At 42.2% G+C, this 113,540-nt stretch carries 120 protein-coding genes, 1 tRNA gene, 1 rRNA gene, 2 pseudogenes and 3 riboswitches (1 of these 127 running past the window's edge); of the genes and pseudogenes, 38 read left to right on the forward strand and 86 right to left on the reverse strand.

The annotated features are described in order from the left end of the window. Both AS29_RS16075 and AS29_RS16080 read right to left on the reverse strand, forming a co-directional pair. Positions 1-120, reverse strand: a 16S ribosomal RNA gene (locus AS29_RS16075); the annotation flags it as partial. A gap of 230 nt (positions 121-350) precedes the next feature. Continuing rightward, entirely contained in the window at positions 351-668 is a 318-nt protein-coding gene (locus AS29_RS16080; RefSeq protein WP_035412129.1) for an MGMT family protein, read from the reverse strand. 143 nt (positions 669-811) lie between these two features. After that, a riboswitch (TPP riboswitch) is annotated at positions 812-912 on the forward strand. Positions 913-1,006: 94 nt separating this feature from the next. Here AS29_RS16080 and thiT point away from each other — a divergent pair. Beyond that, positions 1,007-1,585 (forward strand): energy-coupled thiamine transporter ThiT, encoded by a 579-nt coding sequence (gene thiT / locus AS29_RS16085; protein ID WP_035412132.1) that lies wholly within the window; start codon positions 1,007-1,009, stop codon positions 1,583-1,585. Positions 1,586-1,597: 12 nt separating this feature from the next. Here thiT and AS29_RS16090 read toward each other — a convergent pair whose 3' ends face one another. Both AS29_RS16090 and AS29_RS16095 read right to left on the reverse strand, forming a co-directional pair. Next, positions 1,598-2,236, reverse strand: a complete 639-nt coding sequence (locus AS29_RS16090; protein WP_082883888.1) for a class D sortase — start codon at positions 2,234-2,236, stop codon at positions 1,598-1,600. Next, complete coding sequence (locus tag AS29_RS16095; protein WP_035412135.1) at positions 2,236-3,408, reverse strand: processed acidic surface protein; 1,173 nt, start codon at positions 3,406-3,408, stop codon at positions 2,236-2,238. Before AS29_RS16095 ends, AS29_RS16090 begins: the two co-directional genes overlap by 1 nt. 160 nt (positions 3,409-3,568) lie before the next feature. Between AS29_RS16095 and AS29_RS16100 the strand changes: the two genes are divergently transcribed. Further along, positions 3,569-3,760 (forward strand): hypothetical protein, encoded by a 192-nt coding sequence (locus tag AS29_RS16100; RefSeq protein WP_035412137.1) that lies wholly within the window; start codon positions 3,569-3,571, stop codon positions 3,758-3,760. Between the two features lie 38 nt (positions 3,761-3,798). Here AS29_RS16100 and AS29_RS16105 read toward each other — a convergent pair whose 3' ends face one another. Together AS29_RS16105 and AS29_RS16110 are read right to left on the reverse strand one after the other, a co-directional pair. Continuing rightward, a complete protein-coding gene (locus tag AS29_RS16105) occupies positions 3,799-4,332 on the reverse strand; it encodes a GNAT family N-acetyltransferase (protein WP_035412140.1) in 534 nt (177 codons plus the stop codon). 100 nt (positions 4,333-4,432) lie between these two features. After that, positions 4,433-5,305, reverse strand: a complete 873-nt coding sequence (locus tag AS29_RS16110; protein ID WP_035412142.1) for a DMT family transporter — start codon at positions 5,303-5,305, stop codon at positions 4,433-4,435. 122 nt (positions 5,306-5,427) lie between these two features. Here AS29_RS16110 and AS29_RS16115 point away from each other — a divergent pair, with 122 nt between their 5' ends. Both AS29_RS16115 and AS29_RS16120 read left to right on the forward strand, forming a co-directional pair. Next, a complete protein-coding gene (locus tag AS29_RS16115) occupies positions 5,428-7,047 on the forward strand; it encodes an AMP-binding protein (protein WP_035412146.1) in 1,620 nt (539 codons plus the stop codon). 67 nt (positions 7,048-7,114) lie between these two features. After that, entirely contained in the window at positions 7,115-7,609 is a 495-nt protein-coding gene (locus AS29_RS16120) for a DinB family protein (RefSeq protein ID WP_051860828.1), read from the forward strand. A 40-nt stretch (positions 7,610-7,649) separates the two neighbouring features. Here AS29_RS16120 and AS29_RS16125 read toward each other — a convergent pair whose 3' ends face one another. Next, entirely contained in the window at positions 7,650-7,991 is a 342-nt protein-coding gene (locus tag AS29_RS16125; protein WP_035412150.1) for a hypothetical protein, read from the reverse strand. A gap of 211 nt (positions 7,992-8,202) precedes the next feature. Here AS29_RS16125 and AS29_RS16130 point away from each other — a divergent pair. Next, positions 8,203-8,275 (forward strand) — tRNA-Ala (locus tag AS29_RS16130). A 95-nt stretch (positions 8,276-8,370) separates the two neighbouring features. Here the strand turns inward: AS29_RS16130 and AS29_RS16135 are convergent. After that, on the reverse strand, positions 8,371-9,381 hold the full coding sequence (locus AS29_RS16135) for a L,D-transpeptidase family protein (protein ID WP_082883889.1): 1,011 nt from the start codon (positions 9,379-9,381) through the stop codon (positions 8,371-8,373). 313 nt (positions 9,382-9,694) lie between these two features. Between AS29_RS16135 and AS29_RS16140 the strand changes: the two genes are divergently transcribed. The 3 genes from AS29_RS16140 to AS29_RS16150 all read left to right on the forward strand — a co-directional run bounded on the left by AS29_RS16140 (position 9,695) and on the right by AS29_RS16150 (position 13,334). After that, a complete protein-coding gene (locus tag AS29_RS16140; RefSeq protein WP_035412153.1) occupies positions 9,695-9,880 on the forward strand; it encodes a hypothetical protein in 186 nt (61 codons plus the stop codon). Between the two features lie 166 nt (positions 9,881-10,046). Continuing rightward, positions 10,047-12,440 carry a penicillin acylase family protein gene (locus AS29_RS16145; RefSeq protein WP_035412156.1) on the forward strand — a complete coding sequence of 798 codons (2,394 nt, stop codon included), beginning with the start codon at positions 10,047-10,049 and terminating at the stop codon, positions 12,438-12,440. A gap of 180 nt (positions 12,441-12,620) precedes the next feature. Beyond that, positions 12,621-13,334: an FTR1 family iron permease gene (locus AS29_RS16150; protein WP_035412158.1), complete on the forward strand. Its 714-nt coding sequence runs from the start codon at positions 12,621-12,623 to the stop codon at positions 13,332-13,334. A 68-nt stretch (positions 13,335-13,402) separates the two neighbouring features. On the opposite strand, the gene AS29_RS16155 is transcribed toward AS29_RS16150, so the two are convergent. From AS29_RS16155 to AS29_RS16170, 4 genes are all read right to left on the reverse strand, one after another. After that, positions 13,403-13,786 (reverse strand): VOC family protein, encoded by a 384-nt coding sequence (locus tag AS29_RS16155; RefSeq protein ID WP_035412161.1) that lies wholly within the window; start codon positions 13,784-13,786, stop codon positions 13,403-13,405. Between the two features lie 111 nt (positions 13,787-13,897). Continuing rightward, entirely contained in the window at positions 13,898-15,283 is a 1,386-nt protein-coding gene (locus AS29_RS16160) for a nucleoside recognition domain-containing protein (RefSeq protein ID WP_035412164.1), read from the reverse strand. Then, positions 15,261-15,977 (reverse strand): FeoB small GTPase domain-containing protein, encoded by a 717-nt coding sequence (locus AS29_RS16165; protein WP_035412167.1) that lies wholly within the window; start codon positions 15,975-15,977, stop codon positions 15,261-15,263. Before AS29_RS16165 ends, AS29_RS16160 begins: the two co-directional genes overlap by 23 nt. Further along, entirely contained in the window at positions 15,970-16,221 is a 252-nt protein-coding gene (locus AS29_RS16170; protein ID WP_035412171.1) for a FeoA family protein, read from the reverse strand. Before AS29_RS16170 ends, AS29_RS16165 begins: the two co-directional genes overlap by 8 nt. A 228-nt stretch (positions 16,222-16,449) precedes the next feature. Between AS29_RS16170 and AS29_RS16175 the strand changes: the two genes are divergently transcribed. Continuing rightward, a complete protein-coding gene (locus AS29_RS16175) occupies positions 16,450-16,941 on the forward strand; it encodes an SH3 domain-containing protein (RefSeq protein ID WP_035412174.1) in 492 nt (163 codons plus the stop codon). 129 nt (positions 16,942-17,070) lie between these two features. On the opposite strand, the gene AS29_RS16180 is transcribed toward AS29_RS16175, so the two are convergent. Then, on the reverse strand, positions 17,071-18,006 hold the full coding sequence (locus AS29_RS16180; RefSeq protein ID WP_035412177.1) for a DUF3298 and DUF4163 domain-containing protein: 936 nt from the start codon (positions 18,004-18,006) through the stop codon (positions 17,071-17,073). Between the two features lie 428 nt (positions 18,007-18,434). Here AS29_RS16180 and AS29_RS16185 point away from each other — a divergent pair, with 428 nt between their 5' ends. After that, positions 18,435-20,477 (forward strand): molybdopterin-dependent oxidoreductase, encoded by a 2,043-nt coding sequence (locus AS29_RS16185; RefSeq protein ID WP_035412180.1) that lies wholly within the window; start codon positions 18,435-18,437, stop codon positions 20,475-20,477. Positions 20,478-20,526: 49 nt separating this feature from the next. Here the strand turns inward: AS29_RS16185 and AS29_RS21655 are convergent, their stop codons facing one another. The 5 genes and pseudogenes from AS29_RS21655 to AS29_RS16205 all read right to left on the reverse strand — a co-directional run bounded on the left by AS29_RS21655 (position 20,527) and on the right by AS29_RS16205 (position 26,580). Beyond that, positions 20,527-20,703, reverse strand: a complete 177-nt coding sequence (locus AS29_RS21655) for a hypothetical protein (RefSeq protein ID WP_197491623.1) — start codon at positions 20,701-20,703, stop codon at positions 20,527-20,529. An 84-nt stretch (positions 20,704-20,787) separates the two neighbouring features. Beyond that, positions 20,788-22,045: pseudogene (locus tag AS29_RS16190) on the reverse strand (L-lactate MFS transporter). A gap of 75 nt (positions 22,046-22,120) precedes the next feature. Beyond that, positions 22,121-22,657, reverse strand: coding sequence for a DUF1641 domain-containing protein (locus tag AS29_RS16195; protein ID WP_035412183.1), 537 nt, complete (start codon positions 22,655-22,657; stop codon positions 22,121-22,123). Beyond that, complete coding sequence (gene fdhF / locus AS29_RS16200; RefSeq protein WP_082883891.1) at positions 22,650-25,658, reverse strand: formate dehydrogenase subunit alpha; 3,009 nt, start codon at positions 25,656-25,658, stop codon at positions 22,650-22,652. Before fdhF ends, AS29_RS16195 begins: the two co-directional genes overlap by 8 nt. A gap of 109 nt (positions 25,659-25,767) precedes the next feature. Beyond that, complete coding sequence (locus tag AS29_RS16205; RefSeq protein ID WP_035412186.1) at positions 25,768-26,580, reverse strand: uroporphyrinogen-III synthase; 813 nt, start codon at positions 26,578-26,580, stop codon at positions 25,768-25,770. A 94-nt stretch (positions 26,581-26,674) separates the two neighbouring features. On the opposite strand from AS29_RS16205, the gene AS29_RS16210 reads away from it, so the two are divergent. Continuing rightward, positions 26,675-27,250, forward strand: a complete 576-nt coding sequence (locus tag AS29_RS16210) for a CBO0543 family protein (protein WP_035412189.1) — start codon at positions 26,675-26,677, stop codon at positions 27,248-27,250. Here AS29_RS16210 and AS29_RS16215 read toward each other — a convergent pair. The 3 genes and pseudogenes from AS29_RS16215 to AS29_RS16225 form a co-directional block, all read right to left on the reverse strand. Next, positions 27,247-27,741, reverse strand: coding sequence for an STAS domain-containing protein (locus tag AS29_RS16215; protein ID WP_035412193.1), 495 nt, complete (start codon positions 27,739-27,741; stop codon positions 27,247-27,249). The genes AS29_RS16210 and AS29_RS16215 overlap by 4 nt on opposite strands. A 338-nt stretch (positions 27,742-28,079) precedes the next feature. Continuing rightward, positions 28,080-28,592, reverse strand: a pseudogene (locus tag AS29_RS22090) (methyl-accepting chemotaxis protein); the annotation flags it as partial. A gap of 1,029 nt (positions 28,593-29,621) precedes the next feature. Beyond that, positions 29,622-30,389 carry an SDR family NAD(P)-dependent oxidoreductase gene (locus tag AS29_RS16225; RefSeq protein WP_035412199.1) on the reverse strand — a complete coding sequence of 256 codons (768 nt, stop codon included), beginning with the start codon at positions 30,387-30,389 and terminating at the stop codon, positions 29,622-29,624. Between the two features lie 351 nt (positions 30,390-30,740). Between AS29_RS16225 and AS29_RS16230 the strand changes: the two genes are divergently transcribed. Continuing rightward, a complete protein-coding gene (locus AS29_RS16230; protein WP_035412201.1) occupies positions 30,741-31,583 on the forward strand; it encodes an STAS domain-containing protein in 843 nt (280 codons plus the stop codon). A 40-nt stretch (positions 31,584-31,623) separates the two neighbouring features. On the opposite strand, the gene AS29_RS16235 is transcribed toward AS29_RS16230, so the two are convergent. From AS29_RS16235 to AS29_RS16260, 6 genes are all read right to left on the reverse strand, one after another. Further along, a complete protein-coding gene (locus tag AS29_RS16235; RefSeq protein ID WP_035412203.1) occupies positions 31,624-32,790 on the reverse strand; it encodes a hypothetical protein in 1,167 nt (388 codons plus the stop codon). A gap of 12 nt (positions 32,791-32,802) precedes the next feature. Further along, entirely contained in the window at positions 32,803-33,630 is an 828-nt protein-coding gene (locus tag AS29_RS16240; RefSeq protein WP_035412206.1) for a hypothetical protein, read from the reverse strand. After that, positions 33,627-34,316 carry an ATP-binding cassette domain-containing protein gene (locus tag AS29_RS16245; protein ID WP_035412209.1) on the reverse strand — a complete coding sequence of 230 codons (690 nt, stop codon included), beginning with the start codon at positions 34,314-34,316 and terminating at the stop codon, positions 33,627-33,629. Before AS29_RS16245 ends, AS29_RS16240 begins: the two co-directional genes overlap by 4 nt. A gap of 14 nt (positions 34,317-34,330) precedes the next feature. After that, a complete protein-coding gene (locus tag AS29_RS16250; RefSeq protein WP_035412212.1) occupies positions 34,331-34,699 on the reverse strand; it encodes a GntR family transcriptional regulator in 369 nt (122 codons plus the stop codon). Between the two features lie 194 nt (positions 34,700-34,893). Then, on the reverse strand, positions 34,894-35,655 hold the full coding sequence (locus AS29_RS16255; protein WP_035412215.1) for a sugar phosphate isomerase/epimerase family protein: 762 nt from the start codon (positions 35,653-35,655) through the stop codon (positions 34,894-34,896). 97 nt (positions 35,656-35,752) lie between these two features. Continuing rightward, complete coding sequence (locus AS29_RS16260) at positions 35,753-36,628, reverse strand: SMP-30/gluconolactonase/LRE family protein (RefSeq protein WP_035412217.1); 876 nt, start codon at positions 36,626-36,628, stop codon at positions 35,753-35,755. A 59-nt stretch (positions 36,629-36,687) separates the two neighbouring features. On the opposite strand from AS29_RS16260, the gene AS29_RS16265 reads away from it, so the two are divergent. Both AS29_RS16265 and AS29_RS16270 read left to right on the forward strand, forming a co-directional pair. Beyond that, complete coding sequence (locus AS29_RS16265; protein WP_035412221.1) at positions 36,688-37,140, forward strand: hypothetical protein; 453 nt, start codon at positions 36,688-36,690, stop codon at positions 37,138-37,140. Between the two features lie 99 nt (positions 37,141-37,239). Then, positions 37,240-38,379 carry a PP2C family protein-serine/threonine phosphatase gene (locus tag AS29_RS16270; protein WP_035412223.1) on the forward strand — a complete coding sequence of 380 codons (1,140 nt, stop codon included), beginning with the start codon at positions 37,240-37,242 and terminating at the stop codon, positions 38,377-38,379. Positions 38,380-38,440: 61 nt separating this feature from the next. Here AS29_RS16270 and AS29_RS16275 read toward each other — a convergent pair whose 3' ends face one another. The 3 genes from AS29_RS16275 to AS29_RS16285 all read right to left on the reverse strand — a co-directional run bounded on the left by AS29_RS16275 (position 38,441) and on the right by AS29_RS16285 (position 42,672). Beyond that, positions 38,441-39,298, reverse strand: coding sequence for a CheR family methyltransferase (locus AS29_RS16275; protein ID WP_035412226.1), 858 nt, complete (start codon positions 39,296-39,298; stop codon positions 38,441-38,443). A gap of 15 nt (positions 39,299-39,313) precedes the next feature. Continuing rightward, the gene (locus AS29_RS16280) at positions 39,314-41,965 is read right to left on the reverse strand and encodes an ATP-binding protein (RefSeq protein WP_035412228.1); all 2,652 of its coding nucleotides are present in this window, start codon (positions 41,963-41,965) and stop codon (positions 39,314-39,316) included. Between the two features lie 281 nt (positions 41,966-42,246). After that, the gene (locus AS29_RS16285; protein ID WP_035412231.1) at positions 42,247-42,672 is read right to left on the reverse strand and encodes a VOC family protein; all 426 of its coding nucleotides are present in this window, start codon (positions 42,670-42,672) and stop codon (positions 42,247-42,249) included. Positions 42,673-42,835: 163 nt separating this feature from the next. On the opposite strand from AS29_RS16285, the gene AS29_RS16290 reads away from it, so the two are divergent. The 4 genes from AS29_RS16290 to AS29_RS16305 all read left to right on the forward strand — a co-directional run bounded on the left by AS29_RS16290 (position 42,836) and on the right by AS29_RS16305 (position 47,669). After that, positions 42,836-44,206, forward strand: coding sequence for a L,D-transpeptidase family protein (locus AS29_RS16290; protein ID WP_051860829.1), 1,371 nt, complete (start codon positions 42,836-42,838; stop codon positions 44,204-44,206). A gap of 138 nt (positions 44,207-44,344) precedes the next feature. Continuing rightward, positions 44,345-45,838: a peptide MFS transporter gene (locus AS29_RS16295; RefSeq protein WP_035412234.1), complete on the forward strand. Its 1,494-nt coding sequence runs from the start codon at positions 44,345-44,347 to the stop codon at positions 45,836-45,838. Positions 45,839-46,062: 224 nt separating this feature from the next. Then, a complete protein-coding gene (locus tag AS29_RS16300; protein ID WP_035412237.1) occupies positions 46,063-47,289 on the forward strand; it encodes an ammonium transporter in 1,227 nt (408 codons plus the stop codon). Between the two features lie 17 nt (positions 47,290-47,306). Further along, entirely contained in the window at positions 47,307-47,669 is a 363-nt protein-coding gene (locus AS29_RS16305) for a P-II family nitrogen regulator (RefSeq protein ID WP_035412240.1), read from the forward strand. Between the two features lie 103 nt (positions 47,670-47,772). On the opposite strand, the gene gvpU is transcribed toward AS29_RS16305, so the two are convergent. From gvpU to AS29_RS16375, 14 genes are all read right to left on the reverse strand, one after another. Further along, positions 47,773-48,150 carry a gas vesicle accessory protein GvpU gene (gene gvpU, locus AS29_RS16310; RefSeq protein ID WP_035412243.1) on the reverse strand — a complete coding sequence of 126 codons (378 nt, stop codon included), beginning with the start codon at positions 48,148-48,150 and terminating at the stop codon, positions 47,773-47,775. A gap of 26 nt (positions 48,151-48,176) precedes the next feature. Continuing rightward, positions 48,177-49,019 (reverse strand): YtxH domain-containing protein, encoded by an 843-nt coding sequence (locus tag AS29_RS16315; RefSeq protein WP_035412245.1) that lies wholly within the window; start codon positions 49,017-49,019, stop codon positions 48,177-48,179. A 54-nt stretch (positions 49,020-49,073) separates the two neighbouring features. Continuing rightward, positions 49,074-49,382, reverse strand: coding sequence for a gas vesicle protein (gene gvpJ / locus AS29_RS16320; RefSeq protein ID WP_051860839.1), 309 nt, complete (start codon positions 49,380-49,382; stop codon positions 49,074-49,076). Between the two features lie 45 nt (positions 49,383-49,427). Further along, on the reverse strand, positions 49,428-49,736 hold the full coding sequence (locus AS29_RS16325; protein ID WP_051860830.1) for a gas vesicle protein K: 309 nt from the start codon (positions 49,734-49,736) through the stop codon (positions 49,428-49,430). Then, on the reverse strand, positions 49,711-49,971 hold the full coding sequence (locus AS29_RS16330) for a gas vesicle protein (protein WP_035412251.1): 261 nt from the start codon (positions 49,969-49,971) through the stop codon (positions 49,711-49,713). Before AS29_RS16330 ends, AS29_RS16325 begins: the two co-directional genes overlap by 26 nt. Next, positions 49,949-50,791, reverse strand: coding sequence for a GvpL/GvpF family gas vesicle protein (locus AS29_RS16335; RefSeq protein ID WP_035412254.1), 843 nt, complete (start codon positions 50,789-50,791; stop codon positions 49,949-49,951). Before AS29_RS16335 ends, AS29_RS16330 begins: the two co-directional genes overlap by 23 nt. 9 nt (positions 50,792-50,800) lie before the next feature. Further along, positions 50,801-51,058: a gas vesicle protein GvpG gene (locus AS29_RS16340; RefSeq protein WP_035412256.1), complete on the reverse strand. Its 258-nt coding sequence runs from the start codon at positions 51,056-51,058 to the stop codon at positions 50,801-50,803. Continuing rightward, on the reverse strand, positions 51,055-51,819 hold the full coding sequence (locus tag AS29_RS16345) for a GvpL/GvpF family gas vesicle protein (protein ID WP_035412258.1): 765 nt from the start codon (positions 51,817-51,819) through the stop codon (positions 51,055-51,057). The genes AS29_RS16340 and AS29_RS16345 overlap by 4 nt, the downstream gene beginning before the upstream one ends. A 12-nt stretch (positions 51,820-51,831) precedes the next feature. After that, positions 51,832-52,746 (reverse strand): gas vesicle protein GvpN, encoded by a 915-nt coding sequence (gvpN, locus tag AS29_RS16350; RefSeq protein WP_035412260.1) that lies wholly within the window; start codon positions 52,744-52,746, stop codon positions 51,832-51,834. A gap of 27 nt (positions 52,747-52,773) precedes the next feature. Beyond that, on the reverse strand, positions 52,774-53,040 hold the full coding sequence (gene gvpO / locus AS29_RS16355; protein WP_035412425.1) for a gas vesicle protein GvpO: 267 nt from the start codon (positions 53,038-53,040) through the stop codon (positions 52,774-52,776). Between the two features lie 76 nt (positions 53,041-53,116). Beyond that, on the reverse strand, positions 53,117-53,380 hold the full coding sequence (gvpA, locus tag AS29_RS16360; protein WP_035412262.1) for a gas vesicle structural protein GvpA: 264 nt from the start codon (positions 53,378-53,380) through the stop codon (positions 53,117-53,119). 22 nt (positions 53,381-53,402) lie between these two features. Further along, positions 53,403-53,981: a gas vesicle protein GvpQ gene (gene gvpQ / locus AS29_RS16365; protein ID WP_051860831.1), complete on the reverse strand. Its 579-nt coding sequence runs from the start codon at positions 53,979-53,981 to the stop codon at positions 53,403-53,405. Positions 53,982-54,271: 290 nt separating this feature from the next. Next, positions 54,272-55,132, reverse strand: a complete 861-nt coding sequence (locus AS29_RS16370) for a LysR family transcriptional regulator (RefSeq protein ID WP_035412264.1) — start codon at positions 55,130-55,132, stop codon at positions 54,272-54,274. Next, positions 55,129-55,500, reverse strand: coding sequence for a winged helix-turn-helix transcriptional regulator (locus AS29_RS16375; protein WP_035412266.1), 372 nt, complete (start codon positions 55,498-55,500; stop codon positions 55,129-55,131). Before AS29_RS16375 ends, AS29_RS16370 begins: the two co-directional genes overlap by 4 nt. Positions 55,501-55,630: 130 nt before the next feature. Here AS29_RS16375 and AS29_RS16380 point away from each other — a divergent pair, with 130 nt between their 5' ends. The 3 genes from AS29_RS16380 to AS29_RS16390 all read left to right on the forward strand — a co-directional run bounded on the left by AS29_RS16380 (position 55,631) and on the right by AS29_RS16390 (position 58,496). Beyond that, entirely contained in the window at positions 55,631-56,611 is a 981-nt protein-coding gene (locus tag AS29_RS16380; RefSeq protein ID WP_035412268.1) for a zinc-binding dehydrogenase, read from the forward strand. A 379-nt stretch (positions 56,612-56,990) separates the two neighbouring features. Beyond that, entirely contained in the window at positions 56,991-57,521 is a 531-nt protein-coding gene (locus tag AS29_RS16385) for a DUF420 domain-containing protein (RefSeq protein WP_035412270.1), read from the forward strand. A gap of 144 nt (positions 57,522-57,665) precedes the next feature. Continuing rightward, on the forward strand, positions 57,666-58,496 hold the full coding sequence (locus AS29_RS16390; protein WP_035412272.1) for an undecaprenyl-diphosphate phosphatase: 831 nt from the start codon (positions 57,666-57,668) through the stop codon (positions 58,494-58,496). 80 nt (positions 58,497-58,576) lie between these two features. Here the strand turns inward: AS29_RS16390 and AS29_RS16395 are convergent, their stop codons facing one another. From AS29_RS16395 to gnd, 13 genes are all read right to left on the reverse strand, one after another. Beyond that, positions 58,577-59,746: an AI-2E family transporter gene (locus AS29_RS16395; protein WP_035412275.1), complete on the reverse strand. Its 1,170-nt coding sequence runs from the start codon at positions 59,744-59,746 to the stop codon at positions 58,577-58,579. Positions 59,747-59,829: 83 nt separating this feature from the next. Further along, positions 59,830-60,309 carry a hypothetical protein gene (locus tag AS29_RS16400; protein ID WP_051860832.1) on the reverse strand — a complete coding sequence of 160 codons (480 nt, stop codon included), beginning with the start codon at positions 60,307-60,309 and terminating at the stop codon, positions 59,830-59,832. 157 nt (positions 60,310-60,466) lie between these two features. Next, positions 60,467-62,011 carry an alpha-amylase gene (gene amyS, locus AS29_RS16405; RefSeq protein WP_035412278.1) on the reverse strand — a complete coding sequence of 515 codons (1,545 nt, stop codon included), beginning with the start codon at positions 62,009-62,011 and terminating at the stop codon, positions 60,467-60,469. A gap of 168 nt (positions 62,012-62,179) precedes the next feature. Continuing rightward, positions 62,180-63,700, reverse strand: coding sequence for an ABC transporter permease/substrate-binding protein (locus AS29_RS16410; RefSeq protein ID WP_035412281.1), 1,521 nt, complete (start codon positions 63,698-63,700; stop codon positions 62,180-62,182). Then, positions 63,697-64,662 carry an ABC transporter ATP-binding protein gene (locus tag AS29_RS16415; RefSeq protein ID WP_035412285.1) on the reverse strand — a complete coding sequence of 322 codons (966 nt, stop codon included), beginning with the start codon at positions 64,660-64,662 and terminating at the stop codon, positions 63,697-63,699. The genes AS29_RS16410 and AS29_RS16415 overlap by 4 nt, the downstream gene beginning before the upstream one ends. Positions 64,663-64,803: 141 nt before the next feature. Then, on the reverse strand, positions 64,804-65,823 hold the full coding sequence (locus AS29_RS16420; protein ID WP_035412288.1) for a ThiF family adenylyltransferase: 1,020 nt from the start codon (positions 65,821-65,823) through the stop codon (positions 64,804-64,806). Then, positions 65,816-66,586, reverse strand: a complete 771-nt coding sequence (locus AS29_RS16425; RefSeq protein WP_035412291.1) for a thiazole synthase — start codon at positions 66,584-66,586, stop codon at positions 65,816-65,818. The genes AS29_RS16420 and AS29_RS16425 overlap by 8 nt, the downstream gene beginning before the upstream one ends. Before the next feature lies 1 nt (position 66,587). Further along, positions 66,588-66,791 carry a sulfur carrier protein ThiS gene (thiS, locus tag AS29_RS16430; RefSeq protein WP_035412296.1) on the reverse strand — a complete coding sequence of 68 codons (204 nt, stop codon included), beginning with the start codon at positions 66,789-66,791 and terminating at the stop codon, positions 66,588-66,590. Positions 66,792-66,795: 4 nt separating this feature from the next. After that, a complete protein-coding gene (gene thiO / locus AS29_RS16435; RefSeq protein ID WP_035412431.1) occupies positions 66,796-67,881 on the reverse strand; it encodes a glycine oxidase ThiO in 1,086 nt (361 codons plus the stop codon). Further along, a complete protein-coding gene (locus AS29_RS16440) occupies positions 67,875-68,489 on the reverse strand; it encodes a thiamine phosphate synthase (protein ID WP_035412299.1) in 615 nt (204 codons plus the stop codon). The genes thiO and AS29_RS16440 overlap by 7 nt, the downstream gene beginning before the upstream one ends. Before the next feature lie 65 nt (positions 68,490-68,554). Further along, a riboswitch (TPP riboswitch) is annotated at positions 68,555-68,657 on the reverse strand. Between the two features lie 51 nt (positions 68,658-68,708). Next, positions 68,709-68,817, reverse strand: a riboswitch (TPP riboswitch). A gap of 44 nt (positions 68,818-68,861) precedes the next feature. Then, positions 68,862-69,200, reverse strand: a complete 339-nt coding sequence (locus tag AS29_RS16445; protein ID WP_231889970.1) for a CHY zinc finger protein — start codon at positions 69,198-69,200, stop codon at positions 68,862-68,864. 46 nt (positions 69,201-69,246) lie between these two features. After that, positions 69,247-69,537: a hypothetical protein gene (locus tag AS29_RS16450; RefSeq protein ID WP_035412302.1), complete on the reverse strand. Its 291-nt coding sequence runs from the start codon at positions 69,535-69,537 to the stop codon at positions 69,247-69,249. Between the two features lie 196 nt (positions 69,538-69,733). Next, on the reverse strand, positions 69,734-70,636 hold the full coding sequence (gene gnd, locus AS29_RS16455) for a phosphogluconate dehydrogenase (NAD(+)-dependent, decarboxylating) (protein WP_035412304.1): 903 nt from the start codon (positions 70,634-70,636) through the stop codon (positions 69,734-69,736). Between the two features lie 185 nt (positions 70,637-70,821). Between gnd and AS29_RS16460 the strand changes: the two genes are divergently transcribed. After that, entirely contained in the window at positions 70,822-72,000 is a 1,179-nt protein-coding gene (locus AS29_RS16460) for a glycosyl hydrolase family 18 protein (protein WP_035412307.1), read from the forward strand. A gap of 42 nt (positions 72,001-72,042) precedes the next feature. On the opposite strand, the gene AS29_RS16465 is transcribed toward AS29_RS16460, so the two are convergent. Both AS29_RS16465 and AS29_RS16470 read right to left on the reverse strand, forming a co-directional pair. Then, positions 72,043-73,191: a glucosaminidase domain-containing protein gene (locus AS29_RS16465; RefSeq protein ID WP_051860833.1), complete on the reverse strand. Its 1,149-nt coding sequence runs from the start codon at positions 73,189-73,191 to the stop codon at positions 72,043-72,045. A gap of 319 nt (positions 73,192-73,510) precedes the next feature. Next, positions 73,511-74,407, reverse strand: coding sequence for a sulfite exporter TauE/SafE family protein (locus AS29_RS16470; protein WP_035412311.1), 897 nt, complete (start codon positions 74,405-74,407; stop codon positions 73,511-73,513). A gap of 249 nt (positions 74,408-74,656) precedes the next feature. On the opposite strand from AS29_RS16470, the gene AS29_RS16475 reads away from it, so the two are divergent. Beyond that, positions 74,657-74,944, forward strand: a complete 288-nt coding sequence (locus AS29_RS16475) for a DUF3817 domain-containing protein (RefSeq protein WP_197491626.1) — start codon at positions 74,657-74,659, stop codon at positions 74,942-74,944. 44 nt (positions 74,945-74,988) lie between these two features. Here the strand turns inward: AS29_RS16475 and sspJ are convergent, their stop codons facing one another. After that, positions 74,989-75,147 (reverse strand): small acid-soluble spore protein SspJ, encoded by a 159-nt coding sequence (sspJ, locus tag AS29_RS16480; protein ID WP_066099088.1) that lies wholly within the window; start codon positions 75,145-75,147, stop codon positions 74,989-74,991. A 133-nt stretch (positions 75,148-75,280) separates the two neighbouring features. Between sspJ and AS29_RS16485 the strand changes: the two genes are divergently transcribed. After that, positions 75,281-75,697 (forward strand): MerR family transcriptional regulator, encoded by a 417-nt coding sequence (locus AS29_RS16485; protein WP_035412317.1) that lies wholly within the window; start codon positions 75,281-75,283, stop codon positions 75,695-75,697. Positions 75,698-75,707: 10 nt separating this feature from the next. Beyond that, positions 75,708-76,850: an MFS transporter gene (locus AS29_RS16490; protein WP_035412320.1), complete on the forward strand. Its 1,143-nt coding sequence runs from the start codon at positions 75,708-75,710 to the stop codon at positions 76,848-76,850. 50 nt (positions 76,851-76,900) lie between these two features. Here the strand turns inward: AS29_RS16490 and AS29_RS16495 are convergent, their stop codons facing one another. Continuing rightward, positions 76,901-77,641: an alpha/beta fold hydrolase gene (locus tag AS29_RS16495; protein ID WP_035412323.1), complete on the reverse strand. Its 741-nt coding sequence runs from the start codon at positions 77,639-77,641 to the stop codon at positions 76,901-76,903. Between the two features lie 144 nt (positions 77,642-77,785). Between AS29_RS16495 and AS29_RS16500 the strand changes: the two genes are divergently transcribed. Continuing rightward, a complete protein-coding gene (locus AS29_RS16500; RefSeq protein WP_035412326.1) occupies positions 77,786-78,445 on the forward strand; it encodes a type 1 glutamine amidotransferase domain-containing protein in 660 nt (219 codons plus the stop codon). Between the two features lie 55 nt (positions 78,446-78,500). Here the strand turns inward: AS29_RS16500 and AS29_RS16505 are convergent, their stop codons facing one another. The 3 genes from AS29_RS16505 to AS29_RS16515 all read right to left on the reverse strand — a co-directional run bounded on the left by AS29_RS16505 (position 78,501) and on the right by AS29_RS16515 (position 81,012). Then, on the reverse strand, positions 78,501-78,842 hold the full coding sequence (locus AS29_RS16505) for a DUF3243 domain-containing protein (RefSeq protein ID WP_035412329.1): 342 nt from the start codon (positions 78,840-78,842) through the stop codon (positions 78,501-78,503). 166 nt (positions 78,843-79,008) lie between these two features. Continuing rightward, positions 79,009-79,506 carry a DinB family protein gene (locus AS29_RS16510; protein WP_035412332.1) on the reverse strand — a complete coding sequence of 166 codons (498 nt, stop codon included), beginning with the start codon at positions 79,504-79,506 and terminating at the stop codon, positions 79,009-79,011. 120 nt (positions 79,507-79,626) lie between these two features. Next, positions 79,627-81,012, reverse strand: coding sequence for an L-cystine transporter (locus tag AS29_RS16515; protein ID WP_035412334.1), 1,386 nt, complete (start codon positions 81,010-81,012; stop codon positions 79,627-79,629). 237 nt (positions 81,013-81,249) lie between these two features. Between AS29_RS16515 and AS29_RS16520 the strand changes: the two genes are divergently transcribed. Beyond that, positions 81,250-82,065, forward strand: a complete 816-nt coding sequence (locus tag AS29_RS16520) for a protein-glutamine gamma-glutamyltransferase (RefSeq protein ID WP_035412337.1) — start codon at positions 81,250-81,252, stop codon at positions 82,063-82,065. A gap of 5 nt (positions 82,066-82,070) precedes the next feature. On the opposite strand, the gene AS29_RS16525 is transcribed toward AS29_RS16520, so the two are convergent. The 10 genes from AS29_RS16525 to AS29_RS16570 all read right to left on the reverse strand — a co-directional run bounded on the left by AS29_RS16525 (position 82,071) and on the right by AS29_RS16570 (position 94,837). Beyond that, positions 82,071-82,325, reverse strand: a complete 255-nt coding sequence (locus tag AS29_RS16525; RefSeq protein WP_035412339.1) for a hypothetical protein — start codon at positions 82,323-82,325, stop codon at positions 82,071-82,073. 65 nt (positions 82,326-82,390) lie between these two features. Beyond that, entirely contained in the window at positions 82,391-82,789 is a 399-nt protein-coding gene (locus tag AS29_RS16530) for a secondary thiamine-phosphate synthase enzyme YjbQ (RefSeq protein WP_035412342.1), read from the reverse strand. 284 nt (positions 82,790-83,073) lie between these two features. Beyond that, complete coding sequence (locus tag AS29_RS16535) at positions 83,074-83,871, reverse strand: phosphotransferase enzyme family protein (protein WP_035412345.1); 798 nt, start codon at positions 83,869-83,871, stop codon at positions 83,074-83,076. A 293-nt stretch (positions 83,872-84,164) separates the two neighbouring features. Next, on the reverse strand, positions 84,165-84,668 hold the full coding sequence (locus AS29_RS16540) for a hypothetical protein (protein ID WP_035412437.1): 504 nt from the start codon (positions 84,666-84,668) through the stop codon (positions 84,165-84,167). Between the two features lie 512 nt (positions 84,669-85,180). Next, a complete protein-coding gene (locus AS29_RS16545) occupies positions 85,181-88,060 on the reverse strand; it encodes an ATP-binding protein (RefSeq protein ID WP_035412348.1) in 2,880 nt (959 codons plus the stop codon). Position 88,061: 1 nt separating this feature from the next. After that, positions 88,062-88,424 (reverse strand): response regulator transcription factor, encoded by a 363-nt coding sequence (locus AS29_RS16550; protein WP_035412351.1) that lies wholly within the window; start codon positions 88,422-88,424, stop codon positions 88,062-88,064. Between the two features lie 86 nt (positions 88,425-88,510). Continuing rightward, on the reverse strand, positions 88,511-90,133 hold the full coding sequence (locus tag AS29_RS16555) for a response regulator (RefSeq protein WP_035412354.1): 1,623 nt from the start codon (positions 90,131-90,133) through the stop codon (positions 88,511-88,513). Positions 90,134-90,308: 175 nt separating this feature from the next. After that, the gene (locus AS29_RS16560; protein ID WP_035412357.1) at positions 90,309-91,976 is read right to left on the reverse strand and encodes a glycoside hydrolase family 13 protein; all 1,668 of its coding nucleotides are present in this window, start codon (positions 91,974-91,976) and stop codon (positions 90,309-90,311) included. 213 nt (positions 91,977-92,189) lie between these two features. After that, positions 92,190-93,425, reverse strand: coding sequence for a dicarboxylate/amino acid:cation symporter (locus AS29_RS16565; protein ID WP_035412360.1), 1,236 nt, complete (start codon positions 93,423-93,425; stop codon positions 92,190-92,192). Positions 93,426-93,514: 89 nt separating this feature from the next. Further along, complete coding sequence (locus AS29_RS16570) at positions 93,515-94,837, reverse strand: hemolysin family protein (protein WP_035412363.1); 1,323 nt, start codon at positions 94,835-94,837, stop codon at positions 93,515-93,517. Between the two features lie 130 nt (positions 94,838-94,967). On the opposite strand from AS29_RS16570, the gene AS29_RS16575 reads away from it, so the two are divergent. Both AS29_RS16575 and AS29_RS16580 read left to right on the forward strand, forming a co-directional pair. Further along, on the forward strand, positions 94,968-95,225 hold the full coding sequence (locus tag AS29_RS16575) for a hypothetical protein (RefSeq protein WP_035412366.1): 258 nt from the start codon (positions 94,968-94,970) through the stop codon (positions 95,223-95,225). Continuing rightward, positions 95,218-96,207 carry a potassium channel family protein gene (locus AS29_RS16580; protein ID WP_035412369.1) on the forward strand — a complete coding sequence of 330 codons (990 nt, stop codon included), beginning with the start codon at positions 95,218-95,220 and terminating at the stop codon, positions 96,205-96,207. The genes AS29_RS16575 and AS29_RS16580 overlap by 8 nt, the downstream gene beginning before the upstream one ends. A 247-nt stretch (positions 96,208-96,454) precedes the next feature. On the opposite strand, the gene AS29_RS16585 is transcribed toward AS29_RS16580, so the two are convergent. Continuing rightward, the gene (locus AS29_RS16585) at positions 96,455-96,859 is read right to left on the reverse strand and encodes a YugN-like family protein (RefSeq protein ID WP_035412372.1); all 405 of its coding nucleotides are present in this window, start codon (positions 96,857-96,859) and stop codon (positions 96,455-96,457) included. Positions 96,860-96,952: 93 nt separating this feature from the next. Beyond that, entirely contained in the window at positions 96,953-98,302 is a 1,350-nt protein-coding gene (locus tag AS29_RS16590; protein WP_035412375.1) for a glucose-6-phosphate isomerase, read from the reverse strand. A gap of 187 nt (positions 98,303-98,489) precedes the next feature. Between AS29_RS16590 and AS29_RS16595 the strand changes: the two genes are divergently transcribed. Beyond that, positions 98,490-99,014 carry a GNAT family N-acetyltransferase gene (locus tag AS29_RS16595; RefSeq protein WP_051860835.1) on the forward strand — a complete coding sequence of 175 codons (525 nt, stop codon included), beginning with the start codon at positions 98,490-98,492 and terminating at the stop codon, positions 99,012-99,014. A 59-nt stretch (positions 99,015-99,073) separates the two neighbouring features. On the opposite strand, the gene AS29_RS16600 is transcribed toward AS29_RS16595, so the two are convergent. After that, positions 99,074-100,237 carry an iron-containing alcohol dehydrogenase gene (locus AS29_RS16600; RefSeq protein ID WP_035412378.1) on the reverse strand — a complete coding sequence of 388 codons (1,164 nt, stop codon included), beginning with the start codon at positions 100,235-100,237 and terminating at the stop codon, positions 99,074-99,076. Between the two features lie 183 nt (positions 100,238-100,420). Between AS29_RS16600 and AS29_RS16605 the strand changes: the two genes are divergently transcribed. After that, positions 100,421-100,654, forward strand: a complete 234-nt coding sequence (locus AS29_RS16605) for a DUF378 domain-containing protein (RefSeq protein WP_035412381.1) — start codon at positions 100,421-100,423, stop codon at positions 100,652-100,654. A gap of 171 nt (positions 100,655-100,825) precedes the next feature. Here the strand turns inward: AS29_RS16605 and yugI are convergent, their stop codons facing one another. The 3 genes from yugI to AS29_RS16620 all read right to left on the reverse strand — a co-directional run bounded on the left by yugI (position 100,826) and on the right by AS29_RS16620 (position 103,531). Then, complete coding sequence (gene yugI / locus AS29_RS16610; protein WP_035412386.1) at positions 100,826-101,218, reverse strand: S1 domain-containing post-transcriptional regulator GSP13; 393 nt, start codon at positions 101,216-101,218, stop codon at positions 100,826-100,828. Between the two features lie 116 nt (positions 101,219-101,334). After that, positions 101,335-102,981, reverse strand: coding sequence for a hypothetical protein (locus tag AS29_RS16615; protein ID WP_035412389.1), 1,647 nt, complete (start codon positions 102,979-102,981; stop codon positions 101,335-101,337). Further along, positions 102,974-103,531: an RNA polymerase sigma factor gene (locus tag AS29_RS16620; protein WP_035412394.1), complete on the reverse strand. Its 558-nt coding sequence runs from the start codon at positions 103,529-103,531 to the stop codon at positions 102,974-102,976. Before AS29_RS16620 ends, AS29_RS16615 begins: the two co-directional genes overlap by 8 nt. A gap of 153 nt (positions 103,532-103,684) precedes the next feature. On the opposite strand from AS29_RS16620, the gene AS29_RS16625 reads away from it, so the two are divergent. Next, positions 103,685-103,981, forward strand: coding sequence for a helix-turn-helix domain-containing protein (locus AS29_RS16625; protein WP_051860836.1), 297 nt, complete (start codon positions 103,685-103,687; stop codon positions 103,979-103,981). A 241-nt stretch (positions 103,982-104,222) separates the two neighbouring features. Here AS29_RS16625 and AS29_RS16630 read toward each other — a convergent pair whose 3' ends face one another. Both AS29_RS16630 and AS29_RS16635 read right to left on the reverse strand, forming a co-directional pair. After that, on the reverse strand, positions 104,223-105,425 hold the full coding sequence (locus tag AS29_RS16630; RefSeq protein WP_035412397.1) for an aminotransferase: 1,203 nt from the start codon (positions 105,423-105,425) through the stop codon (positions 104,223-104,225). Further along, entirely contained in the window at positions 105,425-105,925 is a 501-nt protein-coding gene (locus tag AS29_RS16635) for an Lrp/AsnC family transcriptional regulator (protein ID WP_035412400.1), read from the reverse strand. The genes AS29_RS16630 and AS29_RS16635 overlap by 1 nt, the downstream gene beginning before the upstream one ends. A gap of 226 nt (positions 105,926-106,151) precedes the next feature. Here AS29_RS16635 and AS29_RS16640 point away from each other — a divergent pair, with 226 nt between their 5' ends. Then, positions 106,152-106,979, forward strand: a complete 828-nt coding sequence (locus AS29_RS16640) for an alpha/beta fold hydrolase (protein WP_035412403.1) — start codon at positions 106,152-106,154, stop codon at positions 106,977-106,979. Between the two features lie 43 nt (positions 106,980-107,022). Here the strand turns inward: AS29_RS16640 and AS29_RS16645 are convergent, their stop codons facing one another. Continuing rightward, positions 107,023-107,277 (reverse strand): DUF1871 family protein, encoded by a 255-nt coding sequence (locus AS29_RS16645; protein ID WP_035412408.1) that lies wholly within the window; start codon positions 107,275-107,277, stop codon positions 107,023-107,025. 86 nt (positions 107,278-107,363) lie between these two features. Between AS29_RS16645 and AS29_RS16650 the strand changes: the two genes are divergently transcribed. After that, positions 107,364-108,533, forward strand: coding sequence for a MalY/PatB family protein (locus tag AS29_RS16650; protein ID WP_035412411.1), 1,170 nt, complete (start codon positions 107,364-107,366; stop codon positions 108,531-108,533). A gap of 130 nt (positions 108,534-108,663) precedes the next feature. Beyond that, positions 108,664-110,010, forward strand: coding sequence for a sensor histidine kinase (locus AS29_RS16655; protein WP_051860837.1), 1,347 nt, complete (start codon positions 108,664-108,666; stop codon positions 110,008-110,010). A 7-nt stretch (positions 110,011-110,017) separates the two neighbouring features. On the opposite strand, the gene AS29_RS16660 is transcribed toward AS29_RS16655, so the two are convergent. After that, complete coding sequence (locus AS29_RS16660; RefSeq protein ID WP_051860838.1) at positions 110,018-110,602, reverse strand: superoxide dismutase family protein; 585 nt, start codon at positions 110,600-110,602, stop codon at positions 110,018-110,020. A 395-nt stretch (positions 110,603-110,997) separates the two neighbouring features. On the opposite strand from AS29_RS16660, the gene AS29_RS21435 reads away from it, so the two are divergent. Beyond that, positions 110,998-111,225, forward strand: coding sequence for a hypothetical protein (locus tag AS29_RS21435; RefSeq protein ID WP_156505965.1), 228 nt, complete (start codon positions 110,998-111,000; stop codon positions 111,223-111,225). Between the two features lie 203 nt (positions 111,226-111,428). Here AS29_RS21435 and AS29_RS16665 read toward each other — a convergent pair whose 3' ends face one another. Next, positions 111,429-111,617 (reverse strand): hypothetical protein, encoded by a 189-nt coding sequence (locus tag AS29_RS16665; RefSeq protein WP_035410961.1) that lies wholly within the window; start codon positions 111,615-111,617, stop codon positions 111,429-111,431. Positions 111,618-111,755: 138 nt separating this feature from the next. Between AS29_RS16665 and AS29_RS16670 the strand changes: the two genes are divergently transcribed. Next, positions 111,756-112,133, forward strand: a complete 378-nt coding sequence (locus AS29_RS16670; protein WP_035410964.1) for a kinase-associated lipoprotein B — start codon at positions 111,756-111,758, stop codon at positions 112,131-112,133. Positions 112,134-112,173: 40 nt separating this feature from the next. On the opposite strand, the gene kapD is transcribed toward AS29_RS16670, so the two are convergent. Beyond that, a complete protein-coding gene (gene kapD / locus AS29_RS16675) occupies positions 112,174-112,794 on the reverse strand; it encodes a 3'-5' exonuclease KapD (protein WP_035410967.1) in 621 nt (206 codons plus the stop codon). A gap of 254 nt (positions 112,795-113,048) precedes the next feature. Between kapD and AS29_RS16680 the strand changes: the two genes are divergently transcribed. Beyond that, on the forward strand, positions 113,049-113,540 hold the 5' end (the start) of the coding sequence (locus AS29_RS16680; protein WP_231889971.1) for a transglycosylase domain-containing protein. The gene runs 1,353 nt beyond the window's last position; the window shows 492 of its 1,845 coding nt (coding positions 1-492); it begins with the start codon at positions 113,049-113,051; its stop codon lies off the right edge, out of view.

Genomic DNA, 113,540 nt, shown 5'->3' on the forward strand with positions numbered 1-113,540 from the left:
GCAGGTTGCCCACGTGTTACTCACCCGTCCGCCGCTGACCTCCGAAGAGGTCCGCTCGACTTGCATGTATTAGGCACGCCGCCAGCGTTCGTCCTGAGCCAGGATCAAACTCTCCAAAAAGTAGTTTGACTAGCTCTTGTTTGTTGCTCTAGAATTAACGTTGGCACTTCAATTTGTTTAGTTTTCAAAGATCATTTTTTGCAACCGCTTCGTTAGCGGCTTTAATAATATATCACGCCGTTAGACAAGAGTCAACATCTTTTTCAACAATGTTTCAAAAGGAAATATCTTCTGTTTTCAGCGACAAATATCAATATATCACTATATCTCTAAAAGGACAATCATTTTTTTCAAATTTCTCTATGAAAATGATGCTGGAATTTTTGCAGCGATATTTTATTCCCTGTTTCGATTTCAACTCCTTCTATAGATAAGGCTTTTTTCTGCTCTTCAAGAACATCCTGATCCTTGATGGAGAGTTCTCCTTTAGAACTGATTACTCTGTGCCAAGGCAAACTGTATTTACTGCTCATCGTATGAAGAACTCTTACAACCTGTCTCGCTCCTCTAGGACTTCCCGCTGCAAATGCAACTTGTCCATACGTCATAACCCGGCCCTCCGGTATATTTTTGATGATTTGAATAGCTTTTTCGGTAAATGGTTTCATTCTCTTCCTCCTTCTGGTTTGATAAGGTAAATTAATAGTACCAAAAATGCGGCACGTAAGTATCATCATTCTACTAAATGTAAAATAGTTATTGTCGAAATTTGTGTGATAGTGTATAGTGAAAATAATTAAATAATTCGGTATACGACCACTAGGGGAGCCTTCGGCTGAGAATGAACAATCTGTTCTAGACCCTTTGAACCTGTTAGTTAATGCTTGCGTAGGGATGTGGCTTGATCGTTTAACTTCGTGATTAAAGCAGTGCGTGGAAGCAAGAGCATTCCCCGCATTGCTTTTTTATTTTCTCCTTTTGGTCGATGCCCGTAAAAGGAGCCCATATGAAAAATCAAAAACTTCTATTCTTATCCGAAACAGCTATTTTAACTGCTCTGGCACTGTTGCTGGACATGCTCTCAAGTTTCTTCATTAAGATGCCTCAAGGCGGGTCACTTTCACTTGGAATGATTCCAATATTTATTATGTCCTTCAGGTGGGGTCTCAAAGGCGGATTGCTCACAGGCCTTCTGACCGGAATTCTGCAGCCGATTTTGGCACCTGCATTTATCGTACATCCCGCCCAAGCTATTTTGGACTATCCGCTGCCTTTTATGCTTGCCGGGATGAGCGGCTTGTTTGCAGGATGGGTACATTCTGCATTGAAGCAAAATAAATGGAGAACTCTGACCGCAGTTATGGCGGCTACCCTGCTTGGTTCCATTCTTCGGCTTGCTTCGCATGTTTTATCAGGAATTGTCTTTTTCGGCTCATATGCACCAAAGGGCACTCCCGTTTTCACCTACTCACTTGTATACAACTCAACCTGGATGATCCCTACCTGGATTGTCGCTGCACTTGCAATATGGTTAGTCATTATGAATTCACCCGGGCTAATCAAAAGCAATGCAAAAAAACCGTAAGCCAATATTGGCTTACGGTTTTTCTGTTTTAATAAGATTTGCAATTAAAACGTAGCGTTCTGGTGCCGAACCAATAAAATCAAACGGATAGCATGTAGAAACAGTTAATGTAGCCCTTGGTTTAGGGACAATCACTGTACGGTCATTTTCGTCTACAATGCGTACCTTGCGAATTTTATAAGTAAATGTGCCGGCCGATGTTTTTACTATAAGGAGATCATTCTCCCCTACTTTTCCAAGCTGCCTGAAGACGGTATCCCGGTGTCCAGATAAAACAGAGTTATCCTTCTCACCCGGAAGAACAGATTGAGCAAAATGCCCAACTCCTTTTTCGAGCTCGTCTTCATCTGTACCATGGTAAATGGGCAGAACAGCCTCTAATTTCGGGATGATTAACTCACCCATCTTCTCACCCTTTACTGGTCTTGTTTCATATAAAGGAGAAGGTTTAGCGCCTTCTGTCTCACTTGCTTTAGCCGGCGCCGTTTTAATCACATGGTAATCCGCTTTCTGCTTTTCATAGAAAAAGTAAGCTTTTGCTAATTTAAACGCATTCGTACTAGTTAAGTAAACTCCGGCAGCAAAGAGGATCGCGGCACTAAAAAGAAGAAGCGTACGCTTCTTCTTTACTGTTGAAAGGAAATGTTTCATCAGATGGATGTACGCAGCTTTCTTCTAATTAAAACGGAAACCGCTATTAAAGAAGCTCCGGCAATCATCCAGTTTGCATGAAATCCTGCTGTCTTAGGCATTTTAGCTCCTTTAACTGTTGCTCCCGGTTTTTCCGTCTGTTTCTTAATGGATGAAACTGCTTCAGACGTTTTTACTAAGTCCTTACCTGTTTCTTTAATTAATTCTGATCCAATCATTTCAGAAGTTAAGGTCATATCTAAAATCAGTTTGTTATCCAAATCATAAAGCTCGACGAAAAGGTCTGCCCCATCCACATCATTCAGACTCATCATTGTCTGCAAAGAAAGCTCTTTTTTGATTCCATCCTTAACAAGGTAGTATTTCGCCTGCAAATTCAGCAAATCCATCATTTCACCGTAGATGGAAATCATCTCTTGAATGTCTTTCTCAGAAAGCTCATCTACACTTTCAAAATCACCGATTGCCATCATTCTGTCACCAAGCTGCATCAGCTGTGCGTCAATATAAGGATTGTTTTGATATACTTTTTCGAAGTGTGCAGCCAAACGCTCAAACTCTTCTTCCGTTAAACCAAGCTGATCAAAAATTTCTTCAAACTCAGATTCCATATCCGGAAGTTCCATGAAATTATAGATTTCTTCATCAAGCTCTTCGATCGAATCATAATCTTCTAAAACCAGGCCGTGGTCCTTCATAAACTGGTCAAACTCTTCACGGGAGGTAAAGTCGTAGCTTTCCCAAAGCTCCTGAAGCGTCGCATCATTAATTTCAGTCGGATAGTCTCCCGCAATTTGAATTGTTTCAAGCAGATAATTTTCAAAATAGAAAACATCCTGTACTTTTTCCCCATCGAATAAATCCCCGTTTTCAACAAGGAGGTCTGTTAATTGATCTTCTGTTAATTCATATTTTGCAAGAATTTCTTTAAGAACATCATCTGTCACCCTTCTTCCCAGATGACTTCTTAAATCTTCTACATCTTCAAATTCATCAAACATTCTGTAATCAAAATTTTCTAAATATGTCTCTAACTGGCCATGTGTCAAGTTAATTTCTTTTAAATAGGCTTTGTAGCTGCTGCTGTTTACGTCAATCTTGCCTGCAGCCAGTGCTGTGTGTGCAACGAGCAGCTGAAGCAGTACAAGACATGCCGCGAAATATTTTTTCACCGCAGTGTCCCCCTGTAATATTTGTAATCTAGAAAATTATATACTGAAATTTTTGTAATGTATAGCACAATATTTTTATTGTCTATCTAGTAAATGGTTCTATTTTCGCTTGCTGGTGAATGTACTAGAGTAATAGGAAGGAGATGCGGGAGGCTAGACAATGAATTCAACCTTTTCTTTTATGTTAGGCTGCATGCTGTTATCAATTATTCATTTTTTAATCAGTTATAGGGAAGCAATTCGGGTAAGCAATGAGGAAGGTCTTGTATTTGGCTGGGGATTAGTATTTAATGTGCCTCTTGCCTTCATGTTTGCCATACTGGCTAATTTGTTCTACCAGCAGCTAAATTAGAAGGGCCTACCAGATTGGAGGCCCTTCTTATCTTTCTGTTATACTCGATTGCCTTGCAGCAGCATCGATTTAAGCCGTTCAATATCCTTCCATCCAAAAGCATATTCAATATGCTCCCGATTTCCAATTGACAATGTTTCTTCCCCTATTAATTCAGGAAAATAGGATTCATAAAATCCCCGGGAAGGATTTTCACTGATTACCCAAACCATGACAGATTGGAATCCTTTTTCAATGAGATCATCTATCGAATTTAACAGCAGCGCACTCCCAATCCCTTTTCGCTGCACCTCATCCAGAAGGTAGATGGCATATATTTCACCATCAAACCCATGCTTTTCAGTACGTTCCTTTCCATAGCTTGAAAACCCGACGATTCTCCCCTCTTCATCTTCGGCTAAAAACAGATGATCGAGATCGGCTTGCTCCCACTGGCTCATCTTCTCTGCATATGTAAGCGAGTTTAAATAGGCAGAATCAACGATATCCCGGTAAGTAGTCCGCCAGCTATCCACATGAACTTCCGCAATCCCTTTTATATCTTCTTTTTTTGCTTTCCGGATTTTATACATAATAGTCCCCCTACGCCATTCTAAAGTTCACTATTCTCCTATACCCAATTTCTTTCCTTAATCATCCATATTTCTTTTAGAATGGTAAGCAGAATCTTTTTCACTTCATATCCCCAGCCATAAAAATTAGTATTCCTGCAAATATTACGGCACTGCCGATTGCCTGAGTCAACATGATTTGTTCATTCAGCACATAATAGGCAAGGATGATCGCACCGGCAGGTTCAAATAAAATGGCGACGGAAATTGTGTTCGTACTAATCCATTTCAAAGCCCAGTTAAATAAAGAATGGCCAAGCAGATTAGGAAAAATGGCCAATAGCAAAAGCCACATCAGATTTTCGCCGCTTCCTGGGTCTAAACTATACGAAAATACTAAGCAATAAAGCAGCAAAGTCGCCGCGCTAATCCCGTAAACAAGAGTTGTATGTAAAATCAGCGAATGCCGCTTTCTTACTTCCTGTCCAAATAGAAGATAGGCAGTAACCATAAAACAGGCGGTTAACGCCAGCAAATCTCCTGCCAGTGCCCATCCGCTGATTTGCAGGTCCCCCCAGCTGATGATTAAGCTCCCGATTATGGCAATCGCCGCACTCCACACGGCTTGACGCGTTACCCGCTCACCAAAAAGCAGGTAAGTTCCAGCAAATGCGAATAGCGGCTGAAGCGTAACGAGAACCACTGAACTTGCAACGGAGGTTAATTCGAGGGACTCAAACCATAAAATAAAATGAAAGGCCAGGAATATTCCTGCCATTGAAATGTAGAGCCAGTCTTTATTAGTCATTTCCTTGATGCCCGATCCCCTTGCTAACAGGAAAAAAGGCATCATTAGAAGGACTGAAAAGAACATTCTGTAAAAAGCCGTTACCGGCGGCGGAGTGGTGGTCAGCTTGACCATTACGGCAGAGGCCGAGACAGAGAGCACCCCAATAAATAGAGCGATATATGCATATGTTTTTTGTTTGTTCACATTAATCTCCTCACCCTACTAAACATCTGCAAAAAGGCGAGATTTGTAGAAGGATAGTTTTTAAAATATTCTGTTAATATTGTATAATGAAAGCGTTAACTCTAGCGATATGAGGAGGTCCTATGAATTCTTTAAAGCAAGTGACAATCGGGAAAATGTTTCAGGAAACGGTTCAGGAGTTTGGAAGCCGTGAAGCTATTGTCTATTCTAAAGAAGAAATCCGTTATACCTATCAAGAATTCTACGAGGAAACGGCAAAAATTGCAAAGGCTCTTATGGGAATCGGTATTAAAAAAGGAGACCATATCGCTGTTTGGGCAACCAACGTCCCTGAGTGGCTGCTTCTCCAATTTGCTACAGCAAGGATGGGCGCGGTTCTTGTAACGGTTAATACGAGCTACCAGGTTCACGAACTTGAATATTTATTACAGCAATCCGATTCAGCTGCTTTATTTTTAATAGACGGCTATAAAGGGACTTCCTATACAGAAATGATTCAGTCAATCACAAGCCGAGCCAGCCATCCGCTAACGAAGCTGAAACACCAAATCTACATAGGCAGTGATTCATGTCCTGAAGGAATGACTGGCTGGAATAAATTTTTAATGCATGCAGCTGCAGTTTCAGATGCAGAACTGGAACAAAGAGAAAGCGAGCTTGATCAGCATGATGCCATTAATATGCAATACACTTCGGGAACGACAGGGTTTCCAAAAGGCGTTATGCTTACCCATCATAACATTGTCAATAACGGTTATTTAATCGCAAGCTCGATGAAGCTGACACATAAGGACAGGCTTTGCATTCCCGTACCGTTCTTCCATTGTTTCGGCTGCGTATTGAGTACAATGGCTGCTGTTACAGTTGGGGCCTGCATGGTCCCGACAATAGAATTCAGCCCTGATCTCGTGCTCGAAACAGTGGAAAGGGAACAATGCACCGGCTTGCAGGGAGTTCCGACGATGTTTATTGCCGAACTTTCACTGGATTCTTTCCCATCTTATGATCTCTCCTCTCTCCGGACAGGTATTATGGCAGGCTCTCCTTGTCCGATCGAAGTGATGAAAAAAGTAATGGATCAGATGGGGATGAACGAAATTACGATTTGCTACGGTCAAACGGAGGCATCTCCTGTCATTACCCAAACAACTGTAGATGACTCTATTGAAAGAAAAGTAGAGACAGTCGGGAAACCTCATCCGCATGTTGAAGTTAAAATTATCAATCCTGCAACAGGAAATGAAATGCCTTCAAATGAACAGGGTGAACTGTGTACGAGAGGCTATCACGTTATGAAGGGTTATTATAAAATGCCCGAAGCGACAAGTGAAGCAATCGATGCTGACGGGTGGCTGCATACAGGTGATCTCGCTTCAATGGACGAAGAAGGCTACGTTAAAATTACCGGCCGCCTCAAGGATATGATTATCAGAGGCGGCGAGAATATTTATCCCAGGGAAATTGAAGAGTTTTTATACCGGCACCCTGATATTGTAGATGTACAGGTTATTGGAGTGCCCGATGAAAAATACGGAGAGCGAACGGCTGCCTGCATCCGAGTCAGAGAGGGAGCCGACCTGACGATGCAGCATATTAAAGAATACTGTGAAGGGCAAATCGCTTTTTATAAAATTCCGGAATACTGCTTTTTCATGGATGAGTATCCAATGACAGCATCTGGGAAAATACAGAAATTCAAGCTGCGGGAACAGGCACTGGACTGGATTAAAGAGAGAGTTTAAGTGGAGTGTATGAAGGGACTTCCATCAATGGTTTTGATATGATGAACGTGAAGAGGAGGAATCGGCTATGTATGAACACATGAAAAAAGTGCGAGAAGAATTGCTTAACACACTCAATGAACTATCAAATGAGGAGTTTAATGAAAAGCCTTCAACTGATGAATGGAGCGTTGGGCAGGTTGTAGACCACCTTCAAAAAATGGAGAAAGTCGTACTGGAAAGCCTTAAAAAATCCATCCATCATGCAGAGGATAAAACGGTTGAAGAAAAACAGCTTGAAATTGTGACCGACCGGTCCCGCAAGGTTCCCGCCCCTGACTATGTGGTGCCGAGTCCTGTACCGATTGACCGGATTAAGGTAATAACTGCACTCGAAGAAGCCAGACGAGATCTTATAAATTTCACTGAGCTGCTTGCAAAAGATTTCGATCTTACTTCAAGAGCTCTAAAACACCCTGTCTTAGGAGAACTATCCATTAAACAATGGGTTGAATTTGTGGGGTACCATGAGGAGCGCCATCTTCTCCAGATTAAAGAAGCAAAAGAAAAAATTGGTGCTTAACCAGCGTTCGGCAGCCGGCCTTCCTCAGCCCGGCTGCTTATTATTTTTGGATAAGTTTCACGTCGCCTGTTACACGGTCGACTGAATACGTAACATCTTCATTTCCTGACGCAGTCGTGCCGTCTTCAAACCAGGAGGCACTGCAAATGTATTCATTCTTTGTTTCAACGAGGAATTTAGCTCCAGCTTCCCCTTTTCCGCTCCGTTCGAGAAAATCTACAACTAGAAGAAGCGCTTCATCCTTCGTCACTTCCTGATCAGCCAGTACTTCATGCTGGATAGGTGATTTGAACCCGGCCGCATTAATTAATTCATCACCGAAAAATTCGTAAATCAAAAACAGAGCCAGCCCTAATCCGAGCACTGCCTGCGCCACTTTCATGCTGATTGCCTCCCGCCTTTCTATCTAATAGTATTATCGGTTCAATTCGCTTCTGGATAAAGTGACTTTATGTAAATTGATTGTAAATATTAGGCCTTTTTACACTTTTTATCTATTTACAAAATTATTTTTAAATAATCATAAAACAATATTGACTTTTTTTGAAAAATCGTTATGATTTATATTATGCGCTAACGTATAAAAATATTACGGGGGCTTAGCTCAGCTGGGAGAGCGTTTGGCTGGCAGCCAAAAGGTCAGCGGTTCGATCCCGCTAGTCTCCATCTAAAAACACCCTTGCGGATGCAAGGGTGTTTTCTTGTTTTCAGACATATTACGGCATTTCGCTCATCAAATGGTTAGAAACCACTTTTGCACCTTATTTTAAAATGGCTTTTTTCGTTGCCGGTCCCACTACCCCATCAGCTGTGAGACGGCTGGCCTTTTGAAAGGCGATAACGGCTTTTTCAGTGTTTGCGCCGAATATTCCATCAGTACCCCTTGTGTTGCATCCACGTGCAGTCAGTCTTTGCTGCAGCTCTTTTACTGCAGAGCCCTTGCTGCCTTTTCTTAGTGTTCCGCTGTTCGCAAGGGTAGTCCCGGGCTGCGAACTTGATCCATTTAGTGCACTCCATGTTTTGGGCCCAACAATTCCGTCTGCAGTAAGCCTCTTGCTCTTTTGGAAAGCACGAACAGCTTTATCTGTAGCAGGACCAAAAACACCGTCAATGCCCCCTGTGTTGAATCCAAGCTTTGTTAATTTGCGCTGAAGATCTGCTACTGCATCTCCTCTGCTTCCTATTTTAAGCGTATCTCCGGTAGTTCCGGTATTTCCGCCTGGCTTAACGTTGTATCCATAAGATTTGGCTATCGCACCAAAGGATTTCCCTGAGCTTGTAATAATGACGACTGTATTGATTGGCACTTGACTATACAGCCATTCAACTTCATTATCATACATCCTGACACAGCCGCTGCTGACATATCCTCCAATTGAGCCTGGATTATTGTTACCGTGTATTCCATAAGTGGAACCGGATGTTCCTCGTGCATTAAACCCCATCCACCGATTACCAAGCGGGTTTCTTGGATCCCCTCTTGGAATATTTCCTTTATAATAAGGTCTGTTTATGATTTTCTGAACAATTTTGAATTTCCCTTCAGGTGTAAGGGACTGGCTTCTCCCTGTTCCTACTTTGAACACCCGTTTCAGCTTGCTGTCTTCGTAATAAGCAAGCTTGTTTGACGACTTATTTATGATGATAAACTTGGTTGCTGCTGCAGATGCACCCGGTATACCTGCCCAAAAGACAGAAGAAATACACTGCAAAACACAATAAGCCATTTCTTTAGCAAAAACCTCAACCCCCGGTTCAATTTTTTTAAACATTTATATCTATGCGCGGGCTAAGCAGAGAAGTTCCAATTTTACCAATTTAATATGTGAAATGGTAAAAAACAGATAATCCGGGGAATATCCTGTCGTTATTTCTATAATCATGATTTTTCGCATTAGATTTTGCTGAGAATTGAAGATAAATTTCCCCCTGAATGGAGGAGGAAAACAGCGGGTTTTCTCAAAATAATAAGAATAGCTTTTTGTGTTATGAAAAAGTGCTGGACTCCTGCAGGAACTGGATGATAAAAAGCCTGTGATGAACAGAGTTGATCAGCGCGAAAAACTTAAAAAGGTGGTTAATGACATGATTCAGGAATTTACTTTACAGCAGCTTGCAGAAGGTTTGCCAAAATCAGTATTGAATGCTTCGGATAGAGATTTAGAAGGTTTCCAAAAAATTATCGAAGAAACGATTAAGCTTAGGGAAGGGCATAAAAACTTGCAAAAGATGATAAAAAGCTATTCCACTTCTGTAATCCAGCGATCTTAAGTTTTCAATTATCGGCCTTTTCATAAGGCTTTTTTCTTTTTCCTCAGACTTTACTAGCTTTTTCTTACTGAATTTTCTATCTATTGGAAAAATACTTCGTGCTAACCCTCCCTAATTCCTATATAAATAAATTATAGATAGAAAAATAATAGAAGGGGGCAATGACATGCAAGCAAATACTCCGTTGGAGATAAAGAAAAAGCGTCCGTTAAGAAAATGGCTTCTCATAAGCCTTTCTGTTTTTGCCCTGCTGCTTATTTCAGGCGTTATTTTTGTAAACGTTTACACTAATAGAAGTCTGCCAAAGCTGTCCGGAGAAACAGTCATTGCAGGACTTACACAGGAAACGGTGGTTACTAGAGATCAGGAGGGTGTGCCTCATATAAAAGCGGGCAGTGAAAAAGACCTGTATATGGCTCAAGGATACATCCAGGCTCAGGACCGGCTTTTCCAAATGGATTTGAGCCGAAGACAAGCCTCCGGTATGCTGAGCGAAGTAGTTGGAGAGGCCACCATAGACCGTGATAAATTTTTCAGAACGCTTGGGTTAAGGCGGGCAGCACAGGCGTCCCTATCGGCTTATGATCAAGAGTCTCTTCAAGTTCTTCAGTGGTTTGCAGATGGGGTCAATGCGTATATAAAGGAGGCAAAAAAAGAGGGAAAACTTCCACTGGAGTTTACTCTGCTTGGATACGAGCCTTCCAAGTGGACCCCACTTGACTCCCTTACAATCGGAAAATATATGGCGTTTGATTTAGGCGGGCATTGGCAGGGACAGGCGTTTCGTTATTGGGCGATGGATCATCTTTCAAAAGAAGAAGCACTTGAGCTTTTTCCAAGTTATCCAAAGGATGCTCCTGCTATCCTCTCAAGCTACAAAAATATAAAGCTCGATATTCAGGATACGTTTGCAAGTGCCGTCATTCCACGCGAATTTAACGGAAGCAACAACTGGGTTGTGAGCGGGAAGAAAACCGTTACAGGCAAGCCTCTTTTAGCTGATGATCCTCATCTCGGGCTGGCCACGCCATCCATCTGGTATCAGATGCACCTCACCTCTCCATCCCAGAATGTGAGTGGGGTCATTTTTGCAGGTGTTCCCGGGATCATTCTCGGACATAACGAGAAAATTGCATGGGGTGTAACGAATACGGGCCCCGACGTACAGGATCTGTACATTGAGAAACGCAGTCCGCAAGATGATTCAAAGTTCCTCCATAACGGAAAATGGGAACAGGCGAAGATAATAAAAGAACCCATTGCTGTTAAAGGCAAAAAAACCATTCCCTATGAAGTGACAGAAACGAGGCATGGTCCTGTCATTTCCGAGTTTTCATTAGATCAGAAAAAAGATACGGTTCTTGCGATGAAATGGACCGCGTTGATGCCAAGCACAGAACTGCAGGCTGTTCTTAACATGAACCGTGCTCAAAACTGGAATGAATTCGAAAAGGCATTGGAAGGATTCCACGTTCCAACTCAAAATTTCGTTTTTGCCGGCCAGGATGGAACAATCGCTTACAAAGCAAACGGGAAAATTCCAATCCGCAAAAATGGGGACGGACTGCTTCCTGTTCCAGGCTGGACAGATGATTATGAATGGACCGGTTTCATTCCATGGGATCAGCTCCCGCGAAGCGTGAATCCGGAGGAAGGCTTTCTGGCAACTGCCAATAACAAAGTCATAGATGACCGTTATCCATACCATATCAGTCATCACTGGGCACAGCCATATCGGTATATGAGGATTGAGGAGTTTTTAACTAGCAAAGAAAAGCTGACTGTAAATGACATGAAGAAACTTCAGATGGATCAAAAGGATCTTTATGCAAGAGAATTTGTTCCTTCATTCCTTAAAGCACTCAAAGAACAAAAACTCACATCACAGGAAAAAGAAGCCCTTTCCCTTCTTGAGAACTGGAATTACGAGGATAACCCTGAATACGGTGCCCCACTCATCTTCCATTTATGGATGAAAGAACTTCCAAGGGTTCTGTTTGCGGATAAAATCCCTGAGAAAATGGATGAACTATTTGAGGGGAAACAGCAGGCGGTTGATGAATTATTGCGAAAAGCATTAGACGGAGAAAAATCGGTTTGGATTGAAGAAAAAGGAGGAATCCAAAACGTTCTGCACTCCTCTTTGAAAAACGTCCTTGCTGCCATTCAAGATCAATACGGCAAAGATCCAAAAGCATGGAAATGGGGGGACTATCATCAGGTTTATTTCGCCCACCCGCTCTCCTCAGCTTCACCTGTACTCGAGTGGGTTTTCAACAGGCAAAAGCCCCTCCCTGTCGGAGGCAGCCAGGTGACGGTTCAAGCGGCTGCTTATGAAGAAAATGGAGTAGTTGATCATGGTGCTCCATGGCGTTTCGTAGCTGACCTTTCTGATTTGTCAAAGGCTTATCACAATAACAGTCCCGGGCAGTCCGGGCATTTCAGGAGCGAATGGTACAGCAATCAGCTAAAAAACTGGGTAGAAGGAACGTATCATGAAACCTCGCTGACCAGTTACGGTTCAAAAAAAGACGTACTGAAACTGGAACCGGGAAAGTAATTAGATGGTGTCATGCATCCTGAAAAAGAGATGCATGACTTTTTTAAAATCAGCCGATAAACCCAATCTCAAAAAGAATACCCAACTATTCTCCTAAAATCTATATTGACATTGAAATTCATTCTCACTATTATATAAATGAGAATGAATTTCATTATAATTTACGGGGGGATGGCATATATGTGGTCGAGTTTATTTCTTGCATTACGCGAAGGGCTGGAAGCAGCACTCATTATCGGAATTATTTTAATACATACAACCCGAATTAATCGGCACGATCTTAAATCATCCGTCTACCTTGGAGCAGGTATCGGATTGATTGTCAGCATAATCGGCGGACTGATCGTTTTTTCCGGCGCTCAGGAGATGGAAGGCTCTTCTGAAGAACTGTTCGAAGGAATCATGATGCTGGCAGCGTCCGGACTCATCGCTTACTTTATTTTATGGCTGCACCGGAACAGCGATGTAAGTAATTCGGTTACGTCTAAAGTTTCTTCCAATGCATCAAAAATCAGTTTGTTTATTTTGGCTTTTCTTTCCGTATTCAGAGAGGGCCTCGAACTGATGATCTTTAATCTTACCCAGATCTCACATCACGCAGGATTGATTGCTGCAGGAAATATCCTAGGGATTGTTCTTGCTGTGGCCACCACGATCGTACTATTTAAAACAGCGGTGAAACTGAACTTATCTGTTCTATTCAAAGTACTCGGTGTTGTTCTGATTTTCCTTGGAGCCGAAATGTTTGGAGAAAGCCTTTTGAAATTTTATGAGGACGGCGGAGAATTATTGGAGAAAGCAGGCTTTGCCCTATTTATGCTTCCTTCTCTTTACATCCTTTTGAAGGATGATATAAAAAGAATGAGAGTAACCCGCAAGCAGGCGGACGTGTGAAATAAAAAACCACCAAACACAGATCGTTATTGAAAAACAGCCGGGTCCCCCCGGCTGTTTTCTTTCGTTTAGCAATTAGCAATCATGATTACATTTCCGTCAGGATCCTGTATATTGAACCATGCTGTTTCTCCCGCCCATTCCAGTTCTCTTACAATCTTAATTTCTTTGTTTTTCACAAAAGCATAAGCCTCCTCTATTTCAGGAGCATAAAGATTGAAAATCGGGTTCCCGCTGATGCTTTCTTTAAATTGAGCATCAAAGCTGTGATCATCCAAGGTGAGAGAGGTTGTTCCATTGATAGGGATGTTGCAGACTGGCGAATGAACCTTGTCCAAATCTGCTTCCTGCCCGAGCAGGTCAAAATACCATGCTACAGATGCCTTTAAATTCTTCACATGAACAAATACACCATTCATTTGATTCTTAATTGGGACTGCCGCAGCTTTCATTTTTATCATCCTCCCCACATTTTAGTACCATTTTATCCCTTTATTTTACCAAAAGAAAGAAGCAAAGATCCTTCATTTAAAGGATCTTTGCTTCTTTTTAATCACTACTCCTTAAACCCATCCAAACAGAAAGGCCGCCTGAGCAAGAATAAATGTCACAGCGATGGCTATAACGGTCGGGATGATAAAAGACATGAACGTCCATTTTTTGCTTTTTGTTTCCTTATATATATTGATGAGTGTCGTGCCGCACGGGAAGTGAAGAAGCGAGAACAGCATCATATTTAAAGCTGTTAGCCACGTCCAGCCGTGATCAAGGAAAATTTGCTTTAAATCCATCAGATTATCCACTTCCGTAAGAGATCCGGTCGAAAGATAACCCATTAAAAGAACAGGCAATACGATTTCATTAGCCGGCAAGCCGATCAGGAATGCCGCTAAAATGTAGCCATCCATTCCAAGCATTTTTCCAAAAGGATCAAGGAAGTTAACGAAGTACATCAGAATACTTGTATCCCCGATAAATACATTTGCAAGAATCCATGTAAGCATGGCTGCCGGTGCCGCAATCTTTACCGCTCTCATCAGAACAGAAATCGAACGGGTTAATGAAGCCCGGACCACAGTATCCCATACTTTTGGTTTTCGGTATGGCGGAAGTTCCAGGGTGTAATGAGTTGGAACGCCTTTCAAAGCGGTTTTTGATAAGACAAAGGAAACGAAAAAAGTAACGATAACTCCAAATAATACGATTCCGACAATGACAGCTGTTGTGACAAGTGAAGCCCAGCCTCCTGTAAACCCAGCTGCCATGAATAGGGATGAAAGGATAATAAGCGTTCCCCAGCGTCCGTTGCATGGCACAAAGTTATTCGTTAAGATCGCTAGCATCCGCTCTCTGGGAGATTCAATGATTCGGGTAGACATCATAGCAGCGGCGTTGCACCCAAATCCCATCGCCATCGTCAAAGACTGCTTTCCATGGGCTCCAACCTGTTTGAAAATGCGATCCATGTTAAAAGCCACGCGCGGAAGGTATCCGAAGTTTTCAAGCAGGGCGAACACCGGAAAGAAAATCGCCATAGGCGGCAGCATCACACTGATTACCCAAGTCGTTCCCCGGAACAGACCAAGTACCAATATTCCGTATAGCCACTCAGGTGCCCCCATCCACTGGAAGAAAATTGTTAAGTACCCTTCAATCCAGCTGAAGAATTCACCAAGCATGGAGGATGGCACATTGGCTCCTGCAATCGTTAAATAAAAAACTGCCCCGAGCATGATCAGCATGATCGGAAATCCAAAAATCGGTGATGTCAGAACAGCATCCAGTTTTTCAGTCCGAACATCTTCTTTTGTTTTACTAAACGTAACGGTCCTTGCACAAAGCTCCTTGCTTTTTTCATGAAGACTCTGAACAATCTCATCGCGTATCTCAGCAGACGATATGTCTCTTGCCTCGTTTAATACTTTGTCAAACTGGATACTTAAGTCCACGTGTCAGCTCCTCCTTTTGCGCCATACGGCCTTTTAATTCATCCAAAAGGGATTCATCTCCATCCAGCAGTCTCAGGGCAACCCATCTTGCAGAGAGGTCATCGTCAATGAGCGGACGGACAAGCGGTTCGATTTTGCTGATTTTTTCCTCAATAGCCGTATGATAGCTAATCAGGGCCGGCTGACATTGGATGATCCCTTTCACAAGCCGGTCCATCGTATCAAACAGCAGTGGAAATCCCGTTTTATTGCGTGCTGATATTTTTACAACCGGCACTCCAAGTCTTCTTGTCAGCTGCTGCTCATTAATACTGATGCCCCGCTTCGCCGCTTCATCAATTAAATTGACGCAAACAATAACGTTCGTTGTCATTTCAAGCACTTGAAGAGCGAGATTCATATTCCGTTCAAGTGATGTTGCATCGAGTACCACTAATGTAATATCCGGCTTTTCAAAGACGATATAATTCCTCGCAACTTCTTCATCCTTTGAATTTGAGAAAAGAGAATAGGTCCCGGGAAGATCAATGAGCTTATACGTTTCGCCCTTATGCTGCATCGTTCCTTCTGCCATATCAACGGTTTTTCCAGCCCAGTTTCCTGTGTGCTGCTTCAGACCGGTCAAAGCGTTGAACAGGGTGCTTTTCCCGGTATTGGGATTTCCGGCTAATGCGACTCTGTACACATTATTCATGAGTGATCAACTCTCCTTCAATTCTCATACTCTCTTCTTTTCGAAGGGCAATCGTCGTTTGGCTGACTCGAAAGGCAATGGGATCGCCAAGCGGACTTCTGCGGACTACCTTCACCACTGCTCCAGGGACAAAGCCTAAATCAAGAAGTCTTCTGCGCATCACTCCTTCAAGGGAAAGTGAAGTAATTTTTAAGGTATCCCCTTTATTCGCTTGGTATAGACAAACTGTTTTAGTATTGGTCATTTATTTTTCACCCTAACTAGTTTTTTTACCTAGCGCAACTTTTTCTTTTATCATATGATTCTATTTTTAAAATGTCAATTGTCATTCTCCATTGATGAAAGAAATTCTCTCCTGATAATGGGAGGATTACTGCTAAACTATTCGCCTATAAGCTAAAGAAATGAAACAATTTTATTCCTAATTCCGTTCCATATACAAGCAAGAAAAAAATTATTTGGGGTGAAAAAAATGAAAAAATGGCAAAAAGCATCAACTGCTTCCGTATTAGCTCTCGGCATCCTTTCCTTTCCGCTCAGCTCAGCTCTTCCATTCTTTGAAGCCAGTACAGCTCAAGCCTCTGCAGCTTATACGTATGAGGTAACTGCAGGCAAATTAAACATTCGGGCAGCAGCCAATACTCAGTCAAAAGTTCTAGGATCGTTGCGAAAGGGAGTAAAAATTGAAATACAGCGAATTACCACTTCTGGATGGGTCTCTTTTCAATATAAAGGCAAAATAGCTTATGCGAGTGCAAAATTCATGCTGCCAATAGCCGGAACAGGTGTTACTAAAACGAACCTGCATTTAAGAAAAAGTGCAGCCGCTTCTTCAGCAAGCCTCCTCGTTATTCCGGCTGGAAAAAAAGTAACCGTTCATGAATGGGCTGGTGATTGGGCACGAATTGATTACAACGGAACAAAAGGCTGGGCCAGTTCTAAATATTTGATGGGATTTGAATGAACGATTTTAAACAAGGACACATAAAAACCGCATTCGAGGAGAATGCGGTTTTTGCAGTTTAATCATTCTATGAGAATAGCCGTTAAAAGTAATCCCCTTCATTAATATGATGTGCCGGGCCTTATAGGCTTACTGATATACAGACATAGGTACAATCACTTCGGGCATTCCAGACGAATAAGGGCCAACTTCATATTCCTGAAAAATTAATTTCAATCCTTTATTATGAAATGTCCATTCCCTATTGCTGTCAATGACAATTTCCTTTAATGCATCTGGAAAAATTGCGGTTTGATTTCTGTTGGATTGATTTCTCAAATCTGCTGCGGCATAGTTTTTCACCACGCTTGTTTTATTTTTTATCACTGTTGTTAAATCGAAACGGGAACCATTAAGTGAATTAAAATTCAGCGTTTTCGCAACTGTCATACCATGTGCTCCGCCCATATATTGATATTCATAAACGACCACACTCAGCAAATGATTTTTATTGAAGTGAATTTCATAGCTTGCTTTGTATTCATAAGGCTTCCATGGATAAGGCTTGCCGTCCTTTTCCCATTGCTGTTTATTCTTTTCTTCTTGCAGCTTAGCTTTCTTGTAATTTTCTACATGTTGGTTTGCTTGTCTAAGTATCACAGCATTAATTGACTGTTCAGCATTTTTGTTATTCATTCCTATCATTTGCGGGTATTCAACCGGCGCATCTTTAGCGGTTATTTTTATTGATTTTATCCCGTTTACTGCTTCATATCTGGATTTTGAAGGCGTTTCATAGGCTACGGAACCATCTGCCTTTACGAACTTCCCTCCGCCAATACCAAACCATCCATTACGGTTTGTGTAAACTCTTGAGACTTGGCCTTTTTTCAAACTGGAAACTGCTTTAAAGCTTGTACCTGATTTCTCATAAACACTGATATCCTGAATTGCCGTAACTCTGCCGATCTGTCCCGGCTTTAATTCGTTATTGGTCCATCCGGAAGAAGCGGCTGCAGCAGGTTCATAAGGCATAGCGCCGAAAGCGAGACCAGCAGCGAGAACAATTGGTAATGCCTTTTTCATCATTACATCCCCTTTGTTTTTTAATAGCTAACTTCTTATTAAACGGTGTATGTAATCAAAATGTTTCATCCCTATGACAAGTACTAGTAATCTATACCCTGATTAGGCAGGTTCTTCATCATTATAATCCATTAAAGTAAGTTTTATCCAATAACCAAATGCGGTATATTCACCCGATTGGTTCAACTAACCGTCAGCAAAAACCCCCTGACGGAAGTTTCACTTTATCCCGCCATAACGGGCAGTATGGGGCACGCTTTTTGGATTCTTTGAAAATATGCTGGCGGACGCTTTTTCCTTAACTGCCCGTAATGGCCCGATTGGTTCAACTAACCGTCAGGAAAACCGCCTGACGGAAGTTTCACTTTATCCCCTATCCAATTTCGTTTAAGATTAGGGATAACAATGAATGCCAAGGGGGAAGTGCGTTGTTATCTTATATTGATCAGCCTGACGGAGTCTTTAAATCGGTTTGCTCGTTGGATTGTCCGGATCAGTGCGGGCTGCTGGTACATAAGGAGAAGGGGAAGATTGTGAAGGTTGAAGGAGATCCTGATCATCCGGTTACGAAGGGGAGCATTTGCAATAAGGTGCGGCATATGACAGAACGTCTTTATGATCCGAAACGCCTTGCCTATCCAATGAAACGGGTGGGACCAAAAGGAGAGGGCAGGTTTGAGAGGATTACGTGGGATGAAGCGATTGAAACCATTAAGTCCCGCTGGATGAAGCTGATTGAAAGTGATGGACCTGAGAGCATCCTCCCCTACAGCTTTTACGGAAACATGGGGCTCCTCTCATCGGAAGGAATCGACCGCCGGTTTTTCCATCAGCTTGGAGCGAGCTTGCTGAATCGTGCCATTTGTTCTGTAGCGGGTTCGTTCGGCTACAAATACACGATGGGCGGAAGCTTCGGGATTGATCCGGAGGAAACGATTCACTCCAAACTGATTATTTTCTGGGGAATCAATGCCGTGAGCACGAATATGCATCAAGTGACAATCGCCCAAAAAGCACGGAAGAATGGCGCAAAGATTGTCGTAATCGATGTTCACAAGAACCAGACCGGCCGTATGGCAGACTGGTTTATCCCGATTCTTCCTGGGACAGACAGTGCCCTGGCTCTCGGTATGATGCATATTCTTTTTAAGGAAAATTACGCGGATGAAGCTTTTCTGGAGAAATATTCTGTCGGATATGAAGAATTAAAAGAACACGTTATTCAATATGATCCGGAGACCGTATCGTCCATAACCGGCATACCGGTTAATGATTTATATACGCTGTCCAGAATGTACGGTAAAACCTCCCCCTCATTTATCAGAATCGGAAATGGAATACAGCATCATGATAATGGGGGGATGAATGTTCGAACGATTGCTTGCCTTCCCGCGATTACCGGGCAGTGGCTAAAAAAAGGCGGTGGTGCGATCAAAGGGAATTCGGGCTATTTGCAGCATGACAGTGAAGCACTGACACGACCGGATCTGCTTCAGGTTAAAAGCGCACGGGTCATTAATATGAATGAGATTGGCCGCGCCCTTCTCGAACTGGATCCGCCGGTCAAATCAATGTTCGTCTATAATAGCAATCCTGCTGTCGTTGCCCCGGAAGGAAATAAAGTTCGGAAAGGTCTTGCCAGGGAAGACTTGTTTACTGTCGTTCATGATTTATTTTTGACAGAAACTGCTGCTTACGCAGACCTTGTCCTGCCTGCCTCCTCTTCCTTTGAAAACACGGATTTTTATACATCCTATTGGCATCACTATATGCAAATCCAGAAGCCTGTTATCGAAAAGTTTGGTGAATCTAAATCAAATGTCGAGCTTTTTCGCATGCTGGCCAAAGCGTTCAACATGGATCCTGCTTACTTTGACGTTTCGGAAGAAGAATTAATCCGGCAGGCGGTAGATCAATCCGACAATCCATATATACAGGGCATCAGCTATGACGAACTTTCAAAGCATGATTTTGTGAAAGCCGATGTAAAACCGATGTTTCCGGGTAACCTCCCTACGCCAAGCGGAAAAATTGAGCTTTATTCCGAGCAAATGAAATCCCATGGTTATCCTGCACTTCCGACTTACTCACCTCTTGTTGAGGACGGGGATTTCCCTTTTTTGTTTGTTCCAGGCCCTAACCATAATTTCTTGAATTCAACCTTTAGCCATAATGAAAAACATACAGTCCTTGAAAAGCAGCCTCGTTTGTTTATGAACGATAAGGATGCCGGACGGTTTGGAATTGAGGATGGGGATCTTGCGAGAGTATGGAATGACCGGGGAGAATGTGAACTAACTGCTGCTGTTGGGAATACGGTACTTCCCGGTGTCTTAGTTACTCAAGGTTTGTGGGCTGACACCCCAGGTACAAAACAGCTTGTCAATTCCCTCACTCCTGACCGGCTAGCCGATATGGGCGGAGGCGCTGTCTTCTTTTCTGGCAGAGTTAAGCTTGAGAAAAAAAGGTAGTCAAAAAAACAGGCCTCCTAATAGGCAGGGGGCCTGTTTTGATGCGTCCTTATTCCGGCTTCTGCAGTTCCTCTTCAAAATAAAAGGTACTGGGATTTTCGTTCACAATGTACGAAAACTTCTTCATATGTTTGACGTATTGGCATTTTGCAATCGTCACGGGTTCTTTCGTTTTCTTAATAATGGCCCTTTCACCAGAGTGAAACAGGTTGTTTGAGTTTTTCAAAAGGACACTCCCTCTCTATAGCAATTATACCATATAATATTCGTTCTAATTCCTGTAAATCGGGATTGCAAAAATTCTCCTTTTTTAAAGCGCTTTCTCCTGCTGATGCCCTCGATTCTTTTTTATGCTGCGGATGTTTAAGCGGATAAGCAGCGAAATGGCCAGTGCTGCGAGAAAGGCTCCAGTAAATAAATAGAGAGTAATCGAATAGCTTTCTGTCAGCTCTCTTATGTTTGATACAAGCAGGGGACCCGTAAGGCCGGCGGCTGCCCAGGCAGTCAAAATATATCCGTGAATGGCCCCCAGTTGTTTCGTACCAAATAAATCGCCGATGTAGGCGGGAATAGAGGCAAATCCTCCTCCATAGCAAGTCAGGATGATAAAGATTACAAGCTGAAAAAGGAAAGCGTTTGTTAAATTGGGAAGGCATAAAAATGCGATAGCCTGAATGGCAAAAAAAGCGGTATACACATTCGGACGCCCAATGTAATCCGAGACAGATGCCCAGCCGATCCTTCCAAACCCGTTAAACAGACCCATAATACCTACCATTGCCGCCGCTGCACCTGCACTTAAGCCTGCAATGTCCTGGGCCATCGGGGAAGCTACTGATATAATTGCCAATTCCGCATGTAACATTAATAAACAGCATCGCCCACAGGGCCCAGAAACGAATGGTCCTGACTGCTTCATTCGCTGTCAGCTGAGCAAGGTCTCCACCCGTTTTTTCAGAAGCGCGGCTATCTTCCATTCCTTTGGGCATCCAGCCTTGAGGCGGCGGGGATAAATAGAGAGAAGAACAAATCATGAGGACAAAGTAAACAGCACCTAACAGGTAAAACGTATTCGCAATACCTGCATTGTTAATCAGGGAAGCGATGATCGGGCTCGCAATTAATGAGGCAAATCCAAACCCCATAATGGCAAGTCCAGTAGCAAGTCCGCGGCGGTCAGGAAACCATTTCACTAGCGAAGATACCGGAGTAATATACCCGATTCCAAGACCTATCCCTCCTAAAGCTCCGTAAAAAAAATAAAGAAGATAAAGGGAGCCTATGCTCTCAGCGAATCCTGCTCCAATCATTCCCGCTCCAAAGCATACTGAGGATATGATTCCCGATTTTTTAGGTCCATATTTTTCAACGAAATGGCCCATGAATGCTGCAGATAATCCAAGAAACAGAATAGCAATACTGAATGTTAAGGAGACGGCGCTTAAACTCCAGCCGTGTTTTTCAAGCAGAGGATTTGTAAATACGCTCCAGGAATATACAGAACCAATGGAAATGTGAATGCCGACAGCCGCAGCTGCAATCAGCCAGCGATTTTTCGTCTTGTTCATCTTTTTCTCTCCCGTCTTATCCTTATTTCTAAAAAGACAGGCACACTTCTGCCATGTACCTGTCCATTGAACCTATTATGCATTTTCTCCCCGGTCTACCCTTTCGCCGGCTTCCTGCTGCTTGTTTTTTTCCATATGCTCGGTTTCCTCGCCGACCCCTTTTAAAAACGTCAGCATCAAGGTTACAGCTCTATTAATTTCCGGGTCCTTCAGTGAGCGGACGATATCCAGATAACCGGTTTTATGATCTGTATCCTTTTTTTCCGCTACCCTTTCCACCCCTTTGTTCAATTTAATCAAAAGGGGTTCCAGCTGCTGTACATTGACGGTGCCGAGTACGCCTAGCATAAGCAGCATGTTTTTCAGTGTGTTTGTATTTTCCGGTTTATCGAGTGCCTTCACCAGGACGTGCAATACTTTATCTCCCTGCCCGAATAAACCGTTTAGTAGAGACAATATCCCTCGATCCTGCATGTGCTGCATAAGCTGCAGCGATTCCAGGATGGCTGTTTTATTGGAGACTAACGCATCTTCCACTTCACGCAAGTCTTTTTTCCGCTGATCCTCTTCACTCAACTCAAGCCTTTTGATTTTAGTGGTCGCATTAGCCATTATGGTTTCGCTCCTTTTTCACTAAATCTCCCGGGAAGACATAATCCTTCCGGGCCCATTTTCTTTGAACTTCCACCCCTGTTTGAGGCTTCGGATTTCCGTTCCGGTGGTTCACCTTCGGCAGCGGATCGATTCCTTCAGCTTCGAGCACTTCAAGCTTCGCCTTCACTTCTTTGTATGCCGGAGTATCCGTATCTTTGTCCGCATAGCTGCTTGTCAGCAGATTAATGGCTGCTTCCCCGCTGTCGTTCATCGGGAGATAAACTTCCTTGCCGCGAACTCTGTCTGTTATATGCGCCTGCACTTTCACCTGACCGTAAGGGGTGACAAGTCTGACTAGTGATCCGGTTTTTATCCCTTTCTCCTCTGCTAATGCCGCAGATACTTCCAGGAAGGTCCTTGGCGTTTTCCCTGTAATTCCTTTTGATTTATAGGTCATATTCCCTTCATGGAAGTGTTCAAGAAGACGCCCGTTATTCACATGAACGTCATATTCAGATTCATAGGAAAGAGGATGAGTCCACGCAAGCGGAACAAGCCGAGCCTTTCCATCAGGAAATGGAAATCCATCGGTAAAAAGAAGCGGGGTATCCGTTCCATCTTCCGCAACTGGCCATTGAAGGCTTTTGTATCCTTCCAAGCGGTCATAGGTTACTCCCGCAAACAGCGGTGCAAGCTGAACAGCTTCCGCCATAATTTCACTCGGATGATCATAGGTCCATCCGGCACCCAGTCTATTTGCAATCTCCATAATAATCTTCCAGTCCGGCTTAGAGTCTCCAAGGGGTTCAAGCACCTGGTAAAGACGCTGAATTCTGCGCTCTGTATTCGTAAACGTCCCTTCTTTTTCAAGACTTGGGCTTGCAGGAAGAACAACATCAGCAAATTGTGCGGTACGGGTAAAGAAAATATCCTGTACAACAAAGAAGTCCAGCTTTTCGTATGCTGCCTGCACATAATTGATGTTGGAGTCGACAATTCCCATTTCTTCGCCTTTGACATACATCGCCTTCAGGTTTCCGTCATGGATAGCAGCAATCATTTCATGGTTATTCAATCCGGGTTCAGCTGGCAGATCGACTCCCCAAGCCTTTTCATATTTGCTGCGGACCGATGGATCTGTTACCTTTTCATAGGATGGGAAACGGTCCGGCATACTTCCAAAATCACTTGCCCCCTGTACATTGTTGTGTCCGCGGAGCGGGTAGGATCCAGCCCCCGGCTTCCCGTAGTTCCCGGTAATTAACAGAAGGTTAGAGATAGCTGTACTTGTATCGCTTCCTCCAAGATGCTGGGTAACTCCCATTGCCCACAAAGCACAAACCGTTTTTGCTTCATGAATCATTTCCGCTATTCTAATTAAATCGGCAATGCTGATCCCTGTAGCTTCGGAGGCATATTCCATCGTATACGGTTCAAGACTTCTAACATAATCCTTCAAGCCATTCACCTTGGTTGCTAAAAAGGTTTCATCAGCCCAGCCCTGATCCACGATATATTTAGTCACGGCAGAGAGCCATACAATATCAGATCCTGGATTAGGTTTTACAAATAAATCGGAACGCTCAGCCATTTCATGTTTTCTTAAGTCGGCAACGATTAATTTTTGATTATGAAGCTTGTGGGACCGCTTCACTCTTGTAGATAAAACGGGATGAGATTCAGACGTGTTGGAGCCAATTACCAGAACCAGGTCAGACATTTCTATATCCTTAATTCCTCCTGAATCTCCTCCATGGCCTACCGTCCTGAACAACCCCATCGTAGCGGGGGTTTGGCAATATCTTGAACAGTTGTCAATGTTGTTCGTTCCTATGACCGCTCTTCCAAGCTTCTGCATTAAATAAGACTCTTCATTTGTACATTTTGAAGAGCTGATAAAGCTTAAAGCGCCAGGTCCATGCTCATTTTTTATTTCCGTGAACTTGCCAGCAATCAATGCTAGAGCTTCTTCCCATTCGGCTTCACGGAATTCATCGCCTTCGCGGATCAGCGGCTTGGTCAGCCGCTCTTCGCTGTTTACAAAATCCCAGCCGAATTTCCCTTTAACACACGTAGAAATTCCGTTAGCAGGCGCTTCAGCCTGAGGCTCTACTTTTAAAATATCCCGGCCTTTTGTCCAGATGTCAAAACTGCATCCTACTCCGCAATATGTGCAGACCGTTTTCGTTTTCTTGATTCTTTCCTCGCGCATTGCCGATTCCATATCTGATATCGTTAAGATTGATCCGTAGCCTGTTTCAACATTTTTGGTAATTTCAATCATTGGACGAAGGGTTTCTTTTTGGATATCCGTCATATACCCCGCTTCGCCTTCCATTCCTTTTTCCATCATGGCGTTGCATGGACATACTGTGGAGCAGTGACCGCAGGAAACACAGGAAGATTCATTAATAGGAACATCATTGTCCCAGATAACGCGCGGTTTTTCGCGCTCCCAATCAATTGAAAGTGTTTCTGTTACCTGAACATTCTGACAAGCTTCAACACACCTTCCGCAAAGAATGCACTGATCAGGATCATACCGGTAAAATGGATGGGAATGATCAACAGGGTAAGGTTTTTGTGCAAAAGGTGTGCTTTGATGATTAATTTTCATTTCTTTAACCGTATTATGTACTTCACATCCGCCGTTGTTGTAATCACAAACCGTACAGTAAAGCTCGTGATTTTTCAGTATCCGGTCCATGGCGATAATCTGCGCTTCTTTTACAGGTTTCGAGTCCGTATCAACCGTGTCACCATCTTTAAGTGTGGAAGAACAGGATCTTACAAATTCTCCATTCACCTTTACTAAACATGTATCACATGTTTCGATTGCTCCAAGACTTGGATGATAGCAAACGTTCGGTACCTCAATTGAAGAAGCCGACAAAAGCTCAAGAATCGTCTGATCTTCACTCGCTATTGCATCAATCCCGTTTATTTTCACATTAAATGTTTCCGGCAATGTCTCCTCTTCCTCTCCGCTGAAAAATTTCGAAAAAAGAACTTCTATCATTTTCCTTTCCCCAACCTATTAGAAATAAACTGAATTTGAAAACTATTCGGTCCTATTCCTAAAATCGCTCACTTTTAGACAGCAAAAAAACAGCCCAATCAGGCTGCCTTCATTCCTTCCTATCCTCATAATATTTCCCAAGCTCCACAATTGCACTGCCCATCCGTTCATGATCAGGCACAACCAGTCTGTTAATTCCCTCTTCCTTTAAAGTCTGTGCCGTTACCTTTCCAACTGCTAAAGCAACAACATGCTCGGAAAACGCTTGTGTCACTTCTTCAGCTACTCCATTCTTTCTAGCGAATTCCATCAGAAACCTTCCTTGAGGCTTGCTTGTGAAATAAACAGCATCAATATCATTCTGAAGAATTTCATTCACCAGAGACTTCATTGTTTCTTCATTAGGAGGAACGTGGAGGTACGGCTGGATTTCCACACATTCGGCTCCTTGTTCTTTGAAAAATTCGATCAGTTTAGGAGCGCGCTCGCCATGAAGCTGAATAGCTACTTTCTTTCCGCTGAAGTGATGCTTTCTCAATTCCCTAAGCAGACCGTCGTTGCTCCCATCATCATCTCTAACTGCTGATTCAAGATTCATGCCGGCAAGAAATTTGGCGGTTTTATATCCCCGGATTCCAATTGAAAGCCTTCTTAATTCTTCTAAGAATGCTTTTTCTGCATTTATTTCTGCAGCCTTCTTTAAAAGAGCCTCAGATCCCATCCCTGTCGTTAAAATAATCCAGTCAAAATAACCGCTTATAATGTTCCGAACGTCTTTCTCAAGCTGTTCGTCATTTAAGAAAACGGTTCCTTGAGCAGGACGATGAAGATACGTTCCCCCATAATTTTCGATGATTGATTTTATTTCTTCTGCTTTTCTCTGTCCTGCAAAAACAATTTTTTTATTAAAAAGCTTTTTCATCCCAAACCTCCTTTTGAAATATTAGCCGATTCATGCATGAAACGGCCAAAAGACCGTAAAACTAACTTTATCAATTAAAATCATGGAGGAGAATATGGGAAATCATCAGAAGGAACTCTTAGATACAATCCAATCACTCCAGCTGGAGCATACAAAAGCATGGCTCCATTACTGGCTCACTTATTCATCCTTTCATACCTGGCAGTTTTGGCTGAATATCGGCTTCCTAATTCTCCCGCTCATTCTTCTTTATTTTGCTATAAACAGGAAAAAGGCCTTTTTTCTTGGTTTTTACGGATATAGTACCCATGTCTGGTATGTCTATATTGACGCATTTGGTGCCAGCCAGGGTTATTGGTTATTTCCCTACAAGCTGATCCCTTTTCTCCCTGTGAGTTTTGCGCTGGACGTTTCTTTGGCTCCCGTCTCTTACATGCTCATTTATCAATGGGTGCTGAAACATAACAAAAACTATTATCTCTATATGGCTTTGTACAGTGCATTCATGTCCTTTATCTTTAAACCAATCATGGTTGCTGCTGAGCTTTTTCAGCTGAATCGCGGAGCAAGCTATTTAACTTTGTTTATCGGCTATTTCAGTGTTGCAGTAATTGCAAAATGGATTACAAACGTGTTTATTCATTTAAAGAAAACAACTGAAAACATTTAACTCTCATTAATTTTCTGAAAAACCATGCCTTTTTCCTTCATTAAATATTGCAAAGCTGTGCGGAAGGATGAGAAAGTGTTCAACTCCTTCACAAAAGCCATACCGGACTCTGCAAGAATTTGTGTAATAGCAGGGGTAAAGCCAACAAACAGTACTTGTACACCCATGAGTTTTAAAGTTGAAGTCAGATTTTCAATGTATCTCCCAAAAATAGAAATTTCCCCTATCTCCTTTTTGGATATAGCAGTAAAATCAATGACCGCAGTACTCACATTTGCAGAAAAAGTGTACTCGGTAATCTTCGTGATCATCAGCTCGAAACGATCCGCATCCAGCCTTCCCGTAAATGGAATCAGAATGGTCTCAGGTACAATAGAAGGGATAATGGGGGCAGATAAATCCTTTATTAACTGGTCGCAGTCCGTTACCTTCTGGTTCAGCGCTCTAATTTCATCTCGTAATTCCTCTAATTCACTTTCTTCACCTTTCATATTTCACCTGACTTTCATTTATTTTAAACCCATCTTTATACTCAGCAGGAGCCATCCCATGCTGCAAATTCTGCACAGCATTCTTAAAAATGGAATTAAACTACCCATTAGCCTCCTGCGAAAGAGACATTACATTGTAATAATTCTAGCATTTTTTTTCACGAGTAAAAAGGAGCCTTCTGCAGGCTCCTTTTAGTAATTGGCTATTTTAATTCAACGGCAGATGACACGGATATTCTTTCAGGGGTGCTCAAACCTTTAGCCTTCCTGATGCACTGCGCTTGCAAGGAGTCCTGCAGTATTTACAATCCACACATACCGTATGAAAACAATTAAATTTAACGCACACTCATAATTTCTTTCGCTTTGCCTGAGGTCTGAATCATTAAGCCAGAAATCATTTCATTATCAGCGGTGAGCGTTTCGACAGAAGCATTCATTTCTTCGAGTCCTGCACTCGACTCTTCAATAATCGCAGCAAGCTCTGCTGTTGATTTTTCTACTTCTGAGCTGCTGTCAACCACTTTGCTGTACACTTTTTCTGTATGAAGAAAATCTTCATTCATTTTCTGGATCATTCTCTTCAGCGTTTCAAAATATTTACCAACATCTTCAGATGAGTCTAAAACCTTTACAATTTTCCTTTCGCTTTCCTCCATTTTTTTCAGGGTAAGTGAATTATCTTGGTTAACTTGCATTAAATTGGCTGTTATACTTTCAGCTGTTTTGTTTGTCATTTCAGCAAGCTTGCGGATTTCTTCTGCAACGACTGAAAATCCTTTTCCAGCTTCGCCCGCCCGTGCAGCTTCAATGGATGCATTCAAAGCCAAAAGATTGGTTTGTTCCGAAATTTGTTTAATGCTGTTGGAGAAAGTGTTGGTTTCTTTTACCTTTTCACTCAGCTCATGAAACGATTGGTTAAGGTCCGAAATCGTCACTTTAATCTCCGTAACATCCTGAGTAAAATGGGAAACCTTGCTTTCTCCTTCCCCAGTTATTTTACGCGTTTGTTCCGCTTCCTCTAAAAGCTCTTTCATTTGATTGCTCAGCTTCATCATCATTTCATGGGAAACAGAGGTGTTTTGAGAAATATTTGAAATTTGCTCTGTCTGCTGATAGCTTCCAGCAGCCATTTCATTGATCCCTGCCTTCATATCACTCTGAGCTCTAAGGTTGCTTTGAATGCGTTCGCTTGCAACGGAAACACTTTCAAGAATATGTTTCATACTGTCATGAAGCTGAGCCGCTTGACTGCTCTCTTCTGCCGCTTTCGCTTCTGTTTCAATAACAAGCTGACGAACATGTTCCGACTGTTGCCTATTTAAATGGATGAGTACAGACAAAATCAGACCTGACAGTACATAGGCAAGAATAACTGTGGCGATGTTCGTCTGAATCGAGGCCAATTCCTTCGCACTGTACATGCCTGCAAGAATAATGGTAACTAAACCAAGTGTAAATCCAATCGCGAAAATCAGTTTTTGGAAATGTACAACTGCAAAAATCGCCAAAAAGAAGGTGACAACTACTACAGTCCATCCTCCTCCAGCAACAAAAATTCCCGTGATCGTAAACACGTTTACCAGAACCACACTTGCATAAGGAAAAAGAAGATATTTTTTGAGGATCTTTTGGAATAGGAAGAAAACAGCTGTAAATAGGATAAGTTCTGCTGCAAAGAGGATGATCGTTTCTGTTTCTTTCGTTCCAATCGATTTTAATAGAGCAAGAACAAGTGATATGGAGAAAGCTGTGTACATTAATACATTTTTCTTTTTGATGTCCGCTTCAATCATTTGCTGAACATTTTGCATGTGAATACCCCTTTTACCCGAATAATTTAAAAGACAAGCGGCAGCCGTACTGCCGCCTGGTGTATGTTAAGGCCTGATATCTGATTTAAAACTTGCAAATCCATCATCCGCCATTACGATGGATCCATTAAGAGAGCGAGCTTCATCTGTTGCCAGGAAAGCTGTTACAGCAGCAATTTCTTCAGGCTCAATCAGCTTTCTGGTAAGCTGCTGCTTTTTCATATATTCAAGCAATCCAGCATCTCTGTACCCCTGAACAATTTTAGTATTAACCGCTGCAGGGCCAATTCCTACTACTCGGATTCCATGAGGGGCGAGTTCAAGTGCACCATGCTTTGTCAGCATAACAACCGCACCTTTTGCAGCCTGATAGCCCGTAATTCCAAGTGTTCCGACAAATCCGAACACAGAAGCATTGTTAATAATCACGCCTTCCGTACCCAGATCCTTCATTTTCCGGGCTGCCGCAAGCATTCCATAATAAACACCATGCTGATTCACATTTACAACCTTATGATAATCCTCAGGTGAATGATCTAAAAATGGTTTTGTAATTCCGATTCCCGCATTATTGAACATTACATGAATATTCCCGAACGTCTGTACCGTGAATTCTACAAGTGCTTCTACTTGTTCAAAGCTTGTTACATCTGCTTTGAAAAAGCGCGCTTCTCCGCCGCTTTCTTGAATATCGCGAACTGTAAGCTCTCCTAGTTCTTCATTAAAATCAGAAACAATTACTTTTGAGCCCTCTTTTGCAAGTCTTATCGCTGTTTCTCTGCCGATTCCTTCTGCTCCGCCTGTTACAACACTTACTTTATCCTTTAATCTCATTTTTGTGGGCCTCCTCTGATTACTGCTACATTTATATAAATCGGCTATTTCCTGAATTTATGAAGAGAAATGAAGAAAATAGTATCGCAGGGTATTAACCAACCTTTATTTCTTGGCGGCTGCTGGAATGGTCTTTCAAAGCTAGTTAAGCCTCGGGAAATCAATAAAGTGTTTTACTGCAAAAACATCCATCTGGATATTCCTTCTCGAATAGGACGGTGGATCCTAGGGAAAGCATGGTTTGCACTACTTGCTACCAACTGTTTCCCCTATTATTTTTCCCCATATCACAAACTCTTTCTTTTTTCTGGTAAACTAATGAATAGAGTTTATTATTTAGGGGTGAAATTTATGGATATGAATCAGGCGCTTCGCGACTACTTCCGCCAGCATGCTAATAATCTTACTGAGGACTGGTACAGTACGCTGGAAAATTATGATCCTTCTACTGTTTATGGTTCTAAAGACCCTGAAGTGATTAAGGGATTAAAAGCACAAAATTTGGAATTCCATATGCATGCACCTGATATATTTATAGAGGATAAAGAAACATTCTTAGTTAAATTCTACGAATGGGTTCATCAAATTGCAAAGGACGGAGCCCATCTTAGAACGCCTAATTACTTGGTTATTAGAGAATTTAAAAGAGTCCGCAAGCAGTATATCAAACTGATCAACGCATTTATTCATGAGCACCGTGATGATGTTTCGCGCGAACTGGCTAATGATTGGATGAACAAAGTGCTGGAAGTCTTTGATATTGCCGTTTTAAAATTTGTAGAGGAAGCCGAGAACAATTCAAAACAGCTGCTTAAAGCACAGCAGGAAATGATTTACGAGCTTAGTTCTCCTGTTATTAGCCTCGCCAATAAAGATGCTCTTTTGCCGCTTGTAGGGGATATTGATACAGCAAGGGCTAAAATTATTCTTGAAAATACGCTGGAACAATGCTCACAAAAGGGTGTTGAACATCTTTTTATCGATTTATCAGGTGTTGTGATCATTGATACGATGGTCGCTCAGCAAATTTTCCAGCTCATTGATACCCTAAATTTAATAGGCGTTAAGACTACAATCTCAGGCATCCGTCCTGAAATTGCCATGACAGCTATGCAGCTTGGGCTTTCTTTTGAGAAAACCAATATCCGCTCCACTTTATCTCAAGCGATCGTTTCAGCAAAAAAGGACATCTAATGGATGTCCTTTTTTGCTGTTCTTTTCAGGGCGTTGCCTCTTAGTTTCTTGGTATAGAAATTGAATGAATGTCTAGAGTCATATTTGCTTTTACTGAACGATTTACGATCTTCCCTGAATACACTTCTTCACCCGTTTTCATGCTGAAGGCTTTTATATAGGATTCATTTGAATTCTTCTTACCTGCGGCGTACATAACACCTTCCTTAAAGTCGACGGCTTCAAAGGATTTCTTAGAAATAGGGATAAACCTTTCCAGATCAATTTTTCCAGCTTTGATGTCATAACGGAGTGCTTTCATTTTTCCATTTTCAGAAACAGTATAGTACACGTGCGAATTCTCAAGGAACAGATCCTGAATCTCACCCTTACTGGAAGGCAGAGATATTTTTTCCTCTGTTCCAGTTTTATTGTTTATTACATAATACTCTCTCCGCTCGAGCTGATTGTCTTCACCATCCTGCTTGTAATAATTTTTAATATATGCAGTGTAATCGCTTTGTCTTAACGGATCCAATTCATTGAATAAGGTGATATAATAGTTTTCTTTATTCTTCGTTTCTGTCTCGCCGAAACGCTGTTCTGCAGCTAGCTCCCGGCTCTTTATATTAAACGTGTATAGTGTGTAATTTTCCCTGTTTGCATCTGAACTTCCATAGACAAGTACCTTTAGTTGATTATTTACTCTCTGAACATCCGTTACATAGAACAAAGATCGATCCTGTACAGGAATCTTTGCATCAAACTTCATTTGTTTTTTTGTATTTTTGTCCATTATGGCAAAAGTGAACACTCTCTTTTCCTCTTCCTCCTGAGCCAATTGAGCGCTCACAAGCCATTTTTCGTCTTCAAATATTTCTCCAAACTCTTTATTGCCTCTCATAAAATCCCGGTAATCTTTATGAATTCTCTCGAAATCTGTATTACCAAACCATCTTCTGTCCTGCTGGTCGATGATCGAAAGACGGCTGTGGTATTCCGATCCCTTTTCCGTAATGCGGAGGCTCTCATTTGTATATTCTTGATTATCCTTCATGTAATAGCTGCCGAATAAAGAAATACTGCTTCCAATGTCTTTGCTTCCGCTCTCTGTTTTTATCTTGAAATCAGGAAGAAGGCTTTTTGTATAAGCAGACTGGACATAAAAGGACCCTATTCCTAAAACTGCGATGATGGTGATCAGCATCGTTTTCCAATATTTTTTCATTATATATGCTCCTTATACCGTAATCTTCTTAGCCAGCAGGAATCGGCTCATAAAGACAGATAGAACCGCAATTGCACCCACACAGGCTATCCCGATATATATGATTTCAATTGGATATAACTGGTCCAATGTTCCGGCCAAAAACACCGGGATTAAAGCAACTAAGCAAGCCAGAACACCATATCCAATCCCAATTCCTGCACCAAGCCATTTATAGCTTCTTTCAAACAGGATGATCGTATTTAATACAAGTACCAGTGTAATTCCAGCGCCATAGTACAAAACAAATTCCAGAAAGGTGGAAGGGACGATCATACTGAGTACAGCGTTGGAATTCATAACGTATGAAAGCGGGGTAAGGCCCCTCAAATCCTGCGGAACAATGGATTGATAAATGGAAAATTCGAATGGTAATAACAGAAGTTGAAGTGCCACCAGACCAAAGATCATTAAGAGAATCGCCGCGGTTTTAGCAAAGTAAATATTCATTCTGGAAACCGGAATCATCAGCAGCCTGTACATAAATGCATTGTTGGCAAACCAATCTCTGTACCAGATAAAAAAAACGTAAAATAATAGCGCGCATATTGAGAGGAGTATAGGTCCCATATAGAACAAACTGTTTACAATGGATGAGAAACTCAGCGGCTGCATGGTCGAAACGTATTGTTCAGCACTAATTCTTTGTTTTCCCATGTATTCAGTTGCATGCCGGACCAGGTTATTTGATTCCATGAACACCGCGATCATTTGTCCGAGAATGGTTAGAATAATCAGTCCAAAATAGATTTTCGCAAACCGATTTACCTCGAAGTTCACAAGCTTTAAAAAGCGATTCATGCGTTATACACCTCTCTCATCACATCAATTACAGATTTGCCTTCTGAGATTCTCATATCCTCTGCATTAAATTGTTTGCAGACTCTCCCATTTTCAAGAAGAACCACCCGATCAATCAGATGCTCAATGTCCTGAATTTCATGGGTGGTAATAATGACGCCCCGCCCCTCAATCAAATGGCTTGTGAATACATTGGTGATCTGTTCCCTGCTGAAAATATCAATTCCTGAAAAAGGCTCATCCATCAGGAGATAGTCGGTATCAAGCGACAAGCCCATAAGCAAGCTTGCTTTCGCTGCATTTCCTTTTGAAAGGCATGAAATTTTGTCCCCTTTATTCAATTTAAAGAAATGAAGAAGCTCAAATGCCCGTTCCCGGTTCCAGTTCGGATAAAAATCCTCCATAAATTCCATGAACTGCTGGATTGTCATTCCGGGCTGCATGATCGGCGTATCCGGTATGTACGTAATTTTCTCCAGCGTTTTTTTATTCAGCTTTTCTCCATCAATCAGAATATTACCGGACTGGAAGGGAGTAAGCCCCATGATGGCTTTTAGTGCCGTTGTCTTTCCTGCCCCATTAATCCCTATTAAACAAGTAATCTCACCCTTGGCGGCTTCAAATGTTACTTTATCCAGTACCGTTTTAAATCCGAATTTCTTTTTTATCCCTTTTACTTCAATCATTTTGATCCCCCCTGCTATTCGGTCTGACTGTATTTCTCATGAATAATTTGGACAAGCTCCTCTACAGGAACCTGTATTGGTTTTATGGATTGGATAAACGAATCAACCGCCTCCATAATCAGTTCCTCCCGTACGCGATTTAAAATGGAGGTATCGGTTGTTACTTTGCTTGGAACATTTCTCTCTGTAAAAATCAATTGCTGCTCTTCCATTTCCTTGTACGCTTTTTGCGCCGTATTGGGGTTAATACTCAGCATTCCTGCAATCTCCCTCCTGGACGGAATTTCCTGCCCTGCCTTTAGCTTTCCGGTGGCGATTTGCTCTTTGAAGTAGCGGACCACCTGAAGGTAAACAGGGTCTCTATTATTAAAAATCGTACTCATCATACACCTCCACACTCAAACTGTGTGTACTACTTGGTTCACACACTTTATATTTGTACTATATATGTAATACACCTATCCCGTCAATCAATTTTTTCCAAAAAAGAAAGAAGCTGTATAGAAACAGCTTCTTTTGTGTAATCATGCTCTTATTCACTCATATATTCAGCTAAGAACTCCAGTGTCGTGGATTATTAAACCCCTTTAACCTTGAGATCATTTAAATACTGATAGCTGATTGAAATGCTTTCAAGCGGAGGCCTTTTGCACACATCCTGTTCAACTACAAGCCATTCAGCTTTTGCTGCCGCAGCCTTTTGCACAACGGCCTGCAAATCTATTACTCCTGTACCCAGCTCGGCGAAGGCTTTGTCTTCACTTGCTTCCATATCCTTCATATGTACGAGCGATAAGCGATTGCTGTACTTCTGAATCCATTCGGCGGGATTCTTTCCGGCATGTGTAAGCCAATATACATCTAGTTCTGTTTGTACCCATTCCGGATTCGTTTCGTCCATTAAAATGTCCAAACCCGTTTTATCCCCAAATGTGAGCAATTCAAATTCATGATGATGATAGCTTAGCGTAAGTCCGGCTTCATGTATTTTTTGTCCCATTACATTCAGCTTTTGGGCAAGCTCATGATATTCAGCTTCCTTCTCCATCCGGTCATAAGGATAGGCAATAATCAGATGCTTACTCCCTAATATATGCTGAGCCTCAATGTGTTTCTCTAAATTCTCTTCAAGCTCCTTAAGAACGAAATGGCTTCCAGAAGCCCGCAGATTAAGCTCATCCAGGTTTTTTCGCAACTCAGCAGGATTAACTCCGTAATACCCGGCAAACTCCACACCGTCAAAACCAATTTCAGCCACCTTGTTAAGCGTTTTCAAAAAATCCTTTTCACATTCATCTCTTAATGTATACATCTGTACAGAAATCGGCAATTGACTCATAAATAAACCCTCCCCTATTAATCTCACATTCTTATTTTATCATGATTTTCAAAAGGAATAAGAAAAAAAAGAACCGGCCTGAGCCGGATTCTGTCGCTTATCCTTTATAACGAAAAGCCTTTTTTCCATTCGCATTGGTTTTATATTGAAAAATGGCACCTGCAAGCGGCTGTTCAGCCAATGCAGCATCCTCCAGATTCTCACGGCCGGTTGTAATGTACAATACATCAAGCCGCTCCCCTCCGAATGTACAGCATGTAACCTGTGACACAGGAAGCTTTACCTCTTCAAGCTTTTCTCCCGTATTTGGATTCCATCTGGAAACACGTGATCCATTAAAATGTGCAATCCATAGATTTCCTTCAGCATCGATTGTCATTCCGTCCGGATGGCCCTCATCCTCGGGTATTTCAATCACTTTCCGTTTATTCGATAAGCTCCCTGAATTCAAATCATAATCAAACGCAGCAACCTTTTGTGTAGGAGTATCAATATAATAAAAAGTGTCCCCGCTCTCATTCCATGCAAGACCATTTGAAATGCCTGCTTCATTAATCAGCTTCCGGACCTTTTGATTCTCATCCATACTGTACAAAGCCCCCGTAGTACCCTGGCCCTCTTTCTGCATCGTGCCCGCAAGAAATCTCCCCGTCGGATCACATTTTCCGTCATTGAATCGATTATCCGGCTTATCGCTTTCCGGATCAGTAAGAAATGTCTTTTTACCCGTTTTACTATCAATCCGGTAAAATCCATTCTCCAAGGCGGCAATCAAATCGCCTTTTTCAGATAGAGAAATCGCACCAATCTTTTCTCCAGTATCAATTAGACGGTCTTTTTTTGTGTCAGGATTGAAAATATGTATGGCTTTTCCATGAATATCGATCCAGTATAACAAGCCCTCCCTGTCATCCCAAACAGGGCCTTCAGCTAAAATCGCTTTTGCATCATAAACCAGTTCCGCCTGATTCATCTAATCTCCTCCTAATCAATTATAATACTACTTCTTCATTCCCTATTTGGGGGAGAATTATGCTTTCTATTCATAGTTGTTTTTTTGATGGGAACAAAACCAGAGATCCCGGCCAGTCTCAGGCGCTTTCCAGCCAAACTGCTTTTTCCAGCCGGAACCGTACTCTTTCCAGCGGGTTCGGGTCGTTTTCCTGCCGTTCTCTTCCTCTTTCCGGCCGGTCTCAGGCGCTTTCCAGCCAAACTAATTTTTCCAGCCGGAACCGTGCTTTTATCAGCCGGGTTGGGCCGGTTTCCAGCCGTTTCCTTCTACTTTCCGGCCGCTCCACGGCTCTTTCCGGCCAAACTAATTTTTCCAGCCGGAACCGTACTTTTATCAGCCGGGCTGGGCCGGTTTCCAGCCGTTTCCTTCTGATTTCCAGCCGCTCCACGGCTCTTTCCAGCCAAACCAATTTTCCCAGCCGGAAACGCCCTCTTTCCAGCCGCGTTGGACCGTTTTTCAGCCGGCATGTTTAGTTCTGCAGACGATTTTCCCGCCAGTCCAACACCAAATCTCCCGCTTTCCATCATCTAGTAGTATAATAATAGTATTAAATTCTAAGTATGGAGCCGGTAATGAAAATTCTAATTGTTGATGACCATCCAGTTAATCTATTTGTTGTAGAAAAAATCCTGAAAAATGCAGGCTATGAGGATAATGTGTCTCTTTCCTCTGCTCAAGCTCTATTTGACTATTTAAAAATGGAATCACCAGCTGCCGCTAAGCCGGAAGCTGATTTGATCCTGCTCGATATTATGATGCCTGAAATTGACGGAATTGAGACGTGCAGAAGAATTCAGCAGGTCGAACATTTGCGTGAAATACCAATAATCTTCGTTACTGCTCTGGAAGACTCGAATAAACTTGCAGAGGCGCTTGATGTTGGAGGGCATGATTACATTACAAAACCTATCAATAAAGTAGAGCTTCTGGCAAGGATTAGAGTGGCCCTTCGCCTTAAACAGGAAAAGGACTGGCATGCCGAGCAGGAGCAGAAACTTTCTCATGAACTTGATCTTGCTATGCAAATTCAAAAGAGTTTATTGAATCCCCCGCTCAATGAAGAGAATATTCGCATCCATGTTTCCCATTTGCCATCGAATAAATTGGCTGGAGATATGTACTATTGGCACAGGTTCAGTGAGAATAAATACGGCGTTATTCTCCTTGATATGATGGGTCATGGTATTTCCTCTTCCCTAATTTGCATGTATATCTCTTCTGTGTTAAGAGATTCGATTAAACAGCTGGCCGACCCTGTTCTCGTTATCGAAGAGCTGAACCGGTATATGGCACTTTTATCAAATCAGACGAAGGAGCATAATTATTATTTCACGGCGATTTATCTGGTGATTGATACAGAAGCAAAAACAGTGGAATATGTAAATGCAGGTCATCCTCCTGGGTATGCTTTGCTTGATAACGAACTGGTTGATCTTGATAAAGGCTGCTGTGCGGTTGGATTTTTCGAGGAAATCAGCATTAGCAGTACAGTACTATCTTACACGGATAACGTTCAGCTTCTCCTGTTTACAGACGGTGTTTACGAAAATCATGGGGAAGATGAAAATACCATGCTTGAGAAGCTTAAATACATCGCAGGTCAAAAATGGTCAGGTGCTGCCATCTCGCCAATCCATCTGCTCGGCTTCCAGGAACAGGACGCTCCTCAGAAAGATGATATGTGCCTTCTGATGATTCAAGGGAACAAATAACCCATATAAAAAAGAAATACCCGATCCGGAATACGATCGGGTATTTTTATGCTTTTAGAATTCACGTTATTTTCCGGTAAATTTTTTCACTGGCATTAAACTCCTGATAATTATAAGCCACTTCTGTGAATTTCAGAGACTCTTTATCTCCCAATCCTATAAATCCTCCATCACATAAGCTTTCGTGAAAGAGATGATGAACCTGATTTTGCAAAGCCCCGGTAAAATAAATAAGGACATTTCTGCAGATGATGACGTGAAATTCATTAAATGATTGATCCGTTACAAGATTGTGCTGAGCAAAGCTTATGTTATTCAGAAGCTCCGGCTTTAAATAGGCAAATCGTTCATCTGTTGTGTAAAACTCCGAAAATGAACGGGTGCCTCCGGATAGAAAATAGTTTTTCGTGTAATTCTGCATCTTGTTAAGCACAAATCTTCCTTGTTTGGCTAACTCAAGGACTCGTTCGTTCATATCTGTTGCAAAGATATGGGTACGCTCTGCGAGGCCTTCCTCCTCAAGAAGAATCGCCATGGAATAAACCTCTTCCCCGGTAGAGCACCCGGCGTGCCAAATTCGAATCGCAGGGAGCTCTTTGAGAATCGGGACGACCTGTTCACGAAAGGTTTTGAAAAAACTTGGATTTCTAAACATTTCCGTTACATTAATCGAAAAATCATTTAACAGCTTATCGAGCATCTCCGGCTCATAAATAGCTTGTTCAAGAAGTCTCGATATAGTAGGGATTTGCTCCATTCTCATGCGGTTCTGAATCCTTCTTCCAATAGAAGAACGCATATAGTTGCGGAAATCATAGCCAGATAAACGATAGACCCCTTCAAGAAGCAAATCCATTTCAATTTCTTCCCGGTGACTAAATAACGCAGCATCCGTATTTGTTGATTTATTTTCTTCCATATATTCTTACCTCTTTTAGTTTGTAAGCCAGACTCTCATTGCAGAAAGCAGCTGTTCCATTTTAAGCGGTTTGCTGATGTAATCAGAGGCTCCTGCTTCAAGGCATTTTTCCCGGTCATTTTTCATGGCTTTAGCTGTTAAGGCAATTATTGGAACCTCGGTCATTTTATAATCCTCACGAATGGTTTTCATCGTTTCGTAGCCATCCATCACAGGCATCATAATGTCCATTAAGATTAAATCGATAGAGTCGTTTGTTTTTAGTATATCCAGGCATTTCTGTCCGTTTTCTGCTGAAATGACGTTCATGCCTTCATTTTTTAATGCTGCTTCAAGTACATAGATATTTCGGTGGTCGTCATCGACAATTAATACGTTTCTGCCAGCAAAAGCATTTCCCTCCGCAGCAGGTTCTGCCTGAGTTATTGCCGGGGCAATTTTTATTTCTGCCGCAGCGGCCGCCTCCAGCTGTGTTTTCTGCTCTTCTGTAATACCGGATAAATCGGGGTGAACAGGAATACTTAATGTGAACGTACTCCCTTTCCCTTCTTCGCTTGTCAGTGAAATGCTGCCGCCAAGCAGTTTGGCCAGTTCTCTGCAGATGGATAAGCCAAGTCCTGTTCCCCCATATTTCCTTACAGTAGCTCCATCTCCCTGCTGAAAGGCATCAAAAATAATATCATGTTTATTCTTAGGTATTCCTATTCCTGTATCTTTAACTGTAAGGCGGATTTGATTTTCCGGAATTGTATCGATATTGACTGTGATGCCGCCTTCTGACGTAAATTTGAATGCGTTAGAAAGCAGATTCTTAATAATTTGGTTTAACCGCTTTTCATCTGTATAGATTATATCTGGAACTGCATCAGATTTAGTGATATTCAGATACAGTCCCTTCTGGGCAGCAATATGAGCAAAATTCCGGTCAATATATTCAGGGATTCCAGCTGCATTTACTTCGCTGAAATGAACTTCAAGCTTTCCTGACTCTACTTTGGAAAGATCCAGTATTTCATCAATTAAGTTTAGAAGATCCTGGCCGGATGAATGGATAATTTCTGCGAATTCCTGTTCTTCCAAGGCAAGCTTCTTCCCTGTGTTTTCTGCAAGCATTTCTGACAAAATAAGAATGCTGTTTAGCGGAGTCCTTAGCTCATGAGACATATTCGCCAAAAACTCCGACTTATACTTGGAGCTAGCCATAAGCTGCTTTGCCTGAGCTTCAAGCTCCTCTTTTGCATTCTCAAGCTCTTTCGATTTGTCCTCTGCATCTTCGCTCCGGGACTCAAGCTGCTCGTTGATCATTTGCAGTTCTTCTGACTGCATCTGAAGTTCCTCTGATTGGGTCTGCAGTTCCTCTGATTGAGTCTGAAGTTCTTCTGTCATTGCCTGTGATTCAGCAAGCAGGCGTTTAATCTCCATTTGGCCGAGCACACTGTTAACGGTGAGCCCCATGGACTCGGTCAAAGCCTCAAGAAGCTCAATATGCTTTTGCTCGTAATCACCTAAGCTTGATAGTTCAATAATGGCGATCGCATTGCTTTTATAAAGAATTGGCGCAACAATCAAACTGCTCGGTTTAATATTCCCCATACTGGTGGAAATGGGCTGGTAATCAGCACCCAAATCATTAACGCAAACAACCTTCTTGTCAATAGCTGCCTGCCCCGCCAGTCCCTCGCCATAGGCAAATGAGTTTTTGGCATTTTCCGTTCCAAATGCGTATCCGGCTTTTTTCACAAAAACATCGCCGTCTTTCACATAAAAAGCACCCATTGCCGAGTCTGTCATATCAGCAAGGTTTTTTAGGAAGGTTTCTCCAAGCGGCTCAAGGGAAGAAATCCCCTGATTCTGGGTATTCACCGTATTGATGCCGGTTTGCACCCAGCTGCGGTCTTCCATAACATCCAGCAATCCATTTGTGGCTATTGCCAGTTCTTTTATTTCATCATTTGTCCGTACATTCAGCCTGCTGGATAGATTTCCCCCGCTTGTCATTGCTTTAATGTTGCCAATAACCTGCTGAACCGTAGAAACGATGGATTTGGAAATGGCAAGTCCAATCACAAGTGCAATAATTGTCGTGAGAACGATCAGACCATACATGGTGTATCGCAATGATAAGTTTTGCGTGTCGAGACTCGCTGCCCGCTGTTTCGTTAAATTCAGTTCAGTACCGCGGAATGTCTCAAACTGATCGCGGACCGACTTAATCGCAGATGCATCCGGATTTTGCGAATAGAAATTCCTGATTTGAGCATCCTGCCCATCATTTTTTAATCTGATAATCGGTTCACTTGTTTTGGTAATCCAATTATCGATTGAACTCTTAATAGATTGAAGTTTATCCTGCTGGGAGGGATTATCTTTGATTAAATTGTAAAGCTCAGCATAATCATCTTCTAAATAATCTCTGGAAACCTCGTAGGCATTCACATATTCATTGTTTCCAGTAATGGCGTAGCCTCTCTGGCCGGTCTGCATTTCCAGAAGTGACTTTTCAACCTGACCGATTAAAACAAAAACCTGGATATCGTGATTTATTATGAAATTTCTCTGCTTTTGCATTTGTGATATTTGATTGCTTATCAGTAAAATTGAAATAATTAAGCAAATTAATATGACGCCATAGCCGAATAGGATTTTATTCCTAATTCCGATTTTCATGGTTTCCTTCGTCCCCTTTTGTATTCTCTAAGAGATTATATACTAATTACTGCTTACTGCCTATTAGCAAAACACATTTACGCCCTGGTTTATCAACCCTGTTTTCCACTAATAAAAAAAACTGCTTGTGTCTATACAAACAATGTGTTATAGTACTAGGGCGATGAGCTGAGTTGCATAAGTCGGGGGACGCACCTTTTAGGTACAAACGATGTGGCGTTTGGTCCCTCGCCGCAATACGCAAAGGCACCTGATGATTCAGGTGCCTTTTTTACATTTTATTAGAATTCAAGCATCGCTCCCCTTTCATCAAATACCGAAGAGGGGTTCCATGCAATTTCCCATAGATTCTGTTCCGGATCTGCAAAATATGCAATCCTCCCTCCCCAGAAAGCATCACTCGGTTCACGGAGAATTTCACCGTCTGCCCTCCTTATCTCTTCAATTGCTTCATCTACTTGCTGCGATTCATCTACATTTATTGCAAATGAGACTGCCTTATATCCCTCGCTAATCAGTTTAACTTCAGCATCTTTCTCAAGTTCTTCCAGGGGATAAAGTGAGAGAAGAACCCCTGCTGTTTTAAAAACCGCATATTGATCTGAACTGATTTCCGCTTCTGTCCATCCGAGCTTTTGATAAAACATCCTGAGATTTTTTACATTTCTTGCTCCAATCGTTAGGAGCGATACTCTTTGAGGGATCATTTCTTTTCCTCCTTTTAACTTTGCTATCATAAAATGTTCAGCACTTTTTCCCTTTGTCCTTTAAATATTTTTTCCACTTCTACAAATTTTTACATATTTATCAGGTAATTATGATTATAATTAATTGGTATATTTATATAAATATAGAAATACAGGGGGCATTATGAAAAAAATAACGTTAAGTTTTGTTCTTATTTTCAGTTTTTTGCTTGGCGGACACGTTACTCCGGCTTCAGCAAGCGGAGAACAATTACTCATTGTAAATAAAGCTATCAACAAATTAGCCTTTTTTAATAACGGCAAGCTTGTTCGTGTTTTCAGCATAGGGACAGGCAGAAGTGATGACTTAACTCCAGAAGGGACTTTTCGGGTTGTCACAAAGATCATGAACCGGCCTTATTATAAGGACAATATCCCAGGAGGAGATCCGAGAAATCCTCTAGGGGACAGATGGCTTGGACTTGATGCAAGAGGAACCTACGGGACAACCTACGCAATTCACGGCAATAATAATGAAAACTCCATCGGGCACTATGTGAGTTCAGGCTGCATCAGAATGCATAATTCAGAAGTCAGATGGCTTTATCCTCAGGTGGATAAAATGACGAAAGCCGTTATTTTAAAATCCAGTGAATCCTTTGAAACAATTGCAGAGAAAAACGGTTACTCTCTAAATGCGGATTATTCCCGCTATGCAGCTGCTGACAGCCAAGGAAAAATCCTTTTTCAAAAAACGGCTCAGTATCAAACGGCTGTCAATACCGGAAGTATTTCAAAAGTAAACGGATTGTACGATGGATTAACAAATGAATTAAAGAAAGCAGAATCGCTAATCGGCAAAGTTTCCGGTAAAAGCAACAGGGATGAATTAGGAAAAAAATACCTGAACCCTGCTAAAAAAACGGTTGAAAGAAGCATTTATGAAATTTCACAATTTAGATTGATGAATTCAATTAAAGCAGACGTATCAGCCAAAAATAGTTCGAAAGCAGAATCGAAGCTGCAAACACTGAATCGTCTTAAAAACCGTGCAGTTCAGATTAAAAAAGCCGGCGGCTATCCACCCCTTCCCGCACCTATCAATAGGAGTCTGGAAAGCCAGGAGGCAAGCCTTTACGGAATGATGCTGCAAATCAGGACAGCTGATTACAACAAGTCCATTACAAGCTCAAATCTAATCTCGATCGACAGTCAATATAACCGAGTCTCCGCAGCTATTGCCCAAACAGAGAAACAGATTGGCGAAGTTTACGGATCGGCAAACCGCGATTCTTTGCTGAAGCTCTATGTAAAACCTGCAAAAATTGCGCGCGAGCGGACAATTTATCAAGTTTCCATGCATCGCTTAATGAATAAAATTGATGCACTTGTAAAATCCGGCTCCACTTCTAAAGCCGCAGAAGAACTCCGAAAGCTGGAAAGACTTCAGGACCGCTCCATCGAAATTCAAAAGGATCTCGGCTATCCTTTACTTAAAACAATTGATGAAAGCTTAAACAAACGTTATATTGAACTGAATAAAAAGCTTGGCTAGAAAACCCTTAACTAAGGGTTTTTTTTATGTAATCCTTTTCAAAATCATGCTTTTTACCTAATTTTTCAACTCGAAATATTTTGACAACGAATTAAAGATGATAGTAATATAGTATCTTATAAGAGGGAGGTAATTTAAATGACACCTTTGGACCATGATAAAGTAGCAGCAAGTGTCCCTCAAAAGGGATTCTTCGGACATCCAAGAGGCTTATTCACCCTATTCTTCACTGAATTCTGGGAGAGATTTTCATATTATGGAATGAAAGCCATTCTTGTGTATTACATGTATTATAGTATTTCAAAAGGCGGACTGGGCATTGACCAATCAACCGCACTGGCTATTACTTCCATTTACGGATCTCTTGTTTATATGTCCGGAATTATCGGCGGATGGGTAGCAGATAGAATATTAGGATCCACCAGAACCGTCTTTTACGGCGGAATATTAATCATGTTCGGTCATATCGTACTTGCTTTACCAGGAACGTTTACTGCATTCTTAGTTTCTATGGTATTGATTGTTCTTGGTACAGGTCTGTTAAAGCCTAATATTTCAAACATTGTTGGTGACCTTTATACTGAAAAAGATGAACGCCGCGACTCAGGCTTCAGCATTTTCTATATGGGAATCAACATGGGTGCTTTCCTTTCCCCATTAGTTGTCGGAACAGTTGGAGAAATGTACAGCTTCCATTTAGGATTTGGACTTGCTGCAATCGGAATGCTTCTGGGATTAATTGTTTTTGTAGCTACTAAAAAGAAAAACCTTGGACAAGCAGGTTCATACGTTCCGAACCCGCTGACACCTGCTGAAAGAAAGAAAACTTTTACACAAATCGGGATTGGGGCTGCGATTGTCCTTATCATTGGTTTTGTATTAGCTCAGCAAGGTATTTTAACCATCGATTTATTTATCTTAATAGTAAGTATTCTTGGTATTCTTATTCCTGCCACATACTTTATTGTGATGTATAACAGCAAAAAGACAACTGCCGTTGAAAAGTCAAGGCTGCTTGCCTACATTCCGCTGTTTATCGCCGCAATGGTATTCTGGGCGATTCAGGAGCAAGGCTCTACCATCCTGGCTGCATATGCTGCTGAGCGCACTCAATTGAACATCGGCGGGTTCGAATTGAAAGCTTCCTGGTTCCAATCATTAAATCCTTTATTCATCATCACATTGGCACCGTTATTTGCCTGGATGTGGATTAAGCTTGGCGACCGCCAGCCTTCAACGTCTAAGAAATTTTCTTTCGGTCTGATTTTCGCTGGTCTATCGTTCATTGTTATGATTTTCCCTGCCTCCATTAATGGAACAGAATCACTTGTTAATCCATGGTGGCTCGTTCTAAGCTTCTTCTTAGTTGTTATTGGAGAGCTTTGCCTGTCTCCAGTTGGATTATCCGCTACAACTAAACTTGCACCTTCTGCTTTCTCTTCGCAAACCATGAGCTTATGGTTTTTAACAAGTGCAGCAGCTCAAGCAATGAATGCACAGGTGGTTAGATTTTACAAACCCGAAACCGAGATTGTATATTTTGGAATAATAGGCGGATTAGCTATTGTTCTCGGTTTGATTCTATTCACGGTTTCCCCTGCTATTCAAAGGCTTATGAAGGGTGTAAGATAAAGTAAATCCATTTAAGATCCACTCTCTAAGGAGGGTGGATCTTTTTTACGTTTTTATATGTTAGATTTTCTAACACATTGTATTCGTTTACATAAAAAACATTTGATTTATTTGAAAATTCTTATTGATATTCTGCTTCCTTTCACATATGATACTTTATATAACAAATGATGTCATATAAACTAACATGAAGTATTTCAATTGACTTAGGGGAGGAATCAGCAATGCAGATGGGCGATTCGATATTAATGTTTGTAGCAACGTTGCTAGTTTGGCTAATGACACCTGGTATTGCCTTATTTTACGGAGGCATGGTTCGAAGCAAAAATGTACTCAGCACAGCGATGTACAGCTTAAGCTCTATTGCTATTATTTCGGTCTTATGGATCATCGCAGGCTATTCACTTGCGTTTTCAACAGCAGGAAACCCTTTTATAGGCGGACTGGATTGGGTGGGACTTCAAGGCGTTTCTTTTGAGCCTAATCCTGATTACAGCGCCACAATCCCTCACAGCTTGTATATGATGTTCCAGCTTACTTTCGCTGTTCTCACATGTGCAATTATTTCAGGCGCTTTCGCAGAACGTATGCGCTTCTCAGCCTTTGTCCTGTTCAGTGTTTTGTGGACGTTCCTTGTATATGCCCCTGTTGCACACTGGGTTTGGGGTGTAGGAGGATGGCTGCGTGATTTAGGCGCATTGGATTTTGCAGGGGGAAATGTAGTTCATATTTCTTCCGGCGTAGCAGGTCTTGTTTTGGCCCTTGTTATCGGAACGAGAAAAAGCAAAAATTCCGTATCTCCTCATAATCTTCCATTAACCTTGCTCGGGGGAGTACTCATCTGGTTTGGCTGGTTCGGCTTTAACGTTGGGAGTGCTCTTACACTTAACGATGTAGCGATGACGGCATTCATTAATACAAACACCGCTGCAGCTACTGGAATTATCGGCTGGATTGCCGTAGAATGGCTTATCAATAAAAAACCTACGATGCTGGGAGCAATTTCAGGAGCAATAGCTGGTCTGGTCGCTATCACTCCTGCATGCGGTTTTGTTACTCCGTCCGCCTCCATCATAATCGGACTGGTGGGAGGGGCCGTATGCTTCTGGGGAGTTTTCTTCCTTAAAGAAAAGCTCGGCTATGATGATGCTTTAGATGCTTTTGGCTTACATGGCATTGGAGGAACATGGGGCGGAATTGCAACAGGACTATTTGCTACTACTTCTGTAAACTCTGCCGGTGCTGACGGACTTTTTTACGGAAATGCAGGGCTATTGCTGAAACAGCTGATTGCAATAGGTGCAACCTATGTTTTCGTGGGGGTGGTCACTTTTATACTAATTAAAGCTGTAAGCTTTGTAGTAAGCATCCGTGCCAGTGAAGAAGAGGAATCAATGGGTCTTGACCTTACCTTACATGGCGAAAAAGCTTATCAAGAGTCTAACCTTTAGGAAGCGGGGCGTAAATTATGAGTGATAAATTAACCAAAATCGAAATTATCTCCCGTCCGGACCGTTTTGAAGAGTTTAAAAGGGAGCTCGTTAAAATAGGGGTTAGCGGGATAACAGTGTCCAATGTTTTCGGTGCCGGTCTCCAAAAGGGATTTACAGAGCTCTACCGCGGAGTGAAAAAAGAAATAAATATGTATGAACGCCTCAAAATTGAAATTGTTGTTTGCAAGGTTCCGGTACAGGATGTCATTGATCTCGCCTGCAAAATTCTTAAAACAGGCAAACCCGGAGATGGAAAGATTTTCATTTATGAGTTATCAAATGCCATTAAGATTCGAAATGGTGATGAAGGCTGCGAGGCTTTGCAAAATAAAGATTAAGAAGTTTAAAAGCCAATCGGAAAATCCGATTGGCTTTTTATAGAGATAAAGATAATTACTCGTTTAATTAGGCCATCCATTGCTCACTTTTCTAAAAAAACTCTTAGTCTTCAGAGATTTTACCAATGAAGAAGCCATCTGTCTGATCCAGTCTTCCTCTCCATAAAAACTCGCTTTTTGAAGGAGTAGGCTTGCTGTCTCCGCAATAGATCCTCGTATTCTTCAGATGGATAAACGTAACATCCTCTGCCTGCTCAACGTTTTGCTTGCTTGCATCCAGCAATTTTTCGCTGATTGCTTTGGAGAGGTCATTTCCCCCCTCGAATTTCCCGCTCATTTCTTCAAAATATTCTCTTGCTGATACGAGTGTTCCGGTAATAAGAGAACCCTTCATGTTTAACGTAATATCCAGTGAGAAATCATGCTTATTTGCTGCGTGCGTCAGCATTTCCAAAATGCTATCCTTCGTATTTCCACTCATGACAGGCCCTCCTTTAATTCATCTATTTAGTTTGATTGAACTGTATCATCTTCACTCTTTACGACTGTTTCATTACTCTCTTCCGCTGCTTTCTTTGCTGCAGCCGGTGCTTTCTTCGCTTTTGCTGTTCTTGTCCGCGCAGCTGTTTTAGCAGGAGCAGGCTTAGGCTTTTCTGTTTCGACAACAGATTCTTCTTCCATCTTAGCCTGGGCACCTGATCCAGTTTCGCTATCATCTTGATCATCAGTTTCATCCTGATTATCTGAATCCGCTTCTTCAGTTCCTGCTGTATTTTTCACTTCATTCGTTTCTTCTTTATTATGATTTGTATCATCTGTTTTTGATTCGTTCTCTTCATCAACTGCACTTTGGATCATCTTTTCGTTTTCTTTTGCAGATGACGTTTCCTCTTGTTCTTCAGTGGCTGTGCTTGCTGTTTGGGATTTAGCATCCTTCTGCTCATTCTCAGCTGTTTCCTGCTCTTCAGACTTTGATTTATCCTCTTTTTTCACGATATACAGAGCGGATTTTTTAATCTTGTCGGCTGCTTCCTGCGTTTTGGATGTGCTTTTGTCCTTCAGGGAGGACAATTTTTCTTTCGTGCTGCCTCCGAATTCCTTGCAGCTGTCTAATACAGAAGATGATTGCTTTCCAATAGACGACCTCATGTCTTTCCCTGTTTTAGGAGCAAGAAGCAATGTAGCGCCGATTCCTGCAAGTGCTCCTACAAGTGATCCGGATAGGAAGTTTTTATCAACAGCCGGACGTTTAGCTTTAGCCGTCTTATCTTGGCTTTGCTGTTTATCCTGCTTGCTATTCTCTGCTTTTACCGGTTTTACTTTTGATTGTTTTTGATTGTTTTGTTCCATTTTCTATTCCTCCTAAGGTTCAATTAAGTTAGCAAACTTCAAATCTATTTTTTATTAAACGAGTCTTTGAGAATCCATTTTTTCTTCCAATGATTTAATTCTTTCATTCAGGCGTTTGTTTTCTTCTTCAAGCGCCTCACTGTTGTTATTTGCAGCCTTGGAGCTTAGATATGGATCATTCTCCCACCAGTCCATGCCGATTTCTTTCGCTTTATCGACAGAGGCGACAATCAGCCTGATCTTGATTGTAAGAAGTTCTACGTCCGCCAGGCCGATTTTGATGTCACCGGCAATGACTACACCTTTATCCAAAACCTTCTCGAGAACATCTACAATCGAACTCGAGCCGCTGTTATGCTGAATTTCATTCACCTTAATTCCTCCTCGCTTTGTTGGCGATCCCTATGATTAAATCAAATTGCCGAGAGGGCCAAGGTCTATATTTAAGTCTTCATCTTTCAAGTCAAAAATATCTTTCATTTCTTCCATCTTTATTTCAAGGTTTGCAAGAGCAACCCCAAGATCCTCAATTTGCTGATCAGTCAGCGTTCCTCCGTCAACACGGCGGATGGCGTGGCGTTCTACAAGCTGTCTTAAAAGCTCAATAACCGTCAGGACTAATTGGGCAAGACCCTGCTCAGCAGAATCCGGATCCAGATTGATCTTTCCATTGCTGCTTTGAAGTCCGGTTTTAGCGCCTGCGGGATTCTGTGACATAAACAAGCTCCTCTCTTTCACGATCCATTTCGGTCGATGAAAGTGTATTATTTCCGCTTGCTTCTACAAGGGTTTCCACAGCAGAAATCAAGACTCGTAAATCAAGATAAATCAAATCAATTCCGGCAATTGAAATAATGAGATCCCCTCTCAGTACTACGCCTTTATCAAGAATGACATCCAGGATATCGAGCAAGGATACATCGCTGTTATCAATTTGCCGGGGCTGATCCATGTTTTCTCTCCTCACCTGCTAGCAGATTTGCGAAATGGTAGGGCGGCCAAGGTCCGGTCGGCTCAAACTTCCAGCCTGATTCCTGATGAGCTTCCGCTGCAAGCTGAATTTTTTCCTTGAACTGCGCTATCTGGTCCTTAGGGAGCAAATAAACGCTGTTCCAGCACATTTGCTCATCCCTGCCCGTTACATCCTGGCTCCATGTTTTCTTAATCGTGCTGTCGTCGGAATATGGAACCAGGTCTTCATGAATTTGCTCACAAATCCTGTTTTTCTCGAGTTCCATTTCACGATCCACAAGCTGCTCGAGCTTTCTTTTTTCAAAATATTGTCTTCCGGGCGGAAGCTGGGCTATTTCTTCTTTCTTGGCCAAAACAGTCGGATTATTTTCTGCAAATGACTCTCTCATTTGGCTGTCATCGCTATAAATTTTCACATTCCATTCTTCCTTGCCTTCCAGATACCTGAATAGCTCGAGCATACGCTCCTGATATTGATTCACCGTTTCGGTCAGGCTTTCAAGTGATGAATAAATGGTACAGAATTTTGTTGGTATGAGTGTGTAGCTTTTTTCAAGCATCATAAGCATTTCATGGTGATGGAATGCTTTTTCGTGAAGCCATTCCATCTCATTTACTTTTTCTTTAATTTGTTCTTCGGAATATTCAGCCGGATCAAGCTCGCAGATGACCGCTGTTACACTTCCAAACTCTATAGAATAGCCATCATGCTCCTGATCGAATCCCTTAAAAGATGGCACTGCTGCTGCCGCTGCTTCTTCAGTAGGGACCAACCCGTATAAATAAATTAACTTACTCATATTAATCCCTCACTTCTCCTGCTTCAGCATCTCTTCGTATTCTTCCATTTCCAGTCTTTTAGCCGTTTCATATCTCATTAACAGCTGTTCTTCCTGCTCTTTATAAGCCTGCTCTTCTATTTCTTCCAGTTCATACATCATTTGAAGCTGGATAAGCTTCTGCTGAATCGTCGGAATATCAAACAGCTCTTTATCCGCTTCTTCTTTGATCTTCTCTCCTACCTTGACCACAAGGTTCAATGGGGCGGTGAAGAGTTTATGAATCATGAGGTTTCTTCTACCTTGAGCTGGATGTTTATGAAGTTATAAGCAGGCCATGGTCCAGAATAATGGAAGTCTACTTTATTTTCCCACTTTTGGTGGATTTCATTTACTTTGCTGTCAAACAGTTCCTCATATTTACGGTCAACAAGGAATGCTCCATTTAATAGCATCTTTTCACCAATCAGTTTATTGCTGTTTGCTGCCTCTGAAATTTGCTGCAGTGGCTCAAATACTTCTTTTTTTATTTGCCGCTGAAGCTTCTCGAAAAACTCCTGAGCCATTCCGCCAAGCTTGATTCGGTCATAATAGCTTGCCTCTTCAGACTTGCCTTTAACCGAATCCTTCATTTTTAGAATGTCGCTGCGGCCTGAAAGCTCTTCATTGATCCAGTCCTCTTTTGCGACAACCTTTAAACCAAGCTCCATTTTCCCTTTAATTTCTGGGAAAAGCTTGCTGAATTGCGGATAAAGATTTTTCAATAGCATCTGGACATCTTCCTGGGATTTAAAGATGTTTCCGAAGCTGATTGGAATCACCGTATCATTTTTCTTCATTACGGAAGACACAACTTGCTGATGGGCCATTACATTTTCCTTGTTCGGATGGTAGATCTTCATTGGAACTTCTGCAGCAACAATCGCTGCATCCTCATAATGAATAGTAAAAATAGAGTAGTCGTTTCCTTCTAGCGTCATTTCGCCGAAATCTGCACCTGTTTCAGGCTGTTGTATGCCGCAAAAAATATATATTCCAGTTTCGCTCATCAATGGTCACCCCTAAATTTTCTTGCATTCTGATAGAATGATTTGCTGAATCTTAGCATCACTTTCATTTTCAAGAGATTTTCGCATTTGATACCAGACAATATCCTGGCATAGCTGCTGAAAGGCTTCATTTTTTCCATCAATCTCAATTTCCTGATCATACGCCATTTGTGCAATCATTATGGAAGCTCTTAGACTCGGACCTTCCTTGCCTTTTTTCCTGCATAGGTCCCTTAGACTGGATGTATAGTGAGAAATGCTTTTTGCCTCTTCTGCTATGACGCCTGTTTTTTTGGCTATAATTCCTGCTTCTGTTTCTGGTTCTATAAAGCTGAGCGGTATGGTAATCAGCCGGTCAAGCAGAGCTTCCTGAGTCTGATAAACGCCAGCGTATTCATCAGGATTGCTCGTAAAGATGACCATAAATTCAGGATGCACCTTAACAAAAGGCTCTGTATGCTTAGTGCCGTATAGGGGAAGAACCTTTTCCTCGAGAATCGATAAAAACAGATTGTTCGTCGACGGCTTGGATCGGGTAAATTCGTCATAAACGAGGGTGTACCCATTTTGTACAGCTTCCAGCAGCCTTCCGTTTTTCCAAGTCTCTGTTACATTTTCGTCTCTTTTATAAACGGACCGGATGTAGTTGTCGACTGTCTTAGTGCTTGTATATCCTGTGAAGGAACCAATTAGGTCTGCATTGGAAAGTTCGTGATTTCCGTGCATGAGCATAACAGGCCTTTTTCTCTTTTTCGCAAGATTGAGAGCAAGGGTGGTTTTCCCTACTCCGGATGGGCCTGTAAAATGGACTGGATATCCGGCCTTAATATAAGAAGCGGATCTTTCCATAATGTCCGCAAATGCTTCTTTATAAAAAGTATCCGGATTTTTTGCTCCAGCCTGTTTAGCTTCTTTCAGTACGGTCATCTCTTACCCCTCCAATCACGCTGTCTGCTATTCCTGTTCATCCATCATGGCGCTTCTCGGTCTTAGACTTTTACGGGTATATGAGGTCACATCATATTCCGCATCCAATGTCACATCATACACCCCAAGCATTTCATCCTTGGCATACTTTCTCATATATTCACGTTCTTCCACGACTTCCACAACAGCTTTGCATCCTTCTTCAGTAGGTTCAATGGAAGTTATTTTATGGGGGGGAGCTATATGCTCTGAGAAGAATTCATTTAATGATTTCATTACTTCTTTAATCTTCACTGGATTCACCGCCGTTTTCACATTTAAAAGGAGCCGCCGGGTCTTTATTCCCCCGGCAGGCTTCTTTTAGTCTCTGTTAGATGCTGAATTGTTTATCGCGTTCGTTCGACTGCTGAGGCAGTGCGTTATCTTCTTCCACGTCATCTCTAAGCAGCCCTACAGCATTTGCATAGCGGAGCCATGTATCAACACTCGCAATAACGACTCTGGCTTCAATTGTAATAAGTTCAATACCTACCAGTGATACGCGGGCAAAAACATCAATTACTACACCCTTATCCAGAATCCGATCGACTACCTCTGCTAGACTTGAACTATCCGTACTTTTTTGAACAGCCATTTTATCTTTCTCCCTTCTTTAATTAAGAATTTGAAATTGAACTGATTGTTTTAATATCCGTTGCTGATTTAATCTGGCTAGGTTTCTTCATATTTGCCGCACTCTTCACCTGCGAGGCGCTCTTTAGCTGATTCACGCCTTTTAAATCTCTGACGCTTTTCAAACGGCCCTTATCATCAGGTCTGATTTTTTCCTGAAACGTTTCTCCGGCTTCTTTAAAGTTTTTCAGCTTGGATCTTACATTTAATAAAGCTTCCTGAACTTTATCTCTCATTTCTTCCGCCTTTGAATGCACATTCTCGGCATTTTCTTCTTTTGCTGCTTCCAGTTTACCCGCAGCTTCATTTACTTTGGACTGCATCTTCTTCTGAACACGTTTTTTCATTTCATGTGCTATTCTGTCTTTAGCTGCATCCTTTAGTTCTTCTTTTTCTTCATTCATTTCTTCTTTAACTTCATGTTTTTTTTCCTTAGCTTTCCATCTTACTGCCTTTGGAAGGACTTTTTCCCGGACACCCGGTATGAGCATGGCACTCATTCCAGCGGCAGCAAGGCTTCCATAGCCAAGCTTTTTAAAACGGTCTTTATTACTAGAGCTCATTGATTGCGTCCTCCTTTCTAAACTGAAAGGCGGGAGTGCCGCTTTCAATTCCGTTCTATTGTGGGTGTTACCCGTATCTCCCGGCCTATCAAACTGGGTATTTTTTCTGCCGTCATCATCCTCTATCAGAAAGATATATCTGTAATGAATGTTTACCGTCACAATCAGCTTTTGAAGCCTTTCATTAAAATTATTTCAGTTAGATTACAATTTGGATTTCAATGATCTTTTCTGGCATATTAACGTGCGAGTACGAAAAAACCCGGCAGATCTAATTTCTGCCGGGTGAATTATCCTTTCAAAAGCTCATCAATGACCTCCTGAAAAAATGGATCAGTTTTATTTTTCGTTTTATAGCCTAAATAAATTTCATTTAACACCGTATATTCCTGAAGTACCGTTTTTACTGTCCCTCGCTTAACCGAATCATCAATCAGATAATGCGGCAAAAGGCTGATTCCAATTCCTTTCTCAACTGCTGTTAAAATACCTCTCAAATCCGGGATGACGTAATGCGGATCGAGTTCCGGCCTCTTTTTAAAATGCTCACGCCACAGTCTTCTGATAATGGGCAGCTCCATCCCGTAGCTTATCCATTTTTTGCTTAGCAGCCAAGCTTCGGCGTTGTCCTCATCTGCTGGTCCGGCCATACCATTTGGAATGGAAACAAAAAATTCCTCTTTTTCAATAAGCTTATATTCTATTCCAGGCTTACTGAACCTCTGGGTCGTAATGATCACATCGGCCCGGTTTTGATCAAGCATGTCAAAGAGCTCCTCTGACTCTCCTTGATGATGGATCACTCTGAGGGAGGAATTCTTGAGTTTCTCTAAGCCTCTAACAGAGAAATAATCGATTGGCGAGCCAATCATGATCGTAGGTGACGACTGGATTGAATGTCTGATCTCCAGCGTTGTTTTTTCCAAAGTTTCTATTAAAGGGGCAAGCCTTGAGTACAGTTCCTTCCCCCGCTCTGTTGGGGTAATCTTTCTTGTAGTCCGGGTAAAAAGAGCTTCCCCTACTTCTGCTTCCAATGCCGCTAGATGCTGACTCATAGCAGGCTGGGTCAGAATGCGGGATCTAGCCGCTTCCGATACGGATTGATGTTTATATATACTGATAAAGCTCCGATACCATTCAAAGTCAATCACTCCGCTGCAGCCTCATTCCCTGTCCAGCATTCTTTCATTTCAATCTGATGCTTTTCTGCATATTCATCTCCCCACAAACACATTTCGTTTAGGGTACGCTGCAGTTTCTTTCCCATATCAGTCGTAGAATATTCTACTTTTGGAGGGGCAGCTTCATAAGTTTTTCGAGTAACTAAACCATGCTCTTCAAGCTCTCTAAGCTGCTGGGCAAGCACTTTGCGAGTAACAGAGGGCATTGATCTTAAAAGCTCTGAGAACCTTTTCGTTTCACCGTTAAGATTCCACAGGATCAGAACCTTCCACTTTCCTCCAATTAAATCAATAACCAGATTAATTGCACATTGATACTCATCATTTAATTTCTTCATCCCTTATCCTCCTGCCGAAGTTTCCGAACGGTAACTATCGTACAAAAAAGTGCCTTCTTGTACAAAACAGTCAATTATATCTATTATATACAATGGAATGGACAATACTAATTTTAAGGAGTTGAGCCGAATGAAAGCAATGCTGCTAGAGGAAAAAGGCAAATGGGAACAGATGAAAACCGGCGAATTAAAAACACCGTCGCCTCAAAAAGGAGAAATACTCGTCAAGGTGCATGCAGTCGGCCTTAATCCTGTTGACTATAAAACAGCTGCCAACGGAAATCCAGGCTGGAACTACCCGCATGTATTGGGCTTAGATGTTGCTGGTACCATTGAAGAATTTGGTGAGGGTGTAACAGAGTGGGCAAAAGGAGACCGCGTGGTTTATCACGGTGATATGACAAAAGGCGGCGGTTTCGCAGAGTTTGCTGTAACGACCGCTCATACGGTATCCCGCATACCTGATGAAATTTCATTTAAAGATGCTGCTGCTCTTCCTACTGCTGGATATACTGCGTATGAAGCTCTTTTCAGGAAGCTTCCGCTTCATACATTCAAAACAATCCTCATTCAAGGGGGAGCAGGCGGAGTTGGCGGATTTGCTATCCAGCTTGCCAAAAACGCAGGACTTGAGGTTTTCACAACGGCTTCCTCATCCAACCATGACTACGTGAAATCTCTAGGAGCCGACCACGTAATCGATTATGGTTCAGAAGATGTAAAAGAAAGAGTACTCGAGCTAACAAACGGACGCGGGGTGGATGCCGTACTTGATACGGTTAGCCGTCAAACCTCAACAGAAGCTCTGGATTATATCGCCTACCGCGGCCAGCTCGCACACATCGCAGGAGCACCTGACACATCCAGTCTTAAACCATTTACCAAGGTCATCTCCTTCCATGAAATTGCTCTCGGAGCTATCCATAAAGCAGATTTCGAATCCCAAAAAGATTTAGCAGCAATGGGAGATGAAATGCTGCAGCTGCTTAAGGATGGGAAAATCGACTCCCTGCTCTCTGAAACAATTTCACTCGAAGAGATTCCCGATGCACTTGTCCGCCTATCGGAGCGGCATGTTAAAGGGAAGATTGTGGCTGTAATAGCTGAATAAACTGGTTGGAGCTGGCTTGACGCCAGCTCTATTTTTGTTGAGAAATAAAATTGTTCAGGATAACGCAGGACTTTCGGTTACCCGGTTTTCTTTTACATGCCTGGCATTACACCGATTTGCTTGCTTTGCCCGGCATTCTTGCCTGGCATTCTTGCCTGGCATTACACCGATTTCCTCGCTTTGCCCTGGCACCTGGTATTCCTACTAGTTTCCGTCAATGCCTGGTACCCCCTCTGTTTCGTCTCTCCTCACATCCAGTCCGTTCAACGTTCTGTAATATTTTTTAAGAAAAATCCCTCATATTGCCTCTCTGCATTTTACTCTGACCTTAAAAAAATCTATAATAGCAAAGTGAAAGCAACTTTAAAGGAGCTACTATATGAATACTAAAGAGCGTAATTATACACCGATTATTGTTACATTGACCATTGCGATAAACGCGCTAGTGGCAGTCTTGTACTTTATGCCGAAGGGAAATAACCTTAGTCATATCGATTTAACCTTTATGCCGTTTTTCAATGCGGTAATGAATAGCTTTACGTTCATCTTCCTGCTGGCCGCTTTGTATTCCATCATTAAACAGAAGAATATTAAGCGCCATCGGAATTATATTTTCGGAGCGTTCACTACGACGGCACTGTTTTTGGTTTCTTATGTAACGTATCATGCATTGGCGCCGAATACACCATTTGGCGGCGAGGGGATCATCCGTCCAATCTACTACTTTATCCTGATCTCTCACATTCTGCTCTCAGTCGTTATTGTTCCGCTGGCTCTTGTTACACTTGCACGCGGATTGAATATGAAAGTGGAAAAGCACCGGAAAATCGCGCGCTGGACGATGCCTCTCTGGCTGTATGTTAGTTTGACAGGTGTTATTGTCTATTTAATGATTTCTCCATACTATTAAAAAATGACCCTGATCCTTCCCGGATTAGGGCATTCTTTTTTTCGTTTCCTAATAAATGGTCTACCACAACTATTAATAAATATGGTATTTTTGTAAGGACGCTAAATTTGTAAAGTATGAAAAAAGTCGAGGTATAGAGAAGATATGGATATTTGGAATTTAATTGTTGCCATGATACTTGGAATTGTTGAAGGACTTACGGAATTTGCACCTGTTTCTTCAACAGGTCATATGATTGCGGTTGATGATTTGTGGCTAAAATCCAATAAGCTTTTTGGGAGCGAAGTGGCCAACACATTTAAAGTCGTTATTCAGCTTGGATCGATACTGGCTGTGGTTGTCGTTTTCAGACAAAGATTTTTTGATATGCTTGGAATTAAAACAAAAAAATCAGTCAGCGAAAATCCAGGCGGATCAAAGCTTTCACTTGTAACGGTTATAATCGGGATTTTGCCGGCAGGGATTTTAGGTTTTGCATTTGCCGATTATATTGATGAAAAACTTTTCTCTGTTCAGACCGTGGTGATTGGTTTGATCGGAGGCGCTCTTCTGATGATTGCAGCAGATTTGCTTCAGCCGAAGGTGAAAACAGAGACTATTGATAAAATGTCTTACAGACAAGCCTTCATGATGGGACTGTTTCAATGTATTGGACTATGGCCGGGGTTTTCACGTTCTGGCTCAACGATTTCCGGGGGAGTATTGCTTGGAATCAGTCATAGAGCTGCATCTGATTTCACGTTCATTATGGCTGTGCCGGTTATGGCTGGCGCAAGCGGAATCTCCCTGCTTAAGCACTGGGAATTCATCACGGGCGATTCACTTCCCTTCTTTATCGTAGGATTTATCACAGCTTTCATTTTCGCACTGATTTCAATCCGGTTCTTCTTAAAAATGATTAATCGTGTGAAGCTGATTCCATTTGCGATCTACCGTATCGTTATTGCGATTATCATTCTTTTGATGATTATGTAAATCATATTTAAGAACCAAAAAACCTGCCGCGGGACAAGCCGTCCTTCAGCAGGTTTTTTCTTTTTCCTGTCTCTTCTGCTTTACTCAATCTTATCCTCTTCATACCGCTCGTCTATTGGGGAGGTGGCGTAATAGCGGTTGTAGCGGCGCTTGTAAAGCTTGAAAAATTGGAATACAAATGTTCTTAGGATTGCGTATGCTGGTATTCCAAGAATTACCCCAAGGACTCCGAAAAGGTGTCCAGCTGTTACCAGAACAAAAATAATGGTGATTGGATGCACACGAAGGGATTTCCCCATAATCTGAGGCGAGATGAGCTTCCCTTCCAGCAGCTGAACAACCGTCCAGACAAACGCAAGTTTCAAGAGCATGAATGGCGATGTGACAATGGCAATAATAATGGCCGGTGTTATGGCTATCACAGGTCCGAGGTAGGGGACAACGCTTGTCACGCTGGCGATGGCTGCCAGAACGACTGCATAGTCCATGCCTATAATGAGGAAGCCGATGTACAGCATGACTCCTATACAAAGACTCACTAGCAGCTGGCCTTGAATATAGGCTCTAACCTGCTCATCAATTTCGCGAAATACCTTTCTAGTCCCCCCGCGCATTCTCGGTGGAAGGATACGTATAAATGCATTAGGGAGTTTTTCGCCCTCCTTCAGCAAATAAAAAAGGATAAACGGAGCGGTTACCAATCCAATGGTTACGCTCGTTAATGCACTTAGTACTTTAGTAAACCCGCTGAGTGTTTCAGAAGCGACATTTGAAGCATTGCTTCCAACTGAGCTGAAGATTCCAGAGCTGCGGTCCTTCAAATCTTCATATATAGGGGCGAGATAGGACTGTCCCTCTACATACGATTCAAATCCGGTTATAAATTTATCCCAATATCCCGGAAACGAGGTGAATAGACTTTTCGTCTGGTCTACCAGAAATGGAACGACTGACATAATTAATAGCACAAGTAATCCTATAATCAGAATCAGCAATAAGAAAATGGAGGTCGTCCTGCCGACCCCTGCTTTCATTAATAATCTCATAATCGGTCTGAGCAGGTAGTATGCCACAACCGCCAAAATCACCGGAAGTGCGACTGTCCCTATAAAGGCAGTAATCGGTTTGAAAATAAATGAAACTTTTGTATACAGGAAAATGTTCAACCCTAGGAGCAATAAAATACCTAGCACATAAGCGGTTTTTCTGCCCCCTAGAAAATGTATAATTGGATTCTTTCTTTTCTCCAAGGTCCATAAGCTCCTTCACTGGTTAAAGATTCACTAGAGTGATGATTGTTTTTTCCCCAACAATTTGGTCTTTAATCATCCAATTATTGATTGATTTCTTTATTGGCAACATACTTGAGTGCCAGTATTTCATCTGCAGACAGGTGGTCTTCTGCTATTCTCAGGACTTCCTGCTGCTCTCCTGCGTCCAAACCATCCTTTGACATGGATTGGATTTTCTGCAGATTACCTGGTCCAACCTTCGTCATAACCACTCTTGTAGCATCTTCCTTTGACGTAAATGGGAGGGAGTCAGGGTCAGCATTTGCCCCCTCCTCCAGGAATTTCTTTACTTCAGGGTTGGCATTCGCCGCATTTCTAATCCTTTCATAGCCGCCGTTTTTCTCGACTTCTGCATCTAAATAGCCTGAAATTTGGTCTGAAGCCATTTTAGGAATAAAATAATAGGCTGCCCCTGCAAGAAGAGCAATGACCACAGCCACAGCTCCTAGCCGCTTTACCCACTTCGGCCTGCGTTTATTTTTTCTATTATTATAGGTTCTGGATTCATAGCGTGAGTTCATTCCTATGTCCCTCCTGTTCGAGTACATGTCATATTAAGGATAATCGAACAGAGCATTTGTGTAAATGGAAGGAATTTTCCGACAGGTTTGCACAAGCACCGATTGAATGACTCAAGCAAAAAAGGACTGCCATATGGCAGTCCTTTTTTGACGGTTATTACTGCTGGACATAAACGGATACAGATCCGCCATTTACATTAAAGTTCGCCCAGCCATCTGAACCTATAGTTACTTTGTCCGTTCTATTCCCCGTTAGATCATACCAGACTTCTCCTGCATTTTGTGTACCGACATACATCCGCTTAGCGCCTCCCGGACCGTCCGTAATAAGAGTCGCCAGTCCTGAATTGGCTTTGGAAGTATTTCCTTCTCTTGTCCAGCCGATTACATCCTGATTGTCGATATAATCCCGCTGGGTACCGTATGCGAAGTCTTTTCTCGCTTTTAATAAAGGTTCAATCTTTGTTTTTAATGAAGGAATTTCTCTGCCGCTTGTCCCTTTTGTTCCGTAAAGATCCCCGTAAAACACGTTTGGATACCCAGACTCCCGTGTCAATATGAAAGCATAAGCAAGAGGTTTAAACCAGCTTTGCACAGTTGATTCCAGAGCCTGTCCTGGCTGTGTATCATGATTATCTACAAACGTTACCGATCTTGTTGGCTGTTTGGAAGTAACCGTTCCATTTAATAGATTTCTCATATCATAGTAACCGCCTTGTGAAGAGGCTGCCTGAAAGTTATAGTGGAGCGGTACATCAAATACTGAGTGATTATTGCCGGATTTATTTAAGTAATTTTCAAGGGATCCAAGATTGTTTTGCCAATACTCTGCCACTGTAAACATTTCTTTTCCAGTGGAGGTGCGGACTGACTGTACCCAGTCTCCAAGGAAGGAATGCTTAATATGTTTCGCAGCATCAATCCTGAATCCATCCAGCTTTAATTCATTGGCATACCAGGTTCCCCACTTTTTCATTTCGTTTACAACATCCGGATGATCGTAATCGACATCCGCATACAATAAGTAATCATAGTTTCCGTATTCGGTTGATACTTCCCAATCCCATGCTTTTCCGGTTCCCCTGAATTTATAGATTCTGTTTAGATTTCTGGATTGATCATAATCTGTTCCGTCGAAATGATACCAGTTCCATTTAAAGCTGGAGTAGGTATTGCCTCTACCTGGAAAGTTAAAGCCCGTATAGGCTTGGATTTGGTAGTCACCGGATGTTTCCTGGTTTCGGTTGTTCGGATTGACCTCCACAGCTGTTACATTTTCAGTAAAATCCGCTCCGCCTTTATGATTCATTACGACATCGCCATATACGTTAATGCCTTTGCTGTGAAGAGAGGTGATGGCAGAAACAAGTTCAGCTTTTGTTCCATATTTCGTTCGAACCGTCCCTTTTTGATTAAATTCTCCCAGGTCATAAAGGTCGTATGCACCGTAGCCAACATCCGCCTGGCTGGCCCCTTTATAAGCCGGAGGAATCCAAAGGGCAGTGATCCCTATACTTGATAAATAAGCCGTATCATTCTTCATTTTGTTCCAATGCTGGCCATCATTTGGCAAATACCATTCAAAATATTGCATCATCGTTCCATTGTCTGCAGCCATGGATCGCTGTGCCGGGATCAGCAGTGCAAACGTTAGCACAAAAATCAAAACAAAACCTGTTATTCTTCTCACTCTCTTCGCCATTAAACCGCTTCCTCTCCTTTAGTAAAATAAAGCGCTTACATATGTGAATATACAACGATTAATAGTCTCCGTTCATGAGTACAATGGTTTATTCTTATTATTCTGAACATAAGTCTTTACTCCTTATAAATAAAAAAAAGCCGTGCGAGTGTGCACGGCTAAGCAAAGTTACTTTTTCAGAAGTTTCGTTTTCACTAGATAATCCTTTGCTACCTTTTCAGCTGCTTCTCCTTTAACGTTAACGAGATAATTCATGTTTCTCATCTCATCATCTGTAATTTGACCAGCAAGCTTATTGAGCGGCTCCTCCAGCTCTGGATATTTTTCCAGCGTTTCCTGCTTTAAGAGAGGGGCTCCCTGATAAGGAGGGAATAGTCCCTTGTCATCTTCCAGCGTAACGAGTTTGTATTGCGCCAGTTCGCTGTCGGTTGAGTACGCGTCAATTAAGTTCACTTCACCGGATTGGATTGCACTGTAGCGAAGCTTCGGCTCCATCGTCTTTAATGCCGGAAATTTAATTCCATAGAGCTCTTGAATTCCCTTATACCCATCCTGCCTGTCTGAGAATTCAAGGGTGAATCCTACTTTCATGTTTTGCTGAACTTGCTTTAGATCAGAAATGGTTTTTAAATCAAACTGCTCGGCTGTATCTTTTGGAACAGCAAGCGTATAGGTGTTGTTAAATTGCATCGGCTCTAAATAGGCCATGCTGTATTGATCCTTCATGCCTTTTTTTGCTTGCTCATAGACGGCTTGTTCGTCCCCGCCTTTAGGTTCCTCTTTCAGGAATGTAGAAAGTGCAGTGCCGGTGAACTCAGGATAGATATCCACTTCACCGGACTCAAGAGCATTAAAAAGGAAGGAGGTTTTGCCGAGGCTCGGCTGCAGCTCTACTTCTAAATCCGTGTCCTGCTCAATGAGCAGTTTGTACATATTAATAAGGATTTCAGGCTCAGAGCCCAATTTTCCTGCAATGACGATATCCTTTTTGCCTGATCCCCAGGCGAGCGGCACCGCGATAATGAGAGCGATGACCAGCGCTGCAATTCCAGCTTTTTTTGCTGAACCTCTTGTAGAAACTTTTTCTGCCAGTCTTAGCAATACATCAAAAAAGATGGCAAGCAGGGCGGCAGGAATCGCTCCGAGGATAATCAGCATGTTATCATTCCGGTCTATTCCAAGAAGAATCAGCTTTCCGAGCCCTCCTGCTCCAATTAATGCAGCAAGAGTGGTCGTTCCGACAATCAATACCATAGCTGTTCGGATTCCGGCCATAATAACGGGCAATGCCAGCGGAAGTTCTACTTTGAATAAGCGTTTTCGGTTATTCATTCCCATTGCTCTTGCTGCTTCAACAAGAGAGGGATCGACTTCTTTTATCCCGGTATACGTATTCCGCAGAATCGGGAGAAGTGCATAAATAACGAGCGCAATAACAGCCGGCACAACCCCTATCCCTACAAGGGGAATAAGCAGTCCCAGCAAAGCAAGTGAAGGAATGGTTTGCAAGACAGCTGTAACTCCGATTACTCCTTCAGCAAGCCTTGCTTTTCTCGTCAATAGAATGCCGAGCGGAATTGTAACAATCACAGCAATGATGAGTGCAATAAACGATATTTGAATGTGCTCGAGCAGGGCTGTCCACAGCTGGTCCTGCCGCTCCTGGAAGGTGGTAATGAATGAGTTCATCTGACTTCCTCCATTCCGAGCTGTCCAGCCAGGTATTCCATCATACCTTCTGAAGTTATAACGCCCATAATGGCCCCATTTTTTTCAACGGCGAGAGCAGGTTTTCCTTTTAAGCGTTCAATTGCTTCTTGAACAGACGCATCGTGGTTAATCGGCAGATCAGGAAACTCCGCAGGCACCGGCTGAAATGCATATGAAAGCTCACCGATTTTCGCCTGACGGACTCTGCGCTCAGGTACGGCTCTTGAACCGATAAATTCTTTTACAAAATCGTTTGCCGGATTTTGAATAAGTCCATTTGGTGTATCGACCTGAATCAGCTCACCATCTTTCATGATAGCGACGCGGTCCCCAAGTGCCAAAGCCTCTTGCATATCATGGGTTACAAAAACAATCGTTTTTTTGATTCTTTTTTGAAGATCTGCTATATCGTTTTGAAGCTTTTCTCTGCTGATTGGATCCAGTGCGCTGAAGGGTTCATCCATCAGAATAATATCAGGATCTGCCGCAAGGGCGCGGACGACACCGATCCTCTGCTGCTGTCCTCCCGATAGCTCGCTTGGTTTCCGGCTTCTGTATGTGTCAGGATCAAGCCCGACCATTTCAAGAAGCTCATCGACCCGATTTCTGATTTGATCTGATTTCCACTTTTTCAATTCAGGGACAACTGCTATATTCTCTTCAATCGTCATATGAGGAAACAAGGCAATTTGCTGCAGCACATAGCCAATATTCCATCTTAGCTCATGAATTTCATAATCCTGAACGTTTTTTCCTTGAATGAAAACATTCCCGTCTGAAGCATCGATCAAGCGGTTGATCATTTTCATCGTGGTTGTCTTCCCGCATCCGCTTGGACCGATAAAAACAAAGAATTCTCCCTTTTTTATTTCCAAATCCATTGTATGTACTGCCTTTGTCCCATCTGGATAAACCTTTGTAGCTCTTTCAAATCGGATCATTTTCTCACCTATTTCTATGAATGATTTCACAAACATCTTATTTGTTACCCGTTTTCCTGTATCATTAAGCGTTAATTTAAGGAATTAAACACATTGATGGTAACAGCAAATAAGGAGCCAGTAAAAGGCCGGCTCCTTATTTTAACCAAAGTAGCGGTTATATAATGATCTTGCTTCATCGGTCTTTTTTGTACCATGAATCAGTACTCTGCCGTCCTTAAACGCAACCAGACGAAATGCCCCTTTTGTAAAGGAAAGCAGGAATGGATTGAAGGATAGGTTTTCTACTTTCCCTGCAAGCCTCTCCGCAATATGATCAAAGCGGATTTTCACATCTTCTGGGGGCCTGATCTGAACGGTATTCCTTCCGCAAAGAACGGCCGTCCTCGCGGTGTTTTCATCCTTCAAATATGGATAATCAGGATCAGAACCGCACGTTTTACAGTTCATTTTCTTCATGTTTTCCACTTTTAATGCTGAATAACTGTTATTCCATACGTCAAATGAATAAAGTTCTGTTCTGACTGCGTGGATGTTTCCTGATAGAATTTTTAATGCCTGAGCGGTTTGATGAGAAACGGTCATACTGACAGCAGGAGCTATAATCCCTGCCGTATCACATGTTTCGCCTCCCATTGGCATACTGCCCATCAGACACGCTAAGCAAGGTCCGGTTCCCGGAATAAAGGTGCAGGATAGACCGTAGCTTCCTACACACGCCCCGTAAATCCACGGAATGCCGTAACGGTGGGACAGATCATTAATCATCCATCGTGTTTCAAAATTATCGGTGCCATCCATGATCAAATCAACACCGGTTACAATTCTTGCAGTGGAAGCAGGGCTGGCATGCATGACACAGGCTTCTATGTCAGTCATATGATTGATTTGCTGCAGTCTTCTTTTAGCAGCTTCCGCTTTTGGGAGCTGTTCTGCCACATCCTGCTCTGTAAACAACTGCTGCCGCTGCAGATTGCTCTCATCTACATAATCCCGGTCCACAAGTATCAGTTTGCCTATTCCTGCCCGGATAAGAGTTTCAGCTATTCCGCTTCCCAGTGCACCGCATCCGATTAAAAGAACGGTTTTTGAGGAGATTTCAGCCTGTCCTTTTTCCCCATTCGGTAAAAAAAGTGTCTGCCTTGAATACCGGTCACTCAATGACGCTCATTCCTTCACTTGGACTGCTTGCAGATGCGTACCGTTTCTTCGGAATTCTGCCTGCTTCCCGGCCAAGATGGCCTGCACGAATGGCAAGCTTCATGGCAGCGGCCATTTTAACAGGATCTTTTGCAGCTGACACCGCTGTATTAAGGAGGACTCCATCCGCTCCCATTTCCATGGCAAGGGCCGCATCTGCCGGACTCCCAATTCCAGCATCCACAATAACCGGAACAGAAGCCTGTTCGATAATGAGACTTAAATTGAGCGGATTGACAATGCCCATTCCTGATCCAATCGGTGACGCTCCCGGCATGACTGCATGAACGCCCATTTCTTGAAGGCATTTTGCCAATATGACATCATCCGATATGTAAGGAAGGACGATAAATCCTTCCTCTAAAAGGATTTCGCATGCTTTAAGCGTTTCAAAAGGATCCGGGAGAAGCGTCTGAAAATCACCGATGACTTCTACTTTAATCATCGTACAAAGGCCGGAAGCTTTCGCGAGCTTCGCAATCCGCACCGCTTCTTCCGCGTTTTTAGCGCCAGCTGTGTTGGGAAGAAGAGAATAACGGTTCAAATCCAGCTTTTCCAGCAGGTTTGGCTGAGAGCTTTCAAATATATCCATTCTTCTAACCGCAAATGTTAATATTTCTGTTTCTGATTCTTCAATCGCCTTTTTTTGAACATCAAAATCGGGATATTTTCCCGTTCCAAGCAGCAGTCTTGATTGAAATGAAAGGGGTCCTATTTTCAGCATGTTATCCGCCTCCTACAAATGTAACGATTTCAAAATGATCTTCGTGTGCAACAGCTTCATCCTGATGATCTTCCCGCTCCAGGATTTGTGCATTTTTTTCAATTACGATTGGCTTGCCATCAATATTCAAATGCTTAGCCAGTTCGGCAACTGAATGGATTGAATCTGGAATTTCCGTCCAGCTCCCATTAATTTTCACCTTCATTGCATTACCTCCCGATGGATGCTGATTCTTTTACAACTAACTCCGCCATAGCCTTTCCTGAAGCAGGGCTCAAGAGAATTCCGTTGCGAAAGTGGCCGGTGCAAGCGTAAAGACCTTTTCGTTCACTGTGTTCTTCCATGTAAGGGGCTCCTTTGGCACTTTGAGGCCGGAGCCCGCTCCATGCATTTTCAAAGTCCGCCTGGGCAATTGCCGGCAGAATCCGCTTTGCAGTTTCCATCAAATGCATCATCCCGGAAAGCGAAACATCTTTAGAAAAATCCCTCTCCTTCACGGTAGCGCCCACCAAGTACCTGCCGCCTCTTTTAGGTACGATATAAAAACCATTTTTATATAAAGGCTTACTGATCAGTTTTTCTTTACTCAGCACACTGATCATTTCTCCTTTAACTGGATACGTTTCACTTAAAGGACTAAAAGTCTTTAAAAACGGAGTGCTCCATGCTCCCGCTGCAATAATCACCTTGCCGCACATGATCATCTCACCATTCGCTCTCACTCCTGCAGCTTTTCCGTTATCCATCAATACCTCATCAACAGCGGTATGCTCAAATAGCTTTGCTCCATTAAGCAGTGCAGCGTGCTCATACGCCTTCGCTAATGCTGGTGCGATGACGTGCCCATCCTTAGGATAATAGGCTCCTCCTAGAACGGAATTTGATAGCAGCGGCTCTTTTTCTTTCAGCTCATCCTTTGTCATAAGCTGCACAGGCTCTCCTGTCCCCATCTGCCATGCGGCTGTTTTTTCAAGCTGAGCAAGTTCTTCGTCTGTTTCAGCTACTTTATAAATTCCTTTTTCCTCATAGCCAATGTCAATTCCTGTGACAGCTCTTAATTCTTCTGCAAGCTTGGGGAACATCTCTCTGCTTTCTCTAGCCAGGTCAAACAGCGGATCATATTCATCCCATTCAGCCTGTACACCAAGCAGACCCGCTGCAGCACTTGAGCTTTGCTGACCGGCTTTTCCTTTTTCATAAATAGCTGTCTTGTATCCTTTTTTGGAAAGCTCGTACGCTATAGAGCAGCCAATTACACCGCCCCCAATAATACATACGTCTACTTCCTTCATAATCGCACCTCCTTGCATGCCGTAATGGCATTCCTATACTCTTCTGCTGCTCTGACCGGGCTTCTGCTCTCCCAAATTCCGGACATGACTGCGAATCCAGCAATCTTTCCTTCCGACAAAGCTTGAATATGCATAGGTTCAATTCCTCCAATTGCGAGGACATCAACGGAAAGCCGGCATGCCAGTTTCTTTGCTGATTCAATTCCCTTCGGCTGCACGCCTTTTTTGCTTTCCGTTTCAAAAAGATGTCCAAAAAGAACGGAATCAGCACCTGACTCTTCGGCACTTAAAGCTTCTTTAAGCGAATGAACCGATTGTCCGGCGTGAATGTCCGGAACTGCTGATTTGACCACAGAAGGCGAAAGACTCCTATATCCGAGCTGCACCCTCCTTACCCCTGCCGCCGCAGCAATATCCGTCCTGTCATTCAGAATCAATTTCTCCTCGGGAATGCCTGACGCTATGAGGAATCGGACACCTTCATAAATCTCCATAGCTGTTTTTTCTTTCTCCCTTATGTGGAGATAATCAATCTTTGAACCTGCAAGTTTCATAAATTCGGTGATTTCTTCGAATCCAAGCTTTCCATTTGTAACGACATGAAATTCCATCTGCTGTTTCCTCCAATTTAAGAGCAGCAAAAAACCGCCCTCTGTAAGAGAAGCGGCTGCAAAAAAGCAATTGCATACCACTTCCCTTCGCCGGCATTATCCGGATCAGGTAGTAAGGGTTAAAGCGAATCGCTTCTCTCAGCCGCATCGGCACCCCCAGTGAAGGTTTTTTCCATCAAAAAAGCCCATTTCGCGTAGGGAAATGGGCTGAACATAAATATATGAACAGTGCCGCTTCCCTACGCTAGTACGAACTAGATCAGGTTAAAGGGTCAAAAACTCATGTGTTTTCCTCTCAGCCGGACTACCGGCTCCCCTAGCAAACTTAAATATTGGTAATATTCTATTATTATACCACTGCAGGAAAAATAATCAAAGAACCTGAAAATATAAGCCGGCATGAGCGCTGCACCCCGGATTAAAGCTTCCTTTGCATTCCGGACAAACAGAACCGCATTCCAAATAGTCATGAATCGTCAGTTCATTTCCGCACTTTCCGCATAAGACGGCTTTCTCATCAAACATTTCGGCTGGCCAAACCTGGGCTCGATGATCTGCATGTTCCGCGTGGCAAATATGACATGGATAATACTCTTTGCAGCACCAGAATTTGATCGCAATGATATCAAGCTGGCTATGGTAATGGGTGCAGCGGGTTTCATCGTCTACAAGAGATCCTTTGACCATTTTCATCACCTCTGCATTTATCATACAGTAAAAGCCCCAATCCTGGAAATCAGGATTGGGGCTTTTCATCCTACTGCTGTTTATTATCATTATAGTATTGGACGCTGTACTGGGCTCCTTCAGAGACCATTTTGTTATCTTCGACATCCTGAGGATCGGGATTGCCGCCTTTATCGATCGGAAAGTTATCCTCTTCTTTGTTTTTGCTTTTTGAGAACATGGAAACAACTTTGTCCTGAGCCTGTTTAACACCGTCTGTCACTTTCTCTCGTCTGGATCTGTCTTTTAAATAGACGGTAGCAGCAACACCTGCAGTTGATAAAGCAACACCTGAAATAATTAATCCATTTCGTTTATTCATGGGTGATTCTCCTTTCAAACAAGTGATGTGATGTTAGTATTTAAATTACCCCATGCTCATATTGCTAAACATTAAAACGAAGAGGGAGGACTCTTCATATCCGTTCTCAAGACAGATTTCCGCTGCTTAGAAACCCGTAATTTTTTAAAAACAAGCCCCGCCGTATACTCATACGGCGGGGTCGATTTTTGATCAATTACTCTTCACTTTTCACAACAGCATGTCCGCCGAATTCATTTCGTAGGGCAGAAACGACCTTGCCGTGGAACGTATCATTTTCCTGGGAACGATATCTCATGAACAATGACATGGCAATAACAGGCGCTGAAGCCTGGAAATCAAGCGCTGCTTCCACTGTCCATTTCCCTTCACCTGAAGAGTTCATGACACCGCGGATTCCTGCAAGTTCCGGGTCTTTAGAGAATGCATTTTCCATTAGTTCCATGAGCCATGAGCGGATAACCGATCCATTGTTCCATACTCGTGAAACCTCTTTGTAATCAAAATCAAAATCACTTTTGTCCAGAATTTCAAATCCCTCAGCAATGGATTGCATCATTCCGTATTCCACGCCATTGTGAACCATTTTGAGGAAGTGGCCGCTTCCGGGCTTGCCTGCATGAAGATATCCGTTTTCAACAGAAAGATCCTTGAACAGCTTCTCAACTGCCGCGAACGCTTCAGGTTCTGCTCCGATCATGGTGCAAATCCCGTTTCTTGCACCTTCTGTTCCGCCGCTTGTTCCGCAGTCCACGAAGTAAATTCCTTTTTCTTTGAGCTGCTGGCCCCGTCTGATTGTTTCTTTGTAATTGGAGTTTCCGCCATCAATCAGAATATCTCCTTCACTCATATGAGCGGATACCTGCTGAATGACATGTTCTGTTATCTCCCCTGCAGGAACCATCATCCAGATGATTTTCGGCGAAGGAAGTTTTTCTGCAAGCATTTGGATGCTGTCAGCCGTCTCGATTCCTTCTCCCCGTATAGCTTGAAGTGCCTCTGCACTTACGTCATTTGCTATGACATCGTAGCCATGATCTTTCATATTAAGGGCCAGGTTGTAGCCCATTTTTCCAAGTCCAATTAATCCAATTTGCATGATGCTGCCTCCTTCAATCTGTGCACGTAGCTATGTAAATCTCCTTTAATACTATACCATTTTCCAGAGAAATTTGACGAAAAATATTCTGGAAAGGAATGTAAACCACTTATTTCCTTCCTCTCAGCACCCATGCATAAATTAGCATCTGTTAGACAATCTAAGAAAAAAAAGGAGGGATCCGAATGAAGAGGATGACCCTTTTCCTTCTAGGATTCACCATGCTTCTCTCCGGATGCATGGGCAATACCGGAAACGCTAATGACAGCGAAACGAAGAACAAAATGATGCGCTCTGCCAATCAGGTAAATGAGAAACCGCGTGTTGATCAAATCAGCAACAAAACGAAGGATACCAATCCTTCTGAGACAGAATTTAAAAAACGGAAAATCGAAACTATTGGGTTCCTTGAGCCGGTAGATGCGAATGCAGCCTCAAAAGAAGTCCGCAATACGGGGAATCTTCTTTCCTATACCGCCTTTTTCAGCTACAGGGTTAAAGAAGACGGCAGCCTGATTCCATTGGATGATCAAAAGCCGCTCTCATCCGTTAAAGACACTTCCACAGTTCCAATGCTCGTCCTTACAAACTTTATGGATGGAAATTTTTCACCGGATATTGCCCATAAAATTTTCACAGACAAAAAAGCCTCTGAAAAATTAATGACGAGCCTGCTTGATACGATGAAAGCTAAAGGCTATAAAGCATTGAATATTGATTTTGAACATATTCGTGAAAAGGATCATGCCCTTTTCAATGGATTCCTGGAAACCATCATTCCACGGGTTCAAAAAGAAGGCTATCTTGTATCTACAGCCCTTGCTCCTAAGACGAGCGATGAGCAGGCTGGACCTTGGCATGGTGCTCATGATTACAAACGCCATGGAGAGCTGGCGGATTTTGTAATCTTGATGACGTATGAATGGGGATGGTCAGGCGGACCCCCAATGGCTGTATCTCCTATTGAACAAGTAAAGAAAGTAGTTGATTATGCACTTACAGAAATACCAAGAGAAAAAATTGTGATGGGTGCTCCGCTTTATGGATATGATTGGGTCCTTCCTTACAAAAAAGGAAGTGCCTTTGCTAAAAGAATTGCTCCTCAGGAAGCTGCTGACCTTGCCGTTGCAAAAGGAGCAGAAATTCAGTTTGACAATAAAAGTCAATCTCCTTTCTTTTACTACAAAGGAGACGATGGGAAAAAGCATGTGGTCTGGTTTGAAAATGAACAGAGTGCCCGAGCTAAATTTAAACTTATTCAGGACTATAAACTACGCGGAGTTGCCTACTGGGTTCTTGGGGAGCCATTCCCTGAAAACTGGGAACTTTTAAATGAACTGTTTAAAATCAAACATCCTAAATGAAGAACAAAAACCGGACAGCCGCAGAGGCTGTCCGGTTTTTGGTTAATTTACATATTTCATTTGCTGCGGATCATAGGTTACGGTATAGCCGCCGCCAAGATCCAGCTGGTTTCCATTAATTCCATAAACGCGGGACTCTGTATTCTTTTTTAATGTGCTGTAAACAGTCCCATCCGGGCTAATCATAGCCGTGTCAGCTGAAAACTGAATGCGGCCAAGGTGATAAATAGGCTTGTCCGCTGCGGAAACATAATAGCCTCCGCCTACCTGATACGCCTCTTCATCGTAATCATAAACCCGAAGAGCTTCTCCGCTAAGGACCGGTCTGAGAACAGATCCGTCCGGGCTGTATATCACAGTTTTTGAGTCTTTTATTAAAATTCTGCCTATGTACGCACTCATTTTGCTGCTATTGGCTTCAATTAAATACCCGCCGCCAACGTCATAGCTGTTTCCTAAAACACCGTAAACTCGGATACTCTCATCCTTGTTCAGCATTTTGAAGAGGGACCCGTCAGGTACAAGCATTGGTACCTCTGATTTAATCATTAGCTTTGCAACCGGCAATTTGTGGTTTGCCGGCAAATACACTTTTGGGATAGCAAGCGTAATTTTTGCCATATCGAAGTGAATTTCCAAAACTTTTTCCCCATAGCCTCTGCCTGGAACTGCCCATCTTCCATTCAGGTCAGACCATAATGGGGCGATACCGCGTTTAACCAGTTTAAAACGGGGGTCTGCAAGCTCGGTATACAGCGGTTCGGTGCTGGCATAAGCCTTCAAATGCTGAATGTGCGCGCGTACTCCTTCTTCCGGTGTGCTAAAATATGCACCTTTTACTCCGCCTCCGGTTGTGCCGATTCCAGCATAGTTATTTTGCTGCGGAACCACATCGCCGCCGTAATTAAAAAAACCGGTTTCATGGATAGCCTGGGCAAACGCTTTGTCTCCCCGGACGCCTTCTTTTCTGCCCGTTTCAAGATAAATTTCCGCAAGTTGATAGATTGTAACAGTTGTTAGTTTGGGAGTTGGATTGTTTAGCAGGACATAATCGCCCATTTGCTTCGAGGTCAGCATGGAGGATCCCATTATGGACATAGATTCCGCTTTGGCAGGAGGGGTAGGGATGATGAAGCTTAACAGTAATACCATTACCAGCAACAAGGGATATGGACGGGTGTCTTTTAGCATATCAGTATAACTCCTTTTTCCATTTAGTGAACAACAAGTCATATTATAGCAAATAATAGATGAATAGGTATTTATTTCTTGTAAATTATTAATTAATTTGTCTATTTCTGCGGAAAAATGCTTAACCGATTTATACGAATAACGCTTTTAAACTCGGCTGTTTTTCCGTTGCAGGTATTCATTTCAATCAACAGATGTAAACATTACCATACATAATTTAAATATCGTCAAAAAAACAGGACCACGTGGTGCTGCCCTGTTTTTGCTGCTTGATTTTCACTTTAAAATTTAGATAAATGCACTCATTTTTTGAATTCCTCTACAGCTGATATTCCCCCGCTTCCTCTTTTCGTGATATTTCACGGTATTTTAAAACAGAGAATGCTATCGCTGCAGCCCATAAAAGAAGAATAATACCGTAAATGACTGGATGAAAACTTTGATTTGGCACCCACATTTGCAATAGTGTTCTTGCATTTGTTAACACGATAAAACCGCCGACAAGAACTCCAAGTAAATGAGCAGGTACTTTACGGACCAGCCAGGCAGCAAGCGGAGCAGCGATGACTCCGCCAATCATTAAAGCTCCTGCCCACAGCCAATTCACCTGTTCCCATCCAAGAGAGATAATAAATCCAATGGATGCGGATAAAGCTATGGCAAATTCGCTTGTGTCTACAGTTCCGACTACTTTTCTAGCTGAGGTGCCTTTCTGGGAAAGCAGCACTGGCGTCGCAATCGGCCCCCAGCCTCCACCGCCGGTTGCATCAAAGAATCCAGCGATTAGTCCAAGCGGAACCGCTTTTTTAGCAGATATTTCAAGTTTATCTTCTACTTTCTGCTGCTGCCGGACAAGAAATAGGAAGCGGATGGTGACGTAAATCCCGAGAGCAAGAAGGAAAATCGATACATAGGGTTTTACAAGATCACCTGGAAGATTGCTTAAGAAACAGGCTCCTGCAAACGCTCCGATTGAACCTGGAATAATCAGTTTTAATACCGTTTTTTTATCCACATTCCCAAACTTAATATGGGACGCACCAGATGCCGCAGTTGTTGCTACTTCGGCAATATGCACGGAGGCAGATGCAATAGCAGGCGCTATGCCAAAGGTAAGAAGCAAGGTTGTTGATGTGACCCCGTATGCCATTCCAAGCGCACCATCGATAAATTGGGCAAGCAGTCCTACGAAAATAAAAATAATGAGCTTATTCAAAGTTTCTCCTCCTCTTTGGACTGAAAAAGGCCCTGAACGTGTTAACGTTCAGGACCTTCGGTTGACCGATCAGTCTCTGTATCTATTAATGCAAGTTTATTCAAATAATTCCGATAAGTCAACTGTGTTTTTAACGACAATTCCTTTTTTTCTGTGTACGTATTGTGACAAATAACAAAATGGACATGAAGTGCTGAAAGGATTGTATATAATAGTCCTAGCACACGTTTAGGAAGGAGATTGAATATGCTGGTTTCTACCCCAATCAAAAGACTGCGGTTCATAGGAACAATTGAGGGAATTTCTTTTATCGTTCTTCTTGGAATCGCTATGCCGCTTAAGTATTTCGCAGACATGCCAATGGCAGTAACAATTGTCGGCTCCCTTCACGGACTGTTTTTTGTCCTATTTATTCTGGCTGTTGCAAATGCTGCGTTCCGCCACCGCTGGAGCATTATCAAAATGGGATTAGCACTTGTCGCCTCCGTCATTCCATTCGGAACGTTTTTCCTCAATAAAAAGCTGCCTGAAAAATAAGAAGAACGGGTCTGTAAAAGCCCGTTCTCTTTTTATGCCATTTATTAACGGTGGTTATTTTTCTTTTTCTCAACTGCTTCTTTCAAAGGATCGCCTTGCAGCGCCTGTTCTGCATCTGAAAGAGCAGATTGAAGAGCCTGGCCATCGTTTTGGCTTTGGTGCGATTGCTTTTCTGATTTGTGGTCTTTACCAAAAATACCCATATGCTCACCTCCTATAATAATGAATCCCTCTTAATATGAGAAAAATCGGTCATATTTATACAGTAAACACAGAGTTCTTGACAAAATCTAACGTTAACGTTAAGGTTAGTTTAGTACGAAAGGAATGGTGCGGATGAATAAGTTTAAGATTGATGATGCAGCAAGAGAAACAGGCCTGACCAAAAGGACCATTCGTTATTATGAAGAGCTGGGTTTGATTAAAGAGCCTGAAAGAACAGATGGCGGTACCCGTCTGTATAGTGAGGATGACATTGAACGGTTAAAAAAAGTCGTGCTCGCAAAAGATATCCTTGGTTTTTCCCTTCAGGAGCTTCAGGACTTTGTAAAGCTCCGTGAAAAAATTCAGCACCATCGCGAGGATTACCGCAATTCAAGTGATACTTCAAAACGAAGAGAGGAACTCGAGCATATTGCAGCCGGACTATCCGAACAAATCGTCATGATTGATAAAAAAATGGAACGGATGCAGGATTTCAGAAATGAGATTTCACAGCTTCAGGACAAAGCAGCACAACTTTTGAAAGAGTAAGGTGATTGGAATGAAAAAACAAGCATTTGCACGGAATATAACCGTTCTCGCAACTTTTCTTGCCTTTATGGGAATTGGAGTCGTAGACCCGATTCTTCCTGTAATTGCAGACCAAATTGGAGCTACTCATTGGCAAGTCGAGTTACTGTTTACAGCATATATTTTAACAATGGCGATCATGATGATCCCTGCAGGTATTTTAGCAAGCCGCTTTGGAGATAAACGAATGATGGCCGTCGGATTGGCCATCGTGACGGTTTTTGCTTTTATTTGCGGCGTCTCCAATACCATTGCGGAGCTTTCCATTTTCCGGGCTGGATGGGGGCTTGGGAACTCCATGTTTTTCGCAACAGCCATGACACTGCTCATTGCCCTATCCATTGACTCTCATAAAGCAGTCGGGCTGTATGAAGCAGCAATCGGTCTCGGAATGGCTGGCGGTCCTTTATTAGGAGGAGTACTTGGCGGTCATTCATGGAGATTCCCGTTTATGGCGACAGGTCTTCTTATTTTTGCTGCCTTCCTGCTGGTCATGCTGTTTGTATATGAACCTGTTAACAAACAAAAGCGGAAACCCGCCGGGCTTAAAGAACTAAAGCAGCTCTTCGCCTACAAGCCATTTATTAAAACGGCGCTTGCTGGAATGCTTTATTATTATGGTTTCTTTGTGGTGCTGGCTTATTCCCCTCTTGTTGTAAAACTGGATACGATCCAGATTGGATTCGTTTTCTTCGGATGGGGTTTATGTCTTGCATACGGTTCTGCCGGGCTTAGTCACACCCTTGAAAAGAGATGGACGGCAAAAGAGATTCTCCCAGTAACGCTGGCTATTTTCACGGTACTGCTATTATTGCTCTTTTTCGTCAGCTCGACCCCTCTTATGATTATGATCATTATTCTTTCCGGTCTCGTATCCGGGTTGAACAATGCTCTATTCACAAGCCATGTAATGGAGGCTCCTTTTGAACGAAGCATTATTTCAGGAGGATATAATTTTCTGCGCTGGCTGGGAGCTGCATTCGCACCTGTTGTATCAGGATTAGTAGGGCAGGCTGCAGGAGTGAAAATTCCGTTTTTAATTGCAGCAATAGTCGGAGCAATCGCACTGCTTCTTGCCTATTCTCCTAAGAAAAAAACAGAAACTGTTCAATAATGAATGACGCGGGGCTTATGTTTCCCTGCACATAGCAAGAGGGAGCGGTATTACTTGCCGCTCCCTCTTTTTATCCAATTTTCGATGTATTGAATAATCTGCTTTTGCTGCTCTTCTGCTGGAATCTCTGCTGAATGATCCCCCTTTTGCTTTCCGTAAAGTCCAAACTGCGCATGATTTCCGCCTTTTATTTCATAAAACAGGGCATCATCAGGAACATTTTTCTTTGAGTTTTCAATGTCATCAAGTGACGTAAGTCCATCATTGGCAGCGAATATCGATAAAACGTCCACATTCGTCTGCTTTAATTTCGCTGATTCAGCTGGATAAGATGCAAGAAAAAACACGCCCTCCACTGACTTCTCATGCTTTGCTGCGTAATTTGCTGCCGCCACGCCTCCTAGAGAATGGCCCCCAATATACCACTTTTTTATTTTTGGCCTGGATGATTGTACTCTCTCTGCCTTTCCGGTTCCGAGAATGGCACAATGAAATGGCATTTCCGGAATAGCCACCGGAATCCCCGTCTTTGCAAGCTCCTGTCCGATGAATGCATAAGCTTCAGGTTCTACTTTCGCGCCGGGATACAGAATGACTCCTGCCTCTGTTTTAGTGCCGGAAGGGTCAAAATATAAGATCCCGTCTGTTTCAGTGTACGAGTCCTCCGGAACAAGCCTGGTCAGATCTTTCGATGGCTTATAAGTAAACTGGGACCAGACAAAAAATCCTCCAGCGAGCAGGACGACGGCGCTTGTTAAAATTGCGATAAATATCTTCAGCCATTTTTTCATGCTGTTCCTCATTCCCCTCAGAATTTCATCTTATTTTAACCCAAATTTTCTCAGCCAAGGCTAAAAAGAAAAAAAATACGGTTAGAGTGCACCTATATAGGTTAAATATACAATGTACTGAAAACCCTGGGAGGGATAAATGACATGAAAAAGATTTTAATGGTATTAACTAACTCAAGCGAGATTGATAAAGAGCATGAAACAGGCTTATGGCTTGGTGAATTTGCAGAGCCCTATAATGAATTTGTGAATGCCGGATTTCAAGTTAGAGCAGCGAGTCCTAAAGGAGGAAGAATTCCTATCGACCCTAATAGTGTGGAAGGAACTCCTCCGGATGAATGGGACGATGCCATCGCTATGCTTCAAAATACGGAAGTGCTTTCTGCCCTGAACCCACAGGACTTTAATGGAATCTTCCTGCCTGGAGGCCATGGAACGATGTTTGATCTTCCGGAAGATCCTGCTCTTCAAAAAGCTCTTGCCTATTTTGCTGAAAATAATAAAGTAATTGGCGCTGTGTGCCATGGACCTGCCGGATTTGTCGGAACAAAGCTTTCAAACGGCAAATGGCTTGTCGACGGAGTCAGCTTGACAGGTTTTACAAATGAAGAAGAACAGCAGACAGGTCTCGATTCCTTAATGCCGTTCCTGCTTGAATCCAAGCTAAGAGAGCAGGGTGCACAATTCGAGGGAGCAGCTGCCTATTCAGATCATGTCGTCGCTGACACGCGGTTTGTTACCGGCCAAAACCCTCAAAGCAGTAAATCGGCTGCCATTGCTTTTGTGAAGGCGATCAACTCTTAAAAGAATTCATCCAGAAAAAAGTACTTCCGCTTCAGGAAGTACTTTTTTTCGTTTACTATACTTTCTCCACCATGTTTAAAAGCATATGTGCTAATGCGTGCTGCTGTTGTTTATCTCCCGATTTCCAAAGCTCCTGCAGAAGATATTCTTCACGGTTCTTCGGATTTACGTGTTCTGCCAGATAATTGGCGACACGTTCAGTCGTTTTCGCTAGCTGCTCCTCGCTCAAGCCTATTTTTTTGCCTACATCTACTTTTTCCCTTAAATACTTTTTGAAACCATCAAAGTTTTCAAGGATTTCTTCCTGTTTATCTACACCGATTCGGCTGACTACGTCTTCAATTTCACCAGGATGTACATCGCCTGTTCGGTCAATCATATGATTTTTCTCGGACATCTGAAACACTCCTTATTTAATATGCTACTTATCCTTTCCCTTACCGGAAATGTTGAAACACTTTTTCATCATAATTGCTGTATTAACAAGCATCAGACGCTTTATCCGATTTATAAGCATAGAAAAAAGCCGGGAGTGAACCCGGCTTTTCAAAAGTTTTCACATATTAGCTTCTTTGCGCATTCATTGCTTCCCATTCTTCCTTGCTTGGTCCATAAATTCCAGGGACCTTCAATCCAGCAAGTCTCATAAGTACGGTCAGCTGTGCACGGTGATGTGCCTGATGCTGGATAAGTAAACGAAGTACACCTTGTACAGGAAGCTTATATCCAAAAAGATCAATCACTTCGTGCATTCTCTCGTCCGTGACCTGGTCCGGCAATGCTTCTGCTAAGCGCTGGCTGAGTGTTATGTAAGTCTCTTTAATTTCAGCAGCGGATTCAGGTGCTTTTTTTTGAAGATCAGGATGCTCAAATTCTACTCCAATTTGTGAAGGAAAATAGTAAACAGATCCAGTAATGTGCCAAGCAACGCTACCGATGCTGTAGAGTTCCGGCGAAACTTCCTGGCCTAGTGATTCATCTGTCAGCACATCCAGTGTTTTTTGGGTTAACAAAGACTCCTGTTGCCATTCGTTTAAAAAATCTTTAACTGTTGCAAACATATAATTCCCTCCTCGGATTAGCAGAACTTTGTTCCATGCTATTGTATCACGAGGAACTGTTTGTCTGCTTAAAGGAGAGGGTTGTTTCTAAAGATGTCTTCTCGTACTTTCCAGCAGGATTTAATAAGCCTCTGCGTTTTCAGCATGCCGGTTATTATACGTTTCTGTATCCAGTTCCTTCGTTACGCGGCTTGTTACAATCCCTGCTGTCATGCTTCCGCTAACGTTTAAAGCGGTTCTCCCCATATCAATCAGAGGTTCCACAGAGATGAGCAGACCTGCTAAAGCAACCGGCAAGTTCATTGTGGACAGGACCAGAATGGCAGCGAATGTTGCTCCGCCTCCCACTCCCGCTACTCCAAAGGAGCTAATTACTACAACGACGATCAGCGTTAGAATAAATGCCGGATCAAGAGGGTTGATATTCTGTGTCGGAGCAATCATGACTGCGAGCATCGCTGGATAAATCCCTGCACAGCCGTTTTGGCCAATTGTAAGGCCGAAAGACCCGGCGAAGTTCGCGATTCCTTCTGGCACTCCCAGCTTTTTAGTCTGCGTGCTTACATTGAGCGGCAGTGTACCTGCACTTGATCTGGATGTGAAGGCAAACGATAATACAGGTATTATTTTTTTCACATAAAGAATCGGGTTCAATCCTGAAATAGAAATAATAAGCAAATGAATGATAAACATGACTGCTAGCGCTATATATGATGCAATGACGAATTTACCCAGTTTTAAAATTGAATCAAAATCACTTAGGGCCACTGTCGAAGTCATAATGGCAAGTACTCCATACGGAGTCAAACGCAAGATCAGTGTTACAATCCTCATGACAATTGCATAAACAGCGTCAACGATTTTTGAAAACATTTCAGCCTGTTCTGGCTGCTTCCTTTTCACTCCAAGGAAAGCAATTCCTATGAAGGCCGCAAAAATAACGACAGCAATCGTTGAAGAAGGACGTTCACCCGTCAGATCAAGAAATGGATTTGCCGGCAGCAATTCAACTACCTTCTGAGGAAATGTCTGTCCTTCGATTTCACTGAATTTTTCTTCGATCTGCGCCGCTCTTTCTTTTTCTGCGTCACCTTGATCAATTTGAATGGCTTCCAGTCCGAAGCCTGCAGCTGAAGCAATTCCTACAGCAGCTGAGATAGCCGTTGTTCCTAATAAAACGGCTAAAATTAGTCCGCTGATTTTCCCGATATTCGCTGACAGTTTCAGCCTGGTAAAAGCAGCAACAATGGATATAAACACAAGGGGCATAACAACCATTTGAAGAAGCTTTACATAACCGTCCCCCACTATGCCAAACCAGTCTATGGAGGATATAAGCGCTTCCGATTCAGCGCCATATGCGGCCTGCAGAGCATATCCGAACACAATTCCGATTCCTAATGCGGTAAACACCCGTTTAGAAAATGAGACATGCTTTTTTTGCATGTAAAAAAGACCTGCTATGATGAGCAGCAGCAAAACAATATTTAAGATTACAAAACCCACACTAAATTCCTCCTTATTTTTTCTCCCGCCATAATAATACGATAATTCCAATGAATTAAGTAGGGATATTTTTCGACTTCCTTATCTTATATGATTTTTTCTGGCTTGTCATGTAAGATGTATTTCAAAAACTCTGCCTCGAAGGTAAATATGAATGATTCCGCATTCTGAAATCAATAATCCTTTCGCCCATCCCTGGCATAGACTTAACTATATGCCTGGTGGGGAGGAACTCTCTTGATTATCATTCAGAACAAGGAAATGGATTACAGCAAACTCAAAAAAGAAGCGAAAACATCCGTTCAAAAAGAAATGATCTTAAATATGGATAAATACGAAGAAAAGTATGTATTTGTAAGTTTGGAACAATTTTCGTTTGAGTTAAATATGAGAAGCAAGGTCATTGAGGCTGCGAGAGCATTAACGTATAGCGGTGCCGAATTTGCTACTTTTGAAACGTCAATGTGCAATCCGGCTTTATGGATTTTGACTGAGAGGGGAGCCTTTATCTTAAGGCAGGGGGTTCCTTCTTCGGCGGGAATTCAGGATATTTTTAGGAATGGCCGCTTTTACGCATTCGAATGCGCTACGGCTATTGTGATTTTATTTTATAAAGCAGCCCTCGACAGCCTTGGTGCCCAGGCATTTGATCGTTTATTCAGAGGCATCGTATTAAGGGATTGGCGGCATGATGAGGATCTAAACATCCGTACTCAGCGCGGAAATGATTTTATCCCGGGGGATTGCCTTTACTTCAATAACCCGGATTTCGACGCCCAATATCCTCAATGGAGGGGTGAAAACACCATCATGATGGGGAATAAAGAGTATTTTGGACATGGGATGGGGATCAAAGATGCAGACGCGGTAATCAAAAGCTTGAATGGATACCGATATCCATGGTCAAAGCGTTCTGCCTATCTTCTTTCACAGACAACCAGGCCGGACTATAAATATTTGTACTTTTTCAGCCCGGCAAACAGCGGATTGCCTGTTTATTATCAAAATAGAGCAATTGTTTCAAGGATTGGGAGCTCAACATCCGCATTATAAGCCGTCTATTCAGGCTCTGCGGGCTGCTTAAAGGCCCTTCTCCGCTTGTACCAGGCTTCTAATCCGAAGTGCTTGTTTACGAGCCACTCCATGTGCTCCAAATCGGCCCGCTCCACAATGGGATCCCGGTCATCCCATTTTACATACCGGACAAAGAAGTAATTTTTTATCGGACAAAGAAGAACTCTGGAATGAGGAAATGGGGAAAAAACAAACTCAACATTTCCTCTTTTTTTATAGGAATAATCCACAATCTCCAAATTCATCACCCTCTCAAGTGTAAAACACTCTGTACAGGATTCAAGTGTGAATGTGCTGGAAACAATTAATCACTAGTTATTTTTATGAAAATCCTGCGGGTTCTCGGACCATCAAACTCGCAAAAATAAATTCCCTGCCATCTTCCAAGTACGAGACGGCCGTCTGCTATCATGATTTGCTCGGATGCTCCGACGGTACTTGCTTTCATGTGAGCTGCTGTATTTCCTTCCATATGGCGGTCTGAATCCATTTCCCAAGGGAATACGGCATTGAATCTTTCAATCATGTCTCTTTTTACATCGGGATCGGCATTTTCATTAATGGTGATTCCGGCTGTCGTATGAGGGCAGTAGACAAAGACAAAGCCAGATTTCGTGCCGGACTTGGTTACCTCCTCCTGAACAAGCTCTGTAATCTCTTTAAATTCATCGTGCTCCCTTGTCTCTATTGTATGAGTGATCATGAGAAAACTCCTTTTCCAAGTTTTAAACTACTCATTGTTTATTTTTAATATCACAGTGGGAGAATGTTTAAACGGAAACTATTATTAATTGATAGCTTCAAATTGGAATGAGTATGGCTGATTTCCGCTGCAGGAGTTTCGTTCCTTCCGCTCCAATCAGCCAAACCTATTATTTTTCAAAGAACTTAGTTCAAAACATCCTTGAGATAAACATACAGAATCAAGATCCCTCATGCTTACTCCTATACCTGCTTTAAATCCGTTAGTTCAACAAAATCCCACTCTTAAATCCACTCTTTTCCATAATCACGAATGAATTGAAGGTCCTCTTGATAATGTTGATAATGTCCTTCATCAATCATTTTTTGGAACGCCATATCGCCTTCTTTGGCTTTCCTTTGCATGGTTTTACATAATCCTTCTACTCGCAGCAATACCATCTTTAAAAACCCTGTTTTCATTCCCTCTATGCCATAGGAATCAAAAAATTTCTCAATTCTATGTTTTATCCGTTCACTATCCTTTAGCGGGTCGTAATAAACGGCCTCACCAGCTTCCGTATGATGCAATCTGCTTAAAGGGACGCACGTGTAAAGAGTATAGGCGATATCCCAAAGTCTAGGACCAGGAGCAGCCAGATCGAAGTCAATCACACCTGTTGGTTTTTCTTGACGAAAAATAATGTTATAGATGGCAAAGTCATTATGGCACATCACCTCAAAGGGCTGCGGGGTGTTATCGATAGGCTGCCAGGATTCTTTTATCGGAAAGTCACTTACCGCATCATGATAGCGGCGAAGCATCTTTGCAATTTCTTTTAAAGCCTCATCCGACCACATATATTTCTTTAACGGATAATTCCCGGCTTCTCCTTCAATAAAGGATAAAATCTCTCTGCCTTTTTCATCAATACCCAGAAACTTTGGCACACCGTTCAAGCCTTTGCTTTCAAGGTGATTGAGCAATGTATGAACTTTTACACTATCAGGCTTTAATTCTCGTCGAACAGTAAGCCCCAGCCGATATACGCTGGAGACATTCCCTCCTGTTAGCTTTTCTTCGCTGCCGTACTGACTATCCATTAAAATTCCCCCAATTTAGGGACTGTATGATTGTGTCAATAGAGATGAATTCACCCAAAAATAAAAGCAGATATACAAAGGTATCTGCTCGGCATTTGGAATATAATTGTCCACACCATGTGTCCCTTGAATGATTTAAGATCGACAAATAAACGCATCCTTAAAGCAAAGGACTGCAATTGTCTCTATCTAATTAACGATCATTTCAAGGCATTCCACATATGAACAGATTCCCCTCTCTTTACATCTCTAATTATATATTACCAAATATCACCAAAATAATCATGTGAAATTTAAACATAGCCTATCATATTTTTTAAGTAATCTATTTTTCTTAAATCATTATGATTATTTTTGTCTGCCCGGTAACTATCCTTTGAAGAAGATTTGTAAACATTCAAATACTGCGAAGGATTTAGTAAATAATACTTTGCGTTCCCCATTTGATGTATTTCTAAATCTTCTAATTGTATCCCTGCGAAATTTGGTAAAGTGTCGATAATACCAAATTCAACTGATAATCCCTCTTTATAGAACCCGTGCTCATGCAAATCAATTAGGCTGTACTCCATTAAGTTCATGATTTTCACAATATCCATCCAGTTATGTATAGATCGTTCCGGCGGCACTTCCCATCCTCTTTTATCGCCTGGTACATGTATGTCTAAGTCTTGAGCATCCCAGCTCTCCCCTGTAATCACTTCTAAACCAACCGATCCCATTAACAACGGAATAATTTCAATTTCATTTAGTTTTTTGGAAATTTTAATGAACTCATTAAACTTGTGATTATCTATTTCCCCCACCACTTTCAGCTTCATTTAATTGAAGTTTATCATACGTTTCTGTAATTGGAATTATATCCCTATACCTTATTGCTAATATTCAGGTAATCACCCGTATGAAAATGGATGGGTGTTCAATCCACGCTTTTCTATCATGCAAGAAGAATGGGAACAGATTCTAAAAGGTGCTTCGGAACACCTTGCTGTCTAAAAAGTCCTGCTGAGAGAAATTGATTTAAATTGTCCTCACCCCTGGGATTCTGTATGACCATTCCGAGGGTTTTTTAAAAATGGCTATGTTAAAGCAAGCATTATGTTGATTTTTAACCCCTATTGATTGGAGCGGAAGGTGCGACACTCCTGCGGGAGCAGCGGGACAGGTGAGACCCCGCAGGCGCAAAGCGGCGAGGAGGCTCACCGCCCGCCCCGCGGAAAGGGAGTATCCTGCAGCGGAAATCAGCCAAAACCAAACTTATTTGTAGCCAAGAAAAAGACACCCGCCACTTGAACGGATGTCTTTCCAATTATTCCATTTCGCTTGCCGGAATTAATATTTGTCCATTTAAGTCCCGCTGCAGGAGGGTTTGAAGAATGAGTTTTGATAAAAGGCTCGGCTGATAGGGCTTAACTAGATAATCGCTTGCCCCAAGCTCAATACCTTTTTCTTTCTCTTCAAGGGCCGATGAAATGAAGATCGGCACCTGTTTCAACTTTTCACATCCCTTTACTTCTTCAAGCACATCCCATCCGGTGTAGGACGGGTCATCGAGCATAATATCCAAAACGACGGCATCTGGACGCTGCTCTCTGATTTGATGCAATGCTTCTTTTCCGTTTGTAAATATTTCAACCTTTAAATGGCTCTCCTCTAGCTCGGTCTTCAGCAGATTCGCCAGATTCAAGTCATCTTCAATAATAATGACATTGGTGTAAGTATGATCTGATGACGTATCCTCCGCAGATTCATTTACCATTTGTATAACAAGCGGGAGGCGCACTGTGAATACACTGCCTTTTCCTAGCTCAGATTGAACGCTGATCATTCCTTCATGGGCTTTGACAATTTCTTTTACAATTGCAAGCCCAAGACCTGTTCCGCCGATTCTTCGGCGATCGGAGTTGTCGACTCTGTAGAACTTATTGAATAATTTATCCATCGCTTCCGGAGGAATCCCCAGTCCTTCATCTTTGACGGAGATATTCAAGTACTGTTCCTCTTCATAGACAAGAATTTCAATATTTCCTCCATTAGGAGAATATTTGATTGCGTTGCTGATCAGATTGCTGAATACCTGTGATAGTTTATCCTTGTCTCCAAGCACCAGCGTTTGCTCTGTCATTCGTTCCAGTTTTATCAGATGCTGAGCGGCGTGAATTTGCTGCAATTCAGCAAGCTGCTGCAGAAGGGGAAACAAGTCATCGTATTTCTTTTCATAGGTTTGTTTTCCGGCTTCCATACGCTGGACATCCAAAAAGTCATTTATTAAGGATGTGAGACGCTTTGCTTCCTGGAAAATCGTCGTTAAATATTTTTTCTGGCGTTCTGGTTTGAGTTCTTTATGCAGCATCAGCTCTGTAAACCCGAGTACGCTTGCAAGCGGTGTTCGAAGTTCATGGCTAACCGTGCTGACGAACTCTGATTTCATTTTATCCACTTCGTACTCATGAGTAATATCGCGGTGAACGATTACGGTTCCTATTCGATGGTCCATTCGGTAAAGGGGCTCTACATATACTTTAATGACCTGCGTTCCCGAATCTCCCCGAAGCTGGTAATGGAAGGATTCAAGCTCTTGGTCTTTTACTTCTGCAAAGACTGCCTTTTGAAAAAAGGTTCTAAATTCCGCTTGATCCTTAATGTTTGGTTCAAATGCTGCCATCCATTTAGTAAATGGTGTTTTCTCTGACGGCTTTTCCTCCCAATCCCGGATCAGTTCATGCATGGTTTTGTTCATTAAAAGAATGGTTCCCCTGGTATCAACAAGCTGGATGCCTTCATGGACCGTATTCATTATATCCCTGTTCAGCTGTCTCTCTTCCGCTGTCTGCTCGTACAGTTTAATTTTTTCCAGTGAAATCGAAATGTTTTTTACAAGTGTCATATAGTTATTGATTTCGTCCTGAGAAAAATCTCCTGAATACCTTGTGAAAAGAAGGACGGCTTCAAGATCTCCAGCTGAAGAAAACACAGGTAAAAACAAATCGAAGCAGTACATGAGGGATTGGTGATAACCCTTTTCAGATGCGATCATTTCTCTTGTCACTGTAAAGGGTGTTCGGTTTTCTACTAACTTTTTTGTAAAACCTGAATGAAGATTTTGCAGAAATTGCTCAGCCTCCAAGTCCTCTACACCTGCAGAAGCATGCTCCCTATAATTCATAAGAACAATCATCGCTTTGTCTGCTCGCGCAATCGGTGCAAGTGTGGCAATGATGCTCTTCAGCAGCTCTTTTTTATCAAGCGTATTTGAAATGCCATTAATCAATTCATTCCGGAGCTCCAGCTGATTTTCCCTGTCCCTCATTTGCTCAAGCACTTCCTCAAGCTCAGCCTGCTGAGCCTGGAGCTCATCCTGCTGGGCAACGAGTTCTTCGTTTTGAGCGCTTAAATCCTGCTCTTTTTCATGGATGCTGTAGCTCATCCGTTCAAATGCCTGATGAAGGACACCCAGCTCGTCATCCCGGCTCGTACGGTTTTCAAACAACACTTCCCTTCCCGAAGCTATGTTGCTCGCCGCTGCGGTAAGCTCAACTAAAGGCTTGCTGATTTTTCTTGTTAACATTCTGATCAGGAAAGACATGCCTCCAAGCAGCAGAATGAGCAGAATAGAAAAGCTGATCTGTCTATTTTGCAGTCCTTTTGTATAAAGCTGTTCATTTTCTTCAAGTTTCCGGTCCAGACTGACACGGTAATTTTTCATGCTTTCCTGGAATTTCCTGACGTTTTCAGAACCTCCGCCCTGAATGGCTAGCTTGGCTACGCCATTACGGTCACCGGACTCATAGAGTTTAACCGCTTTTGGAGTTGCCTCTTCAAAATAATATTGATAGAAAGCTTGTGCTGCCTGATAAAAAGCCAGATCTTCTTTTTCACTTGCACATTTTTCAAGTTTTTCTAATGTCAGCCGGACTTCCTCCTGCTGTTTTGCTGCATTGCTTTTATAGGTGGATTCTGACCCCTCGTTCCCAAAGGCAAAGTAAGCCCGGAACTCGGAGATGGCCAAATTAAAACCATAATCCAATTCAATGGCCAGGTTTTCTTTTTTATTTAGCGCTTTATTGTTTTCACTGAACAATGAAGCTTCTCTGTTTTGATTGATTAAAAAAAATGCAAATAGGGAAACGCATATAATCAGAATGGAAATGGTCAAAAAACTGAATTGCCTGGTGAGACTTTTCTTCATTCTATTTCAAGATCTCCTCTATTTTTTCAGACAGCTGGATTGGGCTGAATGGCTTTGCCATAAAGTAATCGGCTCCCGCTTCCATTGCCGCCCGCTGATCTGATACCTGGCTTTTTGCACTGAGCATTAGTATCCTGGAATGTTTCTTTTCGGGTATAGCTCTGACTTTTTCAATGACTTCAAGACCCGTAAAGACCGGCATCATATAATCAAGCACGATTAAATCGTAATCATGAGCCATTATTTTATTCAGTGCTTCTTCTCCGTCACTAGCCTCATCGATTTCATGTCCGTCATCTTCCAATGTGTCAGATACGAGCATCCGTAAAACCTCTTCATCCTCAGCAAGTAAAAGGCGAGCCATCATTAATCCCCCTTAGCTGCATATAGCCGCTTTGTGTTTTCTTCCTATTTATCGGCCTAAGAAGGCTCATTCTTTACCTTTATTCCTTAGCTGCTGATTTTCTTAATAAGGTGAAAGATTCTAGATTCGATTTCTGCTAGTTTAAACGGCTTTGTTACGTAATCATCCGCTCCCAGCTTCAAGGCGGTTGTAATATCCTCTTCACTGGTCCTGTTTGTTAGCATAACGACCGTGAACTGTTCTTGATGCTCTAGACTCCGAATAACCTTCAGCACTTCAATCCCATCCATTTCAGGCATCATACCATCCAGGACAATGAAGGAGAAGGAGTGTGGATCTTTAAGATGCCAGTCTGACTGAAGAAATTGCAATCCGTCTTCAAAGGTTTGGACATTTAAAAGGAACTTTTCATTTAAGCTGCTGCTTTGGAATAGATCTTGAAGAATCGTCCGAATAATCGGGTCATCATCAACGATGGCAAAACGCAGATTTTTACGCATAGCTTCTACAGGACCCAGAGCTTCAACCGCTGTAATTTTTGCACGTCCTGTTTGTTTTGCTTTATACAAAGCATGGTCTGCAGCCTTGACCGTATTTTCAAGTCCCTCCGCTAAGCACGCTGCCGAGACCCCTGCTGAAAAGGAGACTCGGAATGATTCACCATCTGATTCAAATGGGTGTTCCATGAAGCGATTAAGAATCCTATTTAAAACCTGTTTGGCCGTATTTACATCAGTCCTTGGAAATAAAACGAGAAATTCTTCCCCCCCATACCGAAATGCAAGATCACCAGTGCGAAGATTTTGCTTGAGCAGATTCGCAAACCCGGCCAGGACCCGGTCTCCTGTAAGATGGCCGTATGTATCATTTATGGATTTAAAATGATCCAGATCAATCATTGCTGCACTGAAGGGCTGATGCTCCCGATCCATTTGCTGAGCGATACGAAGAAAAGATGGACTTAAATGCTTTCTCGTGTAAACACGGGTCAGTTCATCAAGCATAATCAGTTCCTTCATGTTCTTTTTCTTCGTAACAAGTCTTCTCACCCGTACGATTAATTCATCCAAATCAAATGGCTTAGGAATAAAATCGTCCGCATCCAGCTGGTAGCTTTTCATTCTCGTTTCCTTAGTATCATCAACACTGATCATGACAGCCGGAATAAACCGGAAATTGGTGTACCTTTTGAATTCTTCCAGAATATCCAGTCCACTTTTCTCCTGCATATGAATATCGATAATGACACAGGAAGGATCCAGATCAAAGAAAGCCTTTAATGCTTTTTTCCCTTCAGTAAAAGCCATAACTGTAAATCCTTCGTTCTCCAATTCGTCTTTTAAATAGATTAGGAGAGTCGGGTCATCATCTATGAGCATAATAAGGTCTTTCTCTTCAGGAGCATACTTTTTGGAAAGGGCTTCTCCTGTAAAATCGACTGAATCTTCATCGTATGCAACTGCCAGTAATGGAGAAAGAAATTGCTGGATGGCTTCTGTTGACCACATTTCCCCCGGAATCTCCATATATCTTTTCATGAGCAGATTTGCTGCATCCCCAATTTTCTGCATGCCGATTGTCGGTGCTGTTCCGGCCAGAGAATGAAGGAATTTATACAGCTCTTTTCCATTGATTTCTTCCGTTCCCTTATACCAGCTCTGAAGCTGCTTCCGGATATTTTCAAGCAATTTTGCTTTATATTTTTCCATTGAGATACTCCTATTGTTTCAAGATCCACTTTATTTTACCTATATTTCCATTTTAAAGCGTGAGGATTAAGGTGAATAAAAAAAGGCCCATAAAGCAAATGAAATCCATTTGCTTAATGAGCCGTTATATCCTCTGAAAATAAAAACGGCGTCGAACTAGGTCGAATATACCATTTTATTCCGCAAAAAGATAGACGCGAGTTTCGTAAGGTTTCAGTGTTTCTGATGTCATGTGTTTATGGAGTGCGCACTCATAGTTGGAAATCAGAAGAGCTTCGCTTGACAGCGGCAGGGCGCTGTATTGATAGAAAGCGGGTTTAGAGCTGATATTGCTGATAATAAGCGCTTTTTGAGATCCCAGTGTTCGAGTATACGCATAAATCTGTTTGTCTTCCGGCAAGATTAGATCGTAGTCACCGTATACAAATACCTCATTTTCTTTTCGGATTTTAATCAAGTCTTTGAAAAAGTGATATACAGAATCCGGATCCGCCATTTGTTTTTCAACATTAATGGTGTCATAGTTTTCGTTCACTCCAAACCACGGAGTACCTGCAGTAAAACCGCCATTTTCTTCGTTATTCCATTGCATTGGAGTCCGGGAATTGTCCCGTCCCTTCAGCCAGATGATTTCCATGATTTCCTGGTGAGGACGTCCTTTGGCCGTTTCAAACTTGTAAAGGTTTTTCATAGCTACATCATCATAGTCGTCAATGGATGGGAAGCGGACATTCGTCATACCGAGTTCCTGGCCTTGATAAATAAAAGGAGTTCCCTGCATTAAAAAGTACATCGTAGCAAGAGACTTTGCGCTCTCCGTCAAATATTCTGTATCATTTCCCCATGTGGAAACAGAACGCGGCTGATCATGATTTTCAAGGAAAAGAGCGTTCCAGCCGTTTCCTTCAAGACCCTTTTGCCATTTCGTTAATGTCTTTTTCAATTCGACAAGATCTACATGTCCCTCTGTTCCATTATCCCAAAGACCAAGGTGCTCAAATTGGAAGATCATGTTGAAGATTCCATCTTCATCTCCAACCCATTCTTCAGCCTGAGACAGCTTTACACCGTTTGCTTCTCCAACTGTCATGATGTCATAACGCGCAAACGTTTGCGCTTTCAGCTCAGTTAAATACTCCATGATTCCATCTACGTTCATGTGGTAGTCAAATGAAGATACATAATCAAGTCCATGCGGGTTTGGCAGATCCGGGAAGTTTTCTTTTTTATTGATGTGCGAGATTGCATCTACACGGAAGCCGTCAATTCCTTTATCCAGCCACCAATTGATCATATCGTATACAGCCGTGCGCATGTCTTTATTTTTCCAGTTCAGATCAGGCTGTTTCGCAGCAAAAACGTGCAAATAGTATTGACCCGTCTTTTCATCAAGCTCCCATGAGGACCCGCTGAAAATACTTTCCCAGTTGTTCGGTTCCTTGCCATCTTTGCCGTCTCTCCAAATATACCAATCTCTCTTTGGATTATCTTTAGAAGAACGGGACTCAATAAACCAAGGATGCTCATCACTTGAGTGATTCACTACAAGATCCAAAATCAATTTCATACCGCGTGCATGAACCTCTTTGAGGAGCAAATCGAAATCCTCCATTGTTCCGAAGTCTTCCATAATATCCTGATAGTCACTAATATCATATCCATTATCTGCATTTGGAGACTTAAAAATCGGACAAATCCATATGACATCGATTCCAAGATCCTGCAAATAATCCAATTTTGAAATGATTCCTTTAATATCCCCAATTCCATCACCATTTGAATCCATGAAGCTGCGCGGATAAATTTGATAGGCTACCGCTTCTTTCCACCAGATGCGTTTCATTTATGACACTCCTTTTATCAAAGGGACAGCTGCCCTGTTAAGTATTCGCTTACATTTCAAAAAAACATAAGATAAATTTCTAAACCATATTATACTCTAAAAATGTTAAAGAATGAACATATTTTATTTTTTTAAAAACTCTATTAAATTTAATACCAGGCTTTAACAGAGACATTTAAAAAAAGCCCAGAAAAATCTGAGCTTTTTTTGTCTTTATGCGGTTTTAGAAGAAATACGTCCGGCTTGTTTCTTCATCCAGTTTTTACCTTCCACCAATCGGGATACGAGCATTGCTGCTGCATTATCCCCTGTTACATTCAGCATGGTTGCAGGAGGATCAATGATGGTAGAAATAGCTGCAATAATCGGCAGTGCTTCCGGTGGGAAACCGTATAGAGTTAAGATCAGCATTTCACCGATCATTCCGCCGCTTGGAATAGCTCCCATGACGGTTCCAACCAAAATCGCTACAAGTACTATGCTTGTCATCGTTCCAAAATCCGCAAATTCCTTTCCAAAGATCCCAAAAAGGAAAACGATTTTCAGTACTCCTCCAATTACGGACCCGTCTTTATGAAGAGCTGCCCCAAGAGGAATGGTTGTTTCGCTGATATCAGGCGCAACTCCCATTTTTCTTGATGCTTCCAGATTAACCGGGATGGAGGCAGCACTTGAACAGGTGGCAAGAGAGGTAACGGTTGGTGAGAGCATGTTCTTCCAAAATACTCTAACCCCTTGTTTTTTACCTGCCATAAATGCATAGACAGTGAACGCTGCGAAGAAATAAACGAATGCAGAAACATAATAAAGAATTCCTGATTTGAAGTAGGTCCCAAGCAGCATCGGACCATATTCCCCAACAAGTGTGGCAAAATAGGCACCCAATCCAATCGGTGCATAATACATAATATAAGAAACGATTTTCATCATCACTTCAGAGCCTGAAGTAAGGAACTGTGAAAACGGCTTTCCTTTTTCACCGATTGCTGAAACGGCAATTCCAAGCAGAACAGAGAAAACGATAAGAGACAGCATATTGCTTCTCGAAAAAAGGTCTGCAAAATCTGGAACCGTGAAGGTGCTGACGATCTGATCAGCAAGACTCACCTCTTCAACTGCTTCCGGCTTTTCAAATTTCATATTCACACCTTCAGCAGGCGGGAAAATATTCACGATTACGAGCATGTAAAGAGCAGCAATTAGCCCGGTAAATAAAAATACACCAAGCATGCTCCCCATGATTTTTCCAAGACGCTTCGTGCCTCCCATCTTTGCGATGGACGAAGCAATTGTAAAGAATACTAGTGGAACAACAACGGTAAACATTGCATTTAAAAATACATCGCCGAATGGCTTAAGTACAACGGCTTTTTCTCCAAAAATTAATCCTATTATCGCTCCAATGATGATGGAAGATAAAAGGATAATCGGAAAGCGATAGGCTTTCATAAATGAACCTCCATCCAATATCTCTAATAAGTGCAGAATAACAGAATAATGCTATCAGAAATATCGGATGAATTCAATGGAATTTCTTTTTAGCAGTCATTTCCAGTTTCTTCCCTCGGCATGTATGCCTTCGATTGTTTTACTTCAATCAGCTTAATATGATGTCCTTCTATTTCCATTACAAGAAACGTAAGCGTCCCTTCAGAAATGGACTCGCCCTGCTGAATATCAATTTTCTTTGTCAGGATCCAGCCTCCTAATGTATCTACTTCTTCTTCTTCAAGCTCCGTACCGAGCAGGTCATTTATTTCCTCTAACAAAATTTTTCCATCCGCAAAATAATGTCCTTCCGCGATTTTCCTTAAATAAGGCTGCTCATCTGCATCAAATTCATCCCTGATATCCCCAACGATTTCCTCAACGATATCCTCTACAGTGACAAGTCCCGCAGTCCCGCCATATTCATCAACTAAAATAGCTAAATGAATTCGGTCTTTTTGCATCCGGATCAGCAAATCCTGAATGGGAATGGTTTCAATTACTTTAATGACAGGCCGAATCATGTCTGCCATTTTAACATCCTTGCTTATATACAGCGCATGAAAGACTTCTTTTATGTTGATGATGCCGACTATATTGTCTTTATCCTCTGCCTGGACCGGATATCTTGTGTACCGTTCATTTCTCATGATTTCCATGTTTTCACGGACGCTCTCATTTAGGTCAACTGTTACCATTTCCGTTCTTGGCACCATAATTTCTCTCGCCAGCCGGTTATCAAATTCAAAGATTTTATTTACATATTTGTACTCAGACTGATTGATTTCTCCTTTTTCAAAGCTTTCCGATAAAATGATTCTAAGTTCTTCTTCACTAAGCGCTACTTCATGCTCAGATGCCTGGTGGAAACCGAACAACCTTACAATGACTCTTGCTGACCCGTTTAACGCTTTAATAAAAGGAAACATGATTTTATAAAATACCAGCAGCGGTCTAGCAAATAGCAGGGTGACTTCTTCTGCTTTTTGAATCGCTACGGTTTTAGGGGCAAGTTCACCAATAACCACGTGCAGAAATGTTACAGCAGCAAAGGCAATCACAAAAGAAAGAATAGATGACAGCGGTTCTTGCAAGGCTAATTTGTGAAAGAGAGGATGAAGGAGCTTTTCCACTGTAGGTTCCCCGAGCCACCCCAAACCAAGAGCGGTGATTGTAATTCCAAGCTGGCAGGCAGAAAGTGCCTCATCAAGGTTATTGATTGCCTTTTCTACATAGACGGCATTCTTGTTCCCTTCTGCGACGAGCTGGTCAATACGTGATTTGCGGACTTTTACGACGGCGAATTCTGTTGCCACAAAAAAGGCAGTTGCAGCGATTAATAAAAACACTAAAAGTAAATTGACCCCGATCATTTATAAACAGCTCCTTCTCCCATACCATTGCTCCTGCTAGTTTCTGCAGTTTTTTTCGCAGTTATCCAGAAAGAAGATGGATTAACAAGTGCATACTACACAATAAAGACTGGATGCAGAAGGTGAAACCATGAAAATCTCAGGGAAAGAGAAGGAAAACCTTAGCGAAGCAATTGATCAAATGAATGAGGCACTGGATGTATTTATCCAGATTTATAATCAATCGGAAGAAGACAAACCGATCCTCCGTTTTACTGCCGAGACAGAGAAGATCATTCTTAAGGCAATCGAGATTTATGGTGAAAAGACAATTGAGCACAAGATCAATACGCTAATTAAAGAGTTTCTCTCCTTCACAGATAGCAAAACAGGAAAAGCAAATGAGTAAAAGCCTCTTTATCACGGCTTGGCAGAAGCTTCCTGTTTATGCACGAATTGCGCTATTTGTCCTGTTCCTGATTCTGATTTTCGCTATGATCATGACATGGATTGAGCCTGAAACCTATCCTACTCTTTTTGATGGATTGTGGTGGACAGTTGTAACAATTTCCACGGTTGGATTTGGTGATCTCGTCCCAAAAACCATAGTGGGAAAAGCGGTGGGAATGCTGATTATATTGCTTGGGGCAGCTTTCGCGACAGCTTTTTTCGCTACTTTTGCAGCAGCGGCTGTGGAGCTTCAGCACCGTTATAAAAGGGGGAGTCTCATGTTCAAAAGCAAAGACCACGTCATTATCATAGGATGGAATGCAAAATCTGCTGAGATGATCCGATCCATGATGAAAGCAACCCCTGAGCAGAAAATCGTATTAATTGATCAGACGCTAGAGGAATCTCCGATTGACCACATCCATTTTATCAAAGGGCCCGCTATACAGGACAGCACACTGCTCCATGCAAACTCGGTGAAAGCGAGGACTGTCGTCGTCACCTCTGATCAGCATAAGAATGAAACAGAAGCGGATATGCAAACCATTCTCATTATTCTTGCCGTAAAAGGATTAAACCCTGATACATATACCATTGCAGAAATTCAAACAGCCCATCAGGCAGCAAATGCGATTCGTGCAGGGGCAGATGAAATTGTTAAAACATTTGAATTGTCCAGTCACATTATGGTAAATGGAGTCCTGCACAAGCATTCCGTTCGGGAAAGTACAGAGATGGTCAATCCGGGTGAAGGGAAGCATATCGAGGTGAATGATATCCCTATTCCGCTGTGCGAGACCCCTTTCAAGGATCTTAGCCTCTACTTTCTTGAACATAGAAGCATCCTTGTCGGAATAAAGCGTAATGATCAGCTGATTTATAACCCCGCAGCTGATTTCACCGTGCACGAAGGGGATAAGGCGATTTTGTTTATTTGCTGAAACACCAACAGTATTAAATCTATTTTTTGTATTGTAAAATCCGGGTTATTGCTTATTTCCGCTACAGATTAAACGATTATGAATAAATTAATAAAAACCACGTGTGCAAAAGTGAAAACCGGAAACATGCTCATACATCGCGAGCAGTCTTCGGTTTTCATTTTGTCTCTTTATTTGGATGGCTAACTTGAAGAATGATTTTGATTTTAAATTGCACAGGAAATGAACAGCTAAGTTTACAGAGCTATTAGGAAAGAAGAACCGTTTCAAGTTCTTTTACTAATGATTTTCCAAGGTCAATATACTTCTCTGGAAAAGAAGCATCCTTATCCTGCGGCTCCGAAAATTGATTAAAGGATGCCTGAAAGTTGCCGATCCTTGCATGATCATCGAGACCGATTTGATATTTATGGGATAATAAATAAGGCGTACCGAGCTCTACAGTTGTATTTTTAGAGTCCAAAGCACCGCTCGCTGCAAAAAATGGAAGTCTCAGGAACTGATATCCAACTTCATCATCGATTTTGTAATCAAATGAACCTTTCTCATAATCCCAGCCTCCGCCGATGGAATATCCAAGCGGTTTAAGCTCTGACTCCAAATCAAATAAATTAAACTGCTGACCTTCAAGCTTTGAAGGAATTTCAATCATAGGAACACCTCCGTTCTAAAAGGTAGGTTTTCCTTTACACAGGCTTTCATACAAAAAGGAACTGCCCAAAATTGGACAGTTCCTTTTGTTTTCTTATTTTAAGCGTTTTTCAAGCTCTGCTTTCTTCTCTTCGAATCCAGGTTTGCCTAGCAATGCAAACATGTTTACTTTGTACGCCTCTACACCAGGCTGATCAAACGGATTGACACCAAGTAGATAGCCGCTCATCGCGCAGGCAATTTCAAAGAAGTACGCAAGATAGCCAAATGTGTATGCATCCATCTGTGGAACATTGACAATCAGGTTTGGAACGTCTCCGTCTGTATGAGCAAGCATTGTTCCTTCAAACGCTCTTTTGTTAACAAAGTCCACGTTTTTTCCGGCAAGATAGTTCAAACCGTCAAGATCATTTTCTTCCTCTTCGATCAGCAATTCATGACGGGAATTTTCCACGTTCAAGACTGTTTCAAACAAATCTCTGCGTCCTTCCTGAACGTATTGTCCAAGAGAGTGCAAGTCCGTTGAGAAGTTAGCTGAAGAAGGGAAAATGCCTTTTTGGTCTTTTCCTTCGCTTTCCCCGAAGAGCTGTTTCCACCACTCGGAGAAGTACTGCAGACCAGGCTCATAGTTAATCAGCATTTCAATGGTTTTACCTTTGCTGTATAGAACATTGCGAACAGCGGCATATTGGTAGGCAGCATTTTCTTCAAGCTCAGAACTTGAGAAATCGTTCATCGCATCCGCTGCACCCTTCATCATTGCTTCAATATCGTTTCCTGCTACAGCAATCGGCAGAAGTCCTACAGCTGTTAATACAGAATAGCGTCCGCCCACATCATCAGGAATCACAAAGCTTTCATAGCCTTCTTCATCAGCAAGCGTTTTAAGAGCACCGCGTGCTTTATCCGTTGTAGCATAAATGCGGGTGCGCGCTTCTTCTTTTCCATACTTTTCTTCTAAAAGCTTGCGGAAAATACGGAAAGCAAGGGCAGGCTCGGTAGTCGTTCCAGACTTAGAAATGACGTTAATTGAAAAATCTCTGCCCTTTAAGACGTCCATTAAGTCTTTCATGTATGAAGAACTAATGTTATTTCCAGCGAAAATCACCTGAGGGGTTTTTCTGTCTTCTTTGGAAAGGACATTGTAGAAGGAATGATTCAGCATTTCAATCGCAGCTCTTGCTCCAAGGTAGGAACCGCCGATCCCGATGACAACCAATACGTCGGAATCCTCTTTGATTTTTGCTGCACTTTTTTGAATGCGGCTGAATTCCTCTTTATCATAGTTAACAGGAAGGTCTACCCAGCCTAAGTAATCACTGCCGGCCCCTGTTTTTTCGTGTATGGAATGATGCGCTACTTTAACAAAATCACGCAGGTATGTAACTTCGTGCTCACTGAAAAATGACAGCGCTTTGGAATAATCAAAACGAACATGTGTCATATATTCATCCTCCAATCTTAATTTGTTTGCCTCTTTCACTTTAACCAAACTGTATCCTTAAATCAAGCCAAGCCCTGATTGTAAGCGATGCCAAGACCAAATTTTCTTTTGACTCCTCCTGAAAAGCTGTTACATTAATAGTTAGATGGAAATTTTTCCTGATTTCAAGCCTATCTAGGAGGAACCCATGAGAACGATGATCCGTTTTGCCACGCAGGCAGATGCTTTTAAAATGACAAGGTATATAAAGAAAATTCTTGGCGAAACGCCCTACATGATCAGTGAAGCGGGTGAGTATCGACCATCGATTGAAGATGAAGAGTACTGGATTAAACAAACCTATCAGGACGGCGGAATGATTTTACTGGCCTTTGCAGGACGCAGTTTAATTGGCATGCTGAGCGTAAACCGGCATAAAAGAAACAGGAGGAGTCATGTTTGCTCCTTCGGGATTTCCGTCAAGAATAGTTTTCAAGGTCATGGAATCGGCAAGGAATTAATGAGACGAATGATTGAGTGGTGCAAAGCTGAGCAAGGGCTTGAAAAAATCACTCTGGAGGTGTTCTCAAATAATGATAAGGCGATCCGGCTCTATGAAGCTCTGGGGTTTAAAGAAGAAGGCAGGATGTGCAGGGAAATCCGCTATGCCGATGGCGAATATGCCGACATGATCACAATGGCTCTGTTTATACACAATGATGAAAGTACGTAAAAAGCTGATTCCCATAAGGAAAATCAGCTTTTTACTTTTTACTTTTTACTTTTTACTTTTTACAATGATGCTTGCAAGATGTCGACTACATCTTGTTTTTTAAGCGGATTAAAACGTCCGAACTCCCCGTAAATCATTGCTTTGTCTGCAATCATGTCAAGGTTCTCGTCATTGATATTGTAGTCAGCAAGACGACTCGGCGCCCCCAGGCTGCTCCAGAATTCACGCAGTCGGCTGATTCCTTCAAGAGCTGTCTCTTCATCCGTTTTCCCTTCAGGATTGACATCAAACACTCGAACAGCAAGCTGTTTAAAGCGGCTGACATCTACATGAAGATTGTGCTTCATCCAATTTGGGAAAAGAATCGCTAATCCGCCTGCATGCGGAATATCATATACAGCTGAAACAGCATGCTCAATATTATGAGATGCCCAGTCACCAGGCGCTCCCATTTGAAGTGTACCGTTAAGAGCAATCGTACCATTGTATAAAATCGTCTCACGAAGATCATAATTTTCAAGGTCTTCCAGCAATTTTGGAGCGGTTTCGATAACTGTTTTAAGAACAGATTCACACATGCGGTCCTGTAATGGAGTATTGGACGCACGGTGGAAGTATTGTTCAAATACATGGGACATCATATCGACAATGCCATATACAGTATGGTCTTTTGGTACAGTGAATGTATTAACTGGATCAAGGATCGAGAATTTAGGGAATGTAAGCGGGCTGCCCCATCCATATTTCTCCTGTGTTTCCCAGTTCGTGATAACAGAACCTGCATTCATTTCTGAACCGGTCGCTGCAAGTGTAAGAACCGTTCCGAATGGAAGAGCATCAGCGGGAGCATGTTTTTTCGTAACAATATCCCATGCATCTCCATCATACTTAGCGCCTGCTGCAATTGCTTTTGTACAGTCAATTACACTTCCGCCTCCGACTGCAAGAATAACTTCAATTCCTTCCGTTTTGCAGATGTCCACACCTTTTCTTACTGTTGTAAGACGCGGATTCGGTTCTACTCCTGCAAGCTCAGATACTTCCGCTCCTATTTCGTTCAGTACAGAAATGACTTGATCATAAAGTCCGCTGCGTTTAATGCTTCCGCCTCCGTATACAAGCAATACCTTGCTGCCGTATTGAGGCAGTTCGTTCTTCAATTGCTCCAGCTGGCCTTTTCCGAAAATCAGCTTAGTTGGATTATAGTATGTAAAGTTTTCCATTTAAAATCGCCTCCTCAAATTTACATCTGTATTATCTACCCTCGCCCAATCTTTTGTAAAGAAATGCGCTTCGGTTAGTATTTTCTGTTTTTTGCATTTTAATCAAATTTAATTGACGTGCATAATTTTTTAACCAGTCCGCAAATTAATATGGAATAAATCAAACAACAGGAGGTTATATGCATGAGTGGAATTCAGCGTGCAGCACTTGTACTTACTATTATCGGAGCTGTTAACTGGGGATTGATCGGCTTCTTCCAATTTGATTTGGTAGCAGCAATCTTCGGAGGACAGAATGCAGCCCTTTCCCGCATCATTTATGGTTTAGTTGGAATTGCCGGTTTGATTAACATTGGTCTTCTTTTCAAGCCTGCTGCGGAACTTGGACGCACTGAACCGAAGCCAGATATGAGATAACCATTTATATGGATGAAGAAGGGCACTCGCATTGAGTGCCTCTTTTTTTTTAGCGCTGTTAAACTTTGCTGTTGATTGCAGTTCGCAGGTGCTTGATTACTTAGCTTACTGCCTATTTAAAGCAACAAAAAAGACACCCTGCTATATGCGGATGTCTTCTGGAGTTGTTGATTACTTTTTGGATTGTTCGATCCACTCTTCCAGCTTTTCTTTCAGTGTGTTGAAACCTTGTGCAGAATCACCGGAAGAGTAAGAAGTAGCAGCTGAAGCAGCCGGTTGTTTCTTTCTTGGCTGTTTTTTCACTTCAGGACGCTCAGGAGCTTCTTGAGTCGCGCGGATTGAAAGGCTCATTTTGCCTGCTTTTTCGTCGATGGAAAGAACTTTCACTTGAACTTCCTCTCCAACTTTCAAATGCTCGTTAATATCCTTAACAAAGCTATGTGTTACTTCAGAAATATGAACAAGGCCTTGAGTATCGCCATCAAGCGCTACAAACGCTCCGTACGGCTGAATGCCTGTAATTTTTCCTGTATATACATTTCCAACTTCATAAGTGGCTGTCATCATTAAACACTCCTAAAAATTTTATATTTCGGTCTACATATACGCAAGTAAAAAGTATATCACAAGTTGCGGTTTTTTTCAAAAAAAATAAAAACAGCAGGATAAACCTGCTGCCATTATTCCTGCCTGCCAATTTGTACTCGCGAAGATAAACCTCCCCCGCTTGTTTTCAGATAAAATGTTTGTTCGATCCCTTCCAATGAATACAGTTCAAGGGCTGTAATGCCCTCCTCTCCATCAGAGGCATTTACTTTTAAATACTTGGCTTTTGTATTTAAAGATAAAAAATCAGCCTTCGCTTTTTGAGCTTCCTGAATAAATTCGGATTTTGATTTTTTCGTATCTGTGAGTATATATGCCGTTTCATAATCTTTTTTTAGCATCGCATAAAGATAAATCCTTAAAACCGTGATTTGCTCCGTGTTCATGTTTCCTTTATACCCCGTTTCAGCAATGAGCGCTACTGGATCCTTTGATGCCTGAAGGTCTTTGTACATGCCGCTCATCTGCTCTGTTAAAGGAAAAAGGATTACCGGCTGTGAAAATTCGGGTACAGCTGGCTGCATGGATGGAGGCATAGCGTAACTCTCCTGTTTATCCAGCTTTCCATCCTTATACTTCTGATGTAAAAGCGCGATCTCCTTAAAGGTATCCGAGTCCGGAAATTTTCGTTTTAAGTTCAGTAAACTTTCTTCAAATTCCTGAGATGGGGCTTTACGGTTTGGATCAAAGAACCCTTTGCTCACATAGTTTTGAAAAAGATCACGATATGCCGTTTTCACTTTATCCATTCTGGTGAAGTTGGGGTTGCTCAGTGCAAATTCTTCCATTTCCACGAGTCTTTCTCCAGCTTTTATATCATCAATAATCGTGTTGTCAGCCATATACGGTTTGTTGAGGTTGAAATCCGCCCACTCACTATAGGAAGCTGAAATTCTTCCGCCGAGCTTTTGCTTTGGCCATCCGTAATCCGGCTGAATATTAATCATCCCTTCTCCCGCATCAAAGAACCGGTAGCCAGCCCCTCTAATTTCTTCTACAACAGGCTTAAGCTTTTCATTTTCAAAGGTCCCGTCGTTCATGGAAGCAATGACCGTGTTAAAAGATTCAAAATCAGGAGCAATCAGATCCGCACTATTTTCCCATTTTTCATTGTATCTATCATACATTTGATCCTGCTTTGCAAGAAGCAGAAGAAGGTCATCATCTGAGATAGTCTCTCCTTGCTTAGCTTTTTCCTGAAGCATATCCATCTGTTCATCAATAGAGGAAACATGCATTTTAACCTTTTCCTGGAGCTGCTCCGACTGGTTTTGAAGCTCCTTTTCATTTGCAAAAGGCCTTAATGAGAATTTTTTTATTGATTGATTTGCTTCTTGAACGATAGGATATAATTCCGCGTCTTCATTTCTTAGCTTTTCCTTGAGCTTTTTAAGCCGCTCATTGTAAAGGGACCTCGCTTCTTCGGATTTTTCTTTTATTTTCTCTGTTGATGGAGGGTCTTGTTCCTGTGATAAAATCCCCGGTTTCCCCTCACCTGGCGAAGATTCAGGACCTTTAAAAAGCTGGAATGAAAGCAGCCCGCCGATCAGGATGATTCCAGCGATGCTTGCGGCAGCCGGCATGCTTAAACGTAAACCGCGTTTCTTTCCCTCCCTTTGAAGGATGTTTTTAGTGATTTCCTGTGCACTTGTCCTGTCCGGCATTCCATCATATGCGTGCCCTAATTGTCTAAGGCGTTCCTCAAAGGTTTGTTCATCCATGTGTTTCACCTTCTTTCCTTTCAAAATCCTCCAATAGTTTTTTGAGCTTGGCTTTTCCTCTCAAAATTCTCGTTTTCACTGTGGAGAGAGTCAAACTCTGAATTTCTGCAATTTCTTCATATTTTTTTTCGTGAAAAAAGAAAAGAATAATGGGCACTTTATATTTTTCATCAAGCTTCTGGAGACATATATGTAAAGCGCGGTCATTCTCATTTTTAATGATAATCGCTTCTGCAGCAGGGTACTCTTCATGCTGCTCATGCTGAAGCTTGAACACTTTTCTTAATGCGGATGCTCTTTTTCTTGCAGCATCCCTCGTTACATTCAGCGTGATTTTATAAAGCCAGGTAGAGAATTTCGCTTTTGTAAATTGATCAAGAAACCGATAAACCCGAATAAAGACCTCCTGGGTAATATCGTCGATGTCATCCTGGCGGTTACCAAGCTGGTATGCAAACCGTTCTACAACAGGCCGATAATTTTCAACCAGCTGATGAAATGCTGCCGTATTGCCCTGTTTTGCTTTCGCTACCAGTTCATCCTCCTGCATGGTGTTCCCCCCCTTTCGCACATATAACGAAGGTTTGTTAATGAAAGTTTCAAAAGTTGCTCACAGAAAATCCATTTTTAAGAAGCGCAGAACAGCGGGTTTAAAAGTAGGATAAGAATAGGAAGATAAGATGTTTAATGGAGGGATTTTCACATGAAAAGAATTGGGGAAAACATTAAGCATTATCGTGAGCAAAGAAATCTGTCGCAGCAGGAGCTTGCCTTAAAAATGAGAGTGGGCGTCTCCACTATTGAAAAATATGAGTCAGGAGAACAACTGCCGGATACATTAAGCATATTAAAATTTTCAACTGTCCTTGATATTCCTGCATCGGAGCTTTTGGAAAAACGCCGCACAGCATCTTCATGTATGGATTCTGAATTGGAAGAGCTCATCCAAGAAGCCGGCATAAAAAGAGCAAAGCTTATCCTCAGAAAGACAAATGAATGATTAGAAGATGACTTTAGTAACTTCATGCAAATTCTTTTCGAAAAGGTATGTTAAAGCATGATGTTAATTATTAACATCTGTTGATTGCAGCGGAAATCACGCATTCGAAAAAATATAAAAAAAGTGAATAAAAAAGGTTTAATAGGATAAACAGGGGGGAATACTAAAACCATCAAAGGCTTTCTAGTATTCCCCCCTTTTATTATCTGACAAAGCGAATTCGCTTTGTCCTTTTTTTTGCTTAAAAATCCTGAAGTGTTTTCCACTGTGCCCCTGCATGCTGTCTGCGTTTCATAAAGGAAGCCATTCTTTTCAATGCTTCTTCAAGCTGAGAAAGTGATGATGCATACGAGCATCTGACAAAACCCTCTCCAGAAGAGCCAAAAACAATTCCGGGCACAACCGCTACTTTTTCCTCCAGCAGAAGCTGCTCAGCAAATTCCTCAGATGATAATCCGCTATATTCAATTGAGGGAAAAGCATAAAATGCTCCGCCCGGCGTTTGACATGGAAATCCCGCTTCGTTTAAAGATCGGACAAAATAATTCCGCCTTCTCCGGTAATCTGTTTTCATCCGCTGTACATCTTCTTCACCATTTCTTAGTGCTTCCAGTGCCGCATGCTGAGACATCGTAGGGGCGCACATCATTGAATATTGATGAATTTTGAGCATCGCCTGCAGCAAAGGTGCTGGAGCAGCTGCAAATCCCAATCTCCAGCCCGTCATCGCAAAACCTTTTGAAAATCCTGAGATTGTGATGGTTCTTTCTCTCATTCCCTCCAATGAAGCGAGACTCGTGAATTCCTCATCATAGGAAAGCTCCGCATAAATCTCATCCGAAATGGCCAGGAGATCATGCTGCTTTATAATAACTGATATTTTTTCCAAATCTTTTCTGCTGAGCATTGATCCGGTTGGATTGCTCGGAGAACAAATCAAAACAGCCTTTGTATTTTGAGTAATTGCCTTTTCTATTTGACCCGGGAGCGTTTTAAACCCATTGTTCGAGTTGGAGGATACATAAACGGGAATTCCGCCCGCCAGCTTCACAAGAGGCCCATATGCTACGAAGCATGGCTCGGGAATAATCACCTCATCACCGGGGTTGATTATGGTTCTTAAGGCTAAATCCAAGGCCTGGCTTGCTCCTACTGTAACCAAAATTTCACGTTCCGCTTCGTAATTCACATGAAATTTCCGATCAAGATAAAAGCTGATTTCCTCTCTGAGCTCCATTAGACCGGCATTGGCGGAATATGCTGTATGACCTTTTTCAAGAGAAAGAATGCATGCCTCACGCACACTCCATGATGTGACAAAATCCGGTTCACCCACTCCAAGTGAGATGACGCCTTCCATACTGGCAGCGAGATCAAAAAATTTCCGGATACCGGAAGGCTTGAGTTCGGTTACACTGGCTGATAAGAAACGGGAACTATCCATTACGGAGTGACCACCATCCGTTTATCTTCTTCTCCAGTTTCAAAAATGCGTCCATCATGCTTATATTTTTTTAGAATAAAGTGAGTCGTTGTCGAAAGAACAGAATCCAGTGTTGAAAGCTTCTCTGACACAAATCTGGCCACTTCCGACATGGAACGCCCCTCAATCACGACACTTAAATCATAAGCTCCGGACATGAGATATACAGATTGCACTTCCTTGAAGCGATAAACCCGTTCTGCAATTTCATCAAAACCGACACCGCGCTTAGGAGCGACCTTCACATCAATCATGGCGGTCACACCTTCATGACCTTCTACTTTTCTCCAATCAATCGTTGCCGCATAGTCGATAATGACTTTTTCCCGCTCTAATTTATGAATAATCTGCTCGGTTTCTTCAGAGGATATTCCAGCCATTTTTGCAATGGAGTCAATCGACAGCCTGCTGTTTTCTTCCAGGATCTCCAGCACCTCTGTTTCTTTTTCATTCAGTTTCACGCTAACCCCTCCTGTAGTAAAATCTTCAGAACATTATAACATGAAAACAATCTTTTTAACTGAAAATTCTGTTTTCTAAATAGCCAATCGGGGTATTTTTTACATGAGTGGGACTCTGTTTCCCGGACACAATAATAAAAAATCGGTCAAAATTTGTTCCAAACGGACACGTTTTGCCGTTTCTTACGAATACCTGTCAATAACTATCATGGCTGGAGTGTTGATTATGAACCCAACTTTTTGCCATTCTACAATGAATCTGCAGGGCATCAATATTCATTATGAGCTATATGAAAAACATCCCGGAAAACCGACCATGGTATTGCTTCACGGATTTTTATCTTCCACGTTCAGCTATAGAAGACTTATTCCTTTGCTTCAGGAAGAATTCCGGATTATCGCCATTGATCTTCCTCCATTTGGAAAAACAGAAAAATCGATCCGATTTGTACACTCTTATTCCAATATGGCAAAGGTTGTCATTGAGCTGCTGGAAAAACTTGAAGTAAAAAATGCGGTGCTGGTAGGGCATTCCATGGGGGGCCAGGTGGCACTGTATGCGACAAAGGAAAAACCGGAAATGTTTAAAAAAGTCGTCTTGCTTTGCAGCTCCGGCTACATGAAGCGCATGAAGCACTACATGATATGCGGATCCTATGTTCCCTATTTTTATCTTTGCATTAAGCATTGGCTTTCCAGCCAGGGAGTTTTCAAAAACCTTTGCAATGTCGTTTATGACCGTTCTTTGATTGATCAGGAAATGATGGACGGTTATATGCAGCCATTTATTGACGACAGCATATTCATGGCACTGACCCGTATGATCCGGGACAGAGAAGGGGATCTCTCACAGGAAGATTTAAAGAAAATTGAAGTACCGAGCCTTTTGATTTGGGGACAGGAAGATAAGATCGTACCAGTAGAAGTAGGGAGAAGAATGAGTAAAGATTTGCCCAACGCATCATTGTTTGAATTGGCTCAAACAGGACATCTTGTTCCTGAGGAAAGACCGATGCATGTAATGGACAGAATCATGAATTTTTCACATGCTTGAGGAAAAGAGAAAAAAGCCGGTTATGCACCGGCTTTTTTTTGATTCAGCAGCTTGCCTGCTCCTTAACCAATAGTAATTGATGGGCCATTTGCAAGCAATCCTCAATGGGAATCCATTTTTCGAAGGAATGTTCGTAAATGGATTGAATTCGTTTCGCAAGCTCTGAAGAATGATGCAATTCATGCACAGCCTGAACGACATCTACAGATTCGGTATCATAAAATCCTTCTCCGTAGCCCAATGGATCCCATTTATATAGGATTTCCATCATAATTTCATTTGCAGCTTGTGTTTCCATATTCATCATCACCCGGACTGTATTTTTGCAAATTTATTTTATCACATTTACGATATAAAGAAGAAATCCGTTTAAGAGGTGAAGAAATGAATAAATTCGATGAAATTGTTGAGCGCCGCCAAACCAACTCCGTTAAGTGGGACTTAACCAACGAAATTTTCGGCACATCTGATGTTCTCCCTATGTGGGTAGCCGATATGGATTTTAAAGCCCCAGCAGAAGTTCTAGAGGCGTTAAAGAAAAGAATCGACCATGGAATATTCGGGTACTCTTCTATAGGAGAAAGCACCAAGACTGCGATTGTAGAATGGGCAGAGAAAAGAAATGGCTGGCGGTTTAAAAAAGAGGCGATCCTGTTCAGCCCGGGAGTCGTAACAGCATTAAGCTTTGCAATCCAAGCCTATTCGGAGCCAGGAGAAAAAGTACTGATTCAATCCCCTGTTTATACACCGTTTTTTGACATGGTCAAACGAAACGGACGGGAAATTGTTAATAGCCAGCTTATTCTTGAGGAAGGGCGTTATGAAATTGATTTTAACGATTTGGCCAAAAAAATGGATGATCCCGAAGTAAAAATGATGCTTTTATGCAATCCGCACAACCCTGGGGGCAGGTCCTGGAACGCTGACGAATTAAAGAAAATAGGCGAACTATGCGCAGAGCATGATGTACTTATGGTCTCAGATGAAATCCATTCTGATCTGATGCTGTTCGGGCATAAGCACGTCCCCTTTGCATCCATCAGCAAAGAATTTTCAGACCGTTCCATAACCTGCTTCGCTCCAAGCAAAACATTCAACCTTGCCGGCCTTCAAGCCTCTGTGATGGTTATTGAAAACGACTCACTGAGAAGAAGAATGGATGAAACGCTTCATCGGCAGGGATTCTTTACCCTCAATGCACTTGGAGGTTTAGGAATGGAGGCGGCTTACAGCCATGGTGCAGCATGGCTTGGCGAACTAAACGCCTACATAGAAAGGAATATGGAATATGCCATTGATTTTCTTAACAATCAAGTTCCGGGGGTGACTGCTATCAAACCGGATGCCTCCTATCTCTTATGGCTGGATTGCCGGGGACTGGGGCTTGATGACAAAGAAATCAAAAGACGGCTCCTCCATAAAGGAAAGGTGGCTCTCGAGGAAGGGACAAAATACGGTCCCGGCGGAGAGGGTTTTGCCAGACTCAACGCGGGCTGTTCGATCGAAACTTTAAAAGATGGACTTTCAAGGGTAAAAACAGCCTTTTCCTCCTAAATCGAAGCTCTCCTGAAGGAGGGCTTTTTTACTTGGATACAGGTTTAAACTTCATTTTTTACAAACACAAAAACAACATATTTTTTCCATTAATGGTATAATAACACTATCAATGACATAGGAGACTTTTATGGAGAATTTGAAGGATTTAATATTGCAAGTGACATTTATCCTGTTCCCCATCTATCTCTATCAGGCAATCTGGCTCAACAGGCCGACACCCACTATTCCGAAACCCAATCTTTTTCTCATCTATTTGCTTTGCAGCCTCTCAGCTGTGCTATGCATGATTTTCCCCATTTATGTGATAGACGGACTTCCGTATGGATTGCATTACATACCATACTTGGCGGCGGTTTTATACGGAGGACCTATGACCGGCATCTCGGTTACCTGTACTGCCTTGCTCTATCGATTATATTCGGGAGGCGATGTCATTTGGATATCCCTCATCATTACCCCTCTTTTTTTAATTGTTCCTCTCATGCTTCAATCAAAATGGAATGACTTCACTATTCAAACAAAGCTTTTGCTCGGATTCCTTTTCAGCGGAATCAAAACATCCTTAACCTACCTGATTCTAACGATTCTTATATTTTTTAAGCTGATTCCGTTCTCATTAGCCGAAAGTCTGCTTGAAATGTTCCTCAGCTTCCTATTATTTACCTTTGTGCTTCTAATGACCATCTATTGTGTAAACTCCACGAAAGAGAATGCCTTCCTTCGGGCAAGACTTATTAAATCCGAAAAACTTTCTATCGTCAGCGAGCTTGCAGCAAGCGTTGCCCATGAAGTACGAAATCCGCTCACAGTAGTTAGAGGATTTATTCAGCTCATTGGGACCGACCGCAAAAATATGGATCCAAAAAATGAAGAATACATCAACCTCGTTCTATCCGAGCTTGACCGTGCACAGGAGATCATAACGGATTACCTTAATCTTGCCAAACAGCAGTACTTTGAGAAAAACAAGCTTTCTTTAAGCAATCTTTTGGATGAAGTGGTTAAAATTATGACCTCCTATGCCAATTTTAAAAATGTCCATTTCAAAAACAGCATTGCTCCGGATTTATACGTACACGGTGATTCATCAAGGTTAAAGCAGGTTTTTCTAAATTTGCTCAAAAACGCAGTTGAGGCTGTTTCCGAATCAGATGGCGAGGTTAAAATTACGGCTTATTCTTCCCATGATTATATCCGGATAAAAATTAAAGACAATGGAGTCGGCATGACGCCTGAACAGCTTGCAAGAATCGGCGAGCCATATTTCACTCTAAAAGAGAGGGGAACAGGGCTTGGACTGACGGTGACGTTCTCAATTGTAGAGCAGCACGAAGGAACATTGCGTTATAAAAGCGAGCCTGGTTCCGGAACCTCTGCAACCGTATCGCTGCCTATATATAAACCAGCAGAATCCCCCCTCCCTTCCTCATCAAAACATCAGGGCGAATTCTCAGACCATAAATTAAAGCCCTGACTGGCCGTCAGGGCTTTGCTTCAATATCAATTTCTTTTTTGTCTTTGCGCATAGCTTCTTTTTCTGTAATCTTCCCGCATGCTATTCTGGCACCTGATTCTCCAGCAGGCTGAGACATTCCATCATCCTTTGTTTCAGTAATAATGAGTGATGTCCCTTCTTTAAAGAGCAGCGAGTTTTTCGCACCCTTTTTCAACGTGAGTTTCGGGCCAAAGAGTTTAGCTTGTGCTTTCCCATCATTCTCTGCCACAATATTAGGAAGATCACCAAGATGTGCCCCTTCCGGATTCAGCAGTCCATGCTCTTTGTTATCAGGATTGTAATGGTCGCCGGCTGTAATAAAATCGGGCCCCTGGCATTCCGGATTTTGATGAATATGCAATCCATGCTCCCCCGGCTGAAGACCTTCCAATACGATATCAAATTTAACGCCTTCAGGCTGTTCAGATAGTTTAATTGTTCCAAGTGAATCACCGTCTGTGTTAAACATTTCGACCCCGAATGAGGTCAGCTCCTTTTGACTGCAGCCGCCTGCCAAAATAAGTGCTGCTGCGGACATTCCCATCCATTTTCTCAAAACCCGAACCTCCATCCGTAGAGTGAAACTCCGAAGTTATCCTGCTTAAGCTTGCGGCCGTTTCCTCTCAAGCCTTGCGGGGGTTAATACCATCCGCTAAGGCGGAGTAAAAAACCCTTTGTAGGCTAGTTTTTTCTTAGGAAGAGGGATTTATACAAATCACAGAGTACGCCTGTACATCGCCGTTCAAGCGTTGGCGCACTTTATTTGTCCGTTCTGCCTGTTAATTTAGCTGTTACTCCCATTAATTTAGCCGTTACAGACTGGAATCTGGCCGTACCCTTTTTTCTGGCCGTTGGAACCCTTTATTTGTCCGTCCTGCCCGTAATTTAGCCGTTCGACACGTTAATTTAGCCGTTACAGACTGGAATCTGGCTGTTCCACTTTTCCTGGCCGTCGGCGCACTTTATTTGTCCGTTCTGCCGTTCAATCTAGCCGTTCCCTACTTTAATTTAGCCGTTCCAGACTGGGATTTGGCCGTACCACTTTTCCTGGCCATTGGCGCACTTTATTTGTCCGTTCTGCCGTTCAATCTAGCCGTTCCCTACTTTAATTTAGCCGTTCCAGACTGGGATTTGGCCGTACCACTTTTTCTGGCCATTGGCGCACTTTATTTGTCCGTTCTGCCGTTAATTTAGCCAATCGACACGTTAATTTAGCCGTTCTAGACCAGGATCTGGCCATACCCTTTTTTCTGGCCGTTAGTGCACTTTATTTGTCCGTGAACACTTATTTGCCCTTTCCGCCATTCTTTTTAGCCGGTTGACCGAGTCAGCCACTTCCCAAACTCGTTCGTAAAAAAGACATAAAAAAAAACGCAGGACAACTGCCCGTGCGCACTCTATAAATCTTTTTCCTTAATATGTTTATACTTCTCATTTACTTCACGCTCTTCCTTTTTTGACAGCTTAATGATAAAACGGAAAGCCAGAACGGCTAATAGCAGGAAAATAGCCATATGGAAGGCAGCGGGGATATACTCGGTTTTATCTTCTGGGAAATAAAGGAACAAGGATAGGACAAAACCCATGTAAGCGGATCCACCTTTCTTGTGCAGTCTTGTCTTCACTATACAGCTTTCTGCCGAATTATACCAAGTCCTTTTTTTTGGACTGCCTTTATGTGTGGTAAAATGGTACAAAAATGAGCGGAATGGGGAATGAGTTGTATGGAATTTCAGCCAGGCGATTATGTAACGGGGATTTACAAAACAGGGAAGTACGCAGGAGTCGTAACAGCAATCCGGCCTATGCATATTCTTGTACAGGTGAAGGCCGTTTTAAAGCATCCGCAGCAGGGGGATTTGCACATGCCTAAGGAGGCAGAGGTTCCCCTCTTTCATGAAAGGCGGGCACTGAGCTACAACGAACAAACCAATGTGCCGAAAAACATGGTCAAACCTCTGGAAGGGGATTTGCCGGATTACAGCATGTCGCTTCTCAAGTCAATTGACCAAATGAGAATTTTACTAAACAATGATGAATCTTTATGGGCTAAAAAGTCATTGGCCTGTCTTGATCAGCTTGAAAATGATTATAAACTCTAACTAAACATAAAGCCAAATCACAATGATTAGTGATTTGGCTTTATGTTGCAAACTTGCTTAGAAGTTTGGAGAAATCTACACGGTCACCAATCGTAGTGGGATTTGGCTTTTCTAGATATTTCTTATCTTTTTCAATCAGCTTATAAATTTTCATCGTTGTTAATGCATCATCCAGGGCCCTGTGATGCTGCCCCGTTCCTTTCTTCCCATATTCCTCAACGGCTTTCCATAAACCTGTCTGATTTCTGTCCCCGAAAAATTTCTTATATTCCATAGACAAATCGATAAATTCATCATTTTCAAACGGAAAAGCGCACCGGTTTTTTTCACAATTCATTCTTAACACCTTCATGTCCATGTTTCCCCAGGTTACCACTTTCTTAGGAGAATCCAGCCGATTGAGAGCTTCAATTAATTTAGAAAAAGAAATTCCCTGGTCCACCTGGGCCTGAGTAATCCCCAGAAATGATTTGCAGCGCTCTGTAAGACGTTTCCCTTTAACAGGCGTGACAAAGGATGAAAATTCCTGCTCAACTTTTCCGTTTTTTGAAAAGACGAGACCAGCTTCAATAATTTCAGCATAAAAGCCTTTATAGCCTGAATTCCCGTCAGGCATGCTGAATTCAAAATCAATAAACAGCAGAGGTTTTGACCCGTCCATGCTCTTCCTCCTTTCTTCCCTGCATTTTATTACCATTATATCACCGCCCTCCTTAATTTAACTGTATTTTTAGAAAAATTTTAATCGGAAAAGCACACATTTTTTCTGCACGTTTCCCTTGTCTCTGTGCGCGAAAAAACCCTTCTCAGATTTGGAAATCAATGCTAGGATTACATCAGAGTGGAGGGTTCCAAATTCGGTCCCTCTAAAGGTTTTACTGCCTATTAAAGATAATGGAGCCTAGACGAAAGAATGTGACAGCGTTGAGAAAATGGTTTGGCTGGAGTTTCATCCTGCTGCTTATCCCTATACTTTTATCCCTCCTGCTCAGCTCCGGACAGGCTGTTGAAAGTCTGAGGTCCCTCCCTGAGGCCCTTGATGAACGGCTTCCTCTCAAAGAACCTTCTGCTTTTATGAACAGTTATATAAAGGACTCTGAAGGTGCGGTTATCTCCGAGCTGACCACCGAGGGACAGAATCGGATTTTCATCCGGTACGCTGATATCCCCCCACAAATGAAGGAGCTTTTTCTGCAATCAGAGGATAAACGCTTTTATGAGCATACCGGCCTTGATTTTGAAGGGACGGCAAGAGCCATGCTATTCAATGCTAAAAATAAGTCTCTTGACCAGGGCGGCAGCACAATTACGCAGCAGCTTGCCAGAAACTTATATTTAAATCATGAGCGAACCTATAACCGTAAGCTCAGTGAACTGCTGATCTCCATCCAGCTGGAGCGGAAATGG

It is taken from the genome of Bacillus sp. SJS, assembly GCF_000732485.2.
Classification (GTDB): Bacteria; Bacillota; Bacilli; order Bacillales; family Bacillaceae; genus Metabacillus_B; species Metabacillus_B sediminis.

Bases quoted from the DNA above. Each gene is read 5' to 3' on its own strand.
- AS29_RS16305 (WP_035412240.1), top strand. From the start codon at position 47,307: ATGAGTGATAAATTAACCAAAATCGAAATTATCTCCCGTCCGGACCGT.
- AS29_RS16570 (WP_035412363.1), bottom strand. From the start codon at position 94,837: ATGATCGGGGTCAATTTACTTTTAGTGTTTTTATTAATCGCTGCAACT.
- AS29_RS16115 (WP_035412146.1), top strand. From the start codon at position 5,428: ATGAATTCTTTAAAGCAAGTGACAATCGGGAAAATGTTTCAGGAAACG.
- AS29_RS16400 (WP_051860832.1), bottom strand. From the start codon at position 60,309: ATGAACTCACGCTATGAATCCAGAACCTATAATAATAGAAAAAATAAA.
- AS29_RS16385 (WP_035412270.1), top strand. From the start codon at position 56,991: ATGAATACTAAAGAGCGTAATTATACACCGATTATTGTTACATTGACC.
- AS29_RS16495 (WP_035412323.1), bottom strand. From the start codon at position 77,641: ATGAAAAAATGGCTGAAGATATTTATCGCAATTTTAACAAGCGCCGTC.
- AS29_RS16620 (WP_035412394.1), bottom strand. From the start codon at position 103,531: ATGCAGGAGGATGAACTGGTAGCGAAAGCAAAACAGGGCAATACGGCA.
- AS29_RS16445 (WP_231889970.1), bottom strand. From the start codon at position 69,200: ATGATAAATGCAGAGGTGATGAAAATGGTCAAAGGATCTCTTGTAGAC.
- AS29_RS16380 (WP_035412268.1), top strand. From the start codon at position 55,631: ATGAAAGCAATGCTGCTAGAGGAAAAAGGCAAATGGGAACAGATGAAA.
- AS29_RS16585 (WP_035412372.1), bottom strand. From the start codon at position 96,859: ATGATTGAAATTCCTTCAAAGCTTGAAGGTCAGCAGTTTAATTTATTT.
- amyS (WP_035412278.1), bottom strand. From the start codon at position 62,011: ATGGCGAAGAGAGTGAGAAGAATAACAGGTTTTGTTTTGATTTTTGTG.
- AS29_RS16440 (WP_035412299.1), bottom strand. From the start codon at position 68,489: ATGGAATTTCATGTCGTTACAAATGGAAAGCTTGGATTCGAAGAAATC.
- AS29_RS16650 (WP_035412411.1), top strand. From the start codon at position 107,364: ATGAATAAATTCGATGAAATTGTTGAGCGCCGCCAAACCAACTCCGTT.
- AS29_RS16555 (WP_035412354.1), bottom strand. From the start codon at position 90,133: ATGGAAAAATATAAAGCAAAATTGCTTGAAAATATCCGGAAGCAGCTT.
- AS29_RS16080 (WP_035412129.1), bottom strand. From the start codon at position 668: ATGAAACCATTTACCGAAAAAGCTATTCAAATCATCAAAAATATACCG.
- AS29_RS16530 (WP_035412342.1), bottom strand. From the start codon at position 82,789: ATGATCACTCATACAATAGAGACAAGGGAGCACGATGAATTTAAAGAG.
- AS29_RS16330 (WP_035412251.1), bottom strand. From the start codon at position 49,971: ATGGATCAGCCCCGGCAAATTGATAACAGCGATGTATCCTTGCTCGAT.
- fdhF (WP_082883891.1), bottom strand. From the start codon at position 25,658: ATGATAGAAGTTCTTTTTTCGAAATTTTTCAGCGGAGAGGAAGAGGAG.
- AS29_RS16660 (WP_051860838.1), bottom strand. From the start codon at position 110,602: ATGGAGGTTCGGGTTTTGAGAAAATGGATGGGAATGTCCGCAGCAGCA.
- gnd (WP_035412304.1), bottom strand. From the start codon at position 70,636: ATGCAAATTGGATTAATTGGACTTGGAAAAATGGGCTACAACCTGGCC.
- AS29_RS16560 (WP_035412357.1), bottom strand. From the start codon at position 91,976: ATGAAACGCATCTGGTGGAAAGAAGCGGTAGCCTATCAAATTTATCCG.
- AS29_RS16205 (WP_035412186.1), bottom strand. From the start codon at position 26,580: ATGAAAAAGCTTTTTAATAAAAAAATTGTTTTTGCAGGACAGAGAAAA.
- AS29_RS16280 (WP_035412228.1), bottom strand. From the start codon at position 41,965: ATGAAAATCGGAATTAGGAATAAAATCCTATTCGGCTATGGCGTCATA.
- AS29_RS16245 (WP_035412209.1), bottom strand. From the start codon at position 34,316: ATGATTGAAGTAAAAGGGATAAAAAAGAAATTCGGATTTAAAACGGTA.
- AS29_RS16465 (WP_051860833.1), bottom strand. From the start codon at position 73,191: ATGCTAAAAGACACCCGTCCATATCCCTTGTTGCTGGTAATGGTATTA.
- gvpU (WP_035412243.1), bottom strand. From the start codon at position 48,150: ATGAGTGGAAATACGAAGGATAGCATTTTGGAAATGCTGACGCACGCA.
- AS29_RS16390 (WP_035412272.1), top strand. From the start codon at position 57,666: ATGGATATTTGGAATTTAATTGTTGCCATGATACTTGGAATTGTTGAA.
- kapD (WP_035410967.1), bottom strand. From the start codon at position 112,794: ATGGACGGGTCAAAACCTCTGCTGTTTATTGATTTTGAATTCAGCATG.
- yugI (WP_035412386.1), bottom strand. From the start codon at position 101,218: ATGACAGCCACTTATGAAGTTGGAAATGTATATACAGGAAAAATTACA.
- AS29_RS16550 (WP_035412351.1), bottom strand. From the start codon at position 88,424: ATGGCTCGCCTTTTACTTGCTGAGGATGAAGAGGTTTTACGGATGCTC.
- AS29_RS16270 (WP_035412223.1), top strand. From the start codon at position 37,240: ATGAAAATTCTAATTGTTGATGACCATCCAGTTAATCTATTTGTTGTA.
- AS29_RS16670 (WP_035410964.1), top strand. From the start codon at position 111,756: ATGGAATTTCAGCCAGGCGATTATGTAACGGGGATTTACAAAACAGGG.
- AS29_RS16565 (WP_035412360.1), bottom strand. From the start codon at position 93,425: ATGAAAGCCTATCGCTTTCCGATTATCCTTTTATCTTCCATCATCATT.
- AS29_RS16235 (WP_035412203.1), bottom strand. From the start codon at position 32,790: ATGAAAAAATATTGGAAAACGATGCTGATCACCATCATCGCAGTTTTA.
- gvpA (WP_035412262.1), bottom strand. From the start codon at position 53,380: ATGGCTGTTCAAAAAAGTACGGATAGTTCAAGTCTAGCAGAGGTAGTC.
- AS29_RS16170 (WP_035412171.1), bottom strand. From the start codon at position 16,221: ATGACCAATACTAAAACAGTTTGTCTATACCAAGCGAATAAAGGGGAT.
- AS29_RS16125 (WP_035412150.1), bottom strand. From the start codon at position 7,991: ATGAAAGTGGCGCAGGCAGTGCTCGGATTAGGGCTGGCTCTGTTTTTG.
- AS29_RS16210 (WP_035412189.1), top strand. From the start codon at position 26,675: ATGGGAAATCATCAGAAGGAACTCTTAGATACAATCCAATCACTCCAG.
- AS29_RS16615 (WP_035412389.1), bottom strand. From the start codon at position 102,981: ATGGATGAACAAACCTTTGAGGAACGCCTTAGACAATTAGGGCACGCA.
- AS29_RS16665 (WP_035410961.1), bottom strand. From the start codon at position 111,617: ATGGGTTTTGTCCTATCCTTGTTCCTTTATTTCCCAGAAGATAAAACC.
- AS29_RS16175 (WP_035412174.1), top strand. From the start codon at position 16,450: ATGAAAAAATGGCAAAAAGCATCAACTGCTTCCGTATTAGCTCTCGGC.
- AS29_RS16135 (WP_082883889.1), bottom strand. From the start codon at position 9,381: ATGTTTAAAAAAATTGAACCGGGGGTTGAGGTTTTTGCTAAAGAAATG.
- AS29_RS16340 (WP_035412256.1), bottom strand. From the start codon at position 51,058: ATGATTCATAAACTCTTCACCGCCCCATTGAACCTTGTGGTCAAGGTA.
- AS29_RS16460 (WP_035412307.1), top strand. From the start codon at position 70,822: ATGAAGAGGATGACCCTTTTCCTTCTAGGATTCACCATGCTTCTCTCC.
- AS29_RS16155 (WP_035412161.1), bottom strand. From the start codon at position 13,786: ATGAAAGCTGCGGCAGTCCCAATTAAGAATCAAATGAATGGTGTATTT.
- AS29_RS16295 (WP_035412234.1), top strand. From the start codon at position 44,345: ATGACACCTTTGGACCATGATAAAGTAGCAGCAAGTGTCCCTCAAAAG.
- AS29_RS16375 (WP_035412266.1), bottom strand. From the start codon at position 55,500: ATGAAGAAATTAAATGATGAGTATCAATGTGCAATTAATCTGGTTATT.
- AS29_RS16255 (WP_035412215.1), bottom strand. From the start codon at position 35,655: ATGAGTCAATTGCCGATTTCTGTACAGATGTATACATTAAGAGATGAA.
- AS29_RS16425 (WP_035412291.1), bottom strand. From the start codon at position 66,586: ATGCTGAAAATAGGACCCCTTTCATTTCAATCAAGACTGCTGCTTGGA.
- AS29_RS16140 (WP_035412153.1), top strand. From the start codon at position 9,695: ATGATTCAGGAATTTACTTTACAGCAGCTTGCAGAAGGTTTGCCAAAA.
- AS29_RS16315 (WP_035412245.1), bottom strand. From the start codon at position 49,019: ATGGAACAAAACAATCAAAAACAATCAAAAGTAAAACCGGTAAAAGCA.
- AS29_RS16575 (WP_035412366.1), top strand. From the start codon at position 94,968: ATGAAAATCTCAGGGAAAGAGAAGGAAAACCTTAGCGAAGCAATTGAT.
- AS29_RS16510 (WP_035412332.1), bottom strand. From the start codon at position 79,506: ATGTTTGCAACAGTTAAAGATTTTTTAAACGAATGGCAACAGGAGTCT.
- gvpN (WP_035412260.1), bottom strand. From the start codon at position 52,746: ATGACCGTACTGAAAGAAGCTAAACAGGCTGGAGCAAAAAATCCGGAT.
- AS29_RS16275 (WP_035412226.1), bottom strand. From the start codon at position 39,298: ATGGAAGAAAATAAATCAACAAATACGGATGCTGCGTTATTTAGTCAC.
- AS29_RS16240 (WP_035412206.1), bottom strand. From the start codon at position 33,630: ATGAATCGCTTTTTAAAGCTTGTGAACTTCGAGGTAAATCGGTTTGCG.
- AS29_RS16595 (WP_051860835.1), top strand. From the start codon at position 98,490: ATGAGAACGATGATCCGTTTTGCCACGCAGGCAGATGCTTTTAAAATG.
- AS29_RS16120 (WP_051860828.1), top strand. From the start codon at position 7,115: ATGTATGAACACATGAAAAAAGTGCGAGAAGAATTGCTTAACACACTC.
- AS29_RS16410 (WP_035412281.1), bottom strand. From the start codon at position 63,700: ATGAACTCATTCATTACCACCTTCCAGGAGCGGCAGGACCAGCTGTGG.
- gvpQ (WP_051860831.1), bottom strand. From the start codon at position 53,981: ATGAGCTCTAGTAATAAAGACCGTTTTAAAAAGCTTGGCTATGGAAGC.
- AS29_RS16535 (WP_035412345.1), bottom strand. From the start codon at position 83,871: ATGGATAGTCAGTACGGCAGCGAAGAAAAGCTAACAGGAGGGAATGTC.
- AS29_RS16105 (WP_035412140.1), bottom strand. From the start codon at position 4,332: ATGTATAAAATCCGGAAAGCAAAAAAAGAAGATATAAAAGGGATTGCG.
- AS29_RS16450 (WP_035412302.1), bottom strand. From the start codon at position 69,537: ATGAATAAACGAAATGGATTAATTATTTCAGGTGTTGCTTTATCAACT.
- AS29_RS16500 (WP_035412326.1), top strand. From the start codon at position 77,786: ATGAAAAAGATTTTAATGGTATTAACTAACTCAAGCGAGATTGATAAA.
- AS29_RS16580 (WP_035412369.1), top strand. From the start codon at position 95,218: ATGAGTAAAAGCCTCTTTATCACGGCTTGGCAGAAGCTTCCTGTTTAT.
- AS29_RS16225 (WP_035412199.1), bottom strand. From the start codon at position 30,389: ATGAGATTAAAGGATAAAGTAAGTGTTGTAACAGGCGGAGCAGAAGGA.
- AS29_RS16590 (WP_035412375.1), bottom strand. From the start codon at position 98,302: ATGACACATGTTCGTTTTGATTATTCCAAAGCGCTGTCATTTTTCAGT.
- AS29_RS16090 (WP_082883888.1), bottom strand. From the start codon at position 2,236: ATGAAACATTTCCTTTCAACAGTAAAGAAGAAGCGTACGCTTCTTCTT.
- AS29_RS16150 (WP_035412158.1), top strand. From the start codon at position 12,621: ATGTGGTCGAGTTTATTTCTTGCATTACGCGAAGGGCTGGAAGCAGCA.
- AS29_RS16265 (WP_035412221.1), top strand. From the start codon at position 36,688: ATGCTTTCTATTCATAGTTGTTTTTTTGATGGGAACAAAACCAGAGAT.
- AS29_RS16545 (WP_035412348.1), bottom strand. From the start codon at position 88,060: ATGAAGAAAAGTCTCACCAGGCAATTCAGTTTTTTGACCATTTCCATT.
- AS29_RS16260 (WP_035412217.1), bottom strand. From the start codon at position 36,628: ATGAATCAGGCGGAACTGGTTTATGATGCAAAAGCGATTTTAGCTGAA.
- AS29_RS16345 (WP_035412258.1), bottom strand. From the start codon at position 51,819: ATGAGCGAAACTGGAATATATATTTTTTGCGGCATACAACAGCCTGAA.
- AS29_RS16640 (WP_035412403.1), top strand. From the start codon at position 106,152: ATGAACCCAACTTTTTGCCATTCTACAATGAATCTGCAGGGCATCAAT.
- AS29_RS16335 (WP_035412254.1), bottom strand. From the start codon at position 50,791: ATGAGTAAGTTAATTTATTTATACGGGTTGGTCCCTACTGAAGAAGCA.
- AS29_RS16100 (WP_035412137.1), top strand. From the start codon at position 3,569: ATGAATTCAACCTTTTCTTTTATGTTAGGCTGCATGCTGTTATCAATT.
- AS29_RS16625 (WP_051860836.1), top strand. From the start codon at position 103,685: ATGAAAAGAATTGGGGAAAACATTAAGCATTATCGTGAGCAAAGAAAT.
- AS29_RS16230 (WP_035412201.1), top strand. From the start codon at position 30,741: ATGGATATGAATCAGGCGCTTCGCGACTACTTCCGCCAGCATGCTAAT.
- thiS (WP_035412296.1), bottom strand. From the start codon at position 66,791: ATGAAGGTGAAAATTAATGGGAGCTGGACGGAAATTCCAGATTCAATC.
- AS29_RS16165 (WP_035412167.1), bottom strand. From the start codon at position 15,977: ATGAATAATGTGTACAGAGTCGCATTAGCCGGAAATCCCAATACCGGG.
- AS29_RS16180 (WP_035412177.1), bottom strand. From the start codon at position 18,006: ATGAAAAAGGCATTACCAATTGTTCTCGCTGCTGGTCTCGCTTTCGGC.
- sspJ (WP_066099088.1), bottom strand. From the start codon at position 75,147: ATGGGTATTTTTGGTAAAGACCACAAATCAGAAAAGCAATCGCACCAA.
- AS29_RS16300 (WP_035412237.1), top strand. From the start codon at position 46,063: ATGCAGATGGGCGATTCGATATTAATGTTTGTAGCAACGTTGCTAGTT.
- AS29_RS16250 (WP_035412212.1), bottom strand. From the start codon at position 34,699: ATGAGTACGATTTTTAATAATAGAGACCCTGTTTACCTTCAGGTGGTC.
- AS29_RS16290 (WP_051860829.1), top strand. From the start codon at position 42,836: ATGAAAAAAATAACGTTAAGTTTTGTTCTTATTTTCAGTTTTTTGCTT.
- AS29_RS16195 (WP_035412183.1), bottom strand. From the start codon at position 22,657: ATGGCTAATGCGACCACTAAAATCAAAAGGCTTGAGTTGAGTGAAGAG.
- AS29_RS16325 (WP_051860830.1), bottom strand. From the start codon at position 49,736: ATGTCACAGAATCCCGCAGGCGCTAAAACCGGACTTCAAAGCAGCAAT.
- AS29_RS16605 (WP_035412381.1), top strand. From the start codon at position 100,421: ATGAGTGGAATTCAGCGTGCAGCACTTGTACTTACTATTATCGGAGCT.
- AS29_RS16600 (WP_035412378.1), bottom strand. From the start codon at position 100,237: ATGGAAAACTTTACATACTATAATCCAACTAAGCTGATTTTCGGAAAA.
- AS29_RS16485 (WP_035412317.1), top strand. From the start codon at position 75,281: ATGAATAAGTTTAAGATTGATGATGCAGCAAGAGAAACAGGCCTGACC.
- AS29_RS16645 (WP_035412408.1), bottom strand. From the start codon at position 107,277: ATGGAAACACAAGCTGCAAATGAAATTATGATGGAAATCCTATATAAA.
- AS29_RS16145 (WP_035412156.1), top strand. From the start codon at position 10,047: ATGCAAGCAAATACTCCGTTGGAGATAAAGAAAAAGCGTCCGTTAAGA.
- AS29_RS16505 (WP_035412329.1), bottom strand. From the start codon at position 78,842: ATGTCCGAGAAAAATCATATGATTGACCGAACAGGCGATGTACATCCT.
- AS29_RS16215 (WP_035412193.1), bottom strand. From the start codon at position 27,741: ATGAAAGGTGAAGAAAGTGAATTAGAGGAATTACGAGATGAAATTAGA.
- AS29_RS16415 (WP_035412285.1), bottom strand. From the start codon at position 64,662: ATGATCCGATTTGAAAGAGCTACAAAGGTTTATCCAGATGGGACAAAG.
- AS29_RS16285 (WP_035412231.1), bottom strand. From the start codon at position 42,672: ATGATCCCTCAAAGAGTATCGCTCCTAACGATTGGAGCAAGAAATGTA.
- AS29_RS16490 (WP_035412320.1), top strand. From the start codon at position 75,708: ATGAAAAAACAAGCATTTGCACGGAATATAACCGTTCTCGCAACTTTT.
- AS29_RS16655 (WP_051860837.1), top strand. From the start codon at position 108,664: ATGGAGAATTTGAAGGATTTAATATTGCAAGTGACATTTATCCTGTTC.
- thiT (WP_035412132.1), top strand. From the start codon at position 1,007: ATGAAAAATCAAAAACTTCTATTCTTATCCGAAACAGCTATTTTAACT.
- AS29_RS16630 (WP_035412397.1), bottom strand. From the start codon at position 105,425: ATGGATAGTTCCCGTTTCTTATCAGCCAGTGTAACCGAACTCAAGCCT.